At 66.3% G+C, this 115,343-nt stretch carries 102 protein-coding genes and 1 tRNA gene (1 of these 103 running past the window's edge); 68 read left to right on the forward strand and 35 right to left on the reverse strand.

Annotation, left to right across the window (positions count from 1 at the left end):
- The 4 genes from AAHB16_RS11645 to xdhA form a co-directional block, all read right to left on the reverse strand.
- Nucleotides 1–615: adenosine deaminase family protein (locus AAHB16_RS11645; RefSeq protein ID WP_342050943.1), on the reverse strand; the 615-nt coding region annotated here is incomplete at its 3' end.
- A gap of 62 nt (nt 616–677) precedes the next feature.
- Nucleotides 678–1,676 carry a xanthine dehydrogenase accessory protein XdhC gene (xdhC, locus tag AAHB16_RS11650; RefSeq protein WP_150372379.1) on the reverse strand — a complete coding sequence of 333 codons (999 nt, stop codon included), beginning with the start codon at nt 1,674–1,676 and terminating at the stop codon, nt 678–680.
- A gap of 7 nt (nt 1,677–1,683) precedes the next feature.
- A complete protein-coding gene (xdhB, locus tag AAHB16_RS11655; protein WP_342050944.1) occupies nt 1,684–4,080 on the reverse strand; it encodes a xanthine dehydrogenase molybdopterin binding subunit in 2,397 nt (798 codons plus the stop codon).
- Nucleotides 4,081–4,089: 9 nt separating this feature from the next.
- Nucleotides 4,090–5,646 (reverse strand): xanthine dehydrogenase small subunit, encoded by a 1,557-nt coding sequence (gene xdhA, locus AAHB16_RS11660; protein ID WP_150372377.1) that lies wholly within the window; start codon nt 5,644–5,646, stop codon nt 4,090–4,092.
- 252 nt (nt 5,647–5,898) lie between these two features.
- Here xdhA and AAHB16_RS11665 point away from each other — a divergent pair, with 252 nt between their 5' ends.
- The 5 genes from AAHB16_RS11665 (at nt 5,899) to AAHB16_RS11685 (ending at nt 11,158) form a co-directional block, all read left to right on the forward strand.
- A complete protein-coding gene (locus AAHB16_RS11665; protein WP_342050945.1) occupies nt 5,899–6,846 on the forward strand; it encodes a LysR substrate-binding domain-containing protein in 948 nt (315 codons plus the stop codon).
- Nucleotides 6,847–6,908: 62 nt separating this feature from the next.
- Complete coding sequence (locus AAHB16_RS11670) at nt 6,909–7,508, forward strand: DUF4126 domain-containing protein (protein WP_150372375.1); 600 nt, start codon at nt 6,909–6,911, stop codon at nt 7,506–7,508.
- A gap of 9 nt (nt 7,509–7,517) precedes the next feature.
- A complete protein-coding gene (locus tag AAHB16_RS11675; protein ID WP_342050946.1) occupies nt 7,518–10,070 on the forward strand; it encodes an ABC transporter permease in 2,553 nt (850 codons plus the stop codon).
- A 12-nt stretch (nt 10,071–10,082) separates the two neighbouring features.
- Nucleotides 10,083–10,502, forward strand: coding sequence for a group II truncated hemoglobin (locus tag AAHB16_RS11680; protein ID WP_150372373.1), 420 nt, complete (start codon nt 10,083–10,085; stop codon nt 10,500–10,502).
- Between the two features lie 17 nt (nt 10,503–10,519).
- Nucleotides 10,520–11,158 carry a DUF924 family protein gene (locus tag AAHB16_RS11685; protein ID WP_342050947.1) on the forward strand — a complete coding sequence of 213 codons (639 nt, stop codon included), beginning with the start codon at nt 10,520–10,522 and terminating at the stop codon, nt 11,156–11,158.
- A 39-nt stretch (nt 11,159–11,197) separates the two neighbouring features.
- On the opposite strand, the gene AAHB16_RS11690 is transcribed toward AAHB16_RS11685, so the two are convergent.
- On the reverse strand, nt 11,198–11,587 hold the full coding sequence (locus AAHB16_RS11690; protein WP_342050948.1) for a hypothetical protein: 390 nt from the start codon (nt 11,585–11,587) through the stop codon (nt 11,198–11,200).
- 142 nt (nt 11,588–11,729) lie between these two features.
- Entirely contained in the window at nt 11,730–12,401 is a 672-nt protein-coding gene (locus tag AAHB16_RS11695; protein WP_342050949.1) for a DUF1120 domain-containing protein, read from the reverse strand.
- Between the two features lie 255 nt (nt 12,402–12,656).
- On the opposite strand from AAHB16_RS11695, the gene AAHB16_RS11700 reads away from it, so the two are divergent.
- On the forward strand, nt 12,657–13,367 hold the full coding sequence (locus AAHB16_RS11700; protein ID WP_150372369.1) for a TetR/AcrR family transcriptional regulator: 711 nt from the start codon (nt 12,657–12,659) through the stop codon (nt 13,365–13,367).
- On the forward strand, nt 13,364–13,948 hold the full coding sequence (locus tag AAHB16_RS11705; RefSeq protein WP_150372368.1) for an LOG family protein: 585 nt from the start codon (nt 13,364–13,366) through the stop codon (nt 13,946–13,948). The genes AAHB16_RS11700 and AAHB16_RS11705 overlap by 4 nt, the downstream gene beginning before the upstream one ends.
- A gap of 19 nt (nt 13,949–13,967) precedes the next feature.
- On the opposite strand, the gene AAHB16_RS11710 is transcribed toward AAHB16_RS11705, so the two are convergent.
- The 8 genes from AAHB16_RS11710 to AAHB16_RS11745 all read right to left on the reverse strand — a co-directional run bounded on the left by AAHB16_RS11710 (nt 13,968) and on the right by AAHB16_RS11745 (nt 20,245).
- Nucleotides 13,968–14,423: a diacylglycerol kinase gene (locus AAHB16_RS11710; protein ID WP_150372367.1), complete on the reverse strand. Its 456-nt coding sequence runs from the start codon at nt 14,421–14,423 to the stop codon at nt 13,968–13,970.
- Nucleotides 14,380–15,465: a glycosyltransferase family 4 protein gene (locus AAHB16_RS11715; protein ID WP_342050950.1), complete on the reverse strand. Its 1,086-nt coding sequence runs from the start codon at nt 15,463–15,465 to the stop codon at nt 14,380–14,382. The genes AAHB16_RS11710 and AAHB16_RS11715 overlap by 44 nt, the downstream gene beginning before the upstream one ends.
- Before the next feature lie 64 nt (nt 15,466–15,529).
- On the reverse strand, nt 15,530–16,603 hold the full coding sequence (locus AAHB16_RS11720; RefSeq protein WP_342050951.1) for a UDP-2,3-diacylglucosamine diphosphatase: 1,074 nt from the start codon (nt 16,601–16,603) through the stop codon (nt 15,530–15,532).
- Nucleotides 16,604–16,723: 120 nt separating this feature from the next.
- A complete protein-coding gene (locus AAHB16_RS11725) occupies nt 16,724–17,746 on the reverse strand; it encodes an esterase/lipase family protein (RefSeq protein WP_342050952.1) in 1,023 nt (340 codons plus the stop codon).
- Nucleotides 17,743–18,288, reverse strand: coding sequence for an RDD family protein (locus AAHB16_RS11730; protein WP_150372363.1), 546 nt, complete (start codon nt 18,286–18,288; stop codon nt 17,743–17,745). Before AAHB16_RS11730 ends, AAHB16_RS11725 begins: the two co-directional genes overlap by 4 nt.
- Nucleotides 18,289–18,354: 66 nt before the next feature.
- Nucleotides 18,355–19,224 (reverse strand): DUF3106 domain-containing protein, encoded by an 870-nt coding sequence (locus AAHB16_RS11735; RefSeq protein WP_150372362.1) that lies wholly within the window; start codon nt 19,222–19,224, stop codon nt 18,355–18,357.
- 2 nt (nt 19,225–19,226) lie between these two features.
- On the reverse strand, nt 19,227–19,682 hold the full coding sequence (locus AAHB16_RS11740; protein ID WP_150372361.1) for a DUF3619 family protein: 456 nt from the start codon (nt 19,680–19,682) through the stop codon (nt 19,227–19,229).
- A complete protein-coding gene (locus AAHB16_RS11745) occupies nt 19,679–20,245 on the reverse strand; it encodes an RNA polymerase sigma factor (protein ID WP_150372360.1) in 567 nt (188 codons plus the stop codon). Before AAHB16_RS11745 ends, AAHB16_RS11740 begins: the two co-directional genes overlap by 4 nt.
- Before the next feature lie 369 nt (nt 20,246–20,614).
- On the opposite strand from AAHB16_RS11745, the gene AAHB16_RS11750 reads away from it, so the two are divergent.
- The 7 genes from AAHB16_RS11750 to AAHB16_RS11780 all read left to right on the forward strand — a co-directional run bounded on the left by AAHB16_RS11750 (nt 20,615) and on the right by AAHB16_RS11780 (nt 28,088).
- Nucleotides 20,615–22,378, forward strand: coding sequence for an acetolactate synthase 3 catalytic subunit (locus tag AAHB16_RS11750; RefSeq protein WP_150372359.1), 1,764 nt, complete (start codon nt 20,615–20,617; stop codon nt 22,376–22,378).
- Nucleotides 22,378–22,869 carry an acetolactate synthase small subunit gene (gene ilvN / locus AAHB16_RS11755; protein ID WP_008643328.1) on the forward strand — a complete coding sequence of 164 codons (492 nt, stop codon included), beginning with the start codon at nt 22,378–22,380 and terminating at the stop codon, nt 22,867–22,869. The genes AAHB16_RS11750 and ilvN overlap by 1 nt, the downstream gene beginning before the upstream one ends.
- Before the next feature lie 88 nt (nt 22,870–22,957).
- On the forward strand, nt 22,958–23,974 hold the full coding sequence (gene ilvC / locus AAHB16_RS11760; RefSeq protein ID WP_109581672.1) for a ketol-acid reductoisomerase: 1,017 nt from the start codon (nt 22,958–22,960) through the stop codon (nt 23,972–23,974).
- Between the two features lie 168 nt (nt 23,975–24,142).
- Nucleotides 24,143–24,796: a phosphatidylserine decarboxylase gene (locus tag AAHB16_RS11765; protein ID WP_150372358.1), complete on the forward strand. Its 654-nt coding sequence runs from the start codon at nt 24,143–24,145 to the stop codon at nt 24,794–24,796.
- Nucleotides 24,797–24,820: 24 nt separating this feature from the next.
- On the forward strand, nt 24,821–25,720 hold the full coding sequence (pssA, locus tag AAHB16_RS11770) for a CDP-diacylglycerol--serine O-phosphatidyltransferase (protein WP_150372357.1): 900 nt from the start codon (nt 24,821–24,823) through the stop codon (nt 25,718–25,720).
- Nucleotides 25,721–25,767: 47 nt separating this feature from the next.
- On the forward strand, nt 25,768–26,268 hold the full coding sequence (gene lysM, locus AAHB16_RS11775; protein ID WP_150372356.1) for a peptidoglycan-binding protein LysM: 501 nt from the start codon (nt 25,768–25,770) through the stop codon (nt 26,266–26,268).
- A gap of 278 nt (nt 26,269–26,546) precedes the next feature.
- Nucleotides 26,547–28,088 (forward strand): 2-isopropylmalate synthase, encoded by a 1,542-nt coding sequence (locus AAHB16_RS11780; protein ID WP_150372355.1) that lies wholly within the window; start codon nt 26,547–26,549, stop codon nt 28,086–28,088.
- 61 nt (nt 28,089–28,149) lie between these two features.
- Here AAHB16_RS11780 and AAHB16_RS11785 read toward each other — a convergent pair whose 3' ends face one another.
- Nucleotides 28,150–28,689 (reverse strand): hypothetical protein, encoded by a 540-nt coding sequence (locus AAHB16_RS11785; RefSeq protein ID WP_342050953.1) that lies wholly within the window; start codon nt 28,687–28,689, stop codon nt 28,150–28,152.
- Nucleotides 28,690–28,917: 228 nt separating this feature from the next.
- Between AAHB16_RS11785 and rpsO the strand changes: the two genes are divergently transcribed.
- The 45 genes from rpsO to ureG all read left to right on the forward strand — a co-directional run bounded on the left by rpsO (nt 28,918) and on the right by ureG (nt 80,474).
- A complete protein-coding gene (gene rpsO, locus AAHB16_RS11790; protein WP_092138848.1) occupies nt 28,918–29,187 on the forward strand; it encodes a 30S ribosomal protein S15 in 270 nt (89 codons plus the stop codon).
- A 337-nt stretch (nt 29,188–29,524) separates the two neighbouring features.
- Nucleotides 29,525–31,693, forward strand: coding sequence for a polyribonucleotide nucleotidyltransferase (gene pnp / locus AAHB16_RS11795; protein WP_150372354.1), 2,169 nt, complete (start codon nt 29,525–29,527; stop codon nt 31,691–31,693).
- Nucleotides 31,694–31,785: 92 nt separating this feature from the next.
- On the forward strand, nt 31,786–32,790 hold the full coding sequence (locus AAHB16_RS11800; RefSeq protein WP_150372353.1) for an NAD(P)H-quinone oxidoreductase: 1,005 nt from the start codon (nt 31,786–31,788) through the stop codon (nt 32,788–32,790).
- Between the two features lie 51 nt (nt 32,791–32,841).
- Complete coding sequence (gene tpiA / locus AAHB16_RS11805; RefSeq protein ID WP_150372352.1) at nt 32,842–33,579, forward strand: triose-phosphate isomerase; 738 nt, start codon at nt 32,842–32,844, stop codon at nt 33,577–33,579.
- Nucleotides 33,580–33,625: 46 nt separating this feature from the next.
- Nucleotides 33,626–34,000 carry a preprotein translocase subunit SecG gene (secG, locus tag AAHB16_RS11810; RefSeq protein WP_342050954.1) on the forward strand — a complete coding sequence of 125 codons (375 nt, stop codon included), beginning with the start codon at nt 33,626–33,628 and terminating at the stop codon, nt 33,998–34,000.
- Between the two features lie 188 nt (nt 34,001–34,188).
- Nucleotides 34,189–34,273: transfer RNA gene (locus AAHB16_RS11815), tRNA-Leu, on the forward strand.
- Between the two features lie 243 nt (nt 34,274–34,516).
- On the forward strand, nt 34,517–34,876 hold the full coding sequence (locus tag AAHB16_RS11820) for an NADH-quinone oxidoreductase subunit A (protein WP_109581662.1): 360 nt from the start codon (nt 34,517–34,519) through the stop codon (nt 34,874–34,876).
- Between the two features lie 6 nt (nt 34,877–34,882).
- On the forward strand, nt 34,883–35,365 hold the full coding sequence (locus tag AAHB16_RS11825; RefSeq protein ID WP_020203631.1) for a NuoB/complex I 20 kDa subunit family protein: 483 nt from the start codon (nt 34,883–34,885) through the stop codon (nt 35,363–35,365).
- Between the two features lie 2 nt (nt 35,366–35,367).
- Nucleotides 35,368–35,967, forward strand: coding sequence for an NADH-quinone oxidoreductase subunit C (locus AAHB16_RS11830; protein ID WP_150372350.1), 600 nt, complete (start codon nt 35,368–35,370; stop codon nt 35,965–35,967).
- 7 nt (nt 35,968–35,974) lie between these two features.
- Nucleotides 35,975–37,228: an NADH-quinone oxidoreductase subunit D gene (locus AAHB16_RS11835; RefSeq protein ID WP_150372349.1), complete on the forward strand. Its 1,254-nt coding sequence runs from the start codon at nt 35,975–35,977 to the stop codon at nt 37,226–37,228.
- 135 nt (nt 37,229–37,363) lie between these two features.
- The gene (gene nuoE / locus AAHB16_RS11840; RefSeq protein WP_150372348.1) at nt 37,364–37,864 is read left to right on the forward strand and encodes an NADH-quinone oxidoreductase subunit NuoE; all 501 of its coding nucleotides are present in this window, start codon (nt 37,364–37,366) and stop codon (nt 37,862–37,864) included.
- Between the two features lies 1 nt (nt 37,865).
- The gene (nuoF, locus tag AAHB16_RS11845; protein ID WP_150372347.1) at nt 37,866–39,170 is read left to right on the forward strand and encodes an NADH-quinone oxidoreductase subunit NuoF; all 1,305 of its coding nucleotides are present in this window, start codon (nt 37,866–37,868) and stop codon (nt 39,168–39,170) included.
- Between the two features lie 12 nt (nt 39,171–39,182).
- Nucleotides 39,183–41,564, forward strand: coding sequence for an NADH-quinone oxidoreductase subunit NuoG (nuoG, locus tag AAHB16_RS11850; RefSeq protein WP_150372346.1), 2,382 nt, complete (start codon nt 39,183–39,185; stop codon nt 41,562–41,564).
- A gap of 26 nt (nt 41,565–41,590) precedes the next feature.
- A complete protein-coding gene (nuoH, locus tag AAHB16_RS11855) occupies nt 41,591–42,655 on the forward strand; it encodes an NADH-quinone oxidoreductase subunit NuoH (RefSeq protein WP_150372345.1) in 1,065 nt (354 codons plus the stop codon).
- Nucleotides 42,656–42,672: 17 nt separating this feature from the next.
- A complete protein-coding gene (gene nuoI / locus AAHB16_RS11860) occupies nt 42,673–43,164 on the forward strand; it encodes an NADH-quinone oxidoreductase subunit NuoI (protein ID WP_109581656.1) in 492 nt (163 codons plus the stop codon).
- Nucleotides 43,165–43,311: 147 nt separating this feature from the next.
- Nucleotides 43,312–43,962: an NADH-quinone oxidoreductase subunit J gene (locus AAHB16_RS11865; RefSeq protein ID WP_150372344.1), complete on the forward strand. Its 651-nt coding sequence runs from the start codon at nt 43,312–43,314 to the stop codon at nt 43,960–43,962.
- A 16-nt stretch (nt 43,963–43,978) separates the two neighbouring features.
- On the forward strand, nt 43,979–44,284 hold the full coding sequence (gene nuoK / locus AAHB16_RS11870; RefSeq protein WP_010809122.1) for an NADH-quinone oxidoreductase subunit NuoK: 306 nt from the start codon (nt 43,979–43,981) through the stop codon (nt 44,282–44,284).
- A gap of 61 nt (nt 44,285–44,345) precedes the next feature.
- Nucleotides 44,346–46,451, forward strand: a complete 2,106-nt coding sequence (gene nuoL, locus AAHB16_RS11875) for an NADH-quinone oxidoreductase subunit L (protein WP_150372342.1) — start codon at nt 44,346–44,348, stop codon at nt 46,449–46,451.
- A gap of 27 nt (nt 46,452–46,478) precedes the next feature.
- Nucleotides 46,479–47,945 carry an NADH-quinone oxidoreductase subunit M gene (locus AAHB16_RS11880; protein WP_150372341.1) on the forward strand — a complete coding sequence of 489 codons (1,467 nt, stop codon included), beginning with the start codon at nt 46,479–46,481 and terminating at the stop codon, nt 47,943–47,945.
- A 21-nt stretch (nt 47,946–47,966) separates the two neighbouring features.
- The gene (gene nuoN, locus AAHB16_RS11885) at nt 47,967–49,442 is read left to right on the forward strand and encodes an NADH-quinone oxidoreductase subunit NuoN (RefSeq protein WP_150372340.1); all 1,476 of its coding nucleotides are present in this window, start codon (nt 47,967–47,969) and stop codon (nt 49,440–49,442) included.
- Nucleotides 49,443–49,476: 34 nt separating this feature from the next.
- On the forward strand, nt 49,477–49,785 hold the full coding sequence (locus tag AAHB16_RS11890) for a DUF2818 family protein (protein WP_150372339.1): 309 nt from the start codon (nt 49,477–49,479) through the stop codon (nt 49,783–49,785).
- Between the two features lie 36 nt (nt 49,786–49,821).
- Nucleotides 49,822–50,448, forward strand: coding sequence for an NUDIX domain-containing protein (locus AAHB16_RS11895; RefSeq protein WP_150372338.1), 627 nt, complete (start codon nt 49,822–49,824; stop codon nt 50,446–50,448).
- Nucleotides 50,449–50,573: 125 nt separating this feature from the next.
- On the forward strand, nt 50,574–51,056 hold the full coding sequence (locus AAHB16_RS11900) for a DUF1178 family protein (protein ID WP_342050955.1): 483 nt from the start codon (nt 50,574–50,576) through the stop codon (nt 51,054–51,056).
- 105 nt (nt 51,057–51,161) lie between these two features.
- Nucleotides 51,162–52,364 (forward strand): acyl-CoA dehydrogenase family protein, encoded by a 1,203-nt coding sequence (locus AAHB16_RS11905; protein WP_150372336.1) that lies wholly within the window; start codon nt 51,162–51,164, stop codon nt 52,362–52,364.
- A 13-nt stretch (nt 52,365–52,377) separates the two neighbouring features.
- Nucleotides 52,378–53,508, forward strand: a complete 1,131-nt coding sequence (locus AAHB16_RS11910) for an acyl-CoA dehydrogenase family protein (protein ID WP_342050956.1) — start codon at nt 52,378–52,380, stop codon at nt 53,506–53,508.
- Between the two features lie 70 nt (nt 53,509–53,578).
- Nucleotides 53,579–54,028 carry a MaoC family dehydratase gene (locus AAHB16_RS11915; RefSeq protein WP_150372334.1) on the forward strand — a complete coding sequence of 150 codons (450 nt, stop codon included), beginning with the start codon at nt 53,579–53,581 and terminating at the stop codon, nt 54,026–54,028.
- A 39-nt stretch (nt 54,029–54,067) separates the two neighbouring features.
- Nucleotides 54,068–54,547 (forward strand): MaoC family dehydratase, encoded by a 480-nt coding sequence (locus AAHB16_RS11920; RefSeq protein ID WP_150372333.1) that lies wholly within the window; start codon nt 54,068–54,070, stop codon nt 54,545–54,547.
- Nucleotides 54,548–55,029: 482 nt separating this feature from the next.
- The gene (gene cyoA / locus AAHB16_RS11925; protein ID WP_342050957.1) at nt 55,030–55,998 is read left to right on the forward strand and encodes a ubiquinol oxidase subunit II; all 969 of its coding nucleotides are present in this window, start codon (nt 55,030–55,032) and stop codon (nt 55,996–55,998) included.
- 8 nt (nt 55,999–56,006) lie between these two features.
- A complete protein-coding gene (gene cyoB / locus AAHB16_RS11930; protein WP_150372331.1) occupies nt 56,007–57,980 on the forward strand; it encodes a cytochrome o ubiquinol oxidase subunit I in 1,974 nt (657 codons plus the stop codon).
- A gap of 5 nt (nt 57,981–57,985) precedes the next feature.
- Nucleotides 57,986–58,630 (forward strand): cytochrome o ubiquinol oxidase subunit III, encoded by a 645-nt coding sequence (gene cyoC, locus AAHB16_RS11935; RefSeq protein ID WP_150372330.1) that lies wholly within the window; start codon nt 57,986–57,988, stop codon nt 58,628–58,630.
- Entirely contained in the window at nt 58,631–58,993 is a 363-nt protein-coding gene (gene cyoD, locus AAHB16_RS11940) for a cytochrome o ubiquinol oxidase subunit IV (RefSeq protein WP_150372329.1), read from the forward strand.
- 183 nt (nt 58,994–59,176) lie between these two features.
- Nucleotides 59,177–68,452, forward strand: coding sequence for a hemagglutinin repeat-containing protein (locus AAHB16_RS11945; protein WP_342050958.1), 9,276 nt, complete (start codon nt 59,177–59,179; stop codon nt 68,450–68,452).
- 249 nt (nt 68,453–68,701) lie between these two features.
- Nucleotides 68,702–69,955, forward strand: coding sequence for an urea ABC transporter substrate-binding protein (gene urtA / locus AAHB16_RS11950; protein ID WP_150372327.1), 1,254 nt, complete (start codon nt 68,702–68,704; stop codon nt 69,953–69,955).
- A gap of 165 nt (nt 69,956–70,120) precedes the next feature.
- On the forward strand, nt 70,121–71,728 hold the full coding sequence (gene urtB / locus AAHB16_RS11955; RefSeq protein WP_446718087.1) for an urea ABC transporter permease subunit UrtB: 1,608 nt from the start codon (nt 70,121–70,123) through the stop codon (nt 71,726–71,728).
- Nucleotides 71,728–72,942 (forward strand): urea ABC transporter permease subunit UrtC, encoded by a 1,215-nt coding sequence (gene urtC, locus AAHB16_RS11960; protein ID WP_342050960.1) that lies wholly within the window; start codon nt 71,728–71,730, stop codon nt 72,940–72,942. The genes urtB and urtC overlap by 1 nt, the downstream gene beginning before the upstream one ends.
- Nucleotides 72,939–73,787 carry an urea ABC transporter ATP-binding protein UrtD gene (gene urtD / locus AAHB16_RS11965; RefSeq protein WP_150372325.1) on the forward strand — a complete coding sequence of 283 codons (849 nt, stop codon included), beginning with the start codon at nt 72,939–72,941 and terminating at the stop codon, nt 73,785–73,787. Before urtC ends, urtD begins: the two co-directional genes overlap by 4 nt.
- Before the next feature lie 2 nt (nt 73,788–73,789).
- On the forward strand, nt 73,790–74,482 hold the full coding sequence (gene urtE, locus AAHB16_RS11970; protein ID WP_150372324.1) for an urea ABC transporter ATP-binding subunit UrtE: 693 nt from the start codon (nt 73,790–73,792) through the stop codon (nt 74,480–74,482).
- Nucleotides 74,483–74,577: 95 nt separating this feature from the next.
- The gene (locus AAHB16_RS11975; RefSeq protein ID WP_342051010.1) at nt 74,578–75,474 is read left to right on the forward strand and encodes an urease accessory protein UreD; all 897 of its coding nucleotides are present in this window, start codon (nt 74,578–74,580) and stop codon (nt 75,472–75,474) included.
- Nucleotides 75,475–75,515: 41 nt separating this feature from the next.
- Nucleotides 75,516–75,818 carry an urease subunit gamma gene (locus tag AAHB16_RS11980; RefSeq protein WP_150372323.1) on the forward strand — a complete coding sequence of 101 codons (303 nt, stop codon included), beginning with the start codon at nt 75,516–75,518 and terminating at the stop codon, nt 75,816–75,818.
- 27 nt (nt 75,819–75,845) lie between these two features.
- Complete coding sequence (locus AAHB16_RS11985) at nt 75,846–76,475, forward strand: HupE/UreJ family protein (RefSeq protein WP_342050961.1); 630 nt, start codon at nt 75,846–75,848, stop codon at nt 76,473–76,475.
- Nucleotides 76,476–76,505: 30 nt separating this feature from the next.
- Nucleotides 76,506–76,811 carry an urease subunit beta gene (locus tag AAHB16_RS11990; RefSeq protein WP_150372321.1) on the forward strand — a complete coding sequence of 102 codons (306 nt, stop codon included), beginning with the start codon at nt 76,506–76,508 and terminating at the stop codon, nt 76,809–76,811.
- Complete coding sequence (gene ureC / locus AAHB16_RS11995; protein WP_150372320.1) at nt 76,811–78,526, forward strand: urease subunit alpha; 1,716 nt, start codon at nt 76,811–76,813, stop codon at nt 78,524–78,526. Before AAHB16_RS11990 ends, ureC begins: the two co-directional genes overlap by 1 nt.
- Nucleotides 78,527–78,537: 11 nt before the next feature.
- Nucleotides 78,538–79,140: an urease accessory protein UreE gene (gene ureE / locus AAHB16_RS12000; protein ID WP_342050962.1), complete on the forward strand. Its 603-nt coding sequence runs from the start codon at nt 78,538–78,540 to the stop codon at nt 79,138–79,140.
- Nucleotides 79,141–79,833 (forward strand): urease accessory protein UreF, encoded by a 693-nt coding sequence (locus AAHB16_RS12005; RefSeq protein ID WP_150372318.1) that lies wholly within the window; start codon nt 79,141–79,143, stop codon nt 79,831–79,833.
- 17 nt (nt 79,834–79,850) lie between these two features.
- Nucleotides 79,851–80,474, forward strand: a complete 624-nt coding sequence (gene ureG, locus AAHB16_RS12010) for an urease accessory protein UreG (protein ID WP_150372317.1) — start codon at nt 79,851–79,853, stop codon at nt 80,472–80,474.
- Nucleotides 80,475–80,496: 22 nt separating this feature from the next.
- On the opposite strand, the gene AAHB16_RS12015 is transcribed toward ureG, so the two are convergent.
- From AAHB16_RS12015 to AAHB16_RS12025, 3 genes are all read right to left on the reverse strand, one after another.
- On the reverse strand, nt 80,497–80,892 hold the full coding sequence (locus AAHB16_RS12015; protein ID WP_150372316.1) for a helix-turn-helix domain-containing protein: 396 nt from the start codon (nt 80,890–80,892) through the stop codon (nt 80,497–80,499).
- A 125-nt stretch (nt 80,893–81,017) separates the two neighbouring features.
- Nucleotides 81,018–81,710 (reverse strand): glutathione binding-like protein, encoded by a 693-nt coding sequence (locus AAHB16_RS12020; protein WP_342050963.1) that lies wholly within the window; start codon nt 81,708–81,710, stop codon nt 81,018–81,020.
- Between the two features lie 88 nt (nt 81,711–81,798).
- The gene (locus AAHB16_RS12025) at nt 81,799–83,061 is read right to left on the reverse strand and encodes an acyl-CoA dehydrogenase family protein (protein WP_150372314.1); all 1,263 of its coding nucleotides are present in this window, start codon (nt 83,059–83,061) and stop codon (nt 81,799–81,801) included.
- 135 nt (nt 83,062–83,196) lie between these two features.
- On the opposite strand from AAHB16_RS12025, the gene AAHB16_RS12030 reads away from it, so the two are divergent.
- A complete protein-coding gene (locus AAHB16_RS12030; protein ID WP_150372313.1) occupies nt 83,197–84,135 on the forward strand; it encodes a LysR family transcriptional regulator in 939 nt (312 codons plus the stop codon).
- Here AAHB16_RS12030 and AAHB16_RS12035 read toward each other — a convergent pair.
- The gene (locus AAHB16_RS12035; RefSeq protein ID WP_342050964.1) at nt 84,122–85,243 is read right to left on the reverse strand and encodes a CAP domain-containing protein; all 1,122 of its coding nucleotides are present in this window, start codon (nt 85,241–85,243) and stop codon (nt 84,122–84,124) included. The genes AAHB16_RS12030 and AAHB16_RS12035 overlap by 14 nt on opposite strands.
- Nucleotides 85,244–85,494: 251 nt before the next feature.
- On the opposite strand from AAHB16_RS12035, the gene ggt reads away from it, so the two are divergent.
- Nucleotides 85,495–87,402 carry a gamma-glutamyltransferase gene (ggt, locus tag AAHB16_RS12040; protein ID WP_150372311.1) on the forward strand — a complete coding sequence of 636 codons (1,908 nt, stop codon included), beginning with the start codon at nt 85,495–85,497 and terminating at the stop codon, nt 87,400–87,402.
- A 121-nt stretch (nt 87,403–87,523) separates the two neighbouring features.
- Here the strand turns inward: ggt and AAHB16_RS12045 are convergent, their stop codons facing one another.
- The 4 genes from AAHB16_RS12045 to AAHB16_RS12060 all read right to left on the reverse strand — a co-directional run bounded on the left by AAHB16_RS12045 (nt 87,524) and on the right by AAHB16_RS12060 (nt 92,195).
- Nucleotides 87,524–88,525, reverse strand: coding sequence for a Bug family tripartite tricarboxylate transporter substrate binding protein (locus AAHB16_RS12045; protein WP_342050965.1), 1,002 nt, complete (start codon nt 88,523–88,525; stop codon nt 87,524–87,526).
- Nucleotides 88,526–88,700: 175 nt separating this feature from the next.
- Nucleotides 88,701–89,777, reverse strand: coding sequence for a phosphotransferase (locus AAHB16_RS12050; protein ID WP_342050966.1), 1,077 nt, complete (start codon nt 89,775–89,777; stop codon nt 88,701–88,703).
- 53 nt (nt 89,778–89,830) lie between these two features.
- On the reverse strand, nt 89,831–90,610 hold the full coding sequence (locus tag AAHB16_RS12055) for an oxepin-CoA hydrolase, alternative type (RefSeq protein WP_150372308.1): 780 nt from the start codon (nt 90,608–90,610) through the stop codon (nt 89,831–89,833).
- 61 nt (nt 90,611–90,671) lie between these two features.
- On the reverse strand, nt 90,672–92,195 hold the full coding sequence (locus AAHB16_RS12060; protein WP_150372307.1) for a 3-hydroxyacyl-CoA dehydrogenase: 1,524 nt from the start codon (nt 92,193–92,195) through the stop codon (nt 90,672–90,674).
- 154 nt (nt 92,196–92,349) lie between these two features.
- Between AAHB16_RS12060 and AAHB16_RS12065 the strand changes: the two genes are divergently transcribed.
- Nucleotides 92,350–92,991, forward strand: coding sequence for a glutathione S-transferase (locus AAHB16_RS12065; protein WP_150372306.1), 642 nt, complete (start codon nt 92,350–92,352; stop codon nt 92,989–92,991).
- Nucleotides 92,992–93,156: 165 nt separating this feature from the next.
- On the opposite strand, the gene AAHB16_RS12070 is transcribed toward AAHB16_RS12065, so the two are convergent.
- Both AAHB16_RS12070 and AAHB16_RS12075 read right to left on the reverse strand, forming a co-directional pair.
- A complete protein-coding gene (locus AAHB16_RS12070; protein WP_223851290.1) occupies nt 93,157–94,311 on the reverse strand; it encodes a pyridoxal phosphate-dependent aminotransferase in 1,155 nt (384 codons plus the stop codon).
- 73 nt (nt 94,312–94,384) lie between these two features.
- Nucleotides 94,385–94,936: a putative toxin-antitoxin system toxin component, PIN family gene (locus tag AAHB16_RS12075; RefSeq protein ID WP_342050967.1), complete on the reverse strand. Its 552-nt coding sequence runs from the start codon at nt 94,934–94,936 to the stop codon at nt 94,385–94,387.
- A 40-nt stretch (nt 94,937–94,976) separates the two neighbouring features.
- Here AAHB16_RS12075 and yaaA point away from each other — a divergent pair, with 40 nt between their 5' ends.
- On the forward strand, nt 94,977–95,762 hold the full coding sequence (gene yaaA, locus AAHB16_RS12080; protein ID WP_150372303.1) for a peroxide stress protein YaaA: 786 nt from the start codon (nt 94,977–94,979) through the stop codon (nt 95,760–95,762).
- 17 nt (nt 95,763–95,779) lie between these two features.
- Entirely contained in the window at nt 95,780–96,949 is a 1,170-nt protein-coding gene (locus AAHB16_RS12085; protein ID WP_263364719.1) for a M14 family metallopeptidase, read from the forward strand.
- A 39-nt stretch (nt 96,950–96,988) separates the two neighbouring features.
- On the opposite strand, the gene AAHB16_RS12090 is transcribed toward AAHB16_RS12085, so the two are convergent.
- The 3 genes from AAHB16_RS12090 to AAHB16_RS12100 all read right to left on the reverse strand — a co-directional run bounded on the left by AAHB16_RS12090 (nt 96,989) and on the right by AAHB16_RS12100 (nt 100,109).
- Entirely contained in the window at nt 96,989–97,846 is an 858-nt protein-coding gene (locus AAHB16_RS12090) for a BspC domain-containing protein (RefSeq protein ID WP_446718088.1), read from the reverse strand.
- A gap of 381 nt (nt 97,847–98,227) precedes the next feature.
- Nucleotides 98,228–99,100: an N-formylglutamate amidohydrolase gene (locus AAHB16_RS12095; RefSeq protein WP_150372302.1), complete on the reverse strand. Its 873-nt coding sequence runs from the start codon at nt 99,098–99,100 to the stop codon at nt 98,228–98,230.
- A 19-nt stretch (nt 99,101–99,119) separates the two neighbouring features.
- Nucleotides 99,120–100,109, reverse strand: a complete 990-nt coding sequence (locus AAHB16_RS12100; protein WP_150372301.1) for a Bug family tripartite tricarboxylate transporter substrate binding protein — start codon at nt 100,107–100,109, stop codon at nt 99,120–99,122.
- Nucleotides 100,110–100,290: 181 nt separating this feature from the next.
- On the opposite strand from AAHB16_RS12100, the gene AAHB16_RS12105 reads away from it, so the two are divergent.
- Nucleotides 100,291–101,178 (forward strand): LysR family transcriptional regulator, encoded by an 888-nt coding sequence (locus AAHB16_RS12105; RefSeq protein WP_150372300.1) that lies wholly within the window; start codon nt 100,291–100,293, stop codon nt 101,176–101,178.
- A gap of 11 nt (nt 101,179–101,189) precedes the next feature.
- Here the strand turns inward: AAHB16_RS12105 and AAHB16_RS12110 are convergent, their stop codons facing one another.
- The 3 genes from AAHB16_RS12110 to AAHB16_RS12120 are packed head-to-tail and all read right to left on the reverse strand — an operon-like array spanning nt 101,190 to nt 103,891.
- Nucleotides 101,190–102,365, reverse strand: a complete 1,176-nt coding sequence (locus AAHB16_RS12110) for a vWA domain-containing protein (RefSeq protein ID WP_342050968.1) — start codon at nt 102,363–102,365, stop codon at nt 101,190–101,192.
- 31 nt (nt 102,366–102,396) lie between these two features.
- Nucleotides 102,397–102,999, reverse strand: coding sequence for a GNAT family N-acetyltransferase (locus tag AAHB16_RS12115; protein WP_150372298.1), 603 nt, complete (start codon nt 102,997–102,999; stop codon nt 102,397–102,399).
- Between the two features lie 7 nt (nt 103,000–103,006).
- A complete protein-coding gene (locus tag AAHB16_RS12120) occupies nt 103,007–103,891 on the reverse strand; it encodes an AAA family ATPase (RefSeq protein WP_342050969.1) in 885 nt (294 codons plus the stop codon).
- 269 nt (nt 103,892–104,160) lie between these two features.
- Between AAHB16_RS12120 and AAHB16_RS12125 the strand changes: the two genes are divergently transcribed.
- Together AAHB16_RS12125 and AAHB16_RS12130 are read left to right on the forward strand one after the other, a co-directional pair.
- Nucleotides 104,161–104,508, forward strand: coding sequence for a c-type cytochrome (locus AAHB16_RS12125; RefSeq protein ID WP_150372296.1), 348 nt, complete (start codon nt 104,161–104,163; stop codon nt 104,506–104,508).
- A 70-nt stretch (nt 104,509–104,578) separates the two neighbouring features.
- Complete coding sequence (locus AAHB16_RS12130) at nt 104,579–104,920, forward strand: c-type cytochrome (RefSeq protein WP_223851501.1); 342 nt, start codon at nt 104,579–104,581, stop codon at nt 104,918–104,920.
- Between the two features lie 46 nt (nt 104,921–104,966).
- Here AAHB16_RS12130 and aroG read toward each other — a convergent pair whose 3' ends face one another.
- The 4 genes from aroG to AAHB16_RS12150 all read right to left on the reverse strand — a co-directional run bounded on the left by aroG (nt 104,967) and on the right by AAHB16_RS12150 (nt 113,179).
- Entirely contained in the window at nt 104,967–106,046 is a 1,080-nt protein-coding gene (aroG, locus tag AAHB16_RS12135; protein ID WP_150372294.1) for a 3-deoxy-7-phosphoheptulonate synthase AroG, read from the reverse strand.
- A gap of 407 nt (nt 106,047–106,453) precedes the next feature.
- On the reverse strand, nt 106,454–107,914 hold the full coding sequence (tldD, locus tag AAHB16_RS12140; RefSeq protein WP_342050970.1) for a metalloprotease TldD: 1,461 nt from the start codon (nt 107,912–107,914) through the stop codon (nt 106,454–106,456).
- A 48-nt stretch (nt 107,915–107,962) separates the two neighbouring features.
- The gene (locus tag AAHB16_RS12145; RefSeq protein WP_150372292.1) at nt 107,963–108,799 is read right to left on the reverse strand and encodes a carbon-nitrogen hydrolase family protein; all 837 of its coding nucleotides are present in this window, start codon (nt 108,797–108,799) and stop codon (nt 107,963–107,965) included.
- A gap of 33 nt (nt 108,800–108,832) precedes the next feature.
- A complete protein-coding gene (locus AAHB16_RS12150) occupies nt 108,833–113,179 on the reverse strand; it encodes a YhdP family protein (RefSeq protein WP_342050971.1) in 4,347 nt (1,448 codons plus the stop codon).
- Nucleotides 113,180–113,397: 218 nt separating this feature from the next.
- Here AAHB16_RS12150 and glnE point away from each other — a divergent pair, with 218 nt between their 5' ends.
- On the forward strand, nt 113,398–115,343 hold the 5' portion of the coding sequence (gene glnE, locus AAHB16_RS12155; protein ID WP_342051012.1) for a bifunctional [glutamate--ammonia ligase]-adenylyl-L-tyrosine phosphorylase/[glutamate--ammonia-ligase] adenylyltransferase. The gene runs 889 nt beyond the window's last position; 1,946 of the gene's 2,835 nt are visible here — the first part of the coding sequence; its start codon is at nt 113,398–113,400; its stop codon lies beyond the right edge, outside the window.

Here is a 115,343-nt window from a genome sequence, read left to right on the forward strand (position 1 = left end):
GCCCCCCCCCCGGGCGGGCGCGACCGGCCAACCCCCCTGCACCGCGGCGGGCCCCACCCCGCGCCCCCACTTCTCGGGGGGATGCCCCCGCTCGGAGGAGTCGAGCCCCACGCCGACGAAGCGGTCGCGATAGGGCAGCGCCGCCTCGAGCGTGGCAAACGCGTCTTCCTCGGACAGATGCCGCAGGAAGCAGAGGATCATGCTGCTCGAGAAATCGTATTCGGTGCGCGCCTGCGCGAGCGCGTCGGCAATGCCGTCGATGACGGTGCCCATCGGCACGCCGCGCGCGGTGTGGGTCTGCGGGTCGAAGAAGATCTCCGCGTGGCGCACGTTGTCGGCCACGGCACGCTGGACGTAGTCCATCGTCATGTCGAAGAAGTCTTCCTCGGTCAGCAGCACGCTGGCGCCCGCGTAGTAGATGTCGAGAAACGATTGCAGGTCGGTGAACGCATACGCTTCGCGCAGCGCCTCGACGCTGGGGTAGGGCAGCGAGACCTGGTTGCGCTGGGCCAGGCGGAAGATACGCTCGGGTTCGAGCGTGCCTTCGATATGCACGTGCAGTTCGGCCTTTGGGGTACGGCGGATCCTGTCCGCGAGCGCGGCGTCGATGGTCATGGGGCCCTCTTCTATGTCTGTCGGTGTCTTCGCGCCAGGCTTCGTGAGCCCGGCGCGCCGGATTACTGCGCCACCGCCTCCATGCGGCTGGCGGACAGCGCGGCAATGCGCTGATCCCGCACCTGCAGCAACTGGGCGACGATCGCTACCGCAATCATAGCCGGAGCCTTGTCCGTAATGCCGGCGACACCGATCGGACACGTCATTTCCGCGAAGCGGACGGGGTCCACGCCGTGGTCCGAGAGCCGATGCTCGAAGCGCGCGCGCTTGGTCTTCGAGCCGATCAGCCCGAAATACGCGAAATCCGTCCGCCGCAGGATGCGCTCGCACAGCGACAGGTCCAGCGCATGGCTGTGCGTCATGACGAGGAAGTAGCTGCCGGCGGGGGCCTGATCGACGACGGCCTCGGGCGTGTCGCTGGCCTCGGCCTCGACGTTGCCGGGCAGATCGCCGGGGAACAGCGTGTCGCGCTCGTCGACCCAGTGCACGCGGCAGGGCAGGTTCGCCAGCACGCCGACCAGCGCATGGCCGACATGGCCCGCGCCGAACAGCACGACGTGGAGCGGATCCGGCACGAGCGTGTCGATCCAGCCATCCTCGTCATGCGTGACCGCCGGCAGCAGCGCGCGGCTGTCGGCGAACGCGACCGCCCGCTGCGCATGGCGTAACGAAACCGTGCGTTCGATGCCATGCCCGGCCGCAAACGCCTGTTCCACCGCGTCGAGCCAGCGCAGGTCTTCCGTGCCGAGCACCTCGAACGCGAGCCATACCACGCCGCCGCAGCATTGCCCGAGCGCGGGACCGAGCGGAATCCGTTCGATGCGACGGGGGGCCGCGCGTTCCGCCATCATCTCGCGCGCGATATCCATGCCGCGCCATTCGAGATGCCCGCCGCCGATGGTGCCGACGAGATCGTCGGCCGTGACCAGCATGCGGATGCCGGCCTCGCGCGGCGCGGAACCGCGCACCTCGGCGATCGTGACCATGACCACGGGCACGCCGGCGCGAATCCAGCGCGCGGCGTCGGCAAAGCGGAAGGGCTTGAGCGGGGCGTCCTGCATCGCGTGCTCAGACGGCTTGCGCCGCTGCCTCCGTGGCCTCGGCGGCCGGGACCGGTTGCGCCGCCCGCATGGCCTGTACCGCCTCCACGGCATCGAGAATCGCCTCGCTCGTGGCCGGCGCGCGCAGTGGCGGATTGATGCGGTAGTCGCCCACCGCGGCAATCGCGTCGCGGATGGCGAAGAACACCGAGAACGGCAGCAGCAGCGGCGGTTCGCCGACGGCCTTGGACCGGTGGATGCTGTCCTCGACGTTGCGGTTCTGGAACAGCCGCACGTGGAAGTCTTCCGGGCAGTCGTTGACGGTCGGGATCTTGTACGTGGACGGCGCATGCGTCATGAGCTTGCCGTCCTTGTTCCACCACAACTCCTCGGTGGTCAGCCAGCCCATGCCCTGGATGAACGCGCCTTCCACCTGCCCGATATCGATGGCCGGGTTCAGCGACTTGCCCGCATCGTGCAGCGCGTCCGCGCGCAGCAGTTTCCATTCGCCGGTCAGCGTGTCCACGATGACTTCGGAGCATGCCGCGCCATACGCGTAGTAGTAGAACGGGCGCCCCTGCAGCTTCGACTGGTCCCAGTACAGCTTGGGCGTGACATAGAAACCGTCCGACCACAGCTGCACGCGCGCCACGTAGGCCTCGCGCGCGAGGTCGCCGAAGTCCATGCGCAACTCGCCGGCGACCACGAGGTCGTCGCCGAAGCACACGGTGTCGGCCTCCACCCCAGCCTTGCGCGCGACGAATGCCGTCAGGCGCTCGCGGATCTGGCGCGCGGCGTCCTGCGCGGCCTTGCCGTTGAGGTCCGCGCCGGTGGACGCGGCCGTGGCCGAGGTGTTGGCGACCTTGCTGGTGTCGGTGGCGGTGACGCGCACGCGTTCCATGCGGATGCCGAGCTCGTGGGCGACGATCATCGCGACCTTCGTATTCAGGCCCTGGCCCATTTCGGTGCCGCCATGGTTCACGAGCACCGAGCCGTCGTTGTAGACGTGCACGAGCGCGCCGGCCTGGTTGAAGTGCGCGACGTTGAACGAGATGCCGAACTTGACCGGCGTGATCGCGATGCCCTTCTTGAGGATCGGGCTCGTCGCGTTGAACGCGCGCGTGGCGTCGCGCCGTGCCTGATATTCGCTCGATGCCACGAGCTCGTCGATGAGTTCGTGAATCACGTTGTCCTCGACGGTCTGGCCATACGGCGTGACGTTGCGCTCGGTCTTGCCGTAGAAGTTCGCGCGGCGCACGGCCAGCGAGTCCTTGCCAACGTTGCGGGCCACATTGTCGAGGATGTACTCGACCGCGAACGCGCCCTGCGGGCCGCCGAAGCCGCGGAATGCGGTATTGCTCTGCGTATTGGTGCGGCCGCAGTATCCGTCGATCTGCACGTTCGGCAGCCAGTAGGCATTGTCGAAGTGGCAGATGGCGCGCGTCATCACGGGGCCCGACAGGTCCGCGGAGAAGCCCGCGCGCGACACCATCTCCACGCGCACCCCTTCGATGCGGCCGTCGTCGTCGTGGCCGACCTCGAAGTCGAAGTTGAAGTCATGGCGCTTGCCCGTGATCATCATGTCGTCGTCACGGTCGGGGCGCAGCTTCACGGGACACAGCAGCTTCCACGCGGCCAGCGCCGCGCAGCACGCGAACATCGCCGATTGCGATTCCTTGCCGCCGAAGCCGCCGCCCATGCGCCGGCATTCCACGAGCACCTGGTGCGCATGCCAGCCGAGCATATGCGCGACCGCGTGCTGCATTTCGGTCGGATGCTGCGTGGAGCACCACACGTGCATGCCGTCGTTCTCGCGCGGCGCCGCGTAGGCGATCTGGCCTTCCAGATAGAACTGTTCCTGCCCGCCCAGGCGGATGCTGCCCGCGTCGCGATGCGCGGCGGCATCGATATGCGTTTGCGGCTCGCCGCGCCTGAGGTGCATCGGCGGCAGCACGTAGCTGCCGGCCGCGTGCGCGGCCTCGGGCGACAGGATCGGCGGCAGGTCTTCGTATTCGATCTCGGCGCGGCGCGCGGCGCGGCGGGCGTCGTCGTGCGAGGACGCCACCACCACGAAGATCGGCTGCCCGATAAAGTGCACGACATCCTTCGCGAGGATCGGATCGTCGTGGAGGATCGGGCCGCAGTCGTTGACCGCGGGAATATCGGCGGCGGTCAGCACGTCCACCACGCCGGGCGCGGCGCGCACCTTGTCGAGCGAGATGGCGCGAATGCGCGCATGCGCGCGGGTGCTCATGCCGAGCGCGGCATGGAGCGTGCCCGCCAGTTCGGGGATATCGTCGGTGTAGGTCGCGGTGCCGGCCACATGGAGGTGGGCCGATTCGTGCGGACGGGAGACGCCGACCTGCGGCGTGGATTCCCGTGCGGTGCTGGCGTCGAGCAGGAACGGTTCGGTCTGCTTGTTCATGTCGTCTCCTCAGGCCCCGGCCACGGCGAGTTCGCCCGCACCCGCGGCCCGCACATTCACCGCCGCGGCGGGCAGCGCGTCGGCGCGGGTCTCCAGCCAGAACCGATAGAGCAGGTTGGCGGCGCCGCGCGCGCGGTACGACGCGGTGGCGCGCATATCGGAGAGCGGCGCATAGTCGCTGGCCAGCGCGGCCATGCCGGCGCGCGCGGTGGCTTCGTTCCAGGGCTGGCCGGTCAATGCCGCTTCGGTCAGCGTGGCGCGCCTGGGCGTGGCGGCCATGCCGCCGAACGCGATGCGCGCGCGCGTGACCACGCCATGCTCCACGTCGATGCCGAAGGCCGCGCACACGGCCGAGATATCCTCGTCGAAACGTTTGGAGAGCTTGTACGTGCGGAAATGCGCGACGCTGCCCGCATGTCCCTTTGCCGGGACACGCAGCGCGGCGACGAATTCGCCGGGGACCATCGCGGTCTTCTGGTAGGCGAGGTACAGGTCCTCGAGCGGCAGCGTGCGGCGCGTCTCGCCATGCTGGAGCACGACTTCGGCACCCAGCGCGATGAGCGCGGGCATCGAGTCACCGATCGGCGAGCCGTTCGCGATATTGCCGCCGAGCGTGCCCGCGTTGCGGATGGGCAGCGAGGCGAAGCGCTTCCACAGTTCTTCCAGTTCCGGATGCGCGGCCGTGAGGGCGGCATAGGCCTTTTCGAGGACCACGCCGGCGCCGATCTCGAGCATCCCGTCCCGCTCGGCGAGCGTTTGCAGGTCTTCCACCTGCCCGACGTAGAGCAGGTTGCCGAGTTCGCGGAACTGCTTCGTGACCCACAGGCCCACGTCGGTGCTGCCCGCGAGAATGCGGATGCCGGGTTCGTTCGCCTTGATGCGGCCGAACTCGGCGGCCGTGCGCGGCGCATAGAAATGCTGCTCGGCGGCGTTGGTGTCGCGCGCGCTGTAATGGAACGTCTCGGCGCGGCGCAGGGTCCGCAGCGTCTCGGCGATGCGCGCGGGATCGAGCTTGCCCGGTTGCGGCACGGGCAGCTGCATCATGCGCTGGCCGGCATCGACGATCGGGCGGTAGCCCGTGCAGCGGCACAGGTTGCCGGTCAGCGCGTCGCAAATCGCGGTGCGGGTGGGGCGGGTGGCGGCGGGCGTGCCGTCGGCCGGGTGGCCGTTCGTATGTTGCTGGTAGAGCGCCCACAGGGACATGACGAAGCCCGGCGTGCAGAAGCCGCATTGCGAGCCGTGGCATTCGACCATCGCTTCCTGCACGGGATGCAGCGCGCCGTCGGGCTGGCGCAGGTCCTCCACCGTGATCAGCGCCTTGCCGTCGAGCGTGGGCAGGAACTGGATGCAGGCGTTGACGGCCTTGAACTCGACGTCCGATGCGCCGTCGCGAAGCTCGCCAATCACCACCGTGCATGCGCCGCAGTCGCCTTCGGCGCAGCCTTCCTTCGTGCCCGTGCAGCGCGCGTCCTCGCGCAGGTACTGCAGTACCGTGCGGGTCACGGCGGCGCCAGTCACCTCCCTGACCTGGCCGCGGTGGTAGAAGCGGATGGTTTGCGTCTCCATGGTTTTCTCTCTTTCGTGGATGGAGCAAACATAGCACTGGCCTTCCTCATGCAATATTCGGCCCATGTGATAAAGGGCATCAGCCACCGGTGTCCGACAGCCTGTGGCAGTCCCGAATTGACCTTGCATGCGGGGCGTACATACACTATGCGCCTCTCCGTTCCCCCCGCGCCAGCCGTGCGGCACCGCGAAGGTGCGCGGCATTGCCCGGTTTTTTCGCCCAGCCCCGCCCGGACTTTATTTCGACTCTTCATGCACGGACGCGACCACCTCGATACCTACCTGTTGCGGGTGCTGCACACGCTGCTGACCGAGCAGAGCGTCACGCGCACCGCCGTGCGGCTCGGCCAGTCGCAGCCGGCCATCAGCAATACGCTGAAGCGCCTGCGCGAGATCACGGGCGACGCCATTCTGGTGCGCGGCAAGAGCGGCATGGTGCCGACCGAGCGCGGGCGCGAGCTGCTGGCGCTGGCCGAGCAGAGCCTGGCCGCGATGGATCGCATCGCGCGGCCGCCGCAGCAGTTCGATCCGTCCACCACGGTGCGCACGTTCCATCTGGGCGCGCCGGACTACCTCGATGCGTTTTTCCTGCCCAATATCGTCGAGCGTGTGCGGCGGCTGGCGCCGGGCGCCAAGCTGTTCGTGCATCCGATGACGCAGTCGAGCGATTTCCTCGATGCGCTGGAGCAGGGGCACCTCGATATCGTGGTCGGCAACTGGCTGTCGCCGCCCGAACACCTGCATATCTCGCCGCTGTTCGACGACGAGGTGGTGTGCATGCTGGGCGCGCAGCATCCGCTCGCGCGCAAGGGCCTGACGCTCAAGCACTACCTCGAAATGCCGCATCTGGCACCGGCGCCGTATGCGTCGATGCAGCGCAGCATGATCGACCAGGCGCTGGCGGAGCAGGGATTGAAGCGGAATATCCAGGTCACGCTGCCTTACTTCGGGCTCGTGCCGTACGTGCTGATGAAGACGGACATGGTGTTCACCACCGGACGGCAGTTCGCGGCGCACTATGCGCAATACCTGCCGATCCGCATGGTGCCGTCGCCGGTACCGTTTCCGCGCATGCGGTTCTACCAGCTCTGGCACGAACGCAGCCACGCGGCGCCGGACGTGATGTGGCTCCGCCGGGCGATCGCCGAGGTGGCCGCGGACCTGCCGCAATTGCCGAAGCTGGAGACGGTGGCGGAGTAGCGGGAAGAGGGTGTCTCCCGCTTCCGTTACACTCGACATCATCTGACCACCGCGAGGCCCCCATGCTGGAAACCGCCGCGCTGGCCGCGGGCATGTCCTGGGCCAGCGGATTGCGCCTGTACCTGGCCGTGCTGACCGCGGGCGCGCTCGCGCGGCTGGGCTGGCTGCAGCTGCCCGGCGGCCTCGACGTGCTGGCTTCCTGGTGGGTGATCGGCATTGCCGGCGTGCTCGCCGTGGCCGAGTTCGTCGCCGACAAGGTGCCCGGCTTCGACACCGTCTGGGACAGTATCCAGACGTTTATCCGCATTCCGGCCGGCGCGGTGCTGGCCGCCGCGGCGTTCGGCCATATGGACCCGCAGTGGATCGTCGGCGCCGGCCTCGTCGGCGGCACGCTCGCCGGCACCGCGCACGCGGCCAAGGCCGGCACCCGCGCGCTGATCAATGTCTCTCCGGAACCTTTTTCCAACTGGCTGGCCTCTTTCACGGAGGACGTGACCGCCACGGGCGGGCTGCTGCTGGCATTCTTCCTGCCTGTGGTGTTCTTCCTGCTGCTGGCCGTCTTCCTGATCGTCGCGATCTGGCTGATCCCGAAACTCTGGCGCGGCATGCGCCGCCTGCATGCGAGCCTGCGCGGCCCGCGCGCGCCCTCCGACCGAACCTGACCGTCATCGATGTCAAACGACTCCGCCCGTTTCTCCCCCTGGCATCAGGCCCTGCGCATGGCGCGCCGGGACTGGCTGGCCGGCGAACTGACCCTGCTGCTGTTCGCGCTCGTGCTCGCGGTGGCCGCGCTGACCAGCGTCGGTTTTCTGGCCGACCGCATGCGGCTGGGGCTCGAACGCGACGCGCGGCAGATGATCGCGGCCGACGTGCTGCTGATCGCGGACCAGCCGTTGCCGGCCGCCTTCGTCGAGCGCGCGACGGCCAGTGGCCTGCAGACCGCGCAGACCGTGACGTTCCCGAGCATGGCGACGGCGCGGCCCGCGGCGGCGGCCGGCAACGGCGAGGCCGCGAGCCAGCTGGCCGCGCTCAAGGCGGTCAGTGACGGCTATCCGCTGCGTGGCCGCCTCAAGACCGCCACGGCGCCGAACGGCACCGAGCAGGAAGCGGCGGGCATTCCCGCGCCGGGTACGGTATGGGCCGACGAGGCGCTGCTTACCGCGCTGAACCTGCACGTCGGCGACAGCCTCCAGCTCGGCAACAAGACCTTCCGCATCGACCGCCTGATCACGCAGGAGCTCGACCGTGGCGCGGGCTTCATGAACTTTGCCCCGCGCGTCATGCTGCCGCTGACGGACCTCGATGCCACGGGCCTCATCGGCTGGGGCAGCCGCGTGACCTACCGGCTGCTGGTGGCGGGCCCCGACGCGGCCGGCGCGGCGTACCAGACGTGGGCACAGAAGGAGATCGAGACGCGCCACCTGCGCAACACGCGCGTGGAGTCGCTCGAATCGGGCCAGCCGCAGATGCGCCAGACGCTCGACCGCGCCGAACGCTTCCTGTCGCTCGTCGCCGTGCTGTCGGCGATGATCGCCGCCGTGGCCATCGCGATGTCCGCGCGCCGCTACATGCAGCGCCACACCGACGCCTGCGCGGTCTACAAGTGCATGGGCCTCTCGCGCGCCCAGATCCTGACCGCGTTCGGCATCGAGTTCCTGCTGCTGGGCCTCGCGGGCGCCGTGCTCGGCGTGCTGCTGGGCTACCTCGCGCATTACGGGCTGCTGATGTCGCTGGTCGGGTTGCTGCAGGTGTCGCTGCCGCAGCCGTCGCTGGTGCCCGCGGCCGTCGGCGTGGCGGCCGGCCTCGTGCTGCTGGTGGGCTTCGCGCTGCCGCCGCTGCTCGCGCTCACGCGCATCGCGCCGCTGCGTGTCCTGCGGCGCGATATCGGCACGCCCCCGATTTCCGCATGGGTGGCCTACGCGCTCGGCCTTGGCGCGTTCGTCGCGCTGCTGCTGGTGGCCGCGCGCGACCTCAAGCTCGGCCTGACCACGGCGGGCGGTTTCCTCGGCGCGGGCGCGGTGTTCGCGGTGCTGGCGCTCGGCCTGCTTACCGCGTTGTCCAGGGGGATGCGTGGCCGCGCGCGCGGCAGCGTGGGCTGGCGCTTCGCGCTGGCCGTGCTCGAACGCCGCCGCTCGGTCACCGCGCTGCAGACCGTCGCGCTGGCCATCGGGCTGATGGCGCTGCTGCTGCTCGGCATGACGCGCAACGACCTGATCGACTCGTGGCGCAATGCCACGCCGGCCGATGCGCCCAACCGCTTCATCATCAATATCCAGCCCGACCAGCGCGAGCCGCTGCGCGCGATGCTCGAGCAGAACGGCGTCGAGGACCTGCTGTATCCGATGGTGCGCGGGCGCCTGACCCATATCGACGAGCGCCCGATCAAGGCCGACAGCTATCCCGATGGCCGCGCGCGCAACCTCGTCGAGCGCGAGTTCAACCTGTCCTATACCGACGCGCTGCCCGCGGGCAACCAGATCGTCGGCGGGCAATGGGTCGACGGCGGCGATGCCAAGGCCGGCGCATCGGTCGAGGAGGGCATCGCCAGGACGCTGCATATCAAGCTCGGCGATACGCTCCGCTTCGACGTGGCCGGGCAGACCGTGGAGGCACCCGTTACCTCGCTGCGCAAGCTCGAATGGAGCTCGATGCGCGTCAATTTCTTCGTGATCCTGCCGACCTCGCAGATGCGCGGGCTGCCGGCGACCTATATCACCGCGTTCCATCTGCCGGCCGCCAAGGCCTCGCTCGGCAACCAGCTGACCGCGGCGTTCCCGAACATCACGGTCGTCAATACCGACCTCATCCTGCGGCAGGTGCAGGCCGTGCTCGATCAGGTCATTGCCGCCGTCGAGTTCCTGTTTATCTTTACGCTGCTGGCCGGCGTCACGGTGCTGTATGCGGCACTATCGGGCGCGCGCGACGAACGCAAGCGCGACGCGGGCCTGCTCAAGGCGCTGGGCGCCAGCGCCTCGCTCGTCAGGCAGACCCAGTACGCGGAGTTCCTTGTGGTGGGCGGGCTGGCGGGTTTGCTGGCGAGCCTCGGCGCGATTGCCGTGGGCTGGGGTTTGTCCCAGTTCGTGTTCGATTTCCCGTACCGCTTCAATGGGTGGATCGTGCCGGTCGGCGTGGTTTCTGGCATGCTGTGCGCCTTTGCCGGCGGCTGGCTTGGATTGCGCGAGGTGCTCCGGCAACCCGCGCTGGCCACGCTGCGCGACGCCTGACCGATATTTTTCATGACCGACGCCACTGACAACAACGACGCCACCTCCAGCGATGTCACCGCCTATGAACTGGTGGGCGGCGACGCGCGCGTGCGCGAACTCGTCGACCGGTTCTACGACCTGATGGACCTCGAGGACCAGTTCAAGGGCCTGCGCGCCTTGCATCCCACGACGCTCGAGGGTTCGCGCGACAAGCTGTACTGGTTCCTCTCGGGCTGGCTTGGCGGCCCAAGCCTGTACATCGAGAAGTTCGGCCATCCGCGCCTGCGCGCGCGGCACCTGCCGTTCGAGATCGGCATCAGCGAGCGCGACCAGTGGATGCGCTGCATGTCGATGGCGATGGAAGACGTGGGCCTGTCCGAGGATCTGCGGCTGCGCCTGATGCAGGCGTTCTTCCAGACCGCGGACTGGATGCGCAACGTCGCCCGCTGATCGCGCTACCGCCTCCGATGCTTCCCGCCGACGCGCAACGCCTGCTCGATTTCTGGTTCGACGTGCCCGGTGGCCCGGCGTGGAACACCTATCGCCGTGCGTGGTTCAGCAAGGATGCCGCGTTCGATGCGGCCGTGTGCGAGGCGTTGATGCCGATGTGGCTCGCGGCATGCGAACGCGTCGGCGTCAGGGACGGTGACAGGGACGGCGACAGCGACGGTGCGCGGGCCGATTGTGCGCCCGACGATTGGTCCGATACGCCCGAAGGGGCCTGCGCGCGCATCGTGCTGCTCGACCAGATTCCCCGCAACGCCTTTCGCGGCGATCCGCGCGCCTTTGCCACGGACGCGGCCGCGCTCGCGCTGTCCCGGCGTGTCATCGCCCTCGGCTGGGACCGCCTGCTGCCCACGCCGCAGCACCGCATGTTCTGCTACATGCCGCTGCAGCATGTCGAGGACCTCGACGCGCAACACGAGTCGGTACGCCAGCTGACCCTGCTGCGCGACGAAACCGGTCTCGACACGGTCTACTGGGCCGAGAAACATCGCGACGTCATCGCGCGCTTCGGCCGCTTTCCGCATCGCAACGCGGTACTCGGGCGCGCGAACACCGACGAGGAAGCCGCATTCCTCCAGGAACCCGGCTCGTCGTTCTGAGCCCTATCCGAGTCTGTTGCGAGTCTGTTCCGAGCCCCGCTACAGATACTGGATGGTGATCGTCACGTGGGCCGGGCCCTCATCGACTTTCAGGTCGTAGGCCTGCCGAACGATGCCGCGCGCAGGCGGCGACGCCTCGGCCGGACGCGTACCGAACCGCGGCACGCTGGCTCCGGTCAGCCCATCGATCGCACTCACCGCCACGCGCGTGCCGGCGTCGCATTCGAGCACGACGCGAAACGTGTCGGCCGCTCTCGTCGGGACTGCCGGTAACAGTGCGCATGCCGCGGGCTGGATCGTGGCACGGATGCGCAGCCCGACGCTTTCGCCGCCATGCGCGGGCATTGCCGCGGACAGGCTGGCAGCGACGAGCACCACGGCGGGAGAAACCTTCGCGACCTTCGAAATCTTCGAGATGAGCGGCATCATGATGACGTGATTCGAGTGAGTTCGTTCGGAAATTTCCGGGGCGCTCGCAGATGTTGTGCGGGCAGTATAGTGCGTGGAACAGCCAACGAAATCACAAAGGCCGCGAAGGTTGAAGTTTCGCTTTTCTCCGATGTTGCGGCGTTCAGAGGTACTTGATCGTGAACGTCGCGAGGCCGTTGATGGGAACGTCCTTGGTCAGAGGCGGAAGATCGGCCTTCTTGTTGAGGCCGAGCTGCACCTTGTAGGTTTGCCTGATCGTCTTGTACTGACCGGGTACCAGCGACCCCGCGTCGCCGAAACCGTGCCAGCGTGTCGGCGTCATGGCATTGCTCGCGCTGGCGCTGGCGGCCCAGGTCGTGCCGCCGTTGTCGGAGGCAAGCCGCGCGCCGGCCGCGGCATCGACCACGGGGGCCGTGTCGCTGTAGAGGACGTAGGCACCGACCTTCTTGCCGTCCACCTCGCCGACGCCGTAGGTGGAGGCATCGGACTGGTTCGAGAACAGAAAGGCACCGATACCGGGTACGTTCGAGCCGCTGCGGCCATCGGTCGCGGCGAGGGCGACTTTCGTGGGCGCGCCGCAAATGACCGAGACATCCACGCTCTTGTTGCCCAGGTTGGTGAACGCCGTATCCTTCAGCGTATTGGCCGGGATGTCGCCGAAGTCCAGCACGGCGCCGCCCGACAGGGTGACATCGCATGCGGCCGGCTTGATGGTGCCCGTGATTTTCAGGTCTGCGGAGCCCGCGGCGAAGGCGCCGGTCGCGGCGGGGGCGAGTCCTGCAAGCAGCAGGGATTTCCTGATGATGGGATGCATGGTGGATATGGGCTGTTCAGGGGGAGATAAGGGTGCGATTGTCGATCAGACGATTCTGATCGGCACGGCCAGTATCGGCGGCGGCCCGGGCGGGGGTAATCGTATCGCGCTTGTTTTAGTGACACATGGTGACGTGCCCGGTGTCCGCCGCGACCGATTTGTATCCGTCCCGTTACCCCGCGAACGCGTTTGCTTATAATTCCAGACCGGCCTCATCCGCCTTACCCGTCCATTCGCCAGGATCGCCCGCCACCCATGGAAGCCAAGCCTCAGACCGGTCCGCGCCGTACGCGCGATCGCATTCTCGATGTCTCGTTGCGCCTGTTCAACGAACTCGGGGAGCCCAATGTCACGACGACGACCATTGCAGAGGCCATGGAGATCAGTCCGGGCAACCTCTACTATCACTTCCGCAACAAGGACGACATCATCAATTCCATCTTCGTGCGTTTCGAGCAGGAGATGGAGCGGCGCCTGAAGCTGCCCGATGACCACAAGGCCACGCTGGGCGAGAGCTGGGGCTATCTGCAGTACATGTCCGAGTTCCTGTGGAACTACCGCTTCCTGTATCGCGACATCAACGACCTGCTGGCGCGCAACCGGATGCTGGAGACGAACTTCAAGCGCATCGTCGATCAGAAGAAGCGTTTCGCGTTCGAGATCTGCCGGCAGTTCCAGGAAGACGGCGACATGGAGGCCACGCCCGAGCAGGTGGAGGCCGTGTGCACGAATATCGTGGTCATCGCCACGTACTGGCTCTCGTTCCAGTTCGTGCAGCATCCGCGCCAGTACAACGACGCCGAGCAGATCCGCGGGTATCTGCACGGCTCCAGCTATCACATCTTCTCGATCCTCGCGCCGTACCTCCGCGGCAAGGCGCGCGAAGCGTTCGATCAGCTCGCGCGCGAGTACGCCGAGAGCAAGGCGCAACTCGAGAAGGCCCAGGCAGCGAGGGAAGCGAAATGAAAGCGGTTTGCGTGTATTGCGGGTCCAGCCCCGGTTTCCGCGCGGAGTATGCACAGGGCGCGCGCGACCTCGGCCGCGCGCTCGTCGAGCGCGGCATGGCGCTGGTCTACGGCGGCGGCAAGGTCGGCCTGATGGGCATCGTCGCGGACAGCGTGCTCGAGCACGGCGGTACCGCAATCGGCGTGATTCCCGACGCGCTGATGCAGAAGGAAGTCGGCCATCGGGGCCTGACGGAACTGCACGTCGTGCGCAATATGCACGAGCGCAAGCAGATGATGGCCGACCGCGCCGACGCGTTTATCGCGATGCCGGGCGGCGTCGGCACGTTCGAGGAACTGTTCGAGACGTTCACATGGCTGCAGCTCGGCTACCACGACAAGCCCGTGGGCCTGCTCAACGTGGCGGGCTTCTACGACCGCATGGTCGATTTCCTGTCCCACGCGGTCGACGAAGGTTTCCTCAAGCGCATCCATGCCGATCTGCTGCACGTGGCCGACACGCCCGACGCGTTGCTCGGCCAGCTCGCGGCCGCGCCGCGCGTGATCGTCGACAAGTGGCAGCAGGGGCGCGAGCAGGCCTGAGGTCGGGCCGCTCGCGGTTTCACCCCGCCAGCTGCATCGCCCATCGCCACACGATCGGGCCGCCGATCGCGAGCCACGTGCCGAGGCAAAGCAGCAGCGCGAGCATCACGGCCGCGCTGCCGAAGTCCTTGGCGCGCTTCGACAGGCTGTGCCGCTCGAGCGAAATGCGATCGACGGCCGCTTCCACGCTCGAGTTGAGCAGCTCCACGATCAGCACCAGAAACAGCGTGCCGAGCAGCAGCACGCGTTCCACCACGCTCACCGGGAGTACGAACGCGCACGGCGCGAGGATCACGAACAGCGTGAGTTCCTGCCGGAACGCGCTTTCCTCCAGCACCGCATAGCGCAATCCCGACAGCGAATTGATGGCCGCGTACCAGGCGCGCGTCAGCCCACGATTGCCCTTGTGCGGATTCTGCTCGATCGAGTAATCACTCTCCGGCTCGGTGGGTAACGGCTGATGCGGCTTTGGCATGATCGGGCGGGGCGGAGACGTTGTGGGCGCCCGCCACGCTGGCGGTCGGCAGGGGGCGCAGATGCGAGAGGAACTGCTCGGACGCCGCGCGCCACGAGAAGCGCTCGGCATGCGTGCGCGCGGTGGCGCGGTCGATGCGCAGGGCCTCCAGGCAGGCTTCGCGCAGGTCCTCGTGCATGACGCCGGCGGGACTGTCGCCGAGCACGTCGATCGGACCCGTCACCGGATACGCGGCCACGGGCAGGCCGCTGGCCAATGCCTCCAGCAGCACGAGCCCGAAGGTATCGGTGCGGCTCGGGAACACGAACACGTCCGCCGAGGCGTAGACCCTGGCGAGATCGGGCTGCTTGAGCACGCCGAGGTAGTTCACGTTCGGATAGCGCGACTTCAGGCCGGCCAGCGCCGGGCCATCGCCTACGACCCACTTCGTGCCGGGCAGGTCCAGCTGCAGGAATGCCTCGACGTTCTTCTCCACGGCAACGCGGCCGACGTAGAGGAAGATCGGATGCGCGGTATTGAGGACGTTGGCGCGCTGCGCGGTGAACACGTCGAGATCCACGCCGCGCGTCCACAGCACGCCATTCGTGATGCCGTACCTGCGCAGATCGTCGAGCACCACGGGCGTGGGCGCCATGACGGCGCGCGCCGGGCCATGGAACCAGTGCAGAAAACGATAGGTCCACGCGAGCGGAATCGCAAAGCGCGCCTGCACGTATTCGGGAAAGCGCGTGTGATAGGCCGTGGTGAAGGGCAGGTCATGGCGCAGCGCATGGCGGCGCGCGGCCAGGCCCAGCGGGCCCTCGGTGGCGATATGCAGCGCGTCGGGGCGGAAGTCCTCGATGCGGCGGCGCACCTTGCCGCCCGGAAACAGCGACAGGCGGATCTCGGGGTAGGTAGGGCAGGGCACCGTCTGGAATTCAAGCGGTGTCAGCAGATCCACCGTATGGCCCATGGCCTCGAGTTCGCGGCGCGTGGACTTGAGCGTGCGAACCACGCCATTGACCTGCGGTTCCCAGGCGTCGGTGACGATCAGGATTCTCATCGAAGCTCCTTATGTCTCTTGGTGGCGTGTTGCAGTGTTGACCGGGGCAGCGATCGGAAACAATTCAGCCGGCCACGGCGGTGGCGGCGGGGGCGCGACGACGCCGGCCGAGGCGCGAGACCGGCGGCGCGGGGGGATCGAGCAACGTGGTCCAGTAGACGATGCGCAATTCGCCTTCCATCGTTTCGACCAGCGCGGAGAGGCTCTCCACCCAGTCGCCGTCGTTGCAATAGAGCTGGCCGTCGACCTCGCGGATCTCGGCCTTGTGGATATGCCCGCAGACCACGCCGTCGCAGCCGCGGCGGCGCGCTTCCTCGACCATCGCGTGCTCGAACGAGTTGATGTAGCTGACCGCGTTCTTGACCTGATGCTTGAGGTATTGCGAGAGCGACCAGTAGTCGAAGCCGAGCCGCGTGCGGACGCGGTTGAAGTGGCGGTTCACCGCGAGAATCAGCGTGTAGAGCGAGTCGCCCAGATAGGCGAGCCAGCGCGCGTGCTGCACCACGCCGTCGAACAGGTCGCCATGCACGACCCACAGGCGCCGGCCCGTCGCGGTCACGTGGATCGCATCCTCGCGCACGACGATATCGCCGAAGGCCATGCCGTCGAACTGGCGCGCGACTTCATCGTGGTTGCCGGGGACGAAAATGACCTCGGTGCCCTTGCGCGCCTTGCGCAGCAGCTTCTGCACCACGTCGTTGTGGCTCTGTGGCCAGTACCAGCCGCGCTTCAGCTGCCAGCCGTCGATGATGTCGCCCACGAGGTACAACTGGTCCGACTCGTTGTGCTTGAGGAAGTCCAGCAGATACCTGGCCTGGCAGCCGGCGGTGCCGAGGTGGATGTCCGAGATCCAGATCGCGCGGTAGCGATGGGCCGGCGCTTCGCTCGGCCTGGCGGGCGGCTCGTCGGTGGCGTCTCGCTGAGGAGGCACGGCCTGCGCGTGTGACGATGGCGGGGAATGCGGCGCGGCGGGTGAGGTGGGGGAGGTGGGTGAGGTGGGCGGTGGGGCGAAGCCCGGGGCGGGGGGCATGTAGGCCGCAAGGACGGCGGACAGCGGGAGGGTGGCGTCACTCTTGCCGAGCAGGCGCTGCGCGATATGCGACAGTCGCCCGCGCGCGGATCGGATTGCTTGAACCATGTCGGCCCCGGTAGCGGCGATGCGTGCATTGGGCCAGTGGCACATGACCGTACCGTGACGGAAACATGAATGTCACATGAATGTGTGCCGCGATCGGGGCGTCAGTAACGGGATGGCGTGTCAGGGGGTCTCGATCGGGGGCGCGGCGAGCACCGGCGCGCGCGGCGCCTGGGTCAGCACGGCCAGCGCGTCGAGCGTGGCGGCAATGGCGTCCGGGTGCCGCAGCAGCGAGACATGGCCGATGCCCGTCAGCGGCACGTGGCGTGCCCCGTCGAGCCACGAGGTGCCGGCCGGGCCGGCGATGGAATCGTGCCAGCTGAAGATGGACACGATGCGCGCGCGTTGCGCGGTGGTCTCCGCATCCGCGAGCGCGCGCAGCCATGGACTGAGCCAGCGCATCTGGCGCGCATTGCGCCCGCTGCCATGGCGCGCGAGCACGCAGCCATGATGCGGGCTGCCGAGCGTCACGATGCCGCTGCACGGCGCGTCGTTGCCGGTGGTGCGCATCGCATGCACCTGTGCCGCGCGCGCGGCCAGGCCGCCCATGCTGTGGCAGACAAGCAGCGGCGACCTGCCCGTGCGCGTGGCGATCTCGCGCATGCGCGCGAGCAGTGGCGGCGCGTAGTCGTCGATATCGCCGAGCACGGGCTCGAGGTCGATCGTCTCGCAGCGATAGCCGTGTGCCGCGAGGTGGGGTGCCATATCGAGCCACACCGCGTGGTTGCAGCCATAGCCATGCACAAGCAGTACGGTGGGCGCATCGCGGCCCGGGTGCGTATCGGCGGCGCGGGGGACCGTGAGCCGCGAGCGGAACGGCTGCAGCCAGTTGAACATGCGGAAGACGACGATGCATTCGCTGGCGTAGCAGCGGAGGGCCTGCGCGATGCCGAGCGGTGCCGCGCGGATATTCTCGGGGAGCAGCGCGACGCGATCGCGCCGCGGCAGGCCGACGCCATGGAGCGTGACGAAGAAGGCCAGCGCGACCGATGCGCAGAACACGGCAAGGACGATGACGATGCCCGTGGCGAGTGCGACCGTCCAGGGCCAGGCGGCGAACGACGCGAGCGCCCACGCGATGCCGGCTGCCGCGGTGGTTTGCACCGCGACGGCCACGCGGCGCAGGGAGGCTGCCGTCAGGCTCATTTGCCCTGAGCGGTGCGGGGCGGCCGCAGGTCGATCAGGCGGGTGCCGGCCAGCCGGTCGTGCAGGAACTGCCGTCGCGGATCGAGCCACGCGAGCATGACCCAGATCAGCAGGCCGCCCGCGAGCACGCCCACGAACGGGCCCTTGACGAGCCCGAGCGCATGCCCGACGGCCGCCGCGGGCGGCAGCCAGAGCCACGCAAGCAGAAACCGCAGGATCGCGCGCGGCCACCGCACGGGGCCGCCGTCGGCGGTCTCCAGGCGAATCCGCCAGGTCTGCATGGCGAGCGTCTGTCCCTTGCGCTGCCAGAACCAAGAGAAGTACAGCCCGAGGACGAGAAAGCTCCAGACCTGCGCCACGTACATGTTCTCGGCCCCGATCGGCCGCAGCAGCGGGCGGGCAAATACGTAGACCGCGGTGGACGCCATGAGCACGCCGAACAGCAGCACGCCTTCATAGACCATGCAGGTCAGCCGCCGCCGCAGCGTGGGCGCGCGGACGGGCTCGGAGGTGGGGACGTAGGCGGTAGTGGTGGCGGACATGGCGCGCGGCCGGAAATCCTGAAACGGCCATTATGCCAAAGCCGCCGCTTGGCGAGGCGCTGCGTTTCAGCGATTCTCGCTGGGCGCCGTAATCGGAAAGTCAGTGGACGCTTCGCCGGTGACCGGCGGGGCGAGCGGTGCTGCCGCGGCCGGTTGCGGCGAGACCGCGGAGGCCGGCGAGGCCGCCACCGGTGCCGACGCGGCGGCCACGGGCGCCGCAGCCGATGCCGCGGGTGCCGACGCGGCACCCGTCGCGACCGCGGGCGCCGAAGCGGCTGCTACCGCCGCGGCCGGCGCGGCAGGCGCGCTTGCGGCGGTTTTCTCGCTCGCATGCTGCGAATGCGGACCATGCGACGGCAGCGTCGGCAGCTTCTTGCCCGAGGGCAGCGCGCTTACCGCGCCCGGACGCTTCGGCACCTTGTCCGCGGCGGCGAGGCTCTTCTTCTGCTCTTCCGGCAACTGCTGGTAAGTCTTCCACGCCTCGGCCTTCGCCTCGGGCGTCAGCGACCGCGTGATCTGGTAGTTCTCGCGCGCCAGGCGCCGCTGCTGCGGCGTCATCTTGATCCATTCGGCCATGCGGGCCTGCAGTCGCGCCTGTTCCTCGGGCGAATATTTCGGATACAGGTCGGCAATGCGCACCCACTTGTGCCGGTTCAGCTCGGGAATCGAGTTCCAGAGCGGCTCGAGCGGCGCCAGAATGCGCTGGTGCGCGGGCGAGAGCTCGCGCCACGTCGGATGCGCATTGATGACGGGGCCGGGCTGCGGCGCCGAGGCCTGCCCTTGCCCCTGCGCCTGCACCAGCGGCGCGCCAAACAGCGCAATGCCGCCGGCGAGCGCGAGCACGGACAGGCCCAGCCGCGCGGCACGCGGCAGACCCAGCCGGCCTTTCAACGTGTCACGACGGGAGGCGTCAACGAGATCCTGTGCGCGCGCCATCCTCATTGCCCGCGCTTGAGGTACATGTGGAAGCCCTGGTCGGCGTAGGCGGTCGGCGGCAGATCGTCGAGCAGCATCGCGGCGTCCACATCGGCGAGTTCCTCCACGCGCTTCTGCTTCTGCCACTCGTAGATGCCGCTCAGCCCCCCGACGAGCGCGATCAGCAGCCACACGAGCGCGAGCCGGCGCAGCCAGGCGCCCGCGCGGTGCAGCGGCGTATCGTGATCGGGATCGTCGAGGTCGTGATGCACCGACCCATAGGAGGAAGGCATGCCGGCCGCCGCGAATTGCGGCGCCCGTACCGGTGCCTCGGCCTTCTTGCGGGCGACGGCCATCCGCCGCGCGGCGGCTAGCCGCTCGGCGATATCGGCCGGCACCGCATCCGCCGATGCATCGAGCACGGTGCGAATATCGTGGGCCAGGCGGCGTTCGAGTATTTGTTGTTCGTTTCGGCTCATAGTCGGACCCCTCGCGCGCGCAGGGCCTGCGCCAGGGTGTGCGTTGCACGGGAACAGTGCGTCTTCACACTGCCTTCTGAACAACCCATCGCGGCAGCGGTTTCGGCGACATCCATGTCCTCCCAGTAACGCATCAAAAACGCTTCGCGTTGACGCGTCGGCAGTCGCTGGATTTCCTGTTCGATGATCTGCATGACCTGCGCGCGTTCTACCTTGTCCGCGCTGCTTTCCGCAGATTCTGACCCCGCCTGGGCCTCCAGAGTGTCGAGTAAGTCATTATCGTCGCCATCGCGATCGTCGCGCAGCGACGAAAACAGCGTGACCCACGTATTGCGGACCTTCTGGCGGCGGAAATAGTCGTGAACGGTATTCTGCAGAATCCGCTGGAACAGCGGCGGCAGCTCTGCCGCGGACTTGTCGCCGTACTTCTCGGCGAGCTTGATCATCGCGTCCTGCACGATGTCGAGCGCGGCCTCGTCGTCTCGTACCGCAAACACGGCCTGCTTGAAAGCCCGCCGCTCGACGCTGGCGAGAAAATCGGAGAGTTCCTGGTCGGTGGCCATGCAGGCGAATTACGGACGGAAATTGCGGGATGGACGGCGCCAGTGCGTGCTGGAAGTGCCGCATACGTCCTGCGGAATTTCCAAAATGTCTTCGATGCTAGCAAAAAACACGTGACTCTGACCACTGCTGTATTGCATTGCAGACATGACCTTTCGAGACTGCACGGCCAGTTGCGGGCCGGCATGACAAGACCATAGACCGCGCCAGGGCATTGCAGTATCATCTGCGGTTCACACGACATCAGTGGTTGTCTCATTTGGCCGCTTATGAGGCGGTCTTCCATGCAGACGCGCACCGCTTGAACCCGAGCCACAAGCCCGGCAGAGAGCATCCAAACAATTTTTTGCCGAAAATTGCAAAGGACTGAAATGAACATGCCCAGCGCGGAATTTTCCCACGCAGACAGCAATGCCTCCTCCGCACCCGAAATGATCGGCGCGGAAATCCTCGTCCATGCACTTGCCGAAGAAGGCGTCGAGTACGTCTGGGGTTACCCCGGCGGCGCCGTGCTTTACATCTACGACGAGCTTCACAAGCAAACGAAATTCGAGCACATCCTGGTGCGCCACGAGCAGGCTGCCGTTCATGCCGCCGATGGCTATGCACGCGCGACCGGCAAGGTCGGCGTGGCACTGGTGACATCGGGCCCCGGCGTGACGAACGCCGTGACCGGTATCGCCACGGCCTACCTGGACTCGATCCCGCTGGTGGTCATCACCGGCAACGTGCCCACGCACGCGATCGGCCAGGATGCATTCCAGGAGTGCGACACGGTCGGCATCACGCGACCCATCGTCAAGCACAACTTCCTCGTGAAGGACGTGCGCGACCTGGCCGCGACGATCAAGAAGGCCTTCTTTATCGCCTCCACCGGCCGTCCCGGCCCGGTCGTGGTCGATATCCCGAAGGACGTGTCGCGCAACGCCTGCCGCTTCGAGTATCCGAAGACCATCGACATGCGGTCGTACAACCCGGTGAACAAGGGTCACTCGGGTCAGATCCGCAAGGCCGTGGCGCTGCTGCAGCAGGCCGAGCGTCCGTATATCTATACGGGCGGCGGCGTCGTGCTGGCCAACGCCAGCGACGAGCTGCGCCAGCTGGCCGCGGTCACCGGCCATCCGGTCACCAACACGCTGATGGGCCTGGGCGCGTTCCCGGGCACGAGCAAGCAGTTCCTGGGCATGCTCGGCATGCACGGCACGTATGAAGCCAATATGGCCATGCAGAACTGCGACGTGCTGATCGCGATCGGCGCGCGCTTCGACGACCGTGTGATCGGCAACCCGTCGCACTTCACCTCGCAGGCGCGCAAGATCATCCATATCGATATCGACCCGTCGTCGATCTCGAAGCGCGTGAAGGTGGATATCCCCATCGTCGGCAACGTCAAGGACGTGCTGCAGGAGCTCATCGCCCAGCTGCAGGCCAGCGACGTCAAGCCCAAACGCGAGGCGCTGGCCAAGTGGTGGGACCAGATCGAGCAATGGCGTTCGGTGGACTGCCTCAAGTACGACCGCAGCTCCGAGATCATCAAGCCGCAGTACGTGGTCGAGAAGATCTGGGAACTGACCAAGGGCGATGCGTACGTCTGCTCCGACGTCGGCCAGCACCAGATGTGGGCCGCGCAGTTCTACAAGTTCGACGAACCGCGCCGCTGGATCAACTCGGGCGGCCTCGGCACCATGGGTGTCGGCCTGCCGTACGCGATGGGCATCAAGAAGGCGTTCCCGGACAAGGAAGTCGTCACCATCACCGGTGAAGGCTCGATCCAGATGTGCATCCAGGAACTGTCGACGTGCAAGCAGTACAACACGCCCGTCAAGATCTGCTCGCTCAATAACGGCTATCTGGGCATGGTGCGCCAGTGGCAGGAAATCGAGTACGACAACCGTTACTCGCACTCGTACATGGACGCGCTGCCCGACTTCGTCAAGCTCGCCGAGTCGTATGGCCATATCGGCATGCGCGTGGAGCGTGCGTCCGACGTCGAGCCCGCCCTGCGCGAGGCATTCCGCCTGAAGGACCGCACCGTGTTCCTGGACTTCCAGACCGACCCCACCGAGAACGTGTGGCCGATGGTCCAGGCCGGCAAGGGAATCTCCGAAATGCTGCTCGGCTCGGAGGACCTGTAATGCGACACATCATTTCCGTCCTGCTGGAAAACGAACCCGGCGCGCTCTCGCGCGTGGTGGGGCTGTTCTCCGCGCGCGGTTACAACATCGAGACGCTGACGGTGGCACCGACCGAGGATGCTTCGCTGTCACGGATGACCATCGTGACCACGGGTTCGGATGACGTGATCGAACAGATCACGAAGCATCTGAACCGCCTGGTCGAGGTGGTCAAGGTTGTGGACCTGACCGAAGGCGCGCACATCGAGCGCGAGCTGATGCTCGTGAAAGTGCGCGCGGTCGGCAAGGAACGCGAAGAGATGAAGCGCACCGCGGACATTTTCCGCGGCCGCATCATCGATGTGACCGAGAAAACGTACACCATCGAACTGACCGGCAACGGCGGCAAGCTGGACGCGTTTCTCGACGCGATCGACCGTACGGCGATCCTGGAAACCGTTCGTACGGGCGGCTCCGGTATTGGACGTGGCGAGCGCATCCTGAAGGTCTGACCGGCGCCCCCGGCAGCGGCGGTCCCGGTCCAGACGGGGCGGGACGCCACCCCCTATATCCCAGATCAAAGCAATTGAAGGAATCATCATGAAAGTGTTTTACGACAAGGACGCGGACCTCTCCCTGATCAAGGGCAAGAACGTCACCATCATCGGCTACGGCTCGCAAGGCCACGCCCACGCACAGAACCTGAAGGATTCGGGCGTGAACGTGACGGTGGGTCTGCGCAAGAGCGGCGCGTCGTGGAACAAGGCCGTCAATGCCGGCCTGCAGACCAAGGAAGTGGCCGAGGCCGTGAAGGGCGCGGACGTGGTCATGATCCTGCTGCCGGACGAGCAGATCGCCGACGTGTACAAGAACGAAGTGCACGACAACATCAAGGAAGGCGCCGCGCTGGCCTTCGCGCACGGCTTCAACGTGCACTACGGCGCCGTGATCCCGCGCGCCGACCTCGACGTGATCATGATCGCGCCGAAGGCACCGGGCCACACCGTGCGTTCGACGTACGCGCAAGGCGGCGGCGTGCCCCACCTGATCGCCGTGCATCAGAACAAGTCGGGCGCGGCACGCGATATCGCGCTGTCGTACGCCACCGCCAACGGCGGCGGCCGTGCCGGCATCATCGAGACGAACTTCCGCGAAGAAACCGAAACCGACCTGTTCGGCGAGCAGGCCGTGCTGTGCGGCGGTACCGTCGAGCTGATCAAGGCTGGCTTCGAGACGCTGGTGGAAGCCGGCTACGCGCCGGAAATGGCGTACTTCGAGTGCCTGCACGAACTGAAGCTGATCGTCGACCTGATCTATGAAGGCGGCATCGCCAACATGAACTACTCGATCTCGAACAACGCCGAGTACGGCGAGTACGTCACGGGCCCGCGCGTCGTGACCGAAGAGACCAAGAAGGCCATGAAGCAGTGCCTGACGGACATCCAGACCGGCGAATACGCAAAGAGCTTCCTGCTCGAGAACAAGGCCGGCGCTCCGACCCTGATCTCGCGCCGCCGCCTGACGGCCGAGCACCAGATCGAAGAAGTGGGTGCGAAGCTGCGCGCGATGATGCCGTGGATCGCCAAGAACAAGCTGGTCGATCAGTCGAAGAACTAAGACGCAGCCGCAAGGCAGCGTGGCCGCGCGACAGGGCGGCCACCTTGCCCCGCAGCCGCCCACCGTACCGCCCAGCCGCGCCGTCCAAGACGGCCGGTGCGATTTTGGCGGTGCCTGGGCGGCTTTTTGTTATCCTGTCGCCGTGAATGAACTTCTGACCAAATTTGCATGAACTATCCTCATCCGCTGATCGCCCGTGAAGGCTGGCCGTTCCTGGCCGGCGCATTCGTCATCTCGCTGCTGGTTCACGTCAGCGCGGGCTTCTGGTGGGCGCTGCCGCTGTGGATCATCACGCTGTTCGTGCTGCAGTTCTTCCGCGATCCGCCGCGCCCGATTCCCTCGGCGGCGAACGCGATCCTCGCGCCGGCCGATGGCCGCATCGTCGTGGTCGAGAAGACGCAGGACCCGTACGCGGGCCGCGAAGCGCTCAAGATCAGCGTGTTCATGAACGTGTTCAACGTGCACTCGAACCGTTCCTCGCTCGACGGCAAGGTCGAGAAGCTCGAATACTTCCCCGGCAAGTTCGTCAACGCGGACCTCGACAAGGCATCCGTGGAGAACGAGCGCAACGCGCTGGTGATCCGCCGCGCCGGCGACGGCCAGATCGTCACGCTCGTGCAGGTGGCGGGTCTGGTGGCGCGCCGTATCCTGTGCTACACCAAGGTGGGTGACACGCTCTCGCGCGGCCAGCGCTACGGCTTTATCCGCTTTGGCTCGCGCGTCGACGTGTACCTGCCGGTGGATGCGCGCCCGCGCGTGACGATCGGCGAGAAGGTCTCGGCCTCGTCCACGGTGCTCGCCGAGCTCGACGAACTGAAATAAGCCACCCCGGGACAGGAGACTGGCATGGGTGCCTTCAATCGCCGCAACAAGCGGGCGAACAATGGCAACGTGACGCATCTGCGTCCGTTCCGCCATAACCAGCTGCGCAACGACAGCGCATACGACAACGGTTTCGACGACGCCGAGGAGCACGACGACGTCGAGTACGTGCGTCCGCGGCCGCGCCGGCGCGGCATCTACCTGCTGCCCAACGCGTTCACCACGGCGGCGCTGTTCGCGGGCTTCTTCGCGATCGTGCAGGCGATGAACATGCGCTTCGACGCCGCGGCCATCGCGATCTTCGCGGCCATGGTGCTGGACGGCATGGACGGGCGCGTCGCGCGCATCACGAACACGCAGAGTGCGTTCGGCGAGCAGTACGACTCGCTGTCCGACATGACGTCGTTCGGCGTGGCCCCCGCGCTGGTGATGTACGAATGGATCCTGCACGACCTCGGCAAGTGGGGCTGGATCGCGGCGTTCGTGTATTGCACGTGCGCGGCGCTGCGGCTCGCGCGCTTCAACGCGAATATCGGCGTGGTCGACAAGCGCTTCTTCCAGGGCATGCCGAGCCCGGCCGCGGCCGCGCTGGTCGCGGGCTTCGTCTGGCTCGTGATCGACAACAAGCTGCCCGTGAAGGAACTGTGGATGCCGTGGGTGGCGTTTGCCCTGACGCTCTACGCGGGCCTGTCGATGGTATCCAACGCGCCGTTCTACAGCGGCAAGGCGCTCGACGTACGCTACCGCGTGCCGTTCGGCATGATGGTGCTGGTGCTCGTGCTGTTCGTCGTCGTATCGACGGATCCGCCCGTGGCGCTGTTCGGACTGTTCGTGGCCTATGCGATCTCTGGCTACGTGTTGTGGGCCTGGCGTGCGTTGCACGGCCAGCCCGGCGGCGTGCGAAAGAACAGCGCGCCGCACTGAGTTTAGGTCGCAACTTCATTCACTTTCATTGCTGTAGGGAGGACGTCATGGGCATGTTCGACTTCATCAGGGAAGCAGGAGAGAAGCTGTTCGGCAAGGGCGAGGCCAAGGCGGCGCAGGATGCCGCCAAAGCCGATGCGTCCACCGAGAAGGTCGAGGCGGCCAATCGTGCCGCCGGCGACGCGATCGAGGCGTACATCAAGCAGATGGGGCTCGACGCGACGGGCCTGACTGTCACGGTGGACGGCTCGCAGGGCAAGGTCACCGTGTTCGGTGTGGCGGCCGACCAGGCCACGCGCGAGAAGATCATTCTCTGCTGCGGCAATGTCGAGGGTGTGGATCAGGTGGAGGACAAGATGTCCGTGAGTACCGCGTCCACCGAATCGCAATGGCACACCGTGGTGAAGGGCGACACGCTGTGGGCGATTTCGCAGGCGGCCTATGGCAACGGGGCCGAGTACAACCGGATCTTCGAGGCGAACAAGCCGATGCTGACGCACCCGGACAAGATTTATCCGGGGCAGAAGCTGCGGATTCCGCCGAAATGAGCGGGAAACGCTGAGTTGCACGGATAAAGCAAACCGGCTATAGTCGCCAACATGATTTCGCTGCAATCCCTCCTCGCGATTACCCTACTGGGCGGCCTACTAGGCAACCGAGCCGGGACGCGCGCGCGCTGAGGGAAGACGGAAACCCAATTTCCAGCGCGAAATCCACAAGGATTCTTTCACGCCCCGGCCTGCATCGATTGCACGCCGGGGCGTTTTGCATTTGACCTCCGGCACCCGGACCGGCACACACATAAAAGTCTCAGGAGCTCCACAAAATGTCTGACAAACTCATCATTTTCGATACGACCTTGCGCGATGGCGAACAATCGCCGGGCGCCTCGATGACGCGCGAGGAGAAGATCCGCATCGCGCGCCAGCTGGAGCGCCTGAAGGTCGATGTGATCGAGGCCGGTTTTGCCGCGAGCTCCAATGGCGATTTCGAGGCGATTCGCTCGATCGCGCAGGTGGTCAAGGATTCGACGATCTGCTCGCTGGCCCGCGCCAACGACAAGGACATCGCGCGCGCGGCCGAGGCGCTGAAGCCCGCGAACTCGTTCCGTATCCATACGTTCATCGCGACCTCCGCGCTGCATATGGAAAAGAAGCTGCGCATGACGCCGGACCAGGTGTACGAGCAGGCGCGCCTGGCGGTGCGTTTCGCGCGCCAGTTCACCGACGATATCGAGTTCTCGCCCGAAGACGGCAGCCGTTCGGACATGGACTTCCTGTGCCGCGTGCTCGAAGGCGTGATTGCCGAGGGCGCGACCACCATCAACCTGCCCGACACGGTCGGCTATGCGGTGCCGGAAGGCTACGCGGGCCTGATCCGCTCGGTGCGCGAGCGCATTCCGAACTCGGACAAGGCCGTGTGGTCCGTGCACTGCCATAACGACCTCGGCATGGCCGTGGCGAATTCGCTGGCCGCGGTCAAGCTCGGCGGCGCGCGCCAGATCGAATGCACGATCAACGGCCTGGGCGAGCGTGCGGGCAACACGAGCCTCGAGGAAGTGGTCATGGCCGTGAAGACGCGCCGCGACTACTTCGACATGGACGTCGGCATCGATACCACGCAGATCGTGCCCGCCTCCAAGCTCGTGTCGCAGATCACGGGCTTCGTGGTGCAGCCGAACAAGGCCGTGGTCGGCGCGAACGCGTTCGCGCACGCGTCGGGCATCCATCAGGATGGCGTGCTCAAGGCGCGCGACACGTACGAGATCATGCGCGCGGAAGACGTGGGCTGGACCGCCAACAAGATCGTGCTGGGCAAGCTGTCGGGCCGCAACGCATTCAAGCAGCGCCTGCAGGAACTCGGCATCGAGCTCGAGAGCGAGACCGAGGTCAATGCGGCGTTCGCGCGCTTCAAGGAGCTCGCCGACCAGAAGGCCGAGATCTTCGATGAGGACATCGAAGCCATCGTCTCGGGCGAAGCGAGCGACGCGGCCAACGACCACTACCGCTTTATCTCGCTGTCGCAGCGTTCGGAAACGGGCGAGCGTCCGCATGCGCGCGTCGTGTTCAGCATGGACGGCCACGAGCACACGGGCGAGGGCGATGGCAACGGTCCCGTCGATGCGACGCTGCATGCGATCGAGGGCAAGGTGTCGAGCGGCGCCGAGCTCGTGCTGTATTCGGTGAACGCGATCACCACCGGCACGCAGGCGCAGGGCGAAGTGACCGTGCGCCTCTCGAAGGGCGGTCGCATCGTCAACGGCGTGGGGACCGATCCCGATATCGTCGCCGCGTCGGCCAAGGCCTATCTGGCCGCGCTGAACAAGTTGCACGACAAGGCCGTGCAGAAGATCAATCCGCAGATCTGATCACGGATCCCTGCGTCATCCCGCCACGCGCTCACGAGGCGCGTGCGCGGGATGTTTTCGTTTACCGCTCGGGGCGGTCGCGCAGCGGGTCGGGCGTGATCTGCGTCTGGCGCAGCACGCCGGCGTCGTCGAAGTAGAAGTTGAACATCGAGTACCACATCCGGTCCTGGAAGAAGCGATAGGTCCAGACCTCGCGCTTCATGATCGGAAAGTACTGATTGGGCTCGCGCGGCGCGCCATAGTGCTCGAGCACGTCCTGTTTGGTCCAGACGTTGACCTGTGCCTTGTAGAGCTCTTCCGTGGTCAGCATGTTGCGGAAGTCGGCAAGGTTGCCGTTGCGGTCGAACGTGGCCGCGTAGGCGTCCTCGCCGAGCGGCTGCGTGGAGTAGATCCAGCGCGTGGTGCCGTCCTTGAGCTGGAACATGTCGGTCGGCTGGCCGAATGTGGCGCGCACGGCGGCTTCCGGCTGGCCGATCAGTTTCTGGCCGGTCTGGACCGGGGCGAGGGCTGCGCAGCCGGTGATCGCCACCGTGGCGGCGACGAGCGCGGCGCCGGCCGCGAAGCGGCGCGCGCGGTGCAGGAGAGTCGTGAGATGCGTCATGGCGGAAGCAAGCGGGGTGGCCCGGAGGCGGATACAGAGAGTGTAGTCGTTTGGAGCGGCTTGGGGGCCACACGGCGGCGCCCGGACCGCCAGTTTCGCCATGCGTGGGAATTCGGCTATAATGCGCGGCTATCGTTTGCCGGCTTGCCGGTGGCGATGGAGCTGGCACGACGCCGGCGGCGCATTCCGCGCTGCGGTGTTCGCAAGTGAAACGTAAAGGAAATCATCATGGCAGTTGCCGATATCAACAAGTCCGAAGTCATCAAGCAGTTCGCGCGCGGCACGAACGACACGGGTAGCCCCGAAGTTCAGGTGGCCCTGCTGACCACCCGCATCAACGAACTGACCCCGCACTTCAAGGCCAACATGAAGGATCACCACAGCCGCCGCGGTCTGCTGCGCATGGTGAGCCGTCGTCGCCGCCTGCTGGACTACCTCAAGGCCAGCGATGCGGACCGCTATCGCGCCCTGATCGAAAAGCTGGGTCTGCGCAAGTAAGGTCGCAAGCCAGGTCCTCGATGCCTGCGTCAGCGCTGCTGAGGCAGGCATTTTGCTTTTCTGGTGGCTATTCCCCGTTGCACCATGGCGTGTAACGGAGTAAGTTGTTTTGCTCTTTAGCTCCGAGACACCGGAGCCGGATCCAAGGAACCGGGGCCTTGTGTCATTCCATCGTGCGCATCGACATCAACCCAGTGGTGGGTGGCCCGATGGAATGGCATAGCACTTCCCTGCGACTGCGGCCGGCGTCAATCCGGCAGTACGCCTGCGGCTGCGAACGCAGGCGCGGCGCGCCCATGCATGAGCATGGCGCGTCAGCATGAATCAAGGAACGCTCATGACCATGTTCAACAAGATCGTCAAGGAATTCCAGTGGGGCCAGCATACGGTCCGCATGGAAACCGGCGAAATCGCCCGCCAGGCTGGCGGCGCCGTGATCGTCGATGTGGAAGACACCGTGGTGCTGGCTACCGTGGTCGCGGCCAAGAGCCCGAAGCCCGGCCAGGACTTCTTCCCGTTGACCGTCGATTACATCGAGAAGACCTATGCGGCCGGCAAGATCCCCGGCGGCTTCTTCAAGCGTGAAGGCCGTCCGTCGGAAAACGAGACGCTGACCTCGCGCCTGATCGACCGTCCGCTGCGTCCGCTGTTCCCGGAAGGCTTCTACAACGACGTCCAGGTGGTGATCCACGTGGTGTCGATCAACCCCGAAGTGCCGGCCGACATCCCGGCGCTGATCGGTGCCTCGGCCGCGCTGGCCGTGTCGGGCATTCCGTTCAACGGCCCCGTGGGCGCCGCGCGCGTGGGCTACAAGGATGGCCAGTACCTGCTGAACCCGACCCGCTCGCAAATCGCCTCGTCGTCGCTGGACCTCGTGGTCGCCGGTACCGAGCGCGCCGTGCTGATGGTGGAATCGGAAGCGCAGCAGCTGTCGGAAGACGTGATGCTGGGCGCCGTGGTGTACGGCCACGAGCAGATGCAGATCGCGATCAATGCGATTCACGAGCTCGTGCGCGAGGGCGGCAAGCCCGAGTGGGACTGGGCACCGGCCGCGAAGAACGAGCCGCTGATCGCCAAGGTCAGCGAGATCGCGCTGCCGCTGCTGCAGGAAGCCTATCAGCTGCGCCAGAAGTCGGCCCGCAGCCAGAAGCTGAAGGAAGTGTTCGCCGCGGTGGACGCCAAGCTGGCCGAAGCCGGTGTGGAAGCCGAGAAGGTGGAAGTCGGCAACATCCTGTTCGACCTCGAAGCGAAGATCGTGCGTGGCCAGATCCTGGCCGGCGAGCCGCGTATCGACGGCCGCGACACGCGCACCGTGCGCCCGATCGAGATCCGTTCGTCGGTGCTGCCGCGCGCCCACGGCTCCGCGCTGTTCACGCGTGGTGAAACGCAGGCACTCGTGGTGGCCACGCTGGGCACCAAGAGCGACGAGCAGATCATCGACGCGCTGGCCGGCGAGTACCGCGACCGCTTCATGCTCCACTACAACATGCCGCCGTTCGCCACGGGCGAAACCGGTCGCGTGGGCAGCCCCAAGCGCCGCGAAATCGGTCACGGCCGTCTGGCCAAGCGCGCACTGATCCCCGTGCTGCCGGCTGACGACGAATTCGCGTACACGATCCGTCTGGTGTCGGAAATCACCGAGTCCAACGGTTCGTCGTCGATGGCTTCGGTCTGCGGCGGCTGCCTCGCGCTGATGGATGCGGGCGTTCCCGTCAAGGCGCACGTCGCCGGCGTGGCCATGGGCCTGATTCTCGAAGGCAACAAGTTCGCCGTGCTGACCGACATCCTCGGCGACGAGGATCACCTCGGCGACATGGACTTCAAGGTGGCCGGTACCGATTCGGGTATCACCGCGCTGCAGATGGACATCAAGGTCCAGGGCATCACCAAGGAGATCATGCAGGTTGCGCTGGCGCAGGCCCGCGAAGGCCGCATGACCATCCTGGGCGCCATGCAGGGTGCCATGGGCCATGCGCGCACCGAGCTGTCGGAGCACGCACCGCGCATGATCACGATGAAGATCCATCCGGACAAGATCCGCGAAGTGATCGGCAAGGGCGGCTCGACCATCCAGGCGCTGACCAAGGAAACGGGCACGACCATCGACATCCAGGAAGACGGCACGATCACGATCGCCTCGACCTCGACCGATGGCATGGCGGAAGCCAAGCGCCGCATCGAGGGCATCACCGCGGAAGCCGAAGTGGGCAAGATCTACGCCGGTACCGTGCTGAAGCTGCTGGACTTCGGTGCCATCGTGAACATCCTGCCGGGCAAGGACGGTCTGCTGCATATCTCCGAGATCGTCAACGAGCGCGTGAAGGACATCAAGGACTGGCTGAAGGAAGGCCAGCACGTTCGCGTGAAGCTGATCCAGGCCGACGAGAAGGGTCGTCTGCGCCTGTCGCTGAAGGCGGCGCTGGCGGAAGAGGGCGGCAGCATCAGCCCGATCGTGCCGAGCGGTACTTCGGACGCGCCGGATACGTCTGGCAACAATCAGCAGTAATCAGTAGCAGCAGGAATAAGAAGCGGCTGGCAATGTCCAGCCGCTTTTTTTGTTTACACTCCCGGACAACAAAATCGAGAGGAGTCCTCCAGATGAAAGCCATCGAGATCCGTGAATACGGCGCACCCGACGTCCTGCAGCTGACCGAGCGTCCCGATCCCGTCGCCAAGGCCGGCGAGATCCTGATTCGCGTGGCCGCCGCGGGCGTCAATCGTCCCGACGTGTTCCAGCGCACGGGCAACTATCCGGTGCCGCCGGGCGCGTCCGATCTGCCCGGGCTCGAAGTGGCGGGCGTCATCGTGGGTGGCGATCTCTCGCACGCGGCCAATCGTTTCGGCCTCAAGGTCGGCGACCGCGTCTGCGCGCTGGTGCAGGGCGGCGGCTACGCGGAACTGTGCACCGCGCCGATCGAGCAATGCCTGCCGGTGCCGGCCGGGCTCAGCGATATCGAGGCGGCGGGCCTGCCCGAGACGTTCTTCACGGTGTGGAGCAACGTGTTCGATCGCGGCCAGCTGGGCAAGGGCCCGCGCGGCGCGCAGGAAACGCTGCTGATCCAGGGCGGGTCCAGCGGGATCGGCACGACTGCGATCCAGATCGCGAAGGCGATGGGCTTCCGGGTGTTCGTCACGGCGGGCAGCGACGACAAGTGCAAGGCCTGCGAGGCGCTCGGCGCCGATCGCGCGATCAACTACAAGACGCAGGACTTCGCGGCCGAGGTCAAGGCGCTGACCGAAGGCAAGGGTGTGGACGTGATCCTCGACATGGTCGCGGGTTCGTACCTCGCGCGCGAACTGTCGTGCATCGCCGACGACGGCCGCATCGTGATCATCGCGCTGCTCGGCGGCGGCAAGGCCGAGATTCCGCTCTCCGACGTACTGCGCCGTCGCATCACGATCACCGGTTCCACGCTGCGTCCGCGTCCGCCCGCGTTCAAGGGGGCGATTGCCGACGCGCTCCACCAGCACGTATGGCCGCTGCTCGCGTCGGGCAAGATCAAGCCCGTGATCCACAAGGTGTTCCCCGCCGCGCAGGCCGCGGATGCGCACCGCCTCATGGAATCGAGCGAGCACGTGGGCAAGATCATGCTCACGTGGTAAATGGCCGGGGCGCGCGCTACAATAGCGGGTTTTTGATCGAGAGGGGACCCCGTGAGACAAAAGCTGGTCATCGGTAACTGGAAGATGCACGGCAGCCTCGCCGCCAACGCGGCACTGCTGGACGGTATCAAGGCGGCACCGGCCCGGGCGCGTCTCGCGGTGTGCGCACCGTTCCCGTATCTGGCACAGTGCCAGGCCACGCTGGCCGGCACGGCGATCGGATGGGGTGCCCAGGACGTGTCCGCGGAAGTGCGCGGGGCGTTCACCGGTGAAGTGGCCGCGCCGATGCTCGCGGAATTCGGTTGCGCCTACGTGCTCGTGGGTCACTCGGAGCGCCGCTCCTATCATGGCGAAACCGATGCGACCGTCGCGACCAAGGCGCTGCGCGCGCTGGAGTCGGGGCTCACTCCCGTGGTCTGCGTGGGCGAGACGCTCGCGCAGCGCGAGGCGGGCGAGACGGAAACCGTGGTGGGGCGTCAGCTGGCCGCCGTGGTGGAGGCGCTCTCTATCGAGCAGCTGGGTCGGATCGTGCTGGCCTATGAGCCCGTCTGGGCCATCGGTACCGGCAAGACCGCGACGAGCGAGCAGGCACAGGCCGTGCACGCGTATCTGCGCAAGCAGGTGGCGGCGGCTTCGGCCGATGTGGCCGCGCGGATGCAGATTCTGTACGGCGGCAGCGTGAAGCCCGATAATGCGGCCGAACTGTTTTCGATGTCCGATATCGACGGAGGCCTGATTGGTGGCGCTTCGTTGAAGGCGGAAGATTTCTTGGCGATCGGCAACGCCTGAGTGCCGAACGCATGGATGGATCAGGCAAGCGAACGAATGTAATCACATGGCAATCTTCAAGACATTGTTAGTACTGGTGCAGGTCCTGTCGGCACTCGGCGTGATCGGCCTGGTGCTGCTGCAGCATGGCAAGGGCGCGGACGTCGGTGCGGCGTTCGGCTCGGGCGCCTCGGGCAGTCTGTTCGGGGCCACGGGCTCCGCGAACTTCCTGTCGCGTACCACCGCGGTGCTGGCGTCGCTGTTTTTCGTCTGCACGCTGGGTCTGACGCTGCTTGGCAACTACAAGCCGCAGACCTCGCTGGGCGTGATGGGCGCGAGCCAGGCACCGGTTGCAAGCGCGCCGGCCGCATCGGCCTCCGCACCTGCCGCAGCGGCTTCGGACGCATCGTCCGTGCCCGCCGCACCTGCTGTTCCGAAATAATTGGCCTGCTCTTTCGAAGATTCCTGATTAAATTTGCAGTTGTGCATTGAACAAATCAGGAAACTTGGGATAGAATGCAAGGCTTGAAACGATTCCCCAGCGACGGGAACCAGGCAAGAGAAAAACGCTCTTGCATGGGAACCGGAGGGTGTAAAAACCCGGCGCCAGGCAATATTGTTTCTCCCCCAGCCGACGTGGTGAAATTGGTAGACACGCTATCTTGAGGGGGTAGTGGCGAAAGCTGTGCGAGTTCGAGTCTCGCCGTCGGCACCAAACAACTTGATCGGAGTCCTCGAAGTGGAAGCAGGGCGCCGGGTACGTTAAGAACGTTTTCTGGACAGTCATTCTTCAGGAATGGCTTCAAGAAACGTAGTATCCGGACCGATAATCCACAGAGGGCTCCGGCAGTCCGCAAGGCGGCGCCGTAATTTCGTACGGAATGGCGCTTGGGGTGGGCAACAGGACGCCGCTTCAGCTGGTGCTGTTGACAACATTCCAGATAAGGCTGGCCGTACCTTGACTCTCGAAGCCTACTTCCCCGTCCTCATCTTCATCCTCTTTGGTGTCGTGCTCGGTTTGGCACTGATGTCCATCGGTCGGATACTCGGTCCCAACAAGCCTGATCCCGCGAAGCTGTCGCCATACGAGTGCGGCTTCGAAGCATTCGAGGATGCGCGCATGAAGTTCGACGTGCGCTACTACCTCATCGCCATCCTGTTCATCCTGTTCGATCTCGAAACGGCTTTCCTGTTTCCGTGGGGCGTTGCCCTCAAGGACATCGGCTGGCCCGGGTTCTTCGCGATGGGCGTGTTTCTGCTGGAATTCATCGTGGGCTTCGTCTACATCTGGAAAAAGGGCGCGCTCGATTGGGAGTGATGTGAAATGGCAATCGAAGGCGTTCTCAACGAAGGCTTTGTCACGACGACCGCTGACAAGCTGATCAACTGGACCCGCACGGGCTCGCTGTGGCCGATGACGTTTGGCCTGGCCTGCTGTGCCGTGGAAATGATGCATGCCGGCGCCGCGCGCTATGACCTCGACCGTTTCGGCGTGGTCTTCCGCCCGTCGCCCCGACAATCGGACGTGATGATCGTCGCCGGCACGCTGTGCAACAAGATGGCGCCCGCGCTGCGCAAGGTCTACGACCAGATGGCCGAGCCGCGCTGGGTGATCTCGATGGGCTCGTGCGCCAATGGCGGCGGCTACTACCACTACTCGTATTCGGTAGTGCGTGGTTGTGACCGCATCGTGCCGGTCGATATCTACGTTCCGGGCTGCCCGCCGACGGCGGAAGCGCTGATTTACGGCGTGATCCAGCTCCAGAACAAGATTCGCCGCACCAACACCATCGCGCGCAAGGGCTGACAATGGCGACGCTCGACACTCTGAAGGCCGCGCTCGAGAAGGTTCTCGGCAAGCGCGTGCAATCGCTGACCGAAACCCTCGGCGAACTGACGCTGATCGTGAAGGCCGCCGATTATCTCGAAACCGCCCAGCTGCTGCGCGACGATCCGTCGCTGCGCTTCGAACAGCTGATCGACCTCGCCGGCGTGGATTATTCCGATTACGCCGAAGGCACGTGGGATGGCCCCCGTTTCGCCGCGGTCTCGCACCTGCTGTCCGTGACGCACAACTGGCGTCTGCGCGTGCGCGTGTTCGCGCCCGACGACGACCTGCCCGTGCTGGCGTCGGTGATCGACGTGTGGAACTCGGTGAACTGGTTCGAACGCGAAGCGTTCGACTTCTACGGCATCGTGTTCGAAGGGCATCCGGACCTGCGTCGCCTGCTGACCGACTACGGTTTCGTCGGCCACCCGTTCCGCAAGGATTTCCCGGTTTCCGGCTACGTCGAGATGCGCTACGACCCGGAGCAGAAGCGGGTCATCTACCAGCCGGTGACGATCGAGCCGCGCGAAATCACGCCACGCGTGATTCGCGAGGAAAACTACGGCGGCACGCAGCACTAAGAGCGCCATGGCAGATATCAAGAACTACACCCTCAACTTCGGTCCCCAACACCCTGCAGCGCACGGCGTGCTGCGTCTGGTGCTTGAGCTGGACGGCGAAGTGATCCAGCGCGCCGACCCCCATATCGGCCTGCTGCACCGTGCCACCGAGAAGCTGGCGGAACAGAAGACCTGGATTCAGAGCGTGCCGTACATGGATCGTCTCGACTACGTGTCGATGATGGTCAACGAGCATGCCTACGTGATGGCGATCGAGCGGATGCTCGGCATCGAAGTGCCGATCCGCGCGCAGTACATCCGCGTGATGTTCGACGAGATCACCCGCCTGCTGAACCACCTGATGTGGATCGGCGCCCACGCGCTGGACGTGGGGGCGATGGCGGTGTTCCTGTACGCGTTCCGCGAGCGCGAGGACATGTTCGACATGTACGAGGCGGTGTCGGGCGCGCGCATGCACGCGGCCTACTACCGTCCGGGCGGCGTCTATCGCGACCTGCCGGACACGATGCCGCAATACCGTGCGTCGAAGATCCACAACGAGCGCGCCATCAAGGCGATGAACGAAGCGCGTTCGGGCTCGCTGCTGGACTTCATCGAGGACTTCACGAACCGTTTCCCGACCTACGTCGATGAATACGAGACGCTGCTGACCGATAACCGTATCTGGAAGCAGCGCCTGGTGGACGTGGGCGTCGTGAGCCCGGAGCGCGCGCTGCAGATGGGCTTTACCGGTCCGATGCTGCGCGGTTCGGGTATCGAGTGGGATCTGCGCAAGAAGCAGCCCTACGAGGTGTACGACAAGGTCGACTTCGATGTGCCGGTTGGCGTTGGCGGCGACTGCTACGCGCGATATCTCGTGCGCGTGGAAGAAATGCGCCAGTCGAACCGCATCATCAAGCAGTGCGTGGACTGGCTGCGCCGCAACCCGGGTCCGGTCATCACCGAGAACCACAAGGTGGCACCGCCGTCGCGCGTGGACATGAAGTCGAACATGGAAGAGCTGATTCACCATTTCAAGCTCTTCACCGAAGGTATCCATGTGCCGCCGGGCGAAGCCTACGCGGCCGTGGAACATCCGAAGGGCGAGTTTGGTATCTATGCGATCTCGGACGGCGCGAACAAGCCGTACCGCCTGAAGATCCGCGCGCCCGGCTTTGCTCACCTCGCGGCCCTCGACGAAATGGCCAAGGGGCACATGATTGCGGACGCGGTCACGATCATCGGCACGCAGGACATCGTGTTCGGCGAGATCGACCGCTAAGGATTTGGGCCGTTGCCCGGACGACGATCCGGGCATGACGGCGGCCAACTGGCGGAACAAGGCAGCGACGGCTGCAAACCAGCGGACGTGCCGCGTGGAATGTCACGTGGCGTTCGCCGTTTTACTGCAATGACCATGCTATCAGCAGAAGCTCTCAAGGAAATCGATCGCGCGATCGCGAAGTATCCGACCGACCAGAAACAGTCGGCCGTGATGGCGGCACTCGCCGTTGCACAGGGCGAGGTGGGTTGGGTTTCCCCCGAAGTCATGCAGTTCGTCGCGAGCTACCTCGAGATGCCGCCCGTGTGGGTGGAAGAGGTGGCGACGTTCTACAACATGTACGACACCAAGCCGGTGGGCAAGTACAAGCTCACGGTCTGCACGAACCTGCCGTGCGCGCTGTCGGGCGGCGAACGCGCGGGCGACTACCTCAAGCAGAAGCTTGGCATCGACTACAACGAAACCACCGCGGACGGCTGCTTCACGCTGAAGGAAGGCGAGTGCATGGGCGCCTGCGGCGACGCGCCGGTGGCCATCGTCAACAACACCCGCATGTGCAGCTTCATGAGCAACGACAAGCTCGACGCACTGATCGAGGAACTGCGTGCCGAGGCCGCTGCCAAGGGGGGCAAGTAATATGACTAGTCTGCACGACCGTCACATCAAGCCGCTGATCCTGGCTGGCCTGGACGGCAAGAACTGGCACCTCGAGGACTACGTCAAGCGTGGCGGCTACAAGCAGCTGCGCCGCATCCTGACCGAGAAGATTCCGCCGGAGCAGGTGATTGCCGACGTGAAGGCGTCGGGTCTGCGCGGCCGTGGCGGCGCGGGCTTCCCGACCGGCCTGAAGTGGAGCTTCATGCCGCGTCAGTTCCCCGGCCAGAAGTACCTGGTCTGCAATACCGACGAGGGCGAGCCCGGTACGTTCAAGGACCGCGACATCATCCGCTACAACCCGCATTCGCTGATCGAAGGCATGGCCATCGGCGCGTATGCGATGGGTATCACCGTGGGGTACAACTACATCCACGGCGAGATCTGGAACGAGTACAAGATCTTCGAGGAAGCGCTGGAAGAAGCGCGCGCCGCCGGTTTCCTCGGCGACAACATCCTCGGCTCGGGCTTCAACTTCCAGCTGCATGCGCACCATGGCTATGGCGCGTACATCTGCGGCGAAGAGACCGCGCTGCTGGAGTCGCTCGAAGGCAAGAAGGGCCAGCCGCGCTTCAAGCCGCCTTTCCCGGCGAGCTTCGGCCTGTATGGCAAGCCGACGACGATCAACAACACCGAGACGTTCGCGGCGGTGCCGTTCCTGCTCGAGATCGGCCCGGAGAACTACCTGAAGATGGGCAAGCCGAACAACGGCGGCTCCAAGATCTTCTCGATCTCCGGCGACATCGAGCGCCCGGGCAACTACGAGATTCCGCTGGGCACGCCGTTCGCGACGCTGCTCGAGCTCGCCGGCGGCATGCGCGGCGGCAAGCGCATCAAGGCCGTGATTCCCGGCGGCTCGTCGGCACCCGTGGTGCCGGGCGACATGATGATGGCGACGGACATGGATTACGACTCGATCGCCAAGGCCGGCTCGATGCTGGGCTCGGGCGCCGTGATCGTCATGGACGAGACGCGCTGCATGGTGCGTTCGCTGCTGCGCCTGTCGTATTTCTATTTTGAAGAGTCGTGCGGCCAGTGCACGCCGTGCCGTGAAGGCACCGGCTGGCTCTATCGCATGGTCAATCGTATTGAACACGGAGAAGGCCGCCAGGAAGACCTGGACCTGCTCAACAACGTTGCCGAAAACATCATGGGCCGCACGATTTGCGCGCTCGGCGATGCGGCGGCGATGCCGGTGCGCGGCATGCTCAAGCACTACTGGAAAGAGTTCGAATATCACGTCGAACACAAGCAGTGCATGGTCCCGGCCCACCCGGCCCACTCCTAAGCGTGGCAGAACATGGTTGAACTCGAGATCGATGGCAAGAAGGTAGAGGTTGCGGAAGGCAGCCTCGTGATGGAAGCCGCCCGCAAGCTGGGCACGTACATCCCGCACTTCTGCTACCACCGCAAGCTGTCCATCGCGGCGAACTGCCGCATGTGCCTGGTCGAAGTGGAAAAGGCGCCGAAGGCGCTGCCCGCGTGCGCCACGCCGGTGACCCCGGGCATGAAGGTCTTCACGAACTCCGAGAAGGCCGTCAAGGCGCAGAAGTCCGTGATGGAATTCCTGCTGATCAACCACCCGCTCGACTGCCCGATCTGCGATCAGGGCGGCGAATGCCAGCTGCAGGATCTGGCCGTGGGCTACGGTGCATCGGAGTCGCGCTACAAGGAAGAGAAGCGCGTGGTGTTCCACAAGAACGTGGGCCCGCTGATCTCCATGGAAGAGATGACGCGCTGCATCCACTGCACGCGCTGCGTCCGCTTTGGCCAGGAAGTGGCCGGCGTGATGGAGCTCGGCATGCTGAACCGCGGCGAGCACTCGGAAATCACGACGTTCGTGGGCCAGACCGTTGACTCGGAACTGTCGGGCAACATGATCGACCTGTGCCCGGTCGGCGCGCTGACCAGCAAGCCGTTCCGCTACTCGGCCCGTACGTGGGAGCTCGCACGCCGCAAGTCGGTGTCGCCGCACGACGGCCTGGGCGCGAACCTGGTCGTGCAGACCAAGAACCAGCGCGTGATGCGCGTGCTGCCGCTCGAGAACGAAGACGTCAACGAGTGCTGGATCTCGGACAAGGACCGTTTCTCGTACGAAGGCCTGAACAGCCAGGACCGTCTGACCCGTCCGCTGCTGAAGCAGGGCGGCCAGTGGATGGAAACCGACTGGCAGACCGCGCTCGAATACGTGGCGAATGGCCTGGCCAGCATCAAGCGCGACCATGGCGCGGACCAGATCGCCGCGCTGGCGAGCCCCCACAGCACGCTTGAGGAACTGTATCTGCTGGGCAAGTTCATGCGCGGCATCGGCAGCGACAACGTCGACTTCCGTCTGCGCCAGACCGATTTCTCGGCCAAGCTCGGCGGCACGCCGTGGCTGGGCCTGCCGGTGGCCGACGTGTCCGCGCTGCAACGCGTGCTCGTGATCGGCTCCTCGCTGCGCAAGGATCATCCGCTGCTGGCCGCGCGTCTGCGCCAGGCTGGCAAGAAGGGCGCCCGCGTGGCCGTCCTCGGCGCCGGCGGTGAAGACCTGCTGATGCCGCTGGCCGCACGCGTGGACGTGGCCCCGTCGGGCTGGACCGCCGCGCTGGCCGGCATCGCCAATGCGATCGCCGCCGCCAAGGGCGTGGCCGCACCGGCCGGTACGGCTGGCTTCGAGGCCGACGGATCGGCAAACGACGCCGCGAAGAAGATTGCCGACGCGCTGCTGTCCGGCGAACGCCGCGCGGTGTTCCTCGGCAACGAGGCCGTGCGTCACCCGCAATTCTCGACGCTGCATGCGCTGGCGCAGTGGATCGCCACGGAAACGTCGGCGACGCTGGGCTTCCTGACCGAGGCGGCCAACACGGTCGGCGGTTACGTGGCCGGCGCGCTGCCGCAACAGGGCGGTGCCAACGCACAGGCCATGTTCGACGCGCCGCGCAAGGCATACGTCGTGCTGAACGCCGAACCCGAATTCGATACCGCCGATCCGCGCAAGGCCCTGGCCGCGCTGGGCCAGGCCGGTACCGTCGTCGTGCTGTCGGCATTCCGCTCGGACGCCGCGCTGCAATACGCGGACGTGATCCTGCCGGTGGCGCCGTTCACCGAAACGGCCGGTACGTTCGTGAACGCCGAAGGCACGGCACAGAGCTTCAACGGCGTGGTGCGCGCGCTCGGCGAGTCGCGTCCGGCGTGGAAGGTGCTGCGCGTGCTGGGCAACATGCTGGACGTGGCGGGCTTCGACTTCGATACGGCCGAGGCCGTGCGTGAAGAGGCGCTGGCCAAGGCCATCGCGCCGACGCTGAACAACACGACCGATGCACCGATCAAGGTGACGGCTGCCGCAGCCGGCGCCGTCGAGCGCATCGCCGACGTGCCCATCTATCACGCCGACCCGATCGTGCGCCGTGCCGACTCGCTGCAGCTGACCGCTGCCGCGCGCCGCGCGATGCAGGTGGGCCTGTCGTCGGATCTGTTCGACAAGCTGGGCGTGCAGGTGGGCGACCCCGTGCGCGTGACGCAGGACGGTGGCAGCGTGGTGCTGCCCGCCGCGCTGGAGAACACGCTGCCGGCGAACACGGTGCGCGTGTCGGCCGCGACGACCGCGGCGGCGAGCCTCGGCGCGCTGTTCGGCACGGTCACGGTAGAGAAGGCAATCGATCTGTCCGCGGGCCAGCAGGCCGCGGCGGTCACCGCCTAAGCGAATAAGAAGAGCGAGAACGCAACATGATCGATTGGATTACCTCGCAAGGTCACGCCATCTTCGGCAGCGTCTGGACGCCGCTGTGGATCCTGATTCGCGCCGTGGTCATCGTGGTGCCGCTGCTGCTGTGCGTGGCCTACCTGATTCTGTGGGAGCGCAAGCTGATCGGCTGGATGCACGTGCGTCTGGGCCCGAACCGCGTGGGCCCGCTGGGCCTGCTGCAGCCGATCGCCGACGTGCTGAAGCTGCTGCTGAAGGAAGTCATGTTCCCGACGCAGGTCAGCCGCGGCATGTACATCATCGCGCCGCTGATGGTGCTGATGCCGGCCGTCGCGATCTGGGCGGTAGTGCCGTTCCAGGCCGAAGTGGTGATGGCCGACGTGAACGCCGGTCTGCTGTACGTGATGGCGATCAGCTCGGTCGGCGTCTACGGCGTGATCCTGGCCGGCTGGGCCTCGAACTCGAAGTACGCGTTCATCGGCGCCATGCGCGCCGCGGCGCAGATGGTGTCGTACGAAATCGCGATGGGCTTCGCGCTCGTCACGGTGCTGATGGTGGCCGGCAGCCTGAACCTGTCCGCGATCGTCAACGGGCAGAACACCGGCTACTTCGCGGACATGGGCATCAACATCCTGTCGTGGAACTGGCTGCCGCTGCTGCCGATGTTCGGCGTCTACTTCATCTCGGGCGTGGCCGAAACCAACCGCCATCCGTTCGACGTGGTGGAAGGCGAGTCGGAAATCGTGGCCGGTCACATGATCGAATACTCGGGCATGGCGTTCGCGCTGTTCTTCCTGGCCGAGTACATCAACATGATCGTCATCTCGACGATGACCGCGCTGCTGTTCCTCGGTGGCTGGGCGCCGCCGTTCTCGAGCTTCATCACGAACGCAATCCCGGGTTTCTTCTGGCTGCTGTTCAAGGTTTTCCTGCTGTTGTCCGTGTTCATCTGGATTCGCGCTTCGTTCCCGCGCTACCGCTATGACCAGATCATGCGTCTGGGCTGGAAGGTGTTCATCCCGCTGACGGTGGGCTGGCTGATCATCGTGGCGATCTGGATCAAGTCGCCGTGGAACATCTGGCACTGAATTAGGAAGCAATTGTCATGCTGACCACGATCAAGGACTTTTTCGCAAGCCTGCTCCTGAAGGAACTCTTCAAGGGCATGGCGCTGACTGGCCGCTATCTCTTCGCGCGCAAGGTCACCGTCCAGTTCCCCGAAGAGAAGACGCCGATCTCGCCGCGTTTCCGCGGCCTGCATGCGCTGCGCCGCTACCCCAACGGGGAAGAGCGCTGCATCGCCTGCAAGCTGTGCGAAGCGGTGTGCCCGGCGCTGGCCATCACGATCGAATCGGATGTGCGTAACGACGGCACGCGCCGTACCACGCGCTACGACATCGATCTGACCAAGTGCATTTTCTGCGGCTTCTGCGAAGAGGCGTGCCCGGTGGATGCGGTCGTCGAGACCCACCTGCTCGAGTACCACGGCGAGAAGCGCGGCGACCTGTACTTCACGAAGGACATGCTGCTGGCAGTGGGCGACCGCTACGAGCCGCAGATCGCAGCCGCGAAGGCCGCCGACGCGAAATACCGCTAAGCGTCATACGCAGGTTTTAGCTTTACGAATCGGCGCGCCCCGGCAATGACCGGGGGCCCAACTGAAGGATGCCGCAGCAAGGCGGGACACCCGTGGGGTGGCCTGCGCGAAGCGCGGCGAAGTATCCGAAAGTATCCGACACGGACCATGGAACTCACGACCACCATCTTCTATGTCTTTGCCCTGGTGCTGGTGCTCTCCGCACTGAAAGTCATCACGGCCAAGAATCCGGTGCACGCAGCACTGTTCCTCGTACTGTCGTTCTTCACGGCGGCCGCCATCTGGATGCTGCTGAAGGCGGAGTTCCTCGCGATCCTGCTCGTGCTCGTGTATGTGGGCGCCGTGATGGTGCTGTTCCTGTTCGTGGTGATGATGATCGATATCGACATCGAGCACCTGCGGCGAGATTTCTGGACCTATGTGCCGATGGCCTCGGTGATCGGCGCGCTGATCATCGCGGAAATGGCGATCGTGCTCGTGCGCAACTTCGTCGGCACCACGACGCCCGTCGTCGCGCCCGGCATGCAGGACCCGAACTATTCGAACACGCACGCGCTGGGCAAGCTGATCTACACCGACTACGTGTACGCATTCGAAGTGGCCGGCATCATCCTGCTGGTGGCAATCGTCGCGGCCGTCGCGCTGACGCTGCGCCGCCGCAAGGACGCGAAGGGCCAGGACGTCTCGGCCCAGCTGCGCACGCGCCGTAACGATCGTATCCGCATGGTGAGCATGCCGGCGGAGGGTGCCCAGGCCCGGGCGGAAGCGGATGCCGCGGCAACCGCAAACAAGAACTAAGCCCGGAGATTTCGCTGTGCTCTCTCTCGCTCACTTCCTCGTGCTCGGTGCGATCCTGTTCGCGATCAGCATCGTTGGCATTTTCCTGAACCGCAAGAACGTGATCGTGCTGCTGATGGCGATCGAGCTGATGCTGCTTGCGGTGAACATCAACTTCGTCGCCTTCTCGCATTACCTGGGCGACCTGGCTGGTCAGGTTTTCGTTTTCTTCATCCTCACGGTGGCCGCTGCCGAGTCGGCAATCGGTCTGGCAATCCTGGTCGTGCTGTTCCGCAACCTGGACACGATCAACGTCGACGACATGGATACCCTCAAGGGCTGATCCGTGCCGAACCACGTCACGAACAAAGACCGCTCACCGACCGCACACCAATAAGCGTCCTATGGCAACCACGCTCGACCCCAACCTGCTGCTGGCGATTCCGCTTGCGCCGCTCGCCGGCGCCGCGATAGCCGGCCTGCTCGGTACGAAGTTCTTCGGCCTGTTCTCCTCCGATACGCGCGGCGGCCGTATCGTCGCCCACTCGGCGACGATCCTCGGCGTCGCGATCGCCTGCGTGCTCTCGCTGCTGGTGCTGCGCGACGTGATGGATGGCGCCAGCTACAACGCCACCGTGTACGAATGGATGAACATCGGCGGCCTGAAGCTGGAAGTCGGCTTCCTGGTGGATTCGCTGACCGCGATGATGATGGTGGTCGTGACCTTCGTCTCGCTGATGGTGCATATCTACACCGTCGGCTACATGCAAGGCGACCCCGGCTACAACCGTTTCTTCGCGTACATCTCGCTGTTCACGTTCTCGATGCTGATGCTCGTGATGAGCAACAACTTCCTGCAGCTGTTCTTCGGCTGGGAAGCGGTGGGCCTCGTCTCGTATCTGCTGATCGGCTTCTGGTACACGCGTCCGACCGCGATCTTCGCGAACATGAAGGCGTTCCTCGTGAACCGCGTCGGCGACTTCGGCTTTATCCTCGGCATCGGCCTGCTGCTGGCCTACAGCGGCAGCATGAACTACACGGACGTGTTCGCTGCCCGCGAAAAGCTCGCCGGCGTGATCTTCCCTGGCACCGACTGGATGATGCTGACCGTGGCCTGCATCTGCCTGTTCATCGGCGCGATGGGCAAGTCGGCGCAGTTCCCGCTGCACGTGTGGCTGCCTGACTCGATGGAAGGCCCGACCCCGATTTCGGCACTGATCCACGCGGCCACGATGGTGACCGCGGGCATCTTCATGGTGACGCGCATGTCGCCGCTGTTCGAACTGTCGGACACCGCGCTGTCGTTCGTGCTGGTCATCGGCGCGATTACCGCGCTGTTCATGGGTTTCCTGGGCATCATCCAGAACGACATCAAGCGCGTGGTCGCGTACTCGACGCTGTCGCAGCTCGGCTACATGACCGTCGCGCTGGGCGCCTCGGCCTACTCGGTGGCGGTGTTCCACCTGATGACCCACGCGTTCTTCAAGGCACTGCTGTTCCTTGGCGCCGGTTCGGTCATCATGGGCATGCACCACGACCAGGACATCCGCAACATGGGCGGCCTGCGCAAGTACATGCCGATTACGTGGATCACCTCGCTGATCGGTTCGCTCGCGCTGATCGGTACGCCGTTCTTCTCGGGCTTCTACTCGAAGGACTCGATCATCGAGGCGGTGGCGGAATCGCATCTGGCGGGTTCGGGCTTCGCGTACTTCGCGGTGCTGGCCGGTGTGTTCGTGACGGCGTTCTACTCGTTCCGCATGTATTTCCTCGTGTTCCATGGCGAGGAGCGTTTCGGCAAGGCGCACGACGCGCATGGCCATGACGCCCACGGCCATGACGACGCGCATGGTCATGACGACGACCACGGTCACGACGAGCACCATGGCCTGGCCCCGGGCCAGAAGCCGCACGAGTCGCCGTGGGTGGTGACGTTGCCGCTGGTGCTGCTGGCGATTCCGTCGGTCGTGATCGGCGCGATCGTGATCGAACCGATGCTGTTCGGCGAGTTCTTCAAGCATGGCGTGGCGTTCAAGGACGTGATCTTCGTCGGCGAGAACCATCACGCGATGGAAGAGCTGCGCGAAGCGTTCCACGGCTGGGTGCCGATGGCGATCCACTCGCTGACGACGCCGGTTCTGTGGCTGGCCATCGCCGGCGTGGTGCTGTCGTGGTTCTTCTACATGAAGCGCCCGGACATTCCGGCCGCGCTCCAGCGCCGCTTCTCGGGCCTGTACAAGCTGCTGGACAACAAGTACTACATGGACGCGTTCAACCAGGCAGTGTTCGCGCGCGGCGCGCGCCTGCTCGGCACGGGTCTGTGGAAGGGCGGCGATCAGGGTCTGATCGACGGCCTGCTCGTGAACGGCTCGGCGCGTGTCGTGGCGACGTTCGCCGCGGCCAGCCGGTACCTGCAGTCTGGCTATATCTACCACTACGCGTTTGCAATGATCGTGGGCATGCTGGTGCTGCTGACGCTGACGATCACTGGCGTGATAGGCACCAAGTGATAGGCACCGATTAAGGAAAACAAGGAAATGGTTCTGTCTTTCGCTATCTGGCTGCCTATCTTTTTCGGCTTGCTGGTCCTGTTCTTCGGCTCGGACAACAACAAGTGCTTCGTGCGCTGGGTGTCGTTGTTCGGAGCCGTGGTGAGCTTCATCGCCACGCTGCCGCTCGTGTTGCACTTCGAGCCCGGCACCGCCGCGATGCAATTCGTCGAGCAATCGATGTGGATCGAACGCTTCAAGATCCAGTACCACCTCGGGGTGGACGGTATCTCGATGTGGTTCGTGGTCCTGACCGCGTTCATCACCGTGATCGTCGTGATCTCGGCCTGGGAAGTGATCACCGAGCGCGTGGCCGAGTACATGGCCGCGTTCATGATCCTGTCCGGCCTGATGGTCGGCGTGTTCTCGGCACTGGACGGCCTGCTGTTCTACGTGTTCTTTGAAGCCACGCTGATCCCGATGTACATCATCATCGGTGTGTGGGGCGGTCCGAACCGTGTGTACGCGGCGTTCAAGTTCTTCCTCTACACGCTGCTGGGCTCGCTGCTGACGCTGGTCGCGCTGCTGTACCTGTACAGCAAGACCGGTACGTTCGACATCCTCGCCTGGCATGGCGCCAAGCTGACGATGCAGGAGCAGATCGCGATCTTCATCGCGTTCTTCATGGCCTTTGCGGTGAAGGTGCCGATGTGGCCGGTGCATACCTGGCTGCCGGACGCTCACGTGGAAGCGCCGACCGGCGGTTCCGTGGTGCTGGCCGCGATCATGCTGAAGCTCGGTGCCTACGGTTTCCTGCGTTTCTCGCTGCCGATCGCGCCGGACGCCAGCCACACGCTGGCCCCGTTCATCATCACGATCTCGCTGATCGCGGTGATCTACATCGGCTTCGTGGCGCTGGTGCAGGCCGACATGAAGAAGCTGGTCGCGTACTCGTCGATCGCTCACATGGGCTTCGTCACGCTGGGCTTCTTTATCTTCAACGACATCGGCGTCGAGGGCGGCATCATCCAGATGATCTCGCACGGCTTCGTGTCGGGCGCGATGTTCCTGTGCATCGGCGTGCTGTACGACCGCGTGCACTCGCGCCAGATCGCCGACTACGGCGGCGTGGTGAACACGATGCCGAAGTTCGCGGCGCTGTCCGTGTTCTTCGCGATGGCCAACTGCGGCCTGCCGGCGACGTCGGGCTTCGTGGGCGAGTTCATGGTCATCCTTGGCGCCGTGAAGTACAACTTCTGGATCGGCCTGCTGGCCGCCACGGCCCTGATCCTGGGCGCGGCGTACTCGCTGTGGATGGTCAAGCGCGTGATCTTCGGCGACATCGTGCACCAGCACGTGCGCGAACTCGTGGACCTGAACAAGCGCGAGTTCTTCATGCTCGGCCTGCTCGCCATCATGACGCTGTACATGGGCCTGTATCCGAAACCCTTTACCGATGTGATGCACGCCTCGGTGGCGAACCTGCTGACGCACGTCGCGCAGTCCAAGCTGTAAGCGGGGGAGAGAGAAATAAACATGCAAGCGTCTTCTAGCCTGGCCCCCGTGGCGCCAATCATTTTCCTGGCGATCGCCATTGCGGCGATCAACTGGATCGACCTCGCGCGCGGCAAGGGCCGCCAGAGCGTCGCCTATCCGCTTTCGCTGCTGACCACGCTGGTGCTGACCGTCTGGTTCGCGATCAACGCGAGCCACGGCGACACGCACTATGCGTTCGCGAACCTGGTCGTGATCGATCCGATGGCCAACGTGCTGTCGGCCTTCTGCTCGCTCGGCCTGCTGATCACGCTCGTGTACACGCGCCGCTATCTGCAGGAACGCGACATGTTCGCGGGCGAGTTCTACATGCTCGCGCTGTTCACGCTCGGCGGTCAGATCGTGATGATCACCGGCAACAACTTCCTGACGCTGTATCTCGGTCTGGAACTGCTGTCGCTGGCGTCGTACGCGCTGGTGGCGCTGCGCCGCGAATCGCGCGTGACGTCGGAATCGGCCATGAAGTACTTCGTGCTCGGCGCGCTGGCTTCGGGCTTCCTGCTCTACGGCGTGTCGATGATGTACGGCGCGACCGGTTCGCTGAACCTCGGTGAAGTGTTCCGCGTGGTCGAGTCGGGCCGCGTAAACACGACGATGCTCGCGTTCGGCGTGGTGTTCATCGTTGCCGGCCTGTCGTTCAAGCTCGGCGCCGCACCGTTCCACATGTGGATTCCGGACATCTACCAGGGTTCGCCGACCGCGGTGACGCTGCTGATCGCCGGGGGTCCGAAGGTGGCCGCGTTCGCGCTGATGGTGCGTGTGCTCGTGGACGGCCTGCTGCCGCTGGCTACCGACTGGCAGGCGATGCTGGTGGTGCTGGCCGTGGTGTCGCTGGCCATCGGCAACCTGACCGCGATCGTCCAGACCAACCTCAAGCGGATGCTCGCGTACTCGACCATCTCGCACATGGGCTTCGTGCTGCTGGGCCTGCTGTCGGGCGTGGCGGGCGGTTCGGCCACCGGCGCGGCCGAGGCCTATAGCGGCTCGATGTTCTACTCGGTGACGTACCTGCTGACGACGCTGGGCACGTTCGGCCTGATCCTGCTGCGTACCGGCAAGGGCTTCGAGGCCGAATCGCTCGACGACCTGAAGGGCATGTCGCGCAAGAACCCGTGGTTCGCGTTCCTGATGCTGGTAATGATGTTCTCCATGGCGGGCATTCCCCCGATGGTGGGCTTCTACGCCAAGCTGGCCGTGCTGGAAGCGGTGGTCAAGGCTGGCATGAGCTGGCTGGCCGTGGTCGCGGTGCTGTTCTCGCTGATCGGCGCGTTCTACTACCTGCGCGTGGTCAAGCTGATGTACTTCGATGCACCGGCCGGCGAAGAGCCGCTGGAAGCCACGGCAGGCCTGCGCGGCGTGCTGAGCATCAACGGCCTGGCCGTGATCCTGCTGGGCCTGTTCCCCGCGGCGCTGATGAACCTGTGCTACCAGGCCATCCGCGCGTCGCTGGGTTCGTGATCCGCTGACCCAGACAGAAAGGGACGAACCGATCGTGAGTGCATCCGCTGGCGGTTGGTTTGTCATCTTGCTGGCACTGGTCTGTGCCAATCTGCCGTTCATCAACCAGCGGCTGTTCGGCGCGGTCGCGCTGAAGTGGGCGCGCAAGCCGATGTGGCTGCGCCTCGTCGAGCTGCTGGTCTGGTACGCCGTGGCGGGTGCCGCGGGCTTTGCCGTCGAGGCGAGCCTTGGCAACACGTTCCCGCAGGGCTGGCAGTTCTACGCGATCACGCTCTGCATGATGCTCGTGTTCGCGTTTCCCGGCTTTACCTGGCAATACCTCGTCAAACACCGCGCGGCCTGAAGGTGCGTCCCGGGCCCGCATACTCCCGGAGCTCGCATGACGAAGAAGATCGACGACCCCACGACCGCATCGGACGACGGTCTGCGGGAACATCCGGTCGCCTCGGCCACCCTCCATCGCGGCAAGTTCCTGACGCTCAAGCAGGACATCGTGCGCCTGCCGGACGGCAAGCAGGCCGGCCGCGAGTACGTGCTCCATCCGGGCGCGGTCATGATGATTCCGCTGTTCGACGATGGCACGGTGCTCATGGAGCGCCAGTTCCGCTATCCGATCGGTGAGGTCATGCTCGAGTTTCCGGCCGGCAAGCTGGATCCGGAAGAGGGCGCGCAGCGCTGCGGCGAGCGCGAACTGATCGAGGAAACCGGTTACCGCGCGGCGCGCTGGGATTACCTCACGCGCATCCATCCTGTCATCTCCTATTCCACCGAGTTCATCGACCTGTTCCTTGCGCGCGACCTGACCGCGGGCGCGGCCGAACTCGACGATGGCGAGTTCCTCGAGACGTTCATCACCCCGGCCGGGCAGGTCATCGACTGGGTGCGGCAGGGGCGCATTACCGACGTCAAGACGATCATCGGCGCGTTCTGGCTCGAGAAGGTGCTGTCGGGGGCATGGCAGCCGGGCGAGCAGGTGCTGCCGCCGCTGCCGGGGCGTCCTGCCTGAACCCGTGATCCCTGCTAAGCTGGCGATCCGCTGCGGTCGCGCACTGAGGTTGCAAGAAAAAATTAGCACGACCGTTCACAAATTTTCGATTCACGGCTAATATTGCCCGACGGGCTGGAAAGATCATGAAGGTGCTCGACCTGCGCTGTGCGCAAGACCATCGTTTCGAGGGCTGGTTCGCCTCGGAGGAAGATGCGCAATCGCAGATTGCACGCGATCTGGTCCAGTGCCCGGTCTGTGGCGACCATGCGGTCAGCCGTCTGCCGAGCGCGCCGCGCCTGAATCTGTCGGGCGCGACCGCGCCGACGGGCGGCGGCAAGCCGGCCGGCCGGCAGGGTGGAGAGAGTGCGGGGGTGTCCGACGACGCGCGACAGGCGCTGCAGGCCCTGCAATCCCACTACCTGAAGGCCGTGCGGCAGGTACTCGCACAGACCGAGGACGTTGGCGACCGCTTTGCCGAGGAGGCGCGGCGCATGCACTACCAGGAGGCGCCCGAACGCGGCATTCGCGGTCAGGCGTCGCGCGAGGAAGTGCAGGCGCTGGCCGAAGAGGGCATCGACGCCTTTCCGCTCGTGGTGCCCGACGCGCTCAAGCAGACGGCACACTGAATCGCATTCTGTGTCCTGGCGAAGTCGTGAGGCCGGCGCAGCGGTGCGCCGACCCCACGTATTCGTAAAATCGCCGGCCGCGAGCCGGCGCCACAGGAGACAGGCATGGACCTCAACTACTCGGCGGCCGACGATGCCTTCCGCGAGGAAGTGCGCGGCTGGCTGGAAGCCAACCTGCCCGCGGACATCCGCGCCAAGGTGCTCAATCACCGCCGTCCCAACCGCGACGACTTCGTGCGCTGGCACAAGGCGCTCGCGGGCAAGGGCTGGTCCGCTCCGCACTGGCCGGTCCAGTACGGCGGCACCGGGTGGAACGCGACCCAGCGCCATATCTGGGACGAGGAATGCGCGCGCGTGGGCGCGCCCGGCGTGCTGCCGTTCGGCGTGGCGATGGTCGCGCCGGTCATCATGAAGTTCGGCAACGAGGCCCAGAAAAGCTACTACCTGCCGCGCATTCTCGACTGCACCGACTGGTGGTGCCAGGGCTATTCCGAGCCCGGCGCCGGTTCCGACCTCGCCTCGCTGAAGACGCGCGCGGAGCTGACGGCCGATGGCAGGCACTACATCGTCAATGGCCAGAAGACCTGGACCACGCTGGGCCAGCACGCGGACATGATCTTCTGCCTCGTGCGGACCGATCCGGAGGCCAAGAAGCAGGAGGGCATTTCGTTCCTGCTCATCGACATGAAGACGCCGGGCATCACCGTGCGGCCGATCGTCATGCTCGACGAGGAGCGCGAGGTCAACGAGGTGTTCTTCGACAACGTGCAGGTGCCGGTGGAGAACCGCGTCGGCGACGAGAACCGCGGCTGGACCTACGCCAAGTACCTGCTCGGCCACGAGCGCACGGGCATCGCGCGCGTGGGCAATTCCAAGCGCGAGCTCGGCTTCCTCAAGCGCCTGGCGCGCGGGCAGCAGAAGAACGGCAGGCCGCTGCTCGAAGACCCCGTGTTCGGCGCGAAGGTGGCCGCGCTCGAGATCGAGCTGATGGCGCTGGAGATCACCGTGCTGCGCGTGGTGTCGAGCGAGGCGGCCGGCAAGGGCCCGGGGCCCGAGGCATCGATGCTCAAGATCAAGGGCACCGAGATCCAGCAGCTGCTGACCGAACTGATGGTCGAGGCCGTGGGCCCGTACGCGCAGCCGTTCGACACGGCCTACCTCGAGTGCGAGAGCGACCACGCGGTGACGGGCTTCGACGATGCCGCGCCGCTGGCCGCGTACTACTTCAACTTCCGCAAGACCTCGATCTACGGCGGTTCCAACGAAATTCAGAAGAACATCATCAGCCAGATGATCCTGGGGCTGTGAGGAGACACGCGACATGGACTTCAACCTGAGCGACGAACAGAAACAGCTGGCCGATGCGGTGCGCCGCTTCGTCGAGCGCAGCTACGACTTCGAATCCCGCCGCGCGGCCTACCGCTCGGACACCGGTTTCAGCGAACAGGCATGGGGCGCGCTGGTCGAGCTCGGCCTGACCGCGCTGCCGGTGCCGGAAGCGCAGGGCGGCTTCTCGGGCACGGCCGTCGATATGATGGTGGTGCAGCAGGAGCTGGGCCGCGGGCTCGTGATCGAACCGTATTTCGCGACCGTGGTGGCCGCGTATGCATTGAAGCTGGCCGGCGGGCAGGAAGCCCTGCTGGAGCAGGTGGCGGGCGGCGAGGTCAAGCTGGCCGTGGCCTTCAACGAGCCGCAGGCGCGCCATGCGCTCAACGACGTGCGCGTGACGGCGAAGGTGACCGGCGGCGAAGGCCGGCTGAATGGCCGCAAGGTCGTGGCGATTCACGGCGGGCAGGCGGACAAGCTCGTGGTGTCGGCGCGCACGTCGGGCGGCGACGCGGACGAGGCCGGTATCGCGCTGTTTGTGGTGGATCGCAACGCGGCCGGTGTGACCGTGCGCGACTACCGTACCATCGACAACCTGCGCGCGGCCGATATCACGTTTGCCGATACGCCCGCGACGCCGATCGGCGCCGAGGGCAAGGGGTGGGACATCCTCGAGGCGACGGCCGACTATGCCGCGGTGCTGCTGTGCGCCGAGGCGGTGGGCATCATCGATACGCTCAACGCGGCGACGCTCGAGTACGCCAAGACGCGCCAGCAGTTCGGCTCGCCGATCGGGCGCTTTCAGGCGCTCCAGCATCGGATGGTCGAGATGTTCATCCATGCCGAGCAGGCGCGCTCGATCACGGTGCTGGCAGCGGGCCGCTTCGACGAGGCCTCGCCCGAGGAGCGCCGCCGTTTCGTCTCCGCCGCCAAGGCGCGCGTGGGACAGGCCGCGCGCGCGGTGGGACAGGAGGCCGTACAGATCCACGGCGGCATGGGCGTGACCGACGAACTGCCGGCCGCGCATATGTTCAAGCGGCTGACGCTGATCAACACCACGTTCGGTGACGTCGATCATCACATCGGCCGCTTCGCGCAACAGCCGGGCTTCCAGCAGGCGGCCTGATCGTTGCACGCAGGCACACGGTGTTGCCCTCTCCCCGCCCGGGGAGAGGGCGTCTTGCAGGAGAGCAGTCATGGGTCCGGTCTATTTCGAAGACTACGTCGTCGGCAGTCAGCACCACCTGGGCAGTTACACCGTTACCGAGGAAGAGATCGTCGCGTTCGCGCGACAGTACGACCCGCAGCCGTTCCATGTCGATCCGCGGGCGGCGGCGCAGAGCATCTACGGCGGCCTGATCTCGAGCGGCTGGATGACCTGCGGCATCATGATGCGGCTGCTCGTGCAATACATGCCGCCCGATACCGCGAGCATGGGCTCGCCCGGGGTCGATGAAATCCGCTGGATCAAGCCCGTCTACGCGGGCGACACGCTGAGCGTGGTGCTCGAGGTGCTGGACGCGCGGCCGTCGTCGTCCAAGCCCGATCGCGGCATCGTTCACACCATCTGGCGCGCCACCAATCAGCGGGGCGAGCCGGTCTGCACCGTCAAGGGCATGGGCATGTACGGACGCCGCCCGGCCTGACACAATCTTTCACCTTTTCCCCTATTGCACGGAGACCGCATGCGTACGATTGCCTCGCTGGAAGAACTGGAAAGCCTGCAAGGCCAGGAAGTGGCCGTCAGCGACTGGATCGAGATCACGCAGCAGCAGGTCAACCTGTTTGCCGACGCCACGGGCGATCATCAGTGGATCCACGTGGACGTGGAGCGCGCAAAGCGCGAGTCGCCGTTCGGCGCGCCGGTGGCGCACGGGTTCCTGACGCTGTCGCTGCTGCCGCAGTTCATGGCGAACGCGCTGCGGTTCGAGAACACGAAGGTGGCGGTGAACTATGGGCTCAATCGCGTGCGGTTCACCTCGCCGGTGCCGGTGGGCAGCCGGCTGCGGGCGCGCATCGGGTTGCAGAAGGTGGAGCGGCTCGATCCGCTGCCCAATGCGCCCGAACTCGTCGGCGGGCAGGCGTACTGGGAGGTCACGATCGAGCGGGAAGGGTCGGATCGTCCGGTCTGCGTCGCGGAATCGATTACGCGGCGGTATGGTTAACGGCATCGCCGCTGGCGGGCTTGAGGCCCGCCAAATATGAAGAAAACCGCCATCAGGCGCGCGCCCGGGAGCGAAAAGTAAGCGGACCGTAAGGTTCTCGTCATTGTCCGTTTTACAGAACAGTGTTTCCGCACCCCGTGGGTTTACCCTCAAAGTTGCGTTGCGGTACAGTCGCGCCCACGATGCTTTACGTATTGCTCTATCTGCTCATAAATCCGTGCGCACAGCGCTGGCGCGCCGGATGGTAACAGCAGACATGGCAAAGACATCGTGAACCAACGCAGTCCTTCGGGCGTAGCCGCGGTTCGGGCAGTCCTCCACCTCAGCGCACGCCACCGCCTCTCCGGCGCCACGCGCACGCAGTCGTCAGTCGCTGTCCACGTCCTCCGGTTTTTACCCCGCTCAACCTGCCTGCCGCCATCGTGCATCGGGCAGTTGAAGCCGCGTGCCTTCGGGCCGTGGCACAACCAGACCGTCGTGACATGAAACTACCTAGAATGCCGCGCCTGACGCGGTTCCTGCCTTGCCTTGGCCTGCTGTTGCTGGCCGGCTGCAACCTGACGCTGATGGACCCGAAGGGTCAGATCGGCGTGGACATCAAGGGCATCATCCTGATCGCCACCTGGCTCATGCTGCTGGTGGTCGTGCCCGTGATCATTCTGACGATCGTGTTCGCCTGGAAGTATCGCGCCAGCAATACCTCCGCAACGTACGATCCCGACTGGTCGCACTCGACCAAGATCGAGGTCGTGGTCTGGTTGATCCCCTGCCTGATCATCATCGCGCTCGGCATCATCACGTGGCGCTCGTCGCACGAGCTGGATCCGTACAAGCCGCTCGAATCGAACGTCAAGCCGATCACCGTCGAAGCCGTGGCGATGAACTGGAAATGGCTGTTCATCTATCCGGAGCTGAAGATCGCGACGATCAACCAGCTTGCGCTGCCGGTGAACACGCCCGTGAATTTCAAGATCACGTCGGATTCGATCATGAATTCGTTCTTCATCCCCGCGCTGGGCAGCCAGGTGTATGCCATGGCGGGCATGGAGACCAAGCTGCATCTGATCGCCAACGAAGCCGGTACGTTCGACGGCATGTCGGCGAACTACAGCGGCGGCGGTTTCTCGGGCATGAAGTTCAAGGCCCTGGCCATGTCGAACTATGACTTCGACGCGTGGGTCGCGAAGGTCCGCGAGTCGTCGGAGCAGCTCGGCGCCGAAGGTTACAAGGAGCTCGCCAAGCCGAGCGAAGCCGTTGCCGTGACGTACTACGGCAAGGTCGATGGCGACCTGTATCACGGCATCCTGCACCAATACATGGACAACAGCGGTCGTGCCGTGGCCCGTGAAGGCTTCGACGGCGGTCCGGTCTGCACGTCGCGCAACACGATTGGCGACGCGCAGGTGTCCATGACCACGCCGGCCAAGCCGGCGGTGGGCGCGCAATCCTAGGAGCAACGATGTTTGGCAAATTGAGTCTGTCGGCGATTCCGTTTCATGAGCCGATCATCATGGTGACGCTGAGCGCGGTAATGCTCGGCGGTCTGGCGCTGCTTGGCGCCATCACCCATTTCAAGAAATGGAACTACCTGTGGAGCGAGTGGATTACGTCCGTCGACCACAAGAAGATCGGCGTGATGTACTCGCTGGTCGCGCTGATCATGCTGCTGCGCGGCTTTGCCGACGCGCTGATGATGCGTACCCAGCTGGCTGTCGCCACCGGCGGCAATACGGGCTTCCTGCCGCCCGAGCACTACGACCAGGTCTTTACCGCCCACGGCGTGATCATGATCTTCTTCGTGGCCATGCCGCTGATGACGGGTCTGATGAACCTCGTGGTGCCGCTGCAGATCGGCGCGCGCGACGTGGCGTTCCCGTTCCTGAACACGCTGTCGTTCTGGCTGTTCGTGGCCGGCGCGCTGCTGGTCAACATCTCGCTGGGCGTCGGTGAATTCGCGCGCACGGGCTGGCTGGCCTATCCGCCGCTGTCGGGCCTCGACTTCAGCCCGGGCGTGGGGGTGGACTACTACCTGTGGTCGCTGCAGATCTCGGGCCTCGGCACGCTGCTGACGGGCGTGAACTTCCTGGTCACCATCCTCAAGATGCGTGCCCCGGGCATGACGCTGATGCGCATGCCGGTGTTCACGTGGACCGCGCTGTGCACGAACGTGCTGATCGTGGCCGCCTTCCCGGTGCTGACCGTGTCGCTGGCCCTGCTGGGCGCCGACCGCTACCTGGACATGCACTTCTTCACGAACGATGGCGGCGGTAACGCCATGATGTACGTGAACCTGATCTGGATCTGGGGCCACCCCGAGGTCTACATCCTGGTGCTGCCGGCGTTCGGTATCTTCTCGGAGATCATCGCCACGTTCTCGGGCAAGAAGCTGTTCGGCTACAAGTCGATGGTGTACGCGACCAGCGCGATCATGGTGCTGTCGTTCATCGTCTGGCTGCACCACTTCTTCACGATGGGCTCCGGCGCCAACGTGAACGCGTTCTTCGGCATCACGACCATGATCATCTCCATCCCGACCGGGGTGAAGATCTTCAACTGGCTGTTCACGATGTACCGTGGCCGCGTGCAATTCACGTCGCCCGTGCTGTGGACGCTGGGTTTCATGATCACGTTCGTGATCGGCGGCATGACGGGTGTGCTGATGGCCGTGCCGGCAGCCGACTTCGTGCTGCACAACAGCCTGTTCCTGATCGCCCACTTCCACAACGTGATCATCGGCGGCGTGCTGTTCGGCTACCTGGCCGGCATCACCTACTGGTGGCCGAAGGCGTTCGGCTTCAAGCTGAACGAGCGTCTGGGCAAGTGCGCGTTCTGGTGCTGGATCCTGGGGTTCTACTTCGCGTTCATGCCGCTGTACGTGCTCGGCCTGATGGGCATGACCCGTCGTCTGAACCATACCGACAACCCCGCATGGACCCCGTGGCTGCATCTGGCCGTGGTGGGCGTGGTGTTCGTGGCGCTGGGCATCTTCTTCCAGGTGCTGCAGATCGTCGTGTCGATCCGCGACCGCAAGAAGCTGGCCGATGTGACCGGCGACCCGTGGGGCGGCCGTACGCTGGAGTGGGCCACCTCGTCGCCGCCGCCGTTCTACAACTTCGCGCACACCCCGGTGGTGCGTGACCTGGACGCGTTCGCGGACATGAAGGCGCGTGGCGAGAAGCCGCGTACCGATGGCTACGAAGAGATCCATATGCCGAAGAACACGGGCGCCGGCTTCTATATGGGTGCCTTCAGCCTGGTGCTGGGCTTCGCGCTGACGTGGCACATCTGGTGGCTTGCCATCGTGGGCCTGATCGGCATGGTGGTGTCGTTCATCTTCCGTGCGAACGACGACCATATCGACTACTACGTGCCGGCCAAGGAGGTCGAGCAGATTGAGACGCAACAGCTGCAACGTGTTGCTTCGGGGGCCTGATCACCATGACGACTGAAGTCCTGGACCGTTTTGGGGCGCAAGCCCCGGCGCATGCGCACGCGCATGACGATACACACGACCACGCGCACCACGATACGAGCGGGAACACGATCTTCGGGTTCTGGCTGTATCTGATGAGCGACTGCATCCTGTTCGCGTGCCTGTTCGCCGCATTCGCCGTCCTGCGCGGCGAAGTGGCGGGTGGCCCGTCGGGCAAGGAGCTGTTCGAGCTCAACTACGTGCTCGTGGAAACCTTCATCCTGCTGTTCTCGTCGATCACGTATGGCATGGCCATGGTGTCGCTGCAGAACAAGCAGAAGGGCCGCGTGATGGGCTGGCTCGCCGTGACCTTCCTGCTGGGCGCGGCGTTCATGGTGATGGAAATCAACGAGTTCGCGCACCTGGTGCACGAAGGCGCGGGTCCGAACCGCAGCGCATTCCTGTCGTCGTTCTTCACGCTGGTCGGCACGCACGGCCTGCACGTGGCGAGCGGCATGCTGTGGATGCTCGTGCTGATGTATCAGCTCACGACCAAGGGCATCACGACGGCCACCACCAAGCGTCTGATGTGCCTGAGCCTGTTCTGGCACTTTCTGGACGTCGTCTGGATCGGCGTCTTCACGGTGGTCTACCTGATGGGAGCAATGTAAATGGCCCAGCATCAATCCAGCCATGCCGCGCATGGCGATTCTCACGGCGCCGCGCACGGCCACGCATCGGTCAAGTCGTATGTGATCGGCTTCGTGCTGGCCGTGATCCTGACGGTGATCCCGTTCAAGATCGTGATGGACGGCACCATGGACCGCGGCACGATCCTCTGGATCATCCTCGGCATGGGCGTGGTCCAGATCGTCGTCCATCTGAAGTACTTCCTGCATCTGGACAGCTCGAACGAGCAGCGCGGCAACGTGATCGCGTTCCTGTTCACCGTGCTGATCCTGTTCATCGTGCTGGCCGGTTCGCTCTGGATCATGCACAACATGAACGCCAACATGATGCCGATGGCGCATTGACGCTGTCCTCGGTGGCATGAGCCAAAACCGCCCGGTGCACGCCGGGCGGTTTTTTTTTTGCGGATTGGCCTAGCCGATCGCCGAAACTGTCTCGCTTCGTCACAAATTCGGAGAACGCCTAAAGCCAGTGCGGCGGGTTTTCGCGACATTTCACGGCATGTTCGACAAGCCGTGGAGCAACGCTTGAAACCTACCCCTCGTACTCTTTCCCGCGCAGTCTCCGAGATCGTCTCGCGCGCGGCACACTCGATCCGGCCCGCCGACGTGACCACGATGACCATCGCGGCGGCGTGGATGACGGTGCCGATGGCGCCGTCCCATGCGTCGCAGAGTCCGCCGGCGCTTGTCGCCCTCGATGGCGTGCGGACCCATACCTGGAACCATGGCGTCGCGATGGTGGAGATCGCGCCCCCCAATGCCGCGGGCGTGTCCCACAACCGCTACACCGCGTTCAACGTCGGCCGCAACGGACTGGCGTTCAACAACGTGCCGACCCTTGCCCCCGATGGAAAGCCAATGGACCCCGCATCGTTCGCTGGCTATGTCGACAGGGCGAACCCCGGCCTGACGAGCGCCGCCAGTCTGATCGTGAACGAGGTGGTGTCGGCGGAGCGCAGCACGCTCGGCGGCCACGTGGAAGTCCGCGGGCACAAGGCCGACCTCATGATCGCCAATCCCAACGGCATTACCTGTTCCGGCTGCAGCTTCGAGGGGAGCGACCGCGTGACGCTCACGACGGGCAAGCCTTACTGGGAGGCGTCAGGCGGGCTCGGCGGAGTGGAAGTGACGGACGGCGACATTCTTGTCGAAGGCGGCAACCGCACGAACGGGCTCGACGCGAGTCGCCAGGTCGTGACGCAACTGATGGCCAAGCAGGTCACGTTGAATGGCAGGGTGTACGCCGGTTCCGCGGATCGTGCCGGCGATCTGGCCCTGATCGCGGGCGCCGCACGGATCGATTACCAGGGCCGTTTCGTTCATCCGATCGGCCGGAGCAAGACGCCCAAAGGCTTTGCCATCGACAGCACCGTGCTTGGGGCAATGAGTGCGGACCGGATTTACCTGATGTCCGGGGACAGTGGCATGGGTGTCCGTCTGGGCGGCAGCGTGCTCGCGCGTCAGGGCGTGAGGGTGACCGTGCCGAAGGCCGCGCTCGTGCTCAGACCAGGCGCGCTGGTGGTGTCCGGCGACCGCCTGGATATCAGAGGCGACGAGATGGTGGTGCCGGCTGGCGCGGGATTGATCTCGGCGGGGGCGACGCATATGTCGCTCCGCAGGCTGGACCTGGCTGCGGGCCCCGGCGGCCCTCAGATGCTGGAATACGAATACCCCCGCCGTCTGCCCTGGGACTGGATGCACAACAACGTGCACACGCCGAGTGCGACGCTCCGTATGTCGGAGGGGTCCGAGACGCGCGGAAAAAGCGCAAGCTTGATCGAGTTGCGGGATCCATTCGAGAACAGGGGTCTCATTCATTCCCGCGACAACCTCACGCTGAAGGCGCCTCACATCGTCAACCACGAGAACGCGGCCATCGTTGCGGACCGGCTCCAGTTGTATGCCATGGCGGGCAAGCTCAATCTGCGCGTGCCCGAGGGCGCGTCCGAGGGCGGCGGCGAGCTCACCAATCACGGCACGATCGCCGCCCGTCAGAAGTTGTCCGCAATCGTGAACGGCAGGCTGACGAACACCGGACATATTTCGCAAATGCTGGGCGGGATGATGGTCGGGGCGGATCTGCGGGCCAACACGATCGTCAATCACGGGGTGATCGATGCCACGCGGCTGCGGCTCGTCGCGGGGCAGATTCGTAACGAGGTCAAGGAGGGGGACACGCGTCGGTGGGTCACCTTCGAGCACGAGACGGTAAAGGATGGCAAGGAGCACTACCGCTGGCACGGGCCGACGCGACGGTATCGGTACTACCAGAACTACAAGGCGCAGATGGTCGAATGGCAGGAATATGCGGCCCCGAAGCGGAGCAAGTCGCCGAAGATCCTCGCGAGCGATAAACTGTGGCTGAATTTCTCGGATCTGCGAAATATCGGGGGCACCATCTGGGCGGGGAACTCGATCCTTGCGCAAGGCTTTACCGCGACCCGCGACAACACGGGGAGCCTATTCGGTAGCAGAGGGATCTACGACGACGTGGGCAATCGTTTCGTGCTCAAGGGCGCGACGCTGACGAACGACGACCTCGCGCTCGAGACCCGGCTGTCCTGGAAACATACCACCAAGACACGGCGCGATTACTGGGTCTCTTACGGCATTCTCTTTAAGGACATGGAATGGAGGATGTGCGGGGGAAGCTACGGTCCGCCGGATGATATGTGCGCGTATCAGGGCGAGGTCATGAAGAAGGTGAAAAGTACCTTCGAACATGGCTACAACGCTGGCATTCGCGCGAGCGTTATCGCGGGGGATGGGTTCGCGATCACCAATCGTGGCGCAAAGACGTCGGCGATCGACGATGTGCTCGCGCCCGAATCGGAGCAGTCGCAGAACAAGGAGGACGCGACGCGCAAATTGGCGGTGAAGTGGCAGATTCCGTTGGGCCTGACCGCGGGCTCCAGTTTCTTGACCGCGCGCTACGTGAAGGTGCTTTCGGACGGCGGCGAATACTGGAGGCCGAGGTATCCGTGGAACCCGCGTTCCCTGCAGTTGCCGCCTGTGCCGCCGCCCAACGACGGCTCGGGGGGCGGCACTGCCGATGGGGGTTCCGGCGGCGGACCGAAGTCCGACGGCGGAAAGTCCGATGGGGGGAAATCCGATACGGGGAAATCCGATACGGGGAAATCCGATGCGGGGAACGCCGATGCGGGGAACGCCGATGCGGGGAACGCCGATGCGGGGAAAGCCGATGCGGGGAAATCCGATACGGGGAAAGCCGATGCGGGGAAAGCCGATGCGGGGAAAGCCGATACGGGGAAAGCCGATGCGGGGAAAGCCGATACGGGGAAAGCCGATGCGGGGAAAGCCGGTGGCGGAAAGTCCGATGGGCAGTCCTCCGACGGAACGACGTACAGGGCGGAGACCTTGGCAGAGCAGATCACGAACGGCTCGAACCCCAACGGCTCCATCGCCAATATCTCGAACGCCAACGGCTCGAACGCCAACGGCTCGAACGACAACGGCTCGAACGACAATGGCTCGATCGCCAACGGCTCGAACAACGCTGGCTCGAACGACGCTGGCTCGAACGACAATGTCTCGATCGCCAACGGCTCGAACGACCTTCAATCGGGCCCCGACGAACGCTCGTCCACGCCAGCACCGCACGGCGACGCGCCGCCCAGCGATCTCGTGACCAGCAGAAACCTGATACTGGGCCTGGGCCTGGATCCGGCACAGGACCCGCGCTCTGGCGACGCCTGGCTCGAACAGACGCTCGTGCGCGAGCAGATGGCCGAACTGACGGGCCGGGGCGTGCTCTCGCAGTACGAGAATGCCAACGAGCAGATGCGCGCCCTGATCGGCAACGCGTTACGCGATGCGCACCGGCTCGGGCTCGTGCATGGCGAAGCGTTGACTGCCGCGCAGGAACGCGGGCTCGCCGGCGACATCGTGTGGATGGTACGCACGGACGTCAATGGCATGTCGATGATGGCGCCCGTCGTGTACCTGTCCGCGGCGACGCGGGCCCGCACGCGGGGATCGGCGACCATCGAGGCCGACATGATCGACCTCGATACCGATGGCGTCCACAACGAGCACGGCGTTATCTCGGGCGCGACTTCGGTGACGCTCAGGGCCAGGGGCAGCATCGTCAATCGCTCGGGCGAGATCCGCGGCGGCACGGTGGATCTGCAATCGGACAAGGATATCGAGGTGACGGGCGGCACGATCGCGTCCGAAGGCGACACCAGGCTGTCCGCCGCCGGCCGGCTGGTCCTCGACACGACGTCCGAGCGGACCACGCACGCGACGACCACGGGCACCGCCGGAACGACTTCCACGTCGATGCGCACGCATTCCGTCGAAGAGACCCGGCACACCCGGCCGTCGCTGCAGGTGGGCGGGAACCTGCGCGCGGACAGCGGCAGGCAGACGACGCTCGCGGGCGCGCAGGTCAGGGTGCGTGGCAATGCGGACCTTCGCAGCGATGGCGATCTGCGCATCGTCGGCCGTACCGACAAGACCGTCGAACGCACGGTGAGCCACGAGAGCGGCTACGGCATCAACGGCGCGCTGTTCGACGCGACCGACACGGTCGGCGAGTCGGTCTCGGGCAGGCATGTCGGCAGCACGATCGACGTGGGTGGCCGTGCCGGCATGCAGGCGAAGGGCAGGCTGACGCTACAGGGCGCGGACGTCAAGGCGGGCGGCGACGCGGACCTGCGGGCCGGCAGCATCGATGTCGTGGCCGCGCCCAACACATCGACGTCGGCGGTGACGACGGCGCGCCGCAGCATCCTGCGCCTCGGGGGCACCACGCATGCGAGGGCGAACGCCGGCGCCGGATCGGGGGCGCACCGGGAGGGCCGTGGAGTCTGGCTCGGCGCGAATGCGGCCGCGAATGCCGGCGCGGAGGGCACGTTCGAACTGTTCGCCGACAGTACGCGGAGCGGGACCTCGCGCAAGGTCGTTCATCGGGGCTCGGCGATCGAGGCCGGTGGCGCGCTGCGCGTCAAGGCGGGCCACGACGTGAGCATCGAGGGGTCGCGACTGGCGTCCGGTGGCGATATGCGGCTCGATGCGCGCAACGTCTCGGCGGTGGCCGCCGAGGATGTCACGGCCAACACCTGGAGCCGCCGCGACGCGGGCATCGGCTATTACGCGTCGGCCAGCGCGGGTGCGCAGGCCGGTATTGGCGCGGCGCCATCGGGCGAGCAGCCGGGCGGGCTGCCCGCGGCCCACGTGAATGCCGAGGCCGGATGGCAGTGGCGCGAGGCGCGTCAGCAGGGGACCGAAGGCGGTTCGACCGCGGTCACGTCGTCGATCGCCGCCGGCGGCGATCTCGTCCGGCACGCGGGCGATACGCTGCGCGATGTCGGCACGGCGGTGTCGTCGGGCGGCAGCCTGACGCAGTCGGCCGCGACGATCGTGAGCGAGGCCGCGCGAGATACCACGTACCGGACCACGAGGTCCGGCGATCGCAGCGCGCGCGTGGGTGGGTATGCCTCTGCGTCGGCGGGCCTGCCTGCGGCCGTCGAGCCCGGGCAGTCGGCCAGCACGCTGAGCTCGGGCGTCGGCGCGGGGGCGGGGCTCAAGATCGACTATCGACAGTCGTCGGGGCAGGATGTCGCGGCGACGGAGACAGCGGTGGTGTCGTCGATGCGCGCGGGCGGAGACGTGTCGACGGCCTCGTCGGGCGAGACGCGACTGGTGGGCACGCAGGTCGAGGCGAAGGGCGAGATCGACGTGCGCGCCGGGTCGGTGAAGCATCTGGCCGCGTACGACACGCATGCGCGTTCGCAACAGTCGGCGGGTACGGGGGCGACGGTCCAGATCGATCTGGCGAGCCCGGGCGTCGGGGTATCGGGCGACCATGCGACCGCGCACGCGCATGACAACGGTCGCGGCGTGCAGGTGGGCCGGATGCACGCGGGCGGCAACGTGTCCGTCCGGGCGACGGGCGACGCCACGCTCGAAGGCACGACGATCGAGGGGGGCGCGGTGACCATCGCGGCCGGCGGCGATCTTGCGTTCCAGTCGGCCCGCGTGACGCGCGACACTGGCGATGCGAGCACGGCCGCGAACGGCGGTGTCTCGATCGGTACCCAGTCGTTCGGCGTCAGTGCCGGGGTCAATGTCTCGCGCGCGTCGACGAGCGATGCGCGCGATGTGGCGGGTGGCGTGGTCGCGCGCGACGGCGCGGTCGATATCGCCAGCGGCGGCGACGCGCGATTCGCCGGCACGTCGTTGTCGGCGGCCACCGACGTGCGCGTCGCGGCGGGTGGCGATGTCACGTTCGATGTGGCGCGCGAACGCGAGAGCCGTGATGCCACGCAGTTCAATGCGAGCCTCGATATCGGCCGCGTGAAGGTGGGGGCGGGCGCGTCGACGGGCGTGGGGTCGCCGGGCGCGTTCGTGGGACGCAGCACGTACGCGCGCGAGCAGGAGACGGGCGCGCGGATTCGCGGCAGCAGCGTGCATGTGGCGTCCGGTGGCGACACGACGCTGATCGGGACGACGGTGGATGCGGATCAGGTCGATTACGCGACGGGCGGCGTGCGGCGGGAAGTGGCCGCGGCACCGGTGAAGATCACGGCGTCCGTGGTCAATGTGGGGCTGCCACCGGCGATCCGACCCGCGCGCGCCCAGCGGCGCCCGCACCAGCCGCTCGCTGGGCCCACCGGGCGCACCGGGTCCAACGCGCATGCCGGTCACGCCGTGGCCGCCCGGCACGCGGGGCAGGTCGAGCACGTCGAGCACGTCGCGCGCGCGGGACACTCGGGCGACGCCGGCAAGACGCCTTACGACAGCCGCGTCGTATTCGCCCTGGGCGATACCCCGACCGTCGACCGCGCCGCGCGGCACGTCGCGCAAAAGCATCCTGGCACGCGCGTCGTGCGTGTGGCCGCCAGCGAGGGGGATCACGGCGCCGTGCCCGATCCCCTGCCGCCCGACGGCCTGAAGGGCCATGTCAAATTCACGATGGTGGGCCACGGCGACGCCACGCACGCCACGCTCGGCGGCCTGTCGCCCGAGCGCCTTGCCGGGTTGGCCCGCAACCGCATGCGCGCGAACCCCGACGCCACGCTGGGCAAGCTGAACCTGCTCGGCTGCGACAGTGCGTGCCTGACCGCGCGTACGACAGCCGCGCTCGCGGCAGGGCAGCCGCACACGGCCACCCGCGTCACGGGCGAGACCGGCGAGGTGAAGGTGCTCGCCAGCGGAAAAAAAAAGACCTTACCCATGAACACCGCGGATCCTGACGCGCTGGGCGGCGCGGCGCCCACGATACCGGTCCATCATCACCGCCTTTATGACGAGTCCGATCTCATGTCGGGCGACAAGGCGCGAGAGGACTGGCAGACCACGCAGCAGCAGATGATCGCGCAACCGCGTCCCTTGTTCGATATGCGCGAGCGGCGGCAGCTCGAGCGCCTGGCGGCCGGCGCGCCACCCGAAGGCGACCGGCCGCTGACCCACCTCCTGGAGACGGTGGCGAGGCTGCCCGATCATCCGGGTACCGCTTATGGCGCGTACAGAATGCCCCGGGGCGTGTTCGGCCGCATGGTGCGGGAAGGGGACGTCGTCGGTGGACCCGCCATTCACGCGATGGCATCGAAGGGCTATGCGCAGGAGGCGATGCTCCACCATGGCGCTGCGCCAGACAACAGGCCCGATCGCCAGTCCGTGTTGATGGTGTTCGACGGGCAGCCGGCAAAGTCGCTCGCGCCGTTTTCGCCGTATCAGGGGCCCGACGCCCGGACGGAGGTCTACTATCCGCCGAATACGCGAATGACGGTGCGCGACATCCTCGATACCGCGCATGGCACCTATGTCTGGCTGGACAAGCCGGCCGCGGGCACCTCGACGGGTGTCGCCAGGCATCTGCTGACGGGCGAGCCGATGCCCGACTACGATCACCGCGTGGTGATGCCGCTCGACGACAGCGGCAAGGTCTTGAACGCAGCCCAAAGCCTGCGCCACAAGCATGCGGCGACCATGCTCGTGCCGTGGTCCGGGCGCGGCGACGCCACCGGCGCGGGAGGCCGGCACAAGTACAGCCTCGTCGGCGAATGGGACCCCGGCACGCAGACATTGAGCGGCCGGCCGATATCGGCACTGGCCGACGCGGTGGCGCCGCTCGCGGCCAATGCGGACACCTGCAAGGTCAGTCTGGTCGGCTGCCACTCCGCCGCGCTTGCCGCACCGCTGCGCGATGCGCTGCGCGAGCGCGGCGTCGATGCGGAGGTGACGGGCAGGGACGGGCGTGTCAGGGTGAGCGACAGGGGCCGCAAGCATACGGTCCGGCACGACGACACCGAGGCGTTGGGCGGGAAGGCGGTTCCCCGCCGCGCGCGCCACGAGGTCTCTTACGATCCGGCCGGCGCGGCGCGTGCCGACCGCGCCGAACGTGCCGAACGTGCCGATATGCCGGCCGCGGTCGCGCGAGGTGCTGTGTCGCGGCCGCAGCGCGCCGCCCGGCATGCCACGGGGCCGCGGCGCATGTTCGACGAGATGAAGCAGGCGATGACCGCATATGCCGCGCACAACGAACGCGAGGTCGTGCGCCACCGCGCCATCGACGACGCGAAGATGCGCGTGGCCCCGCGTGTCTTCGCGAACCGCGACGCCTACGATCCGGTCGCCATTTTCGCGAAGCTGCCCGGCGCCTACAACGATAGTCTGCGCGGCACGGGCGCGGGGCCCGTGACGCGCGACGTGCATGCGCTCGCGGCCGCGTTGCACGCGCTGCCGCCGACGCCCGGCGTATCGTACTTCGCCACGCGCACGCCCGCGCTCGCATACGAGCGGCTCGTCAGGACCGGCGATATCGTGACCGCGGACATCTTCCTTTCCACCGATATGGCACTGCCCGACGCGCGCGCCGCGCTCGGCCGCGGCGAGGGCGCCGCGGTCGGTACCGTCGATGCGGGCATCCCGACGCTGTTCCGTATCGAGGGCCGTACCGGCAGGAACACGACGCCGTTCCATGGCGAGGCCAATCCCTCGCTGGTCTACGCACCGGGCACCCGCTTCGAAATCGGCGCCATGGAAAGCGACGGCGGCGTGCGCTATGTGCTGATGCACGAAGTCCCCGCCGGGGCGGCCGCGACGGCGCGGCTTCGCCCGGGCAGGCCCGCCATGGAGCGAGACCTGCTGACGGGCCATCGCAGGACCGAGCCCGGCATGGCGGACGCGATCGCCGCGATCGCGCCGGCCCCGCATTTCGATCCGCCACCGCCCTTGCCCGATGCGGAGGCCGAGTCGCGCGCCCAGCGCTTCGCGCCGCTCGCGCGAAGGTTCTCCGAAGCGGAGCGCCAGTACGAGCAGGCCATGATGCTGCCCTTGCTGCAGGGCGCCGCGTTGCCGTTGACCTCGGGCGCGTCGCGCGGTGCCCGGCAGCCGTCGCGCGCGGATCTGCTCGCATTGCGCGATTTTCCGGGGGCGTCCTATCGCGGCGGCGCCGGTGCGCCCGGCCTTTACGGCCGGACCATCGTCGAGGGCGATATCGTGAGGACGGCGAAGCCGCTCATGCATTCGGCCCTGCTCGCGGACGCCGATCGCGCGTCGAGATTGGCGGGAGCGGCGGCAGAGGCGGGAGCGGGCGGGCCGCGCCCTTATCTGTTCGCGGTCGAGGGCCCGGCAGGGCGCCAGCTGGAGATGCCGCGCGCCGACGGCGGCCGCTTCGGGCCCGAAGTCGTGTTCCCCGCGCGCAGCGAATTCTCGATTGCCGCCATCCGCGATACGCCTGCCCGAACGCTGATCTGGGCCCGGCCATATTTCGGTGCATCGTCTGAGCCGCTCAAGGACATGCACACGGGCGAGACGCTCGATCGGCGCTGAACGCACCACGCAGGAAGTCCGCGCAAGGCCGTTTCAGCGCAGGCGTGGCGCGGTCTGGCGGCGGCTACGCCCCGTTTTCTGGCGCGCGCACGAAAACAGTGCGCGTTGCCGTGATGATGGGCGGCACCATGCTAGTGCGAACCTGAGGAATTGTCACGTCGGCATCGCGTTTTCGCGGTGGCACGCTAGTTGCAGAAGCATCACCCGGGGTGCGTAGTCCCTAACCACATACGAAAACTGGGAGCTGCAATGAAACGACGTGACATGCTGAAGCTGTCGGCGGTAGCCGCCGCGGCGATGATCGGTACCAGCCCGCTGATGGCGCAGTCGAAGGACCCGATCAAGGTCGGTGTCCTGCATTCGCTGTCGGGCACGATGGCCATTTCGGAAACGTCGCTCAAGGACGTGGCCCTGATGACCATCGACGAGATCAACAAGAGCGGCGGTGTCCTGGGCCGCAAGCTCGAACCCGTGGTGGTGGACCCGGCCTCGAACTGGCCGCTGTTCGCGGAGAAGGCACGTCAGCTGATTACCAACGACAAGGTCGCCGTGACGTTCGGCTGCTGGACGTCGGTGTCGCGCAAGTCGGTGCTGCCGGTCTATGAAGAACTGAACTCGCTGCTGTTCTACCCCGTGCAGTACGAGGGCGAGGAAATGTCGAAGAACGTGTTCTACACGGGTGCCGCGCCGAACCAGCAGGCCATCCCCGCCGTGGAATACCTGATGAGCAAGGAAGGCGGCGGCGCCAAGCGCTTCTTCCTGCTGGGCACGGACTACGTGTACCCGCGTACGACCAACAAGATCCTGCGCGCGTTCCTGAAGAGCAAGGGCGTGGCCGACAAGGACATCGAGGAGGTCTACACCCCGTTCGGTCATAGCGACTACCAGACCATCGTCGCGAACATCAAGAAGTTCTCGCAGGGCGGCAAGACGGCCGTGATCTCGACGATCAACGGCGACTCGAACGTGCCGTTCTACAAGGAACTGGGCAACGCCGGCCTGAAGGCCAAGGACGTGCCGGTGGTGGCGTTCTCCGTGGGCGAGGAAGAACTGCGCGGCATCGACACCAAGCCGCTGGTGGGCCATCTGGCCGCATGGAACTACTTCATGTCGGTGAAGAACCCCGAGAACGAAGCGTTCAAGAAGAAGTGGGCGGCATGGGTCAAGGCGAACAACCTGCCCGGCGGCGACAAGCGCGTGACCAACGACCCGATGGAAGCCACCTATGTGGGTATCCACATGTGGGCACAGGCGGTCAAGAAGGCCGGCACGACCGATCCGGACAAGGTGCGCGCCGCGATGTACGGCCAGACCTTCAAGGCACCGGATGGCTTCACGCTGACGATGGGCGACAACCACCACCTGTACAAGCCCGTGATGATCGGCGAAGTGAAGGCCGACGGTCAGTTCAACGTGGTGTGGAAGACCGCGAAGCCGATCCGCGCGCAACCGTGGAGCCCGTTCATCTCGGGTAACGAAGGCAAGCCGGACAAGGTGATGTAAGCACCGGGATTTCCGTCATCCGGATAGCGCAGTACCCCCTCTCCCCGCGGGAGAGGGGTCCTCATAAAACCAGACGCGAGTATCGACGTACACGAATCGCGCCACGCCCAAAGACACTCCGCCAGCCCTATGCCATCACCCATATTCCGATCATGGCTCCGCGCCATGCTGGCAGCGCTGCTGCTCACGTCACTGTGGGCGGCGCCGCTCTGGGCCGCACCCCTGACGCAGGCCGATCTCAAGCCGCTTGCGGAAGACGACTTCGACGCGAAGACCGCCGCGGTGACCGCGCTGACCAAGGCGCCCCCCGAGCAGGCCGCTCCGATCCTCAAGGCCCTGCAGGACGATGCGCTGCAGTACGCGCCGTCGGTGGGCATGGTGCGGCAGGACGGCGACAAGTTCGTCGATGCGATCAGCGGCAAGCCCGTGACCGTGAAGCAGGACGATCTGGAATCGCTGACGCTCAACAACAGCCTGCGCACGCTCGTCGATAGCGCGGCCAGCAGCCTGCAATTGCAGTCGCCCGATATCGCGGTGCGCACGCAGGCCATCAACACGCTGTTCGACGCGCCCGAGAACGCCTCGCAAGAGGTCGTGGCGGCCGCGCGCAAGGCCGAGGCCGATGCGGGGCTGCGCGCGCGCCTGGACGTGATCTGGGCCAACACCGTGCTGGCCGAAGGCGCCGATGCGCCGCGCGATGCCAGGCTCGAAGCCATTCGCATTCTCGGCAAGGACAGCAATCCGCAGAGCCGCCAGAAACTGGCGCCGCTGGTCGAGAAGGACGACGCCGGCAAATACCGCGAGCCCGACGCCGACGTGCGCGTGGCCGCGCAGCAGACGCTCGACGCGCTGCGCAGCGACCAGCGCCGCGCCGAACTCGTGGGCAACCTGTTCGCGGGCCTGAGCCTCGGCAGCGTGCTGCTGCTGGCCGCGCTGGGCCTCGCCATCACCTATGGCCTGATCGGCGTCATTAATATGGCGCACGGCGAGTTCCTGATGATCGGTGCCTACGCGACCTATGTCGTGCAGACGCTGTTCCGCGCCTATGCGCCGAATGCGTTCGACTGGTATCTGGTCGCCGCCTTGCCGGCATCGTTCCTCGCGGCGGCCGTGGTCGGGTTTGCGCTCGAACGCATCGTCCTGCGCCACTTGTATGGCCGTCCGCTGGAGACGCTGCTGGCCACGTTCGGTGTCAGCCTGCTGTTCCAGCAGGCCGTGCGCACGATCTTCGGCGCGCAGAACGTCGAAGTGGCCAACCCGGTCTGGATGAGCGGCGGCATGGAGTGGCTGCCCGGCCTGGTGATTCCGTACAACCGCGTCATCATCATCCTGTTCGCGCTCGCGGTGGTGGCCATTGCATGGGGCGTGCTCAACCGCACGCGCCTGGGCCTGTTCGTGCGCGCCACCACGCAGAACCGCACGATGGCGGCCTGCGTCGGCGTGCGCACGTGGAAGGTGGACAGCTATGCGTTCGCGTTCGGCGCCGGCATCGCGGGGCTTGGCGGCTGCGCGCTGTCCCAGATCGGCAACGTCGGTCCCGACCTCGGGCAGGCCTACATCATCGACTCGTTCATGGTGGTCGTGCTCGGTGGCGTGGGCCAGCTGGCCGGCACCATCGTCGGCGCGTTCGGCCTCGGCATCATCAACAAGTTCATCGAGCCGTTCTATGGCGCGGTGCTGGCCAAGATCTTCGTCCTGGTGCTGATCGTCCTCTTCATCCAGAAGCGGCCGCAGGGACTTTTCGCGCTCAAAGGGCGCAGCGCGGAGGCATGATGACGAGCTTTCAATCCAAATCCGCCGCGGGGGGCGCGCCGTTCCGCCTGTCGGTGCCCGAGCGCCAGCCGCTGTTCTCGCGCCGCGTATGGGTCGCGCTGGTCGTGCTGACGATCGTCGTGGCCATCGGCGTGCCGGTCTGCGCGCTGCTCGTGCCGGAGGGCCACCCGCTGCATCTGTCGGCTTACGGGCTCACGCTGGTCGGCAAGATCATGTGCTTCGCGCTGGCCGCGATCGCGCTGGACCTCGTCTGGGGCTACTGCGGCATCCTGAGCCTCGGGCATGGGCTGTTCTTCGCGCTCGGCGGCTACGCGATGGGCATGTACCTGATGCGTTCGATCGGCCGCGAGGGCGTGTACAAGAGCGATCTGCCCGACTTCATGGTGTTCCTCGACTGGAAGGAACTGCCGTGGTTCTGGCACGGCACCGAGCATCTGCCTTACGCGCTGCTGCTCGTGATCCTCGTGCCGGGCGTGCTGGCCTGGCTGTTCGGCTACTTTGCGTTCCGCTCGCGCATCAAGGGCGTGTACCTGTCGATCATCACGCAGGCCATGACCTATGCAGCCATGCTGCTGTTCTTCCGCAACGAGACGGGCTTCGGCGGCAACAACGGCTTCACGGACTTCAAGCGCATCGCCGGCTTTGCCGTCGCCGCGCCGGAGACGCGCACGGCCTTGTTCGTGCTGACGTTCTTCGCGCTGCTGGCCGGGTTCATCGCATGCCGCTACATCGTGTCGTCGAAGCTGGGCCGCGTGGTGACGGCCGTGCGCGACGCCGAGATGCGCGTGATGTTCTCGGGCTACAACCCGCTGGGCTACAAGCTGTTCGTATGGACGTTCTCGGCCGTGCTGTGCGGCATCGCGGGCGCGCTGTATGTGCCGCAGGTCGGCATCATCAACCCGGGCGAGATGTCGCCCGCCAACTCGATCGAGATGGCGGTGTGGGTGGCCGTGGGCGGCCGCGGCACGCTGATCGGCCCGATCGTCGGCGCGTTCCTCGTGAACGGTGCCAAGACGATGTTCACGGCGTACTTCGCCGAGTACTGGCTGTTCCTGCTCGGCGCGATGTTCGTGCTCGTGACGCTGTACCTGCCCGATGGCGTGGTGGGGCTGTGGCGGCGCCTGTCGGGCCGCCGCACGGCGAAGGAGAAGATCGAGAGCGCCGGGGCACCGGTCGCCGATGACAAGGCCGCACCGGTCCGGAGGGAAGCATGAACGCCGCACTGAACGCAGAACAAGCCGAGAGCGGCGAAACCACGGGCCTCGGCCGCGTGGTGGAGCCGGGCACGATCGACGTCACGCACGGCCCCATCCTCTACGTGGAGGACCTCACCGTGCAGTTCGACGGATTCCGCGCGCTGAACAAGCTCTCGATCTCGATCGATCATGGCGAGCTGCGCTGCGTGATCGGTCCGAACGGCGCCGGCAAGACCACGATGATGGACGTCATCACGGGCAAGACCGGTCCGCGCAACGCAAACGTGAGCGGACGCGTATTCCTCGGCCAGACCATCGACCTGATGCGCATGACCGAGCCCCGCATCGCGCAGGTCGGCATCGGCCGCAAGTTCCAGAAGCCCACGGTGTTCGAGCAGCATCAGGTGTGGGAGAACCTCGAACTCGCGATGAAGGCCGACAAGCGCTGGTGGTCGTCGCTGCGCGCGCGGCTGACGGGCGAGGGCCATCGCCGCATCGAGGAAACGCTGGCACTGACGGGCCTCGAGGACGAGGCTTACCGTCCGGCCGGGTTGCTGTCGCATGGCCAGAAGCAGCGGCTCGAGATCGGCATGCTGCTGATGCAGCAGCCGCAACTGCTGCTGCTCGACGAACCCGTGGCCGGCATGACCGATGAAGAGACCATGCAGCTTGCGGGTCTGCTCAACAGCCTGCGGGGCAGCTGCTCGATGATGGTCGTGGAGCACGACATGGAATTCGTCGCCGCGCTGGCGGGGGAGGCCGGCAAGGTCACGGTGCTCGCCGAAGGCAGCCTGCTGGCCGAGGGCACGCTCGATGCCGTGAAGCGCGACGAACGCGTGATCGAATCCTACCTGGGAAGATAACGATGCTGCAGGTCAACGCACTGAATCAGTTCTACGGCGGCAGCCATATCCTGCGCAACGTGAGTTTCGACGTGCCCGAGGGCAAGCTGACCACGTTGCTCGGCCGCAATGGCGTGGGCAAGAGCACGCTGCTGAAATGCCTGATGGGCGTGGTGCCCACGCGCAGCGGCAGCATCAGCTGGGGCGGCAGTGCCATCGAGAAGAAGGCGCCGTACGAGCGCGTGGCCGCGGGCATGGCCTACGTACCGCAGGGCCGCGAAATCTTTCCGCGCCTGACCGTCGAGGAGAACCTGCTGATCGGCGCCGCGAGCCGCAAGGCACCCGCGGGCGTGCCCGATCGCATCTACCAGCTGTTTCCGGTGCTGCGCACGATGCGCCAGCGTCGCGGCGGCGACCTGTCGGGTGGCCAGCAGCAGCAACTGGCGATCGGCCGCGCGCTGATGAGCGAGCCGAAGCTGCTGATCCTCGACGAGCCGACCGAAGGCATCCAGCCGTCGATCATCCAGGACATCGGCCGCGCGCTGCGGCTGCTCGTCGACGAGTTCGGCATGACGGTGCTGCTCGTGGAGCAATACTACGAGTTCGCGCGCCATCTGGCCGACCACTACGTGGTGATGAGCCGCGGCGAGGTGGTGGCGAAGGGCGTGGGCGCGAACATGGAACAGGATGGGGTGCGGGAACTGATTGCGGTCTGATCCGCACTATCGGTTACCACGATCGCGCGCTATGATGGCCGGCAACGACGGCCCACATGGCGTGCGCCCCGCGCTTGCCCGCACTGTCCTTCCTCATGCGTCATCCCGATTTTCCCTCGACGCTCGTCGCGTCCTCCGCAATGCCCGCCACGTGGCAGGCCAGCCTGCGCCTGACATTCGCCGCGCGCGGCCAGGGCGAGGGCATGCGCACGGCATTGATCGAGCGCCGCCACAAAGGCCCGCTGATGGTGCAGAAGCCGCTCTACCCGGAAGGCGATGCGATCTGCCACGCGGTGGTGCTGCATCCGCCGGCCGGCATTGCCGGCGGTGACCTGCTCGATATCGATATCGCGGTACAACCGGGCGCGCATGCGGTGCTCGCGACGCCGGGCGCCACCAAATGGTACAAGTCGCTCGGCCGCGAGGCGAGCCAGCGGGTGCGCATCGACGTGGCCGAAGGCGCGCGGCTGGACTGGCTGCCGCAGGAGAACATCGTGTTCGACGATGCGCGCGCGCGCATCGGCACCGACGTGCGCGTGGCGCGTGGCGGCAGCGCCATCGGCTGGGACGCCGTGGTGCTCGGCCGCCAGGCATCGGGCGAGCGCTGGTCGCAGGGCGCGCTGTGGCTCGACACGCGCGTCGGTAACGGCGAGCGCCCGCTGTGGATCGAGCAATCGTTCGTCGATGCCGACTGCGCGTTGCGCACCGCGCTGCCCGGCATGGACGGCCTGCCGGTGCTCGGCACGCTGTGGGCCGTGGGCGAGGGCGCGACGGCCGAACTGGCCGAGGCGCTGGCCGAGCGCTGTCCGTACCGTGAAGACCTGCGCGCGGGGGTGACGTGCATGACGTCGCCCGACCAGCGCATGCTGCTGCTGCGCGTGCTGGGCCGCCATATCGAACCCGTGCGCCATCTGCTGATCGACTGCTGGACGCAGCTGCGCGGGCCCATCCATGGCGTGCCGGCGCGGCCACTGCGGCTGTGGGCGACCTGAACCTCAATCCAACGAGACAACAAGACAAAGGAACTCCGACGATGGAACTCACGCCGCGAGAGAAAGACAAGCTGCTGATCTTCACCGCCGCGCTGCTGGCCGAACGGCGCCGCGCGCGCGGCCTCAAGCTCAATTATCCGGAAGCGGTGGCGCTGATCACCGCCGCGATCATGGAAGGCGCGCGCGATGGCCGCACCGTCGCCGAGCTCATGCATGAAGGCACCACCGTGCTGTCGCGCGAGGACGTGATGGACGGCGTGGCCGAGCTCATTCCCGAGATCCAGGTCGAAGCGACGTTCCCCGACGGCACCAAGCTCGTGACCGTCCACCACCCGATTGTTTGATTTTTGTCCGACACCAACGAGAACATCATGACAAGAACCGCTCGCACGCTGGCGCTCGGCGCCACCCTGTCGCTCACCGCCGTCAGCGCCTTCGCGCACCCTGGGCACGAGGCGACCACCGTGGCCGGCAGCTTCTACGCCGGCCTGCTGCACCCGCTGACCGGCGCGGACCACCTGCTCGCGATGGCATCGGTCGGCGTGTGGAGCGCGCTGGCCACGCGCGGCAGCCACGGCCAGCAGCCTGGTGCCATGCAGCTGCTGCGCCTGCCGTTCGCCTTCGTGGCGCTGATGCTCGTGGGCGCCGCGCTGGGCCTGTCCGGCTTTGCGCTGCCCGCCGTGGAGCCGATGATCGCCGCCTCGCTGCTCGTGATCGGCCTGCTGGTCGCGCTGCGCGCGCAATTGCCCGCGGCCGCCGGCATGGCGATCGTCGGCGGCTTCGCGCTGTTCCACGGTTACGCGCACGGCGCGGAGCTGCCGGCCACGGCCGCGGCGCTGCCGACGGTGCTGGCCTACGTGGGCGGCTTCGCGCTGGCCACGATGACGCTGCATTGCGGCGGTATCGGCCTTGGCGCCGTGCTGCGCCGCCATGCGGGCTGGCTCGCGCGCGTCGCGGGTGCCGGCGTGGCGCTGTACGGCGTGGGCCTGCTGGTGGCGTGACGCCTTTCCCAACGAGCAAGGAGCATCGCGATGATTCCCGGTGAACTCATGCCGCTGGACGGCGAGATCGAACTCAATGTGGGCCGCGCGACCGTCAGCGTGACGGTGGCCAATACGGGCGATCGCCCGATCCAGGTCGGCTCGCATTTCCATTTCTACGAAACCAATGCCGCGCTCGATTTCGACCGCGAAGCCGCGCGCGGCTTCCGGCTCAATATCGCCGCGGGCACCGCCGTGCGTTTCGAGCCGGGGCAGAGCCGCACGGTCGAGCTCGTCGCGCTCGATGGCGATCGCATCGTCTACGGTTTCAACGGCAAGATCATGGGAGCGCTGTAATGGTGAAGATCTCCAGGCAGGCCTATGCCGAGATGTTCGGCCCGACCACGGGCGACCGCGTGCGGCTCGCGGACACGGGGCTCGTGATCGAGGTCGAGCGCGACTACACGATCTATGGCGAGGAAGTGAAGTTCGGCGGCGGCAAGGTGATTCGCGACGGCATGGGGCAGAGCCAGCGCATGGCGAAGGACTGCGTCGATACCGTCATCACCAACGCGCTGATCGTTGATCACTGGGGCATCGTCAAGGCCGATATCGGCCTCAAGGGCGGGCGCATCGCGGCGATCGGCAAGGCGGGCAACCCGGATATCCAGCCCGGCGTGACGATCGTCGTCGGCCCGGGCACCGAGGTCATCGCGGGCGAGGGCATGATCGTGACGGCCGGCGGTATCGACTCGCATATCCACTTTATCTGCCCGCAGCAGATCGAGGAAGCGCTGATGAGCGGCGTGACCACGATGATCGGCGGCGGCACGGGGCCGGCCACGGGCACGTTCGCGACCACGGTCACGCCGGGGCCGTGGTACATGGAGCGCATGCTGCAGGCGGCCGATGCCTATCCGATGAACATCGGCTTTCTCGGCAAGGGCAACGCGAGCCAGGCCGGGCCGCTGACCGAGCAGGTCGAAGCCGGCGCGATCGGGCTCAAGCTGCACGAGGACTGGGGCACCACGCCGCAGGCGATCGATACCTGCCTGAGCGTGGCCGATGCCACCGACACGCAGGTGGCGATCCATACGGACACGCTCAACGAAGGCGGTTTCGTCGAGGCGACGATTGCCGCGTTCAAGGGCCGCACGATTCATACGTATCACACGGAAGGGGCGGGCGGCGGCCACGCGCCGGACATCATCAAGGTCTGCGGCGAGGCCAACGTGCTGCCGTCGTCGACGAACCCGACGCGGCCGTACACGGTGAACACGCTCGACGAGCACCTCGACATGCTCATGGTGTGCCATCACCTCGATCCGTCGATTGCCGAGGATATCGCGTTCGCGGAATCGCGGATCCGCCGCGAGACCATCGCGGCGGAGGACATCCTGCACGACCTCGGCGCGTTCTCGATGATCTCCAGCGACTCGCAGGCGATGGGCCGCGTGGGCGAGGTGATCATCCGCACCTGGCAGACCGCGCACAAGATGGCCGCGCAGCGCGGCAAGCTGCCCGGCGATCCGCACGATGCGCGCGGCGGCCACGACAACTTCCGGGTGCGTCGCTATATCGCCAAGTACACGATCAATCCGGCGCTCACGCACGGCATTGCGCATGAGGTCGGGTCCATCGAGGTCGGCAAGTGGGCGGACCTCGTGCTGTGGAAGCCCGCGTTCTTCGGCGTCAAGCCGAGCCTGATCCTCAAGGGCGGCATGATTGCCGCGGCGGCGATGGGCGATCCCAACGCATCGATCCCGACGCCGCAGCCCGTGCACTACCGGCCGATGTTCGCATCGGCGGGCGGCGCGCTGCCGCGCTCGTCGCTGACGTTCGTGTCGCAGGCGGCGCTTGCGGCCAACGTCGGCGAGCGCTATGGTCTGGCCAAGACGCTCGCCGCGGTGCGCGGCACGCGGACCGTGTCCAAGCGCGATATGGTGCTCAACGACTGGCAGCCGCATGTGACCGTCGATCCGGAGACCTATCAGGTCGTTGCCGATGGGCAGTTGCTGACCTGCGAGCCCGCTACCGTGCTGCCGATGGCGCAGCGATACTTTCTGTTCTGAGTGGTACCGACGTGATCAAGATCGACAAACATCTGCCCGCGCCGCACGGCATTGCGCCCGTGCTGGTCAAGCGCGCGGCCAAGCTCGTGCTGCCGTTTGGCGACCGCAGCAAGAGCCGCCTGCGCGCGGTGCTCGACAACGGTGGGGAAGTGGCGCTGTTCCTGCCGCGCGGCACCGTGCTGCGCGGCGGCGACCTGCTGGTGGCCGAGGATGGCGCGTTTATCGAGGTGCAGGCCGCGGCCGAGTCCGTGCTGCAGGTGACCGCGGATGACGCGCTGAGCCTGATGCGCGCGGCCTATCACCTTGGCAACCGCCATACGCCGGTGGAGGTGGGGCGCGACTATCTGCGGCTCGAGTACGACCCCGTGCTGGCCGATATGCTGGTCCGCCTGGGCGTCACGATCGCGCGCGCGGAGCTGCCGTTCGAGCCCGAGGCCGGGGCGTATGGCGGCGGGCACAAGCATGGGCACGACGCGACGTTTGCCGAGGATTATGCGGCCGCGCAGGCCGTGTTTCACGAGCATCATGGGCATGCGCACGACCACGGGCACGACCACGAGCATGGCCCGGGTTGCAACCATGACCACGGGCATGGCCATTCCCATCGTCACTGAATGACCGCGCTGCCCCAACTCATCTCCCTGCTGCACCTCGCCTCCCCCGCGCTGCCGATCGGCGGCTTCAGCTACTCGCAGGGGCTCGAGGCCGCGATCGAATGCGGTATCGTGCGCGACGCCGACACCGCCGGCCGCTGGATCCACGACAACCTCACGCATGTGCAGGCCACGTGCGAGGCGCCGGTCTGGCTGCTGCTGCACCGCGCGTGGCAATCGGGTGACCTCGCTGCCGTGCGCGAATGGAACGACTGGTTCCATGCCACGCGCGAGACCGCCGAACTGCGGCTGGAGACCGAGCAAATGGGCTGGTCGCTCGCGCGGCTGATCGCCCAGATGTCGTGGGGCGACGCCGCCATGCGCGACGCGCTGACCGCGTTCTCGCCCATCTGCCTGCCGACGGCCTTCACGGCCGCCTGCGTGGCGCTCCAGATCGACGCGCGCGATGGGCTGGCCGCCTATGCGTTCAACTGGGCCGAAAACCAGGTCGCCGCCGCGCTCAAGGCCGTGCCGCTCGGGCAGGTGGCCGGGCAACATATCCTGCGATCGCTGCACACGCCCGTGACCGGGATGGTCGAGGCCGCATGGCAGCGCGCCGAGGCGAATCCGCCAAGGCTTTCCACGTTTTCTCCGATGCTGGGCCTGCTGTCCGCGCGGCACGAGACACAGTACTCCCGGCTGTTCCGATCCTGAACCGAATCCGATCGATCATGACCCGTACCAAGAAGAATCCTCCGCTGCGTGTTGGCGTCGGCGGCCCCGTGGGCTCCGGCAAGACCACGCTGCTCGAAATGCTCTGCAAGGCGATGCGCGACCGCTACGACCTCGTGGCGATTACCAACGACATTTATACGAAGGAAGACCAGCGCCTGCTGACGATCTCCGGCGCGTTGCCGGCCGAGCGCATCATGGGCGTGGAAACGGGCGGCTGCCCGCATACGGCGATTCGCGAGGATGCGTCGATCAACCTCGAAGCCGTCGATCGCATGCTGGCGAAATTTCCCGATGCCGACGTCGTGTTCATCGAATCGGGCGGCGACAATCTGGCCGCGACGTTCAGCCCCGAGCTGTCCGATCTGACGATCTACGTGATCGACGTGGCTGGCGGCGAGAAGATTCCGCGCAAGGGCGGCCCGGGCATTACGAAGTCTGATCTGCTCGTGGTCAACAAGACCGACCTCGCGCCGTACGTCGGCGCGAACCTGGAGATCATGGAGAGCGATACGCGCAAGATGCGCGGCGAGCGGCCGTTCGTGATGGGCAGCGTGAAGTCGGGGCAGGGCCTGGCGGAAGTCGTGGCATTCATCGAACGCCAGGGCATGCTCGGGGTTTGAAACGGTCGTTGAAACGCCGTTCTCAGTTATCTTCCGCAGGGCGTCGCGCGTTCTTCTTGGCGAGGGCGCGCGCCACGGCCGCCACGACATCCTGCTCGGAGTCGTCGAGCGCGGCCATATAGCGCAGCGTCGCCTGCACGGCCGGAGACGATTCCGGATCGAACGGCGAGCGCGGTTCGTCGGAGTCGGTTTCGTCCGTGTGCTTCGAGAAGTCGAGCATCTCCGGCGGCGGCACGCCGAGCGTATCGGCGAGCGTGCAGATGTTGTAGAGCGCGACGTTCCGCGTGCCGCGCTCGATGCCGCTCAGATATGATCGCGCCAGTCCGCTTTCCAGCGACAGCGCTTCCTGCGACCAGCCGCGTTGCTTGCGCAACCACGTGAGATGTCGGCCGAATAGCTTGAGAGGATCGCCAGTCATGAGCCATTGTGGATTTTAAGTCGCTCAGAGACTAAGGGTTTTGGCCTGACCGTCACGACAACCTATAGGTCCCCGTTCTATCGGTGTCAGCCCCACCCACGGCCGCGATCGTCGCCGATCGGGCCTTATCTGCGCTGGTACTGCGTGGCGCCGAAAAGCATTTCGCGCGCCTTCTCGTCATGCTGCGGGCGGCGTTCGGCGGCGAGCACCTCCACGCCGCGCTGAACGGCGGGCCGCGCGGCGATGGTATCAAACCAGCGCTTCACATGGGGATAATCCTCGAGCTCGATGCCCTGGTTCTTCCAGCTGCGCAGCCACGGGAACGTTGCGATATCGGCAATCGAGTAACTGTTGCCTGCAAGCCACGGATGTTGGGACAACCGCTTGTCGATCACGCCGTAGAGACGCTTGGCCTCGTTGGTATAGCGATTGACCGCGTATTCGATCTTCTCGGGCGCGTAGATGCGGAAATGGTGCGCCTGGCCGAGCATCGGGCCCACGCCGCCCATCTGGAACATCAGCCATTGCAGGGCCTCGTACTTGCCGCGCACGTCCTCGGGCAGGAACTTGCCGGTCTTGCTGGCGAGATAGAGCAGGATGGCGCCGGACTCGAACAGCGAGATCGGCTGGCCGTCGGGACCGTCCGGATCGACGATCGCGGGAATCTTGTTGTTGGGACTGATCGCGAGGAAGTCTTCGCCGAACTGGTCGCCGGCGCCGATATTGATCGGATGGGCCTTGTACGCGAGGCCGCATTCCTCGAGCATGATGTGGACTTTGTGGCCGTTGGGCGTCGCCCACGTATAGACGTCGATCATTCCGTGCTCTCCTCGGTGGCGCAGTGCCTGACTGAAATGGATCGCCGATTAGAGCACGGAAGGAATAGGCCTGTGGCGGACGGGGTTTTCAGCCGCCGCGCGTCACCGGCATGTTCACGGCGTCCGCGCTGACATTCATATGCTTGGCGAGCTCGAGCTTGGCGATCGCGTTGCGATGCACCTCGTCCGGACCGTCGGCAAAGCGCAGCGTGCGCTGATGCGCCCACCAGTTCGCGAGCGGGAAGTCGTTCGACACGCCGGCCGCGCCATGCACCTGCATGGCCCAGTCGATCACGCGCAGCGCGGTGTTCGGCGCCACCACCTTGATCATCGCGATCTCGGCCTTGGCCACCTTGTTGCCGACGGTGTCCATCATGTATGCGGCCTTGAGCGTCAGCAGCCGCGCCATCTCGATATCGCAGCGTGCTTCGGCGATGCGCTCCTGCGTCACGCCCTGGCGCGCGATTTCCCTGCCGAACGCCACGCGCGACAGCGCGCGCTTGCACAACAGTTCCAGCGCGCGCTCGGCCACGCCGATGCTGCGCATGCAGTGGTGGATGCGACCCGGGCCCAGGCGGCCCTGCGCGATCTCGAAGCCGCGGCCTTCGCCGAGCAGCATGTTGCCCGCGGGGACGCGCACGTCCTTGAGCTCGATCTCCATGTGGCCGTGCGGGGCGTCGTCGTAGCCGAACACGGGCAGGAATCGCTTGATCGTGATGCCCGGGGTATCGGCCGGCACGATGATCATCGACTGTTGTTCATGGCGCGGAGCGTCGGGGTTCGTCTTGCCCATCACGATGTAGACCTTGCAGCGCGGATCGCCGGCGCCCGACGACCACCACTTGGTGCCGTTGATCACGTAATGGTCGCCGTCGCGTTCGATGCGGCAGCGGATATTCGTGGCGTCCGACGAGGCGACGTCGGGCTCCGTCATCAGGAACGCCGAGCGGATCTCGCCGCGCAGCAGCGGTTCGAGCCACTGGTCCTTGAGTTCTTCGGAGGCATAGCGCTCGAACGTCTCCATATTGCCGGTGTCCGGCGCGGAGCAGTTGAACACCTCGGCGGACCACGGCGCGCGGCCCATGATCTCGCACATCGGTGCGTATTCGAGGTTCGAAAGGCCTTGCGGCGCGCGGGGCGAGCGCGGCAGGAACAGGTTCCACAGGCCGGCTTCGCGGGCCACGGGCTTCAGGTCCTCGACCACGCGCGTGGGGATCCAGGCATTGCCCGCTTCGCGGTTCGCCTGGATCTCGGCGTAGAACTTCTTCTCGTTCGGATAGATATGCGCGTCGAAGAAGGCCAGCAGGCGCTCCTGCATCTGCTTGACCTTCGGCGAATAGTCGAAATCCATGGCGTCTCCTCGTCTGCGCTCAGCGCGTCGGCTTTCAGCGATTGGGCCACTCTACCCGATGGCATGTAATAAGAGAAATGAATTTACTGGATTTGCCAGTATCAATGTCCTGCATTCCGTGACAGAATGGCCCGCATGCAGCTATCCCGGATCGACCTCAACCTCTTCGTGGTGTTCGACGCCATCTACAGCGAGGGCAGCATCACCGCGGCCGCGCGCCAGCTCAATCTGACGCAGCCCGCGGTCAGCCATGCGCTGGGGCGGCTGCGCACGCTGTTCGACGATCCGCTGTTCGAGCGGCGGGGGCAGGGGATGGCGCCGACCCCGCTCGCGCGCTCGCTCTCGGGCGAGGTGCGCGGGGCATTGCAGTCGTTCGCGCGGACGCTGCAGGACACGCCGCATTTCGATCCGACGGCCACGGTGCGGCGCTTCACGATCGGCATGCGCGATGCGCTGGAGTCGACGCTGCTGCCGCCGCTGATGGCGCGCGTCACGGCGCTGGCGCCGCACGTCGATATCGCGGTGATCCGCTTCGACCGGCGCGAGATGGAGTCGGAGTTGCTGGCGGGCACGCTCGACGCGGCCATCGATATCCTGCTGCCGGTGTCGCCGGCGATCCACCACGCGGCGTTCATGTCGGACCCGATGGTGGTGCTGGCGCGGCGCGACCATCCGCTGGTGAAGAAGGAACTGACGCTCGAGCGCTACCTTGCGGCCGAGCACCTGCATGTATCGTCACGGCGCCGTGGCGCGGGGCTCGAGGATCAGGCCCTGCACCGCATGGGCCTGACGCGACGCGTGCGGCTACGGTGCCAGCACTATGCGGGCGCCTGCCGCGTGGTCAGTACCACCGATCTGCTGGCCACGTTGCCGTTGCGCTATGCGCGCATTGCCAACGAGCCTTATGCGAACCGCATCCTCTCGCTACCGTTCGCCGTGCCGGCGCTCGAACTGCATCTGTACTGGCATGGCGGGGGAGAGAACGATGGGGCGAACCGGTGGCTGCGGGAACAGCTGCTCGCGGTGATGCAGTCGCTGGGCGGTACGCCGCCCGAGAACCCTACAGCGTCGTGAACGACCAGTTCAGGTTGACGCCCTGTCCGCCGAGCGTTCCCGTCACCGTGACGCTGTAGCGCGTCCCGCTGGCCAGCGGTGCGGTCGGCGTGCACATCGCCAGTCCGCGCGCGGCGCCCGACATGCCGGCGGTTCGCGCATCGACCTTCTCGCAAGGCACGTTGCGTCCCTGCGCATCGGTTATCGTGAACGTGTCCGCGTTGAACGCCAGCGCCGTGTCGATGGCCTGCAGCGTGACCGGATAGCCGATCGTCTGGCCCGCGTAGGCCGGCGCCGGATTGGGACTTTCGTTGTTGACCCAGCTGGCCGGCACATCGGCCTGGCCGTCGTACGGATACGCCACCATCAGATTGTCCGCGCCACCCTTGCTGGCATCGGCAAGGTCGATGGTCTGGTAGTAGCTCGCCGACGTACCGCCATTGCTGCCGGCACCGACGCTTTCAGCGAAGCCGCTGCCTGCCGAACCGTAGCTGCCGAGCAGCGCCGCGCGGTGGAAGGGCGCGTTGATCAGATCGACGACCAGCGCATCCTTTGGCGTCATCGACAGATTGGCCCCCGCGGCCGAGGTCCAGCGATTGCCCGTCGCCACCACCTCGGCGGTGGCGTTGGTCGGATACACGGCCTGAATCCGCCCGTTCGCCGTCGCGCCGGTGAAGCCCGGCGCCCCCGACGTCTCGTCATGCGTGAGCGTCTGGCTGGCGAGCATGTACGCGGTGTGATTCTGCGCGGAGGTCCCGAGCGCATCGCGCGCGGTCAGCGGCGGCAGGCCCACCTGCTCGCGGCGATAGTTGGCATAGCAGAGCCCCGCGCTACGCGCGTCGTCGAGCACGCGATAGCCCGACACGCCCGTGCCGCGCGCCGGCAGCACGCCGATCGCGCTCGTCACCGGCGCGGCAGCGTTGCCCGTGACCGTGTAGCACGCGCGCGCTGTCGTGGTGGCGGGAGACGGGGCCCCCGGCGCGGCGGTGGACGCCTGCGCGGCCGTGCCCGTGCCCGTACCCATGCCTGGACTCGCGGTGGACGCCGCGGCCTGCGGCGCGGCACCGCCCTCGTCGCCCCCGCCACCACAGGCGGCGAGCAACGCGGCCGCGCTGACAGCGAGCGGCAAGGCAAACGGCAAGACGAAAAAACGGCGCGAAATCAACGGCGTGGAGCGGCCCATCACAAATGTATCCCCGGTAAGACAAAAACCGGACGATGTTAGGGATTCAACGAAAGGCGGGCCAGCATGCAAACATTTATTTACGTTGTGATCCGCGCGCGCTGCACGAACCCACCGCGCCGTCCGCGTCGAAACCCGCCGCCATACGCGGCCCAAGCCGCTACAATCGCCCTCATTCTTCCCCCCAGGAGAGCGGCATGTCCGACGCGGCAAACGAGAGCAAGAAGACGAATAACACCCTCTGGCGCGCGACGCTGGCGCTAGCCATTGCCGCCGCGCTCAGCGCCTGCGGCACGACGGACAAGTCCGCGGACGGCACCGGTGCCGCGCAGACTGCCGCCCCGGCCACGGCGGCGCCGCAGGCTTCCACCGCCGGGCTGCCCCCGGCGCCCGAGGTGTCCTCCGGTTATCGGCCGGGGATGAGCACCATCTACGGTCAGCGCCATATGGCCGCCGCCGCGAATCCGCTGGCGACGGAAGCCGGCCGCGAGATCCTGCGTGCGGGCGGGTCCGCGATCGACGCGGCCGTCGCCATGCAGGCCGTGCTGACGCTCGTCGAGCCGCAGGCCACGGGCATCGGCGGCGGGGCGTTCATCATGTACTGGGACGGCAAGCGCGTGCAGGCCTTCGACGGCCGCGAGACCGCGCCGGCCGGCGCGACGGAAAACCTGTTCATGCGTCCCGACGGCAAGCCGATGGAGTTCTCCGAAGGCCAGATCGGCGGCCGCTCGGTCGGGACGCCCGGCGTGCTGCGCGCGCTCGAACTGGCGCACCGCCAGCATGGCCGCTTGCCATGGGCCCGCCTGTTCCAGCCCGCGATCAAGCTCGCGGAGGGCGGCTTCCCGATGTCGCCGCGCCTCTACACGCAGGTCGCCGCCGACAAGTTCATGGGCGGCTCGCCGGAAATGACGGCGTACTTCCTGGACGCGCAGGGCAAGGCCAAGCCGGTCGGCACGATCATCAAGAACCCGCAGCTCGCGCAGACGCTGCGCCAGATCGCGCGCCGCGGCCCCAACGCGCTCTACACGGGCCCGATCGCGCAGGAGATCGTCACGAAGGTCAACGGTCATCCGAATCCGGGGAGCCTGTCGGCGAAGGACTTGATGCAGTACAAGGCCGTCGAACGCAAGCCGGTCTGCACGGACTACAAGCAGTGGAAGGTGTGCGGCATGCCGCCGCCGTCGTCGGGCGGCATCGCCATCGCGCAGATTCTGGGCACGCTGGAGGCGCTCGAGAAACGTGACCCGCGCTATGCGCTGGCCAGCCTCAAGCCGCGTCAGGTCAACACGCCCGCGCTGATGGAGGCGGATCCGCTCGCCGTGCACGCGATCTCGGAAGCCGATCGCCTCGCGTATGCCGACCGTGGCCTCTACGTGGCCGACGCCGACTTCGTGCCCGTCGATGTCGCCGGCCTCGTCAACCCGTCGTATCTGGCCGAACGTGCCGGGCTGATCGGCGACAAGAGCATGGGCAAGGCGCAGCCGGGCGTGCCGGCCGGCACCAAGGTCGCGTTCGCGCCGGACCCTTCGCCGCCGCGTATCTCGACGTCGCAGATCGTCGCGGTGGATGACCGCGGCGGCGCGATCTCGATGACCACAACGATCGAGTCGTATTTCGGGTCGCACATCATGGTGCGCGGCTTCATGCTCAACAATCAGCTCACGGACTTCTCGTTCACGCCGAGCGAGAACGGCAAGCCGATCGCGAACCGCGTGCAGCCGGGCAAGCGTCCGCGCTCGTCGATGGCGCCGACGCTCGTGTTCGATCGCGAAAGCGGCCGCCTCGTCGCCACGCTCGGATCGCCGGGCGGCTCGCAGATCATCGAGTACGTGTCGAAGACGCTCGTGGGCCTGCTCGACTGGGACATGGATGTGCAGAACGCCGTGGGCATGGCGAACTTCGGCAGCCGCAACGGCCCCACCGAACTCGAGAAGGGACTCGTGACGCCGCAACTGGCCGAGGCGTTGCGCCAGCGCGGCCATCAGGTGGCGGAGATCGAGATGACGAGCGGCACGCAGGCCATCGTGCGCAAGACGCGTGACGGCAAGCCCGTCTGGGCCGGCGGCGCCGACCCGCGCCGCGAAGGCGTGGCGCTCGCGGACTGAGCGCGCGCCCCGGAAATGAAAAGGCGAGGGCAGTTGCCCTCGCCAAACAGACCCCCCAGACCGCAGTCTTCCCGGTGTATCGCCCCGGGTTCGACTGCCCGTCAGACGACGGTCAATACCGTCACGCGTCGAGCTTCACGCCCGACGACTTCACGACCTCGGCCCAGCGCTTCTCCTCGGTCACGAACCACTTGTTCGTCTCGGCCGGCGTCATCGTCACGACTTCCGCACCCTGGCCCGCGAGCTGCGCGCGAATCTCCGGCGTGCGGATGATGCGGATGAGCTCGCTGCTCAGGCGTGCGACGATCGCGTCGGGCATGCCCTTCGGCGCCATCACGCCCTGCCACGTACCCGATTCGAAGTTCGCCACGCCTTGCTCGGCAATCGTCGGCACCTGACCGACCAGCGGCATGCGCGTCTTCTTGGACACGGCCAGCAGCTTCAGCTTGCCCGCCTGCACCTGCGGCAGCGTGGCCAGCATGCCGTTCATCAGCACCTGCGCGGTACCGCCGACGGTATCGGCAATCGCCTGCGCGCCGCCCTTGTACGGCACGTATTGCCACGCGGCGCCGGTCGCCTGCTGCACGGCCACGCCGGCCAGGTGCGGCGCGCTGCCGATGGCCGTCACGGCGAAGTTCAGCGTCTGCTTGTGCGACAGCGCGACCAGTTCCTTGAGGTTGTTCACGGGTACGCTCGGATGCACCACCAGCAGGTGCGGCGAGTAAGCGAGCATCGCCACGCCCTTGAGGTCCTTGTCCGGGCTGAAGGTCAGCTTGGTGTAGACCGACGGGCTGATGGCCAGCGCGCCCACGTCGCAGAGCAGCAGCGTGTGATTGTCGGCGCCCGACTGCGCGACCATGGCGGCACCGATGTTGCCGTTGGCGCCGGGGCGGTTATCGACGACGATCGGCTGGCCCAGCGCCTCGCCGAGCTGCTTGCTGATCAGGCGCGCGATGATGTCGGAGGAGCCGCCGGCGGGGTAGGGCACGACGAGGCGGATCGGGCGATTGGGCCATTTGTCTTCGGCCCATGCAGACATGGGCGCAATCAGGCCCGACGTGCCGAGCGTACCGAGGGCGGCGAGCCCGGATGCCTGACCGAGGAAGCGACGGCGTGCGTTCATTGTATGTCTCCAGTAACGCTTATCATAAGATGTCGTACAACATGTGTCGCGAGTGTAGACGCGTTTCCGGAGCAGGTCTATTAGGGATTAACGCTTACCCATCACGCAAAGATGGGCATCCGGAGATGCCCATCGCGCTGATCAGTTGTCTGATGACATCTGCGGGGGATGGGCGCTATCTGCCGGCCTTCTGCGCATACACCCACCCCATCTCGGCCATCGGCCGCGCCCGCTTGCCCGCGTCGGTGGCCTGCGCGGAAGAGGCCGTGCCATCGACGACGCGCTTCATGATGCCCTGCAGGATCCCGGCAATCCGGAACATGCTGAATGCGAGGTAGAAATTCCAGTCGCCCGTGATCGGCCGCCCGGTGCGCTGCTCGTAGCGCTTGCGATAGGCCGCTTCGTCCGGGATCCCGAGCCCCGCGTGATCGAGCCCCGCGATGCCGCGGAACTGCCCCGGCGCGATATGCCAGCTCATGCAGTGATAGCCGAAGTCCGCCATCGGATGCCCAAGCGTGGACAGCTCCCAGTCGAGCACCGCCAGCACCCGAGGCTCCGTGGGATGGAACATCAGGTTGTCGAGCCGGTAGTCGCCGTGCACGATGCTGGTCAGCGCATCGGCATCGGCGGGGATGTGCTCGGGCAGCCAGGCCATGAGGTTGTCCATCGCCGGAATCGATTCGGTCTCGGACAGCTTGTACTGCTTGGTCCACCGTTCGATCTGGCGCTGAAAGTAGTTGCCGGGCTTGCCATAGTCGGCCAGCCCGATCGCGCGATAGTCCACGGTATGCAGGGCCGCGATGACGCGATTCATCTCGTCATAGATCGCCGCCCGCTCGGCCGTCGACATGCCGGGCAGCGACTGGTCCCAGAGCACCCGTCCCGCCACGAACTCCATGATGTAGAACGCGCGGCCGATCACCGACTCGTCCTCGCACAGCGCGAACATGCGCGCCACCGGCACGTCGGTGCCCGCCAGCGCGGCCATCACGCGATACTCGCGTTCGATCGCATGGGCCGAAGGCAGCAGCTTCTCGCGCGGGCCGGGCTTCGCGCGCATCACGTAGGTCTGCTTCGGCGTGACGAGCTTGAAGGTGGGGTTAGACTGGCCGCCCTTGAACTGCTCGACGGTCAGCGGCCCGGCAAAGTCCTCGACATGCGCGCGCATCCACTGCTCCAGCGCGCCTACGTCGAAGCGCTGCTGGTCGGCCACCGGCCGGGTCCCTTCGAATTGCGAAACGTTGCTGCTCATGGTGTCTCCGTGGATCTTTTGTATTTGCCGCGAGCGTGCGTTCCGATGACGCGTTACCGATACTTCGGCTTGCGCTTCTCGAGAAACGCCCCGATGCCTTCGCCGGCATCCGCGTGATGGAGCGCGGAGACGAAGCTGTCGCGCTCCGCGGTCAGATGCTCGGTCAGCGTGGCGCCGCCCGCATGGTTGATCAGCGCCTTGATGCCGCGGATCGCGTTCGGCGATTCTTTCGCCAGCCCCTCGGCCAATCGCTGGGCCTCCACCAGCGCCTGCCCCGGCGGCACCACGCGATTGACGATACCGAATTGTGCAAGCCGGGCCGGGTCGATGGGTTTGCCCTCCATCATGAATTCGCTCGCGAGCTGGCGCGGCAGCATGCGCGCGAGTTCGTAGGAGCCGCCGCCGTCGGGCGTCAGGCCCACCTTGACGTACGCCATCACGAACTTGGCATCGCTCGCGGCCACCACGAAATCGCAGGCAAGCGCGAGCGAGAAGCCCGCCCCGGCCGCCGGGCCTTCCACGGCGGCGATCACGGGCTTGGGAAACGCATGCAGCGTCTCGATCCAGTGGTTCAGCGTCTCGATGCTCTCCGCCTGCACCGAGGGCGGCTTGGCGCGATTGCCGAGCAGGCGGTTCAGGTTGCCGCCCGCGCAGAACACGCCGTCGGCACCGGTAAAGATCACGGCGCGGATCGCGTCATCGCGCGCGGCCACCTCGAGCGCTTCGTGGGAAGCGGCATAGATGTCCGGGTGCAGCGCATTGCGCGCCTCGGGGTTCGAGATGGTGAGGATCAGCGTCCCGTCGACGCGTTCGGAAAGCAGTTGGGCGGTCATGGCAGCCTCTTGGAGGGCAAAAACAAAAAGGGCGCCCCGTGTCTCGTCGGGGCGCCCGCGATCAGGCTTCGTCGGTCAGCAGCGACAGGCCGAGGCCCGCGCGGCGCCACAGCCATGGACTCGGGCGGTAACGCATGTCGCCGGTCAGCCGGTCGAGATTGCGCAGCACTTCGACGATCACGTCGGCGCCGATCGCATCGCCGAGCGCCAGCGGACCCTTCGGATAACCGAGGCCGAGGTTCACCGCGAGGTCGATGTCGGTCGGCGTGGCGATGCGCTGCTGCGCGATATCGCTCGCGATATTCACGATCGTGCCGACGATGCGCTGGGCCACGAAACCGGCGGAGTCGCGAATCACGGTCACGGGCACGCCGTCGCTGGCGAACAGGCCGTGCGCGGCATCGCGCGCGGCGGCCGTCGTGGCCGGCGTGGTCATCAGCGTGCGGCGCTTGGTGGCCTCGAACGGCAGCAGCGTGTCGATGGCAACGGTACGCGTGGCATCGAGGCCTTCCATCAGCGCGGCCGAGGTCGCGTCGAGGCCCAGCGGGGTCACCACGATCAGCGCATCGGCGGACGGCGCGTTACCGGCTTCCGGCGCGATGCCGAGCGCGGTCAGCAGCTTGACGGTCATTGCATGGCCACGCTCGTTCGCGCGGCTCACCCACACGCTCGCGGGACGCGCGGCCGGCGCGGGCGCGGCGGCCGGCACCTGCTTCTGGCCATCGACGTAGGCATAGAAACCGCCACCCGACTTGCGGCCGAGCAGGCCGCCGACCGAACGCAGCGCCGTGATCGGCGACGGACGGTAGCGCGGTTCCTGGTAGAACTGGTTGTAGATCGACTCCATCACGGGGTGCGACACATCGAGCCCGGTCAGGTCCATGAGCTCGAAGGGGCCCATGCGGAAGCCGGCCTGCTCGCGCATGATATTGTCGATATCGGCGAACGAGGCCACGCCTTCCTGCGCGACCTTGAGGCCCTCGATGTTCATGCCGCGGCCCGCGTGGTTCACGATAAAGCCCGGCATATCCTTGCAGCGCACCGGCGTGTGGCCCATGCGGCGCGACAGCGCCATCAGCGCGTCGCCCACGGCGGGGTCGCCGGACAGGCCGTCGATTACCTCGACCACCTTCATCAGCGGTACCGGATTGAAGAAGTGATAGCCCGTGACGCGGCCGGGGTGTTTGGCGCCCACGGCGATCGCGGTAATTGACAGCGACGAGGTGTTCGATGCGATGATCGCTTCCGGACGTACGATCGCCTCGAGCTTCGCGATGAGGTCGCGCTTGACGTCGAGCTTCTCCACGATGGCCTCGAGCACCATGTCGCACGGTGCGAGGTCCTCGAGCGCGTTGCACGGCTTCACGCGGGCGAGGAACGCTTCCGCGTCGGTGGCACTGATCTTGCCTTTATCGGCGAGCCGGGCGAACGTGTCCTGCAGGTATTGACGCGCCGCGGCGACGGCCTGCGGATTCGTGTCGAACAGGTTGACGGTCAGGCCGGCCTGCGCGGCGATCTGTGCAATGCCGCGCCCCATGGCGCCGGTGCCCACGATACCGAGTGTTTCGATCGAGAAGTTGCTCATGATTCGTCCAGAAAGGTGTGGTTAAATTAGCACGATCGTACGTTTTTTGCACTCGGCGACCGCCCGTAGTTCGCTACGTGGCGTGCGCTGATCGGCCATTCGCCGTCAAGCCGCGCCGGATAGAGCGCAGCGATTGCCACCAGGAGAGAGAGACATGCTGAAGCTATGCGGATTCGCCGCCAGCAACTATTACAACAAGGTGAAGCTGGTGTTGCTGGAAAAGAATTTGCCGTTCGAGGAAGAGCTTGCATGGATCGGCGAGACCGACACCGCGGCCTCGCCGGTCGGCAAGGTGCCCTACATGATGACCGATGCGGGACCGCTGTGCGAATCGGAGACGCTCGCGGAGTACATCGAGGCCACGTATCCGCAGCATGCGCTGCTGCCGTCGGACCCGTACCAGGCCTGCAAGGTCCGCGAGCTCGTGACGTTCATGGAGCTCTATCTGGAGCTCACGGTGCGCGAGCTGTATCCGGAGGCGTTCTTTGGCGGGAAGGTCAGCGACAACGTGAAGGCGCGGCAGCTGAAGTTGCTCGAGCGCTACGTGCCGGGGTTTGCGGCGCTGGCGAAGTTCTCGCCGTATATCGCGGGCGACACGTTCACGCTGGCCGACTGCGCGGCGGTCTGCCATCTGCCGCTGGTCTCCTCGGCGACGAAGATCATCTACGGCCGCGACATGCTCGCGGATCTGCCGGTGAAGGACTACCTGAAGCGCATGGGCGAGCGGCCCACGGTGCGGAAGGTCATGGAGGACCGGAAGGTCAATGCCGAAGCGATGATGGCTCGCTACGCCTGACGCGAGATAGCGAGCCCATGGTTTTCTCCCCGCTCCCCCTTGGGGGAGAGGGGCCGGGGGAGAGGGGGTAAGAGAACCTATTGTTTTCTCCCCTCTCCCTTGGGGAGAGGGGGCGGGGGAGAGGGCGCCGCCCGCGGCGGGCGGAGCACGCGTCGCGCGCAGCGCTCAGATCCGGGCGAGACGCTCCAGCGCCAGCGCCAGCGTCTCTTCCTTCTTCGCGAAGCAGAACCGCACCACCCCCGACTCGCGCGTCTGCGAGTAGAACGCGGACACCGGAATCGCGGCCACGCCGATCTCGCGCGTGAGCCACATCGAGAAATCGGCCTCGCTCATGTCGGAGATGGCCGAGTAGTCCACGCACTGGAAATACGTCCCATCCGACGGCAGCAGCTTGAAGCGCGTCGTCGCGAGCCCCGTGCGGAAGAAATCGCGCTTGGCCTGATAGAACGCGGCCAGTTCGAGATAGGGCTTCGGGTCGGCCATGTAATCGGCCAGCCCATGCTGCACGGGCGTATTCACCGTGAACACGTTGAACTGGTGCACCTTGCGGAACTCCGCGGTCAGCGCGGCCGGCGCGGCCACGAAGCCGACCTTCCAGCCGGTCACGTGATAGGTCTTGCCGAAGCTCGACACCACGAAGCTGCGGCGCGCGAGTTCGGGATGCCGCGACACCGATTCGTGGCGCTGGCCGTCATAGACCATATGCTCGTAGACCTCGTCCGACAGCACGAGGATATCGGTGCCGGCGAGCAGGTCGGCCAGCTGGTTCATGTCCTCCTCGCGCCAGATCGTCCCCGTGGGGTTGTGCGGCGTGTTGATAAGGATCATGCGCGTGCGCGGCGTGATGGCGGCGGCCAGCTTGTCGAACGGAATGCGGAACAGCGGCGCTTCCAGCGCCACGGGCACCACGGTGCCGCCCGCCAGCTCGATCGCGGGAATGTAGCTGTCGTAGCAGGGCTCCAGCACGATCACCTCGTCGCCCGGATGCACCGCGCAGAGGATCGACGTCAGCAGCGCCTGCGTGGCGCCCGCCGTGATCGTGATCTCGCTGTTCATGTCGTACGTATGCCCGTACAGCGCCGCGATCTTGTTCGCGATCGCCTCGCGCAGCTTCGGCACGCCGGCCATCGGCGGGTACTGGTTGTGGCCCGCGCGCATGGCGCCCGTCACCGCATCGACGATGCGCGGGTCGCAATCGAAATCGGGAAAGCCCTGGCCCAGGTTGACCGCGTTCTTCTCGGCGGCAAGCGCCGACATCACGGTGAAGATCGTGGTGCCGACCTTCGGCAGGCGCGACAGCGGCGGGGTGAGGGGGGACATGCGCGGTGACATGCGCGGGGCGAGCGAAGAGTCCATGGAGCGATGTGGGAAGGGTAGCGATGTGCCCGACATTTTAGCGGGGTTCGGCGGCGGCGGCCTGCCATGCGGCGAGCCACGGGCCGAAGGCGGCCGGCTGCAGGATCTCCACCCCGCTCGAGCGGCGCAGGCGGCTCCTGAGCTTGAGCACGGCCTTGTCCTTCGACACCAGCACCGCCGCGCGCGAAAAATGGGCGAGTTCGACGAATTTCTGGTCGTCCGTGTCGCGGCAGCGCGCGAGCCGTGCCGCGGCAATCTCGGCGTCGTCGGGCGTCGGCGCGAGCGTCGTGTACCGATCGACTTCGGCCAGCGCGGCCGCGTTGTCCACCGCGAACCGCGCGAATTGCGGGTACTCGAGCACGCGCCGCAACTCTTCCCGGCAGTCGGCGCGGATCACCGGCGCAATGGTTCCGGCCTCCAGCGCGGCGCGGATCGGCGCCACGTACGGGTCGCGGAACACGAGCAGATCGATCCAGATATTGGAGTCGAGGACGACGCGCGGCGCGGCGGGAGATACGGACGCAAATTCGGTCGCAAATTCGGCCGGGATGGGGGTCGCCGACGCGTCGGCGATGGGTTCGGTGGGCATTCGCTACAATCGGGTCTTTGTTTCTGCCCGCGATTTTGCCATGCTCATCGTCCTGTCTCCCGCCAAGTCCCTTGACTACGAGACGCCCGCGCCCATCAAGACCCATACGATGCCGCGCTTTATCGACCGCTCGGCCACGCTGATCGAGCGCCTGCGCCGTCTGGCGCCGCAGGACGTGTCCGCGCTGATGGACATCTCGGACAAGCTCGCGGTGCTCAATGTCACGCGCTATGCGGACTGGTCCGCCGAGTTCACGGCCGCCAACAGCAAGCAGGCCGTGCTCGCGTTCAACGGCGACGTGTACGACGGCCTCGACGCGAAGTCGCTGACCACCGACGACCTCGCCTTCGCGCAGAAGCACCTGCGCATCCTGTCCGGCCTGTACGGCCTGCTGCGCCCGATGGACTGGATGCAGCCGTACCGGCTGGAGATGGGCACGCGCCTCGACAACGCCGCCGGCAAGGACCTGTATGCGTTCTGGGGCGACGATGTCACCAGGCTGCTGAACAAGGACATGTCGGACCTCAAGCATGAGGGCCCGGCCACGCTGATCAACCTCGCTTCCGAGGAATACTTCAAGGTGGTACGTCCCAAGGTGCTCAACGCGCGCGTGATCACGCCCGTGTTCGAGGACTGGAAGGGCGGCCGCTACAAGATCATCTCGTTCCATGCCAAGCGCGCGCGCGGCACCATGGCGCGCTATGCGGTCACGCATCGCGTCACCGAGCCCGCCAGGCTGCGCCGCTTCGCCGAGGACGGCTATGCCTTCGACAAGGCCGCCTCGAGCGACGACCGCTGGGTGTTCCGCCGCCGGCTGGAAGACTGAAGAAGGAAACCGCACCGATGACGACTTCCCTGCAATCCCCGCTGTATATCTCCTCGTCCTTCGATTCGGGCGCGATCGAGGTCGAATCGATCGCCCGCGCGGACGCCGGTGGTGCCAACGATATCCGCCTGCGCATCCGCGCCGACTCGCACGCGGACTTCCGCCAGTGGTTCCACTTCCGCCTGCAGGGCGCGGGCGGCCAGGCCTGCACGCTGCGCTTCCTGAACGCGGGCGAGTGCACGTATCCCGATGGCTGGCGCGATTACCGCGTGGTGGCCTCGTACGACCGTGCGAACTGGTTCCGCGTGCCGACGCAATACGACGGCACCACGCTGACCACGCAGTTCACGCCCGAACACGACAGCGTGTGGTTCGCGTACTTCGAGCCGTATTCGGAGGAGCGCCACCTGTCGCTGCTGGCCACGTGTCAGCGCTCGCCGCTCGCGCGGCTGACGCATCTGGGCAGCACCGTCGATGGCCGCGACCTCACGTGCGTGACCGTGGGCCAGCCGGGGCCGGGCAAGAAGACCATCTGGATGATCGCGCGCCAGCATCCGGGCGAGAGCATGGCCGAATGGTTCTGCGAGGGCGTGCTGCAGCGCCTGACGGGCACGGGCATGTGGCTCGGCGATCCGGTCGCGCGCCGCCTGCTGGACCGCGCGGTGTTCCATATCGTGCCGAACATGAATCCCGACGGGTCCGCGCGCGGCAACCTGCGCACCAACGCGGCGGGCGCGAACCTGAACCGCGAATGGATGGCGCCGTCGGCCGAGACGAGTCCCGAGGTCTGGCACGTGCGCCGCGCGATCGAGGCGACGGGCGTCGATATGTTCTTCGATATCCACGGCGACGAGGCGCTGCCGTACAACTTCGTGGCGGGCAGCGAGATGCTGCCGGGCTTCACCGAAGCCCAGCGCGAGCAGCAGAACCGCTTTATCGAGGCGTTCAAGCGCGCCACGCCGGACTTCCAGGACAAGTACGGCTACGCCGCGAGCAAGTACAACGCGGATGCGCTCAAGCTCGCCTCGAAGTACATCGGCCACACGTTCGGCTGCCTCGCGCTCACGCTGGAGATGCCGTTCAAGGACAACGCGGACCTGCCGGACGCCGCGGTCGGCTGGAACGGCCAGCGCAGCGCGCTGCTCGGCACCTCGATGCTGCAGGCGATTCTCGAGTATCTGGGCTGACGGGATCGCGCCCCCGCCGCGAAGGCGCGGGCCACGGCGTCACGGCTTCTTTTTCGCCGTCGACTTCGTGCTTGTCTTCGAGGACGACGTCGACTTCGTCGCGCTCGATTTGGTGCTCGACCTGGCGCTCGTGCCATGGCTGGACTTGGCCGTGGCCTTGCCTTTCTTGGCCTTGCCGCGGCTCGACGAACCCGTCGCGACGGCCGGTGCGGCCGCCGGTTCGCTGATCGTATCGCCATTGCTGTCGAGCAATTCGTACGCGAGCATCATCCCGTCGCTGTAACCGCACCGCACCTTCACGGGCTGCCATTGCGCCTCGCCCTGGCGCTTGTGCGCGCTGGCGGTGAACGTGACGACCGATGTCACGGGTACCGCCTGCTTGCCGGGCGAGAACCGCCCATTCCACGCTTCCACCGTGGCCGCGTTCGCGGCGAGCGCGCCGGTGGGAATCTTCAGGGCATCGAACGTCGGCGACCGTGGCACGACCCAGCTGGCATGCGCGGCGCAATCGGCCACGTCGGGCGCGGCGTTGTCGGTCTTCATCAATTGCTCGCGCATCTGCGAGCGGTACTCGGCCAGGCTCACGCGTCCCTTGTCGGGCAAGGTCACGGTCTTGGTCGGCGTTTTGGCGCCGGAGGCCGGCGGCGAGCCGGGGCGGTTGGAAGGCGGCGCCATGGCGGACCCGGAGGCGCCGGCAGCGGCGGCGGAAGGCAAAGCGGGCGTTGCGGCGGGCGCTGCGGGACGGGGCGCGGCGCTGGCGCTCGGGGCGGGCGTCGCGGAAGCATCGGTCTGGTCCGACGGCGTGGTGGCGCATCCGGCCGCCACGATTGCCCCGGCCACCGCGGCAGTCAGCATGCGGAGCCGGGTGCCTAGCAGGTGGGTAAACATTCGGATCACGGAATCTGTTTGCTGGCGTCAGCAAAGGGATTGGCAAAGGACTGCCATGATAGAGGATGCCGCCGCCGGAAAGTTCGTAAATGTTGTTACCCTTCCTTTTGCGTACCCATGGCGGATACGCATAGCGGGTGCGATCGTCGCGTATCGACGCGCATCTCGCGGCAATGCGAAGGTGGCGCTCACGTGGAGAGGCCCGTGATGCCGTGCGCCGATACCAGACGGCGCGAGGCGCGCGCAAGAGAGAAAAAACCCCGTGAGGCGTCGACGAGACGATTCGTTTGCACGATCGCGTCGACATCCGCACGGGGTTCGCGGGCCGGGGAGAGGCCCGGTTGCCGGCTACCGACTGCTGCTTACCGATTGCTGCTTACCGATTGCTATCTACGATTTGAGCGAGAAGCGCGCGAGGTCGTCCATCAACGCTTCCAGATTGCGCCGCAGCGTGCCGAAGCCCGCGTTGTGCGCCAGTCCGGCTTCATCCATGTAGAGCTTGCGATTGACCTCGAGTTGCAGGCTGTGACGGTTTTCCTGCGGCCGGCCCAGCACGCGCACGATTTCCACGCCCTTGTACGGGTGGTTGCGCCACACGTCGTAGCCCATGTCCTTCAGCAGGCCTTCCACGCGGTCCGTGAACCGCTTGTCGCACGTGGTGCCGTCGCGGTCGCCGACCACGAAGTCCGGATGCGCGATGCCGGGGTGTTCCGTCGCGTATTGCGCGGCCTGGCTCGGCATCGAGTGGCAGTTGATGTGGAACATGTGGCCATGGCGGGCGACCGCCGCATCCGACAGCTTTTGCAGCTGCGCGTAGTACGGCACGTAGTAGTCGCGGATGCGAGCCTGCACTTCGGCGACCGACAGCTTGCGCGCATAGAGCGGCTCGCCGGTGTCGAGCACGCGCCAGACCAGTCCCTTGCCGAGCCGCGTCTTCGAGGTTTCCTGCTTCGCGTCGGGCCATGCCGCGTCCAGCAGTTTCTCGTCGATCTCCTCGAGGCCGCGGTTGGCATCGAGGTAGCTGCGCGGGAAGCCCGCGCACAGCAGCGGAATGCCGCGCGCCGGGGCGCCGGCGTAGAGCTCGTCCACGAACGTGTCCTCGGCCTGCCGCAGCAGCGGCAGCGGGAGGCCCGCGTCGTAGCCGAAATCGGCGGGGTACTGCGTGCAGCTATGCGGCGAGTCCAGGAACAGCGCACCGCAGTCGCCCGCGGGCATATGCAGCTGATACGGTGCCTGGGGCGCCGATCGGTCGGTATCCGTCATGAGGCAATCCGTCAGGCGATCAGTCGAGCGAGATCTTGGCAGCGGCGGCCACGCGCTTGTTCTTGGCCACTTCGCTCGAGATCTGCGCGGCGAAGTGGGCAGGCGTGTCGCCCACCGGCGTTGCGCCCAGTTCCTCGAACTTCTTCTTCACTTCCGGCAGCGCCAGCACCTTCACGGCCGCGGCGTTCAGCTTCGCCTGGATGTCCGCGGGCAGCTTGGCCGGCGCGATCAGGCCGAACCATGCGGAGTCGTTGACTTCGCCGAGGCCCAGTTCCGCGAACGTCGGCACGTCCGGCAGTGCCGCGACGCGCTTCGGCGATGCCACGGCGAGGGCGCGCAGCTTGCCGCTCTTGATGAACGGCAGCGACGACGGCAGGTTGTCGAACAGTACCTGCACCTGGCCGGCCAGCGCGTCATTGAGCGCCGGGCCCACGCCCTTGTACGGCACGTGCAGCAGTTCGGTCTTGCTGCTCATCTTGAACAGCTCGCCCATCATGTGCGACACGCTGCCATTGCCGGCGGACCCGTAGGCGATCTTGTTCGGCTCGGACTTGGCCAGCGCGATGAACGCCTTCATGTCGTTGGCCTTGACGGCCGGGTTCACGCTCATCACGTTCGGCACCGACGCCAGGTTCGTGATCGTGGTGAAGTCCTTGGTCGCGTCGTACGACAGCTTCGGGTACACGGCCGGGTTGATGCCATGCGTGGAGGCCGTGGCGATACCCAGCGTGTAGCCGTCGGGCGCGGCCTTGGACAGGTACGCGGTGCCGATGCTGCCGCCGGCGCCGCCGCGGTTATCGACGACCACGGCCTGGCCCAGTTCCTGGCCGAGCTTGTCGGCGACGATGCGCGCGACGATATCGGTGGTGCCACCGGCCGGGAACGGCACGACGAGCGAGATCGGCTTGGTCGGGTACGAGCCTTGCGCGAAGGCGGGCAGGGCGAGACCGCCAACGGCGGTGGCGGCGGCGGCAACAGCGAAGGCGCGAAGCAGGGGACGGCGTTGCATGAGAACGGTTCCGTTTGAAATTGGCGAGGATTGAGGATCGACGTCTGTTGGGACCGACCGTCGTTTATCGGGCTGTGCGTAAATGTCTGTGTTTGCGTGCAATTTTGCGTCCCTCGCACGCGGCATGCAAACGATTTAAAATCCCGGGGTCATTCCAATTGGTATTGAACCGAGGAGTCGTATGCGACGCTTATGCCCGTCGATGACGGAGCTGCAGGCGTTCGAGGCTGCCGCCCGGCATAACAGCTTCACGCTTGCCGCGCGGGAACTCCATGTCACGCAGGGCGCCGTCAGCAAGCAGGTGCGGAGCCTGGAGGCATTCCTTGGCGTCGAACTGTTCGAGCGCGTGCGCCAGCGGCTGCTGCTGACCAGCGCCGGGGAGCGCTATCTCGAACGTATCCGCCCGAGCCTCAACGAGATCGAGGCCGCCAGCGTCGAACTGATCGCGCGCAAGGGGCGGGGCGGCATTCTCCATATCGCGAGCATGCCGACGCTCGGCGCCAAGTGGCTGATCCCGCGGCTGCCGCAATTCTTCACGCGGCACCCCGAAGTCACGCTCGAGTTCGTGCCGCACGCACAGGGCTACGATTTCTCCGAGCCCGATCTCGATGCGGCGATCCGCTTCGGCGATGGCGTCTGGCCGGGCAGCCTCGCCGACTACATCACGGGGCGCGAGGTCGTGCCCGTATGTCGCCCGGGTCTGATGGGTGGAGAGCGCGATGGCATCGCGGACGCGCCCGAGACGTTGCTCCGTTACCCGCTGCTGCACCATACGACGGTGCCCGAGGCATGGCCCGACTGGCTGTCCGAACTCGGCGTGTCCACGCGGCAGGCATGGAGCGGCGCGCGCTTCGATCAGTTCTCGCTGCTCACGCAGGCCGCGGTTTCGGGCCTCGGCATCGCGTTGATTCCGCGCTGCCTGATCGAGGAGGAACTGTCGACGGGCGCGCTCGTGATTGCGCACCCCGCGCACGTGCTGGCAAAGAAGGGGTACTACCTTTGCTATCCCGAACAGAAGGCCCATATGCCAGCGCTGCAGATTTTCCGCGCGTGGCTCATGGAAAGCTGACCGCTTCGCCGTTATTTCGTCAGTACCCGCATCGCCTGCTCGAGCCCCGCGATCGTCACCGGATACATGCGAGACTTCATGATCTGGCTGATCACGGTGATCGACTGCCGGTACTGCCAGAGGCCTTCCGGCTCCGGATTGAGCCATACGAAATGCGGAAACTGCTCGATCAGCCGGTTGAGCCAGACCGCGCCCGCCTCGGGATTGTTGTATTCGACCGAGCCCCCGGGCTGCAGGATCTCGTAAGGGCTCATCGTCGCGTCGCCGACGAAGATCACCTTGTAGTCGGCCGTGTACTTGTGGATCAGATCCCACGTGGAGATCTTTTCCGCATGGCGGCGCCGGTTGTTCTTCCACACGTGGTCGTACACGCAGTTGTGGAAGTAGAAATACTCGAGGTGCTTGAACTCGGTCTTGGTCGCGGAGAACAGTTCCTCCACGCGCTTGATGTGATCGTCCATCGAGCCGCCGACGTCCATCAGCATCAGCACCTTGACCTTGTTGTGCCGCTCGGGCCGCAGCTTGATGTCGAGCAGGCCCGCATTGGCCGCGGTGGAGTGGATCGTGTCGTCGAGATCGAGCTCGGTGTCCGCGCCTTCGCGCGCGAACCGCCGCAGCCGGCGCAATGCCACCTTGATATTGCGCGTGCCAAGCTCGACCGAGTCGTCGTAGTCCTTGTACGCGCGCGCTTCCCATATCTTGATCGCCGTGCGATTGCCCTTGGACGGCCCGCCGATGCGAATGCCTTCGGGGTTGTATCCCCCATGTCCGAACGGCGACGTGCCGCCCGTGCCGATCCACTTGCTGCCGCCCTCGTGCTTTTCCTTCTGCTCCTCGAGCAGCTGCTTGAGCCGCTCCATGAGCTTGTCGAGCCCGCCCATGGCCTCGACCTTCGCGCGCTCCTCGGGCGAGAGTTCGCGTTCGAGCGTCTTTTGCAGCCAGTCGAGCGGAATGTCGCTCTTCCAGTCGACGAGGTTCTCCACCCCCTGGAAGTAGGCCGCGAACGTCTGGTCGAACTTGTCGAAGTGCTTCTCGTCCTTGACCAGCGTCATGCGCGACAGGTAGTAGAACTCGTCGATCGAGGGCGAGATGACCTGCGCGCGCAGCGCTTCCAGCATGGTCAGGTACTCCTTGACCGAAACCGGCAGCTTGGCGTGGCGCAGCGAGAAGAAGAAGTCGATCAGCATCGTGGCCTCCGGGGGAGCGCGGCGGACGTCCTCAGCGCGGACGCGCCAGCTGGAACTGCAGGTGCGACCGCACCATCGGCCATTCGCTGGCGATGATCGAGAACACCACGGTATCCCGCAGCGAACCGTCGGGCAGTCGCTGGTGGCTGCGCAGCACGCCATCCTGCTTGGCGCCCAGGCGCGCGATCGCGGCACGGCTCTGGTGGTTCATCCAGTGCGTGCGGAATTCCACGGCGATGCAGTGGCGCTTGTCGAACGCGTAGCCCAGCAGCATGAGCTTGCATTCGGTGTTCAGCGGACCGCGCTGCACGCGGCGCGCATACCACGTGGAGCCGATTTCCACGCGGCGATGGGTCGCGTCGATGTTCATGAAGTTGGTCATGCCCACGACGTCGCCCGTGTGGTTGCAGCGAACCGCGAACGGCTGCCACAGGTCCTGCTCCTGCAGCGCCAGGCGGCGCCTGATCTCGCCCTCCATGGCGTCGGGCGCGGGCACGGCCGTATACCAGAGCTTCCAGAGCTCGCCATCGGCGACGGCTTCCGCGAGGCCCGCCGCGTGCGCGGTGGACAGCGGTTCCAGCGTGGCGTGGCGGCCGACCAGCGTGGTCGGCTGAACGAAGGCAGTGGTCGTCATGGAGGGATCAGCGGTTGGAGCGGTTCATGAACACGAGGCGCTCGAACAGGTGCACGTCCTGTTCGTTCTTGAGCAGGGCGCCATGCAGCGGCGGAATCGCGGCCTTGCGGTCGGGGCTGCGCAGTGCCTCGGCCGGAATGTCCTCGGCCATCAGCAGCTTGAGCCAGTCGATCAGCTCGGATGTGGACGGCTTCTTCTTGAGGCCCGGCAGGTTGCGCATCTCGTAGAACGCGTCGAGCGCGGCGGCGACCAGCTCGCGCTTGATGCCGGGGTAGTGCACATCGACGATGCGCTGCATCGTGTCCGCATCCGGGAACTTGATGTAGTGGAAGAAGCAGCGGCGCAGGAACGCGTCGGGCAGCTCCTTCTCGTTGTTCGACGTGATGATCACGAGCGGACGATGGCGCGCGCGCACGATCTCGCGCGTCTCGTACACGTAGAACTCCATGCGGTCCAGCTCGCGCAGCAGGTCGTTCGGGAATTCGATATCGGCCTTGTCGATCTCGTCGATCAGCAGCACGACCTGCTCGTCGGCCTCGAACGCCTGCCAGAGCACGCCCTTGACGATGTAGTTGCGGATATCGTGCACGCGGTCGTCGCCGAGCTGGGAATCGCGCAGGCGCGACACCGCGTCGTACTCGTACAGGCCCTGCTGCGCCTTGGTGGTCGACTTGATGTGCCATTGCAACAACGGCATGCCGAGCGCGGCGGCGACTTCCTCGGCGAGCATGGTCTTGCCGGTGCCCGGCTCGCCCTTGATCAGCAGCGGCCGCTGGAGCGTGCGCGCGGCATCGACGGCGAGCTTGAGGTCGTCGGTGGCGACGTACTGGTCGCTACCCTCGAAGCGGGCGGTATTCGGGGAAGGGCTGGCGGGACTGGCGTTATCGGACATGAGGCGGCAACCTGTGAGCGGATATGGCGACATTAACGGCCGGAATGGGCCAGTATAAGAGCGTTTCCGGCTCGTGTCCGATGTGCGCCACTCCGGCTGGACCGCCATGCGACTGCTGCGGTACAATGCGCCGGTTTGACGCGCGCCGCAAGAGCCGTTGCAACGCCCACTCGCCTGGAGACAACACACAAAGAGCGAGAGAACCAGCGAGGAAACCGACGACGTCCGCGCGTCCGCACGGTTTAACACTTCCCCTATCATCAAAGACAATGAAAAAGTTCCTCACGATGGTGGTGTTGGGCGCGGCCGCAATGACCGCGCAGGCCCAGGAAGTCAAGGGCAACGCTGGCGCCGCCAAGGACAAGGTCGCGATGTGCATCGGTTGCCATGGCATTCCCGGTTACCGTGCCTCGTTCCCGGAGACCTATGAAGTGCCCATGCTCGGCGGCCAGAGCGCCAAGTACATCGAAAATGCGCTGCACGGGTACAAGAAGGGCGAACGCAAGCATCCGACGATGCGCGGCATCGCCGACTCGCTGACCGATCAGGACATCGCCAATCTGGCTGCGTACTACTCGCAGCAGAACGCCGAGACCAAGACCAACCCCCTGAAGTAAAAGGCGCGAGATCATGACGACGAACAAGACGCTTTCGATCGTGGCCGCCGCCTTTGTGGCCGCCGCATGGATGCAGACGGCCGCCGCGGCCGATATCGCCGCCGGCCGCGCGCTGGTGGAGAAGGGGGGCTGCGTGGCCTGCCATGGCGCCGGGCTCAACAAGCCGATCGCGCCCGATTATCCGAAGCTGGCCGGCCAGCACGCCGACTACCTGTATCACGCGATGGCGGCCTACCAGACCAGCGGCAATCTGCTGGTCGGGCGCACCAATGCCATCATGGCGGGCCAGATGAACGCCAATCCGGCGGTCACGGGCAAGGACGGCAAGCCGCGTCCGTTCACGCGCCAGGAACTGAAGGACATCGCCGCGTACATCGATTCGCTGCCGGGCGATCTCGTCCTGAAGAAGTAACGCGGGCCGGTAACACCCCCCTCGTCTGGCGAGAGGGGTGTTCACCTCAGTTGCCGCTGCCCGTGGCGAGGCGGCGCGCCTTCACGGCATTCGCCAGTCCTTCCAGCACACCCGTCGAATCGTCCCAGCCAATGCACGCGTCGGTCACCGACTGGCCGTAGCAGAGGTTCTCCACGGGGGTCCCCTGCACGTGGTCCTGACGGCCGGCCACGAGGTGCGATTCCACCATCACGCCGATGATGCGCTGGTCGCCGCCCGCCACCTGGCGGCCGATGTCCTCGCAGACCGGAATCTGGTTCTCGTGCTTCTTGCTGCTGTTGGCATGGGAGGCGTCGATCATCACGCGCGGCGCGAGGCCGGCCTTCGAGACGGCTTCGCATGCTTCCTGCACGCTGGCCGCATCGTAGTTCGGTGCCTTGCCGCCGCGCAGGATGATGTGGCAGTCCTCGTTGCCCGAGGTCGATACGATCGCCGAGTGGCCGCCCTTGGTCACCGACAGGAAATGGTGCGGCTGCGAGGCGGCCTTGATCGCGTCCACCGCGATCTTGACGTTGCCGTCCGTGCCATTCTTGAAACCCACGGGGCACGACAGGCCCGATGCGAGTTCGCGGTGCACCTGCGACTCCGTCGTGCGCGCGCCGATCGCGCCCCAGCTCACGAGGTCGGCGATGTATTGCGGGCTGATCATGTCCAGGTACTCGGTGCCCGTCGGCAGGCCGAGTTCGGCGATGTTCAGCAGCAGTTCGCGCGCGGTGCGCAGGCCGTCGTTGATCTTGAAGCTGCCGTCCATGTGCGGGTCGTTGATCAGGCCCTTCCAGCCGACGGTCGTTCGCGGCTTCTCGAAATAGACGCGCATCACGATCTCGAGCTCGTTCTTGTAGCGGTCGCGCTGCGCCTTGAGCAGGTTCGCATATTCGAGCGCCGCGCGCGTGTCATGGATCGAGCAGGGTCCGATGATCACGATCAGACGGTCGTCCATGCCGTGCAGGATGCGATGCATCGACTGCCGGGCGTGATAGATCACGTCGGAGGCCGATTCCGACAGCGCGAATTCGCGGATCAGGTGCGCGGGCGGCACGAGTTCCTTGAGTTCGCGAATACGCAGGTCGTCGGTGTTCTTCAGCATGATGGCTCCGGATCGGTCTTGATTGTGGGGTAATGGTGTTGCGAAAAAATTTCGGCAATAAAAAAAGCCGCCAGGGTCGCTGGCGGCTTTTTTCAGAATTTCGGGTACTTACAGCTGTCCCTCTCCATCCGCCAGCGGTGCGAGATCGCTAAAAAAGTAAAAATAAAACTTGGCGGACATGGCGGAAAAAGTTCGGCTGAGGTCAGCTTGTTTCAGTTTCAGGAAAACGCAGAGGCTTTTATGTCGCGGCAATCTTGGTCAAGGCATAAAATTGCGCGCCAGCGGCGGAACTACGGACCGCGAAACGTGGCGCTTGCACGACGAAGCATCTTTATATCCCTTTTCGAAAACGTTGGCAAGCGAGCCATGACTATCGCGCCGATAGCCATGGCCGTGCCGCCGGCGCGTCAGGCCGTGCCGCCCACCGTCATGTTCTCGATACGCAGCGTCGGCTGGCCCACGCCCACGGGCACGCTCTGGCCTTCCTTGCCGCAGACGCCCACGCCCGAGTCCAGGCGCATGTCGTTGCCGATCATGGTCACGTCCTTGAGCGACTCGGGGCCATTGCCGACCAGCGTCGCGCCCTTGACCGGGTACGTGATCTTGCCGTCCTCGATCATGTAGGCCTCGCTGGCCGAGAACACGAACTTGCCGTTCGTGATATCGACCTGGCCGCCGCCGAAGTTCACCGCGTACAGACCGCGCTTGACGCTCGCGATGATCTCCTGCGGGTCGCGGTCGCCGTTGAGCATGTACGTGTTGGTCATGCGCGGCATCGGCAGCGCGGCATAGCTTTCGCGGCGCGCGTTGCCCGTCACCGGCATCTTCATCAGGCGCGCGTTCAGCGTGTCCTGGATATAACCGCGCAGGATGCCGTCCTCGATCAGCGTCGTGCACTGGGTCGGATTGCCCTCGTCGTCGAGGTTCAGCGAACCGCGGCGGTTGGCCAGCGTGCCGTCATCGACCACGGTCACGCCCTTGGCGGCCACGCGCTCGCCCATGCGGCCCGCGAAGGCCGACGAGCCCTTGCGGTTGAAGTCGCCTTCGAGGCCATGGCCCACCGCCTCGTGCAGCAGCACGCCGGGCCAGCCCGGTCCGAGCACGACGGTCATCGCGCCAGCCGGGGCAGGGCGCGCTTCCAGGTTCACCAGCGCGGAGCTGACGGCTTCGTCCACGTACTTGCGCAGCAGTTCGTCGGTGAAGTAGCCGTAGGCATAGCGGCCACCGCCGCCCGACGAGCCGATCTCGCGGCGGCCGTTCTGCTCGGCGATCACGGTCACCGAGACGCGCACCAATGGGCGCACGTCCGCGGCGATCACGCCATCGCTGCGCGCCACCAGCACCACGTCGTACTCGCCGGCGAGGCCGGCCATCACCTGCACCACGCGCGGGTCTTTCGCGCGGGCCATCTTCTCGATGCGCTCGAGCAGCGCCACCTTCTCGGTCGCGGTCATCGAGTCGAGCGGGTCGTTCGGCGTGTAGAGATCGCGGCCCCCCTGCGAGGCGAGGGACTTGGCCACCTTGACGCGGCCGCTGCCGCTCTTGCCGATCGTGCGCGTGGCGGCGGCGGCCTGCGACAGCGCCGCCAGGCTGATGTCGTCCGAATACGCGAAGGCCGTCTTGTCGCCCGACACCGCGCGGACGCCCACGCCCTGGTCGATGCTGAAACTGCCCGATTTCACGATGCCTTCCTCGAGGCTCCACGCTTCGTTGCGCGTGTACTGGAAGTACAGGTCCGCGTAATCGACCTTGTGCGTGAAGATATCGGCCAGCACGCGCTGCAGCGTCGCCTCGTCGAGGTTGTACGGCGCCAGCAGGATCTGTTGCGCGGTAGCGAGGTTACGAATTCCGAGTTCGCCGGCGTTCATGTTCGTCCTTGTGTTCGTGTTTCTTTTTGGCTGCCAATGCCTGACATCCTACAGCACCCGGTGGCGCAATGCCGGCAGGTTCTGACGGACCTCGGCCAGCCGGTCCGGATCGATGGTACCGCTCACCACGCCTTCGCCCTCGGGCAGCACGGCGAGCACTTCGCCCCAGGGATCGACGAGCATCGAGTGGCCCCAGGTGCGCCGGCCGTTCTCGTGCTTGCCGCCCTGCGCGGCCGCCAGCACATAGCACTGGTTTTCGATCGCGCGGGCGCGCAGCAGAATCTCCCAGTGCGCCTGTCCCGTCGTGTAGGTGAAGGCGGCAGGCATCAGAATCAAGCTCGTGCCGCCGCCGGCCGCGAGGCCGCGGTACAGCTCGGGAAAGCGCAGGTCGTAGCAGACCGACATCGCCACGCGGCCGCACGGGGCCTCGAACGATACGGGCTCGGTACCGGCGAGGATCGTGCGCGATTCGTCATAGCTTTCCGCGCCGCGCGTAAAGCCGAACAGGTGGATCTTGTCGTAGCGCGCGATGCGCTGGCCGCGCGGGTCGAACGCGAGCGACGTGTTGTAGACGCGCCCGTCGTCCCCGCATTGCAGGGGCAGGGTGCCGCCGACGAGCCATACGCGGTGCCGCCGCGCGGCATCGGCGAGAAAGCGCTGGATCGGTCCGTCGCCGTCGGCTTCGCGGATGGCCACCTTGTCGGTGTCGGCACGGCCCATGATGCAGAAGTACTCGGGCAGCAGCACGAGCTCCGCGCCGCCGCGCGCGGCTTCCGCGATGAGCGCGTCGGCGCGCGCGAGGTTGGCATCGACCGACGTGCCCGTGACGGTCTGCACGGCGGCGACCTTGAACGGGACGGCGCGAGGGGTATCGATGGCGGTCATGATCTTCCCTTTGACGGTGGCGTTGGCGGTTCGCTATCGCGGATACGCGCCCGAGCGATCCTGCACCGGCGCGGGGCGCGACTTGGCGTCGTCCACCTTGGTCACCTGCGGATCGGCCCACGAGCCCGTAATGCGGTAATGCTGCGTGAAGACCTTGGAGAACTCGTCGGCGAACAGCAGTTGCGCGGCCAGCGTGCCGATGCCGAGCACGGGGTTGATGAACGCGGCCGCCACCGACGTCGTGGCCGCGTTGATGCGCGGCACCACTTCCACGTCGAGGTCCTGCGTTTCGCGCAGCAGGTTCGCCGAGCCCGTCATCGACGCGTTCAGCTGGTTGCTCTTCATGCGGAACGATTCGATCGTGCCCACGCCGTTCTCGATCGTGCCATTGCCGCTGATGTCGTCGAACACCGTGCCGCGGCTCGTCACGCTGCGGAAGTCGAGCGTCGCGAAGCGCAGCAGGCTCTGCAGGCTCAGCACGCCGAGCAGCCGCGCCGCGCCCGGATCCACGCTGAGGATCTGGCCGTTCTCGAGGTGCAGCGCGAGCTTGCCGGACAGCGACGGATAGTCGATGGACAGCGGCGAGCCCTTCCAGTACACGCGGCCTTCGAGCGAACCGTTGCCTTCGCGCAGGGTATGCGGCATGCCCATGCGGTCCAGCATCGCGCCCGCGTCGCGGATATCGAGCTTGAAGTTGAGCAGCGTGCGGCGCGCGCTCGCGTCGGCGCTGGCCGCATTGTTGTCGCGCAGCCGGCGCGGCAGGCGCCACGTGCCGTTGCCCGTGAACGTGCCGCCGGGTTGCTCGATCGTCAGCTTGTCGAGCGTCCATACCGAGTCCGCGTTCTCGATCGCGGTATGCGCGCGCAGCTCGACCTTGCCGTAGTCGCGCCCATGCAGCACGAACTGTTCGGCAACGAGGTCGATGGCCGGCAGTTCGTCGATATTGCTCGCCATCGCGTCGGTCATGTGGCCGTCGTCGCTGGCGTCGGGAACGTCGAGCCGTGCCAGGCGGACGTTCACCGCGCCGGCGGGCGAGTTCGCGTCGCGGCGCCATTGCGCGGTGCCGTTGACCTGCTTCGACGCGATCTTCATGTCCCAGCCGGTCCGCGCGCGGTCGGCGTCGAACGTCACGTCGTCGAGGTTGCGGCCGAACGCATCGACCGTGCGCGCGCGGACGGTCACGCGCTCGGGCAGGAACGGCGAGCTGCGATCGACGCGGCCGCCCGGGGCGGGCGACTCGCTGCCCCCGGTCGTATCGAACAGGCTGCGCCATCTGGCGAGATCGATACGGTCCGCGGTGAACGCCGCCACCACGCCGCTGGCCGGCTGCGGCGCGGGCTGCTGCAGGCCGATGCCGCCCGAGATGACTTCCGGCGTGTCGCCGCGATGGAGCACGTAGCGGACGTTGAGCGCGTTGCCGTACTGGACGAGCATTTCGTCGGGCGCGTTCGCGTTCACCGGGCCGCTCGCCGCCAGCGGCCGCAGTTCGACGCGCAGCGGCACATCCTGCGCGGCGCTCTTGGCCAGCGGCGCGGGCAGGTCCACGGCCATGCCGTTGAGGTCCGTCGCCACCTGTACCTGCAGGCGCTTGTCGCGCACGCCGACCACCGCGCTGTAGGGCGTGGCACCCTCGAGCCGCGCGCCGAACGCCGCCAGCGACGTCGATGCCAGCGCGTCGCGGATGCCGGCCGCGGATGCGGTGCCGCCGATCGTCACGCGCGTGCTCTTGTCGGGCAGCGTGCCGCCGCCGAGCCGCGCTTCGCCGCCGATAAAGCGGCCCCGCATGTTGTCGAGCCGGAACCCGTGCTCGTTGAACGCGATGGTACCCGTGGCATTGCCCATCGGCGGCAGATCGGGCATCAGCACGATGTCGTTGCCGGGGAAGCGGAATTGCCCTTCGACCTTCGAGTCCACCGCGTGGTCCAGCGGCATGTCGAGCTTGAGCTTCAGTTCGCCATTGCCCTGGCCCCTGGCTTCGTCGGTCACGCCGCCGATCCAGCCGCGCACCGGGCTGGCCGCGACATAGCGCAGGAATGCGGCCAGCGAACCCTGGCCCGTGCCCTCGACCCCGAGACGGCCGGTCTCGCTGAGGTCGTCGATCTGCCCATTGACGTCGTGCAGCGCGACACCCGGAATGTCCTGCACCGCCGCGCGCTTGATCGCGAACGACATCGCATTGCGCTGGAACACGAGGTGGCCGTCGATCTCGCTGAAATCGGGCCAGGCCTTGCCGCCCGTGGGGCCGGACTCGTGCGGCGCCACCTGATAGCTCACGCGGTGCAGCGGCACGTCCACGCGGAAGTCGCCGGCCTTCTCGAACGGCGCGTGGAACGGAAAGTGGAAGAGGTCGCCGCGCAGGACGAACTTGACGTCGGAGGCGTCGCCGCCGACCAGCGCGCCGGCCAAATACTGCCGCGTGTGCGGCATGGACATCGGCAGGTAGCGCACCACGCGGGCCGCCTGCACGCGCGCGAGTTCGCCCGACATGTCGGCGATGCCGCTCGCGCCGTCGCCGCCCGCGCGCCAGCTGCCGCGCACGGTGCCCGCCACGTCGGGGTTGGCAAAGCGCAGCCCCTCGGTGCGGATGACGAGCTTGTCCTGTTCGTGCGTCCAGCGGACTTCGCCCGCGAGTTCGTCGAACGGCACGCGCGGGTCTTCGAACAGGCCTGGGAGGATCAGCGTCGCGCCCGCGCTGTCCACGCGCGCGGTGCCCTGGCGGTCATCGAAGCTGAAGCTGCCGGACAGCCGCGCGAACCCCGGGGTGCCCACGCGCGGATGGCCGTCGGCCGACAACGCCGGCACGGCGGGCTGGCCATTGACCGAGACACCGCGCAGCGTGCCCTGGACCGTGTAGTGGGGCTCGCGCGGCCGGCTGTCGAGCAGGCCGGGGCGCTCGTGCGCCCAGGCGACGTCGAGGTTGTCGATATGGCCGGCCGGCTGCAGCGCGCGCAGCTGGCGCAGCATCTCGGTGTCGATCGGCATCGAGGTGGCCAGCGCGCGCAGCGTGTTGAGGTCGAAGGTCGGTGCCTTGAGCGCGAACTTGCGGAGCACGCCCTGCTTGTCGCGGTTCCAGTCGATGGTCACCTTGCGCATGCCTTCGCGCAGGCCGGGATCGCTGGCGCTGGGCGGGCCGGTAATGGGCTCGGCCTGCCATAGCAGCGTGTCGATGTTCAGCCGGTTGTTGCCGGCGCGGTCCGCGCTGTGGATCAGGTACGCCTGTGCGTTGGCGAGCTTGAGCGGGGCGGGCGCGCCCGTTAGCTGCAGGTCCACGGCGCCGGCGCGTAAGCGCGTCTGGCTGCGCTGGATATTGCCGGCGCGGAAGTCCACCGTACCGCTGGTGCTGAAGGTGCCGCTGTCCACCTTGTCGAAGATCGGCAGGTAACGCTGCACGACCGGCAACTGCACCTGCGTGAAATCCCAGTCGGCCTGGCCATTCCAGTGCATCCAGTTGCCGGGGTCGTGCAGGTAGTCGTGGCGGAAGCTGGCCTGGACTACCAGCGGCTGCGGCGCCAGCGCGCCGCTGCGCGCCTCCAGCCGCAGCGTATGGTGGCCGCCGTCGCGCAGCGCGCTGAAGTGGATATCGGCCACGTCGAGCTGCGGCAGGCCCGCGCGCTCGTCGAGCCAGCGCAGATGGCCGCTGGTCAGCTCGATGCTGCCCTGGCTCATTACCCAGTTCAGGAAGCGGTCGTCGCCGGCCGTGCTCGCGCGGGTCTCCACGGGCACGCCGGCCACCAGCAGCACGCCCTCGGGCGTCCGGCGGATCAGCACGTCGGTACCGCTGGCCCGGACGCTGGCGAACTGAAGGCTCAGCCCGGCCAGAGACTGCCAGGCCAGCGTGCCGTCCAGCGTGCCCGTCTCCAGCAGCACGCGCTGCTGGGCGTCCACGGCGCGCACGCCGCGCGCGCGAAAGGCCGGGTGCCAGCCTTCCCAGAACGTGTCGAGCTCGCCGATCGTGAACTGCGCGTGCAGCTCGGCGGAGGCGCGCTGTTCGAGCCATTTGCGGGCTTCGTGCGCCTGCGGCCACAGGATGAAGCGGACCAGCATGCCGATGGCGAGCGCCAGCACGGCGAGCAGCAGCGCCACCCGCAGGACCATGCGCAGCAGCCAGCGCCAGCAGGGATGGGTCGCCGCCGCGCGGAGCGCGTGCCAGAGATGGCGGGGCAGCGCGCGGAGGTAGTCTCGGACATGCGCGAGCCGGCCACCGGCGGAGGTCGGGGAAGGCGTATTCAAACCGGAAGCGTGAGGCGTTGCTGAGCGCGCGCCGGGCGCCGTCGGCGACGGCAGCACGGCGGCTGTGTTTTCGTTACCCCGGCTGCCCGGGCTGCCGGCACGCGCGGGGCTTGCGGAACCGTCGGCGGAGGCGGAGGGGCGGCTGGACATGGGCAGATTATCCGACAATACTAGCCGCTCTCCAAAGTGGTCCCGAACTAAAAGTTAATGGAATGACTGCCTCCGATCCGACAGGTTCCGCACCGGCCGCCGCCGATCCGATTACGCGCCCGGCCATCGACGGCGGGGCCGGCGATACGGCCGCCCGGAATGACGCGAGCGCCACATCAAGCGTGCTCGGCAATATGGCCGAAGGCGCCTTCGCGATCATGCCCGCGTTCGACCCGAAACGGCTCGACGACGAAGGTCACGTATTGTACTCGGCGGCCTATTCCCATTACGCGCGCCGCGTCCTCCAGGCGCGTCCCGAGGTCGCCGATGTGGTAACGCAGGCGGCCGCCGCGCCGCTGACACGCGACTGGATGGCGGCGCGCCTCGCGGCGTTGCACGAACCGGCGGCCGACGTCGATGCCGCCGCCGGCCGCGCGCTGCGCCGGCTGCGCGCCGAAGTCATGTGCGTGATCATCGAGCGCGACCTGCGCGGGGCCGCCACGCTGGCCGAGGTCACGGGCGCGATGACGGACCTCGCGGAACTCGCGATCCAGCACGGGCTGCACGTGCTCGGCAACGATCTGGCCGCCACCTATGGCCGGCCGACGTGCCGGCAGGGCAGCGAGGTGCAGGAACTGGTCGTGGTCGGCATGGGCAAGCTGGGGGGCCGCGAACTCAACGTGTCGTCGGACATCGACCTGATCTTCCTCTACGACGAAGACGGCGATACCCAGGGCGGCACGCGCAGCCTGTCCAACCACGAATATTTCATCCGGCTCGGCCGGCGCCTGATCAACCTGCTGTCCGAGGTCACGTCCGACGGCTACGTGTTCCGCGTGGACATGCGCCTGCGCCCGAACGGCGACGCGGGACCGCTGGTCTGCAGCCTCGGCATGCTCGAGGAATATCTGATCGTGCAGGGGCGCGAATGGGAGCGCTACGCGTGGATCAAGGGCCGGATCGTCTCCGCGCAGGACTCGCCGCACGCGCAGCGCACCGCGCAGCTGCTCGAACGGCTGACCACGCCGTTCATCTTCCGGCGCTATCTCGACTATGGCGTGATCGCGGCCATCCGCTCGCTGCACGCGCAGATTCGATCGGAAGCCGCCAAGCGCAGCGGCGGGCTGGCCGGGCACGGCATGAACCAGCGCTCGTTCAATATCAAGCTCGGGCGCGGCGGCATTCGCGAGATCGAGTTCATGGCGCAGGTGTTCCAGCTGATCCGCGGCGGACAGGATCCCGCGCTGCGGGTGCGCCCGACGCTCGAAGTCCTGTCGGTGGCGGTGGAGCGCAATCTGCTGCCGGCCGGGCAGGCCGAGCAGCTGGCCGATGCCTATCGCTTCCTGCGGCAGCTCGAACACCGGCTGCAATACCGCGACGACGCGCAGACGCACCATCTGCCGACCACGCCCGAAGAGCAGCGCGCGGTGGCGCTGTCGATGGGATGCGAGGACTGGCAGGCGTTGCTGGAACGCATGCATGCGCTGCAGGAACCCGTGGCGCAGCAGTTCGAGGCGACGTTCGCCGATCCGTACGCCGAGGGCGACACGCAGCCGGCCGAGGAACTGTGGCCCGAGCTCGTGCGCGAAGAGGCCGCCACGCGGGCGACGCAGGACGGTCCGGACGAGACAGATCCCGAATCCTCGCCATGCCAGCGTCTGCAGGCCGCGGGCTTCGGCGATTGCACGGGACTCTACGACCGGCTGCGCGCGATCGCGACCTCGGTGCGCTATCGCGCGTTGTCGGAGACCAGCCGCGCGCGCTTCGACCAGCTCGTGAATCGCGCGCTCGACCTCGCGGCGCGGCAGGACGATGCCGACAGCACCATCGCGCGCTTTCTCGACTTCCTCGATGCGATCAGCCGGCGCGCGTCGTATCTGTCGCTGCTGTCCGAGTATCCGCAGGCGATGGACCGCGTCGCCCACACGCTGCATGCGTCGCGCTGGGCGGCCGCGTACCTCACGCGGCATCCGCAGCTGCTCGACGAACTGCTGGACAGCGACGCGCTGGCCGGCGTGCCGGACTGGGCCGCATTCCGCAAGCGCCTGGCCGATCGTCTGGCCGCGTCCGACGGGCAGGTGGAAACGCAGATGGACATCCTGCGCCGCGAGCACCATGCCGAGACGTTCCGCGTGCTGCTGCAGGACCTGCGCGGCACGCTGAC

It is taken from the genome of Cupriavidus sp. OTU4054, assembly GCF_038440175.1.
Classification (GTDB): domain Bacteria; phylum Pseudomonadota; class Gammaproteobacteria; order Burkholderiales; family Burkholderiaceae; genus Cupriavidus; species Cupriavidus pauculus_D.

Bases quoted from the DNA above. Each gene is read 5' to 3' on its own strand.
- AAHB16_RS12015 (WP_150372316.1), bottom strand. From the start codon at position 80,892: ATGACTGGCGATCCTCTCAAGCTATTCGGCCGACATCTCACGTGGTTG.
- urtA (WP_150372327.1), top strand. From the start codon at position 68,702: ATGAAACGACGTGACATGCTGAAGCTGTCGGCGGTAGCCGCCGCGGCG.
- AAHB16_RS12050 (WP_342050966.1), bottom strand. From the start codon at position 89,777: ATGAGCAGCAACGTTTCGCAATTCGAAGGGACCCGGCCGGTGGCCGAC.
- AAHB16_RS12060 (WP_150372307.1), bottom strand. From the start codon at position 92,195: ATGAGCAACTTCTCGATCGAAACACTCGGTATCGTGGGCACCGGCGCC.
- cyoD (WP_150372329.1), top strand. From the start codon at position 58,631: ATGGCCCAGCATCAATCCAGCCATGCCGCGCATGGCGATTCTCACGGC.
- urtC (WP_342050960.1), top strand. From the start codon at position 71,728: ATGACGAGCTTTCAATCCAAATCCGCCGCGGGGGGCGCGCCGTTCCGC.
- ggt (WP_150372311.1), top strand. From the start codon at position 85,495: ATGTCCGACGCGGCAAACGAGAGCAAGAAGACGAATAACACCCTCTGG.
- pnp (WP_150372354.1), top strand. From the start codon at position 29,525: ATGACCATGTTCAACAAGATCGTCAAGGAATTCCAGTGGGGCCAGCAT.
- AAHB16_RS12065 (WP_150372306.1), top strand. From the start codon at position 92,350: ATGCTGAAGCTATGCGGATTCGCCGCCAGCAACTATTACAACAAGGTG.
- AAHB16_RS11740 (WP_150372361.1), bottom strand. From the start codon at position 19,682: ATGAGCCGAAACGAACAACAAATACTCGAACGCCGCCTGGCCCACGAT.
- AAHB16_RS11915 (WP_150372334.1), top strand. From the start codon at position 53,579: ATGGGTCCGGTCTATTTCGAAGACTACGTCGTCGGCAGTCAGCACCAC.
- AAHB16_RS11745 (WP_150372360.1), bottom strand. From the start codon at position 20,245: ATGGCCACCGACCAGGAACTCTCCGATTTTCTCGCCAGCGTCGAGCGG.
- AAHB16_RS11700 (WP_150372369.1), top strand. From the start codon at position 12,657: ATGGAAGCCAAGCCTCAGACCGGTCCGCGCCGTACGCGCGATCGCATT.
- cyoC (WP_150372330.1), top strand. From the start codon at position 57,986: ATGACGACTGAAGTCCTGGACCGTTTTGGGGCGCAAGCCCCGGCGCAT.
- AAHB16_RS11730 (WP_150372363.1), bottom strand. From the start codon at position 18,288: ATGTCCGCCACCACTACCGCCTACGTCCCCACCTCCGAGCCCGTCCGC.
- AAHB16_RS12125 (WP_150372296.1), top strand. From the start codon at position 104,161: ATGAAAAAGTTCCTCACGATGGTGGTGTTGGGCGCGGCCGCAATGACC.
- AAHB16_RS11800 (WP_150372353.1), top strand. From the start codon at position 31,786: ATGAAAGCCATCGAGATCCGTGAATACGGCGCACCCGACGTCCTGCAG.
- AAHB16_RS12085 (WP_263364719.1), top strand. From the start codon at position 95,780: ATGACGACTTCCCTGCAATCCCCGCTGTATATCTCCTCGTCCTTCGAT.
- AAHB16_RS11695 (WP_342050949.1), bottom strand. From the start codon at position 12,401: ATGCATCCCATCATCAGGAAATCCCTGCTGCTTGCAGGACTCGCCCCC.
- AAHB16_RS11990 (WP_150372321.1), top strand. From the start codon at position 76,506: ATGATTCCCGGTGAACTCATGCCGCTGGACGGCGAGATCGAACTCAAT.
- nuoN (WP_150372340.1), top strand. From the start codon at position 47,967: ATGCAAGCGTCTTCTAGCCTGGCCCCCGTGGCGCCAATCATTTTCCTG.
- nuoE (WP_150372348.1), top strand. From the start codon at position 37,364: ATGCTATCAGCAGAAGCTCTCAAGGAAATCGATCGCGCGATCGCGAAG.
- AAHB16_RS12005 (WP_150372318.1), top strand. From the start codon at position 79,141: ATGACCGCGCTGCCCCAACTCATCTCCCTGCTGCACCTCGCCTCCCCC.
- ilvN (WP_008643328.1), top strand. From the start codon at position 22,378: ATGCGACACATCATTTCCGTCCTGCTGGAAAACGAACCCGGCGCGCTC.
- AAHB16_RS11830 (WP_150372350.1), top strand. From the start codon at position 35,368: ATGGCGACGCTCGACACTCTGAAGGCCGCGCTCGAGAAGGTTCTCGGC.
- ureG (WP_150372317.1), top strand. From the start codon at position 79,851: ATGACCCGTACCAAGAAGAATCCTCCGCTGCGTGTTGGCGTCGGCGGC.
- AAHB16_RS11735 (WP_150372362.1), bottom strand. From the start codon at position 19,224: ATGGCGCGCGCACAGGATCTCGTTGACGCCTCCCGTCGTGACACGTTG.
- xdhC (WP_150372379.1), bottom strand. From the start codon at position 1,676: ATGCAGGACGCCCCGCTCAAGCCCTTCCGCTTTGCCGACGCCGCGCGC.
- cyoA (WP_342050957.1), top strand. From the start codon at position 55,030: ATGAAACTACCTAGAATGCCGCGCCTGACGCGGTTCCTGCCTTGCCTT.
- AAHB16_RS12095 (WP_150372302.1), bottom strand. From the start codon at position 99,100: ATGACGGATACCGACCGATCGGCGCCCCAGGCACCGTATCAGCTGCAT.
- nuoG (WP_150372346.1), top strand. From the start codon at position 39,183: ATGGTTGAACTCGAGATCGATGGCAAGAAGGTAGAGGTTGCGGAAGGC.
- AAHB16_RS12150 (WP_342050971.1), bottom strand. From the start codon at position 113,179: ATGTCCAGCCGCCCCTCCGCCTCCGCCGACGGTTCCGCAAGCCCCGCG.
- tldD (WP_342050970.1), bottom strand. From the start codon at position 107,914: ATGAACGCCGGCGAACTCGGAATTCGTAACCTCGCTACCGCGCAACAG.
- AAHB16_RS12055 (WP_150372308.1), bottom strand. From the start codon at position 90,610: ATGACCGCCCAACTGCTTTCCGAACGCGTCGACGGGACGCTGATCCTC.
- AAHB16_RS11710 (WP_150372367.1), bottom strand. From the start codon at position 14,423: ATGCCAAAGCCGCATCAGCCGTTACCCACCGAGCCGGAGAGTGATTAC.
- AAHB16_RS12105 (WP_150372300.1), top strand. From the start codon at position 100,291: ATGCGACGCTTATGCCCGTCGATGACGGAGCTGCAGGCGTTCGAGGCT.
- AAHB16_RS11905 (WP_150372336.1), top strand. From the start codon at position 51,162: ATGGACCTCAACTACTCGGCGGCCGACGATGCCTTCCGCGAGGAAGTG.
- AAHB16_RS11765 (WP_150372358.1), top strand. From the start codon at position 24,143: ATGAACTATCCTCATCCGCTGATCGCCCGTGAAGGCTGGCCGTTCCTG.
- AAHB16_RS11680 (WP_150372373.1), top strand. From the start codon at position 10,083: ATGACCGACGCCACTGACAACAACGACGCCACCTCCAGCGATGTCACC.
- AAHB16_RS11880 (WP_150372341.1), top strand. From the start codon at position 46,479: ATGGTTCTGTCTTTCGCTATCTGGCTGCCTATCTTTTTCGGCTTGCTG.
- AAHB16_RS11985 (WP_342050961.1), top strand. From the start codon at position 75,846: ATGACAAGAACCGCTCGCACGCTGGCGCTCGGCGCCACCCTGTCGCTC.
- rpsO (WP_092138848.1), top strand. From the start codon at position 28,918: ATGGCAGTTGCCGATATCAACAAGTCCGAAGTCATCAAGCAGTTCGCG.
- AAHB16_RS11920 (WP_150372333.1), top strand. From the start codon at position 54,068: ATGCGTACGATTGCCTCGCTGGAAGAACTGGAAAGCCTGCAAGGCCAG.
- AAHB16_RS12145 (WP_150372292.1), bottom strand. From the start codon at position 108,799: ATGACCGCCATCGATACCCCTCGCGCCGTCCCGTTCAAGGTCGCCGCC.
- ureC (WP_150372320.1), top strand. From the start codon at position 76,811: ATGGTGAAGATCTCCAGGCAGGCCTATGCCGAGATGTTCGGCCCGACC.
- lysM (WP_150372356.1), top strand. From the start codon at position 25,768: ATGGGCATGTTCGACTTCATCAGGGAAGCAGGAGAGAAGCTGTTCGGC.
- secG (WP_342050954.1), top strand. From the start codon at position 33,626: ATGGCAATCTTCAAGACATTGTTAGTACTGGTGCAGGTCCTGTCGGCA.
- nuoL (WP_150372342.1), top strand. From the start codon at position 44,346: ATGGCAACCACGCTCGACCCCAACCTGCTGCTGGCGATTCCGCTTGCG.
- AAHB16_RS11715 (WP_342050950.1), bottom strand. From the start codon at position 15,465: ATGAGAATCCTGATCGTCACCGACGCCTGGGAACCGCAGGTCAATGGC.
- AAHB16_RS11785 (WP_342050953.1), bottom strand. From the start codon at position 28,689: ATGACGCATCTCACGACTCTCCTGCACCGCGCGCGCCGCTTCGCGGCC.
- xdhB (WP_342050944.1), bottom strand. From the start codon at position 4,080: ATGAACAAGCAGACCGAACCGTTCCTGCTCGACGCCAGCACCGCACGG.
- AAHB16_RS11665 (WP_342050945.1), top strand. From the start codon at position 5,899: ATGCACGGACGCGACCACCTCGATACCTACCTGTTGCGGGTGCTGCAC.
- AAHB16_RS11980 (WP_150372323.1), top strand. From the start codon at position 75,516: ATGGAACTCACGCCGCGAGAGAAAGACAAGCTGCTGATCTTCACCGCC.
- AAHB16_RS12045 (WP_342050965.1), bottom strand. From the start codon at position 88,525: ATGAACGCACGCCGTCGCTTCCTCGGTCAGGCATCCGGGCTCGCCGCC.
- AAHB16_RS11690 (WP_342050948.1), bottom strand. From the start codon at position 11,587: ATGATGCCGCTCATCTCGAAGATTTCGAAGGTCGCGAAGGTTTCTCCC.
- AAHB16_RS12030 (WP_150372313.1), top strand. From the start codon at position 83,197: ATGCAGCTATCCCGGATCGACCTCAACCTCTTCGTGGTGTTCGACGCC.
- cyoB (WP_150372331.1), top strand. From the start codon at position 56,007: ATGTTTGGCAAATTGAGTCTGTCGGCGATTCCGTTTCATGAGCCGATC.
- nuoI (WP_109581656.1), top strand. From the start codon at position 42,673: ATGCTGACCACGATCAAGGACTTTTTCGCAAGCCTGCTCCTGAAGGAA.
- AAHB16_RS11780 (WP_150372355.1), top strand. From the start codon at position 26,547: ATGTCTGACAAACTCATCATTTTCGATACGACCTTGCGCGATGGCGAA.
- AAHB16_RS12100 (WP_150372301.1), bottom strand. From the start codon at position 100,109: ATGCAACGCCGTCCCCTGCTTCGCGCCTTCGCTGTTGCCGCCGCCGCC.
- AAHB16_RS11675 (WP_342050946.1), top strand. From the start codon at position 7,518: ATGTCAAACGACTCCGCCCGTTTCTCCCCCTGGCATCAGGCCCTGCGC.
- AAHB16_RS12025 (WP_150372314.1), bottom strand. From the start codon at position 83,061: ATGGATTTCGACTATTCGCCGAAGGTCAAGCAGATGCAGGAGCGCCTG.
- AAHB16_RS12120 (WP_342050969.1), bottom strand. From the start codon at position 103,891: ATGTCCGATAACGCCAGTCCCGCCAGCCCTTCCCCGAATACCGCCCGC.
- urtD (WP_150372325.1), top strand. From the start codon at position 72,939: ATGAACGCCGCACTGAACGCAGAACAAGCCGAGAGCGGCGAAACCACG.
- AAHB16_RS12070 (WP_223851290.1), bottom strand. From the start codon at position 94,311: ATGTCCCCCCTCACCCCGCCGCTGTCGCGCCTGCCGAAGGTCGGCACC.
- AAHB16_RS11910 (WP_342050956.1), top strand. From the start codon at position 52,378: ATGGACTTCAACCTGAGCGACGAACAGAAACAGCTGGCCGATGCGGTG.
- xdhA (WP_150372377.1), bottom strand. From the start codon at position 5,646: ATGGAGACGCAAACCATCCGCTTCTACCACCGCGGCCAGGTCAGGGAG.
- AAHB16_RS12020 (WP_342050963.1), bottom strand. From the start codon at position 81,710: ATGATCGACGTCTATACGTGGGCGACGCCCAACGGCCACAAAGTCCAC.
- AAHB16_RS11825 (WP_020203631.1), top strand. From the start codon at position 34,883: ATGGCAATCGAAGGCGTTCTCAACGAAGGCTTTGTCACGACGACCGCT.
- AAHB16_RS11685 (WP_342050947.1), top strand. From the start codon at position 10,520: ATGCTTCCCGCCGACGCGCAACGCCTGCTCGATTTCTGGTTCGACGTG.
- AAHB16_RS11835 (WP_150372349.1), top strand. From the start codon at position 35,975: ATGGCAGATATCAAGAACTACACCCTCAACTTCGGTCCCCAACACCCT.
- AAHB16_RS11975 (WP_342051010.1), top strand. From the start codon at position 74,578: ATGCGTCATCCCGATTTTCCCTCGACGCTCGTCGCGTCCTCCGCAATG.
- nuoF (WP_150372347.1), top strand. From the start codon at position 37,866: ATGACTAGTCTGCACGACCGTCACATCAAGCCGCTGATCCTGGCTGGC.
- AAHB16_RS11705 (WP_150372368.1), top strand. From the start codon at position 13,364: ATGAAAGCGGTTTGCGTGTATTGCGGGTCCAGCCCCGGTTTCCGCGCG.
- AAHB16_RS11670 (WP_150372375.1), top strand. From the start codon at position 6,909: ATGCTGGAAACCGCCGCGCTGGCCGCGGGCATGTCCTGGGCCAGCGGA.
- AAHB16_RS11865 (WP_150372344.1), top strand. From the start codon at position 43,312: ATGGAACTCACGACCACCATCTTCTATGTCTTTGCCCTGGTGCTGGTG.
- ilvC (WP_109581672.1), top strand. From the start codon at position 22,958: ATGAAAGTGTTTTACGACAAGGACGCGGACCTCTCCCTGATCAAGGGC.
- AAHB16_RS11895 (WP_150372338.1), top strand. From the start codon at position 49,822: ATGACGAAGAAGATCGACGACCCCACGACCGCATCGGACGACGGTCTG.
- AAHB16_RS12130 (WP_223851501.1), top strand. From the start codon at position 104,579: ATGCAGACGGCCGCCGCGGCCGATATCGCCGCCGGCCGCGCGCTGGTG.
- yaaA (WP_150372303.1), top strand. From the start codon at position 94,977: ATGCTCATCGTCCTGTCTCCCGCCAAGTCCCTTGACTACGAGACGCCC.
- urtE (WP_150372324.1), top strand. From the start codon at position 73,790: ATGCTGCAGGTCAACGCACTGAATCAGTTCTACGGCGGCAGCCATATC.
- pssA (WP_150372357.1), top strand. From the start codon at position 24,821: ATGGGTGCCTTCAATCGCCGCAACAAGCGGGCGAACAATGGCAACGTG.
- urtB (WP_446718087.1), top strand. From the start codon at position 70,121: ATGCTGGCAGCGCTGCTGCTCACGTCACTGTGGGCGGCGCCGCTCTGG.
- AAHB16_RS11750 (WP_150372359.1), top strand. From the start codon at position 20,615: ATGAACATGCCCAGCGCGGAATTTTCCCACGCAGACAGCAATGCCTCC.
- AAHB16_RS11900 (WP_342050955.1), top strand. From the start codon at position 50,574: ATGAAGGTGCTCGACCTGCGCTGTGCGCAAGACCATCGTTTCGAGGGC.
- AAHB16_RS12115 (WP_150372298.1), bottom strand. From the start codon at position 102,999: ATGACGACCACTGCCTTCGTTCAGCCGACCACGCTGGTCGGCCGCCAC.
- AAHB16_RS12110 (WP_342050968.1), bottom strand. From the start codon at position 102,365: ATGCTGATCGACTTCTTCTTCTCGCTGCGCCACGCCAAGCTGCCGGTT.
- AAHB16_RS12075 (WP_342050967.1), bottom strand. From the start codon at position 94,936: ATGCCCACCGAACCCATCGCCGACGCGTCGGCGACCCCCATCCCGGCC.
- nuoH (WP_150372345.1), top strand. From the start codon at position 41,591: ATGATCGATTGGATTACCTCGCAAGGTCACGCCATCTTCGGCAGCGTC.
- AAHB16_RS11725 (WP_342050952.1), bottom strand. From the start codon at position 17,746: ATGAGCCTGACGGCAGCCTCCCTGCGCCGCGTGGCCGTCGCGGTGCAA.
- AAHB16_RS11720 (WP_342050951.1), bottom strand. From the start codon at position 16,603: ATGGTTCAAGCAATCCGATCCGCGCGCGGGCGACTGTCGCATATCGCG.
- aroG (WP_150372294.1), bottom strand. From the start codon at position 106,046: ATGCTGAAGAACACCGACGACCTGCGTATTCGCGAACTCAAGGAACTC.